The following is a 112,343-nucleotide window of genomic DNA, read 5'->3' on the forward strand; positions in this document are numbered from 1 at the left end:
TGTAGCGGTTGGCGGTCTTGCGCACATAGTCCATCACCGCCGGCAGGTCGTGCAGGTACTGGGCCTTGCCGTCGCGGTAGTTCAGGCGGCAGAACAGGCCGAGGATCTTCAGGTGGCGCTGCAGGCCGGCGTATTCGAAGTCCTGGTAGAAGGCGTCGATGTCCTGGTTGACCGGCAGGCCGAGCGACTTGGCGTGCTGCCAGTAGCGGATCGCCCAGTCCAGCACCAGTTCCTCGTCCCACTGCACGTAGGCGTCGCGCAGCAGCGAGGCCAGGTCGTAGGTGATCGGGCCGTACAGCGCGTCCTGGAAGTCCAGCACGCCCGGGTTGCCGGCGTCCATCCACATCAGGTTGCGCGAATGGAAGTCGCGGTGCACATACACCTGCTGCTGGGCGGTGAGGTTGGCCAGGATGGCGTCGAACACCGCTTGCAGCTCGGCCGCCTGCTGGTCGCTCAGGGTGGCGTTCAGGTGCTTGCCGATATACCACTCGGGGAACAAATTCATTTCGCGCAGCATGAAGGCGCGGTCGTACTCGGGCAGCACGCCGGGCTCGCTGGTCAGCTGGAACTTGACCAGCGCCTCCAGCGCCTCGGCGTACATGGTCGAGGCGTTGTCGTGGTCCAGCACCTGCAGGTAGGTGGTCACGCCCAGGTCGGACATCAGCAGGAAGCCGCGTTCGTAGTCGGTGGCGACGATGCGCGGCACGCTGACGCCGGCGTGGGTGAGCATTTCGTCAAGCTTGACGAAGGCCAGCACGTTCTCGCGCTCGGGCGGCGCGTCCATCACCACCAGCGTGGCGCCCAGCGCCGCTTGTTGATCCGGCAAGACATCGACGCGGAAGTAGCGGCGGAAGCTGGCGTCGGCCGAGGCCGGGCGCGCGCTGGCGACGTCGACCACGTTGAGCGTGGCCAGCCAGGCGGTCAGCTGCTCCAGGCGGAGGTCGGAAGATGTATCGGAAGTTAAATTCTGTAATAAAGACATTAAGCGAGCCCTGGAAACCGGTGTTGGGTGAAGATTCCCATATAATAAGGGATTCAAATCAAAAAATCGCCTGCTATGGTGTTTCCTCCCTTCTTTTCATGAGTCGCATGCGCTGGCTACCGGCCCCCCCCACCTCCTCGCAACGCTGGGCTTACGCCCTGACTGCCCTCGTCGCCGCCACGGCCGTGCCCAGCTACGCCCAGAGCGTGCCGCCGAAGGCGCGCGCGCCGCGCGTGGAGGACAAGAACGCGGTCACCACCATCCAGGCCGAGGATATCAGCGGCCGCCCCGAGCGCGAAATCACGCTCGAGCGGGACGCCGAGCTGGTCAAGGACAAGACCCGCGTCAAGGCCGATACCGCCTGCTACCGCCAGGTCGAGGACGAGGTCGAGGCCCAGGGCCATGTCAAGATCTGGCGCTTTGGCGATTATTTCACCGGCGACGAGCTCAAGCTGAACATGGACAGCGGCAAGGGCTATATGCTCAACCCGACCTACCAGCTGGAAGCCAACCACGCCCAGGGCAAGGCCGAGCGCATCAACTTCCTCAACGAGGACGAGGCGGTGGTGGTCAACGGCACCTACAGCACCTGCCAGGGGCCGAACCCGGACTGGTATCTGCGCTCGAACACCCTGAACCTCGATTCCGGGCGCGACGTCGGCACCGCCGGCAAGACCATCATTTATTTCAAGGACGTGCCGATCCTGGGCACGCCGGCGATGTCGTTCTCGCTGTCGGGCGCGCGCCGCTCCGGCTGGCTGTCGCCGATGCCGGGCTTCGGCTCCAAGGGCGCCGCCGAGCTGACCGTGCCGTACTACTTCAACATCGCCCCCAACCGCGACTTGACGGTGTACCCGAAGATCATCCCGCGGCGCGGCTTCCAGCTGGGCGCCAACGGCCGCTACCTGGGCGAGACCGAAGGCGGCCTGTACCAGGGCGAAACCTATGTCGAATACCTGCCGCACGACAAGCAGTACCTGCCGTCCACGCCGGGCGGCTCGACCGACCGCTGGTCGATCAAGTCCAGCCACGCCCAGGACCTGTCGAAGGACTGGTCGTACGGCTGGAGCGTGCGGGCCGCCTCGGACAACAACTATCCGAACGATTTCTCCAAGACCGTGTCGAGCTCGACCGAGCGGCAACTGCTGCGCGAGCTGCGCACCGACTACCACGGCGACTTCTGGACCCTGACCGCGCGGGTGCAGAAATACCAGGTGCTGCAAGACCCGGAATCGCTGATCCCGGTGCCGCGCCCCTACGACCGGCTGCCGGCGCTCAACCTGCACGCCGCCCAGTACGACGTCGCCGGCGGCTTCGACTGGGCCGTCGACAGCGAGCTGACCCGCTTCTACCACCCGAGCCTGATCAACGGCACCCGGCTGGTGGCGATCCCGCAGCTGAGCTACCCGATCGTCGGCCCCAGCTACTTCGTCACGCCCAAGGTCATGCTCAACCTGGCCAGCTACCAGATGGACGCGTTCGGCGCGCAGGCGTCGGAAAACCTGTCGCGCGTGGTGCCCACCTTCTCGCTCGACTCCGGCCTGGTGTTCGAGCGCGACGTCAAGCTGGGCGGGCGCGACATGACCCAGACGCTGGAGCCGCGGCTGTTCTACGTCAACACGCCGTACCGCGACCAGAGCAAGTTCCCGACCTTCGACACCGACGCCGCGACCTTCAACTTCAGCCAGATCTTCAGCGAAAACCGCTTCGTCGGCTCGGACCGGGTCGGCGACGCCAACCAGCTGACGGCGGCGCTGGTGTCGCGCTTCCTCGACTCGGCCGGCGCCGAGACGCTGCGGCTGGCGTTCGGCCAGCGCTTCTACTTCCGCGACCAGCGGGTGCAGCTGGCCTCGACCACCCCGGTGGTCGATGCGCGCTCGGACATGCTGCTGGCCGCCACCGGCCGCATCTCGGAAACCTGGAGCTTCGACAGCGCCGTGCAGTACAGCCCCAGCGAGCGCCGGGTGGTGTCGGGCAGCTATGGCGTGCAGTGGCTGCCGGGCCAGAAGAAGGTGCTCAACGCCGGCTACCGCTACCTGCGCGGCAGCTTCAAGAACATCGAGCTGTCGAGCCAGTGGCCGATCTTCCAGCGCTGGTACGGCGTCGGCCGGGTCAGCTACTCGCTGCAGGACAAGAAGATCCTGGAGAGCCTGGTCGGGCTGGAATACAACGCCGACTGCTGGGTGTTCCGCGTGGGCGCGCAGCGCTTCGTGACCACCTCGACCAAGGCGTCGACGCCGATCTTCTTCCAGCTCGAACTGAACGGCCTGTCGCACCTGGGCGTGGGCAGCCCGCTGGAGGCGATGAAGAACAGCATTCCCGGTTATCAGCGTTTGAACGAAGGCTACGGCCGCTAAAGCAAGCCACCCCGGCGTCCGCCGCCGTTTCCCAGGCAGCGGACGCTTTTTGATCCTTTTACACCTGACTCATGAGCGTTCTTAAGATGAAGTTCGAAATGAAAATCCTCGCAGTCCTGTTGTGCACGGCCGCCCTGGGCGGTTGCAGCCTGTTCTCGAAGAAGCCGGCGCCGGCCGCCGCCGCCCCGCTGGCCAGCGCCGCCCCGGCCGCCGCGCCCGCGCTCAACACCGCGCCGGCCGCCGCCACCGCCAAGTCCGACGGCAAGGGCTTCCTGCCGCCGGGCGAGTCGGGCAACGTGGCGATCGACTCGATCGTGGTGGTGGTCAACGACGACGTCATCACCCAGCGCGAGCTGGGCAACCGCATCAAGTCCGTCACCGCCCGCATGAAGGCGCAGAACGTGCAGATGCCGGACCCGGCCGACCTGCGCCGCCAGCTGCTCGAGCGCATGATCGTCGAGCGCGCCCAGCTGCAGATGGCCAAGGAAATGGGCGTGCGGGTCGACGACCAGCAGCTCGACCGCGCCATCGGCCGCATCGCCGAGGCGCAGAAGCTGTCGGTGCAGGACTTGCGCAACCAGATGGAAAAGGACGGCACGCCGTACGCCGCCTTCCGCGAGGACATCCGCCAAGAAATCATCATGCAGCGCCTGCGCGAGCACGAGGTCGACGCCAAGATCCAGATCTCGGACGCCGAGGTCGACAGCTTCCTGGCCGCCGAGAAGGCCGCCGCCGCCGAGCAGTTCGAGATCAACATCTCGCAGATCATGGTGCGCATCCCCGACAACGCCACCGCCGAGGTGATCGCCCAGCGCCGCGCGCGCGCCGAGGAAGTGATGCGCCAGCTGCGCACCGGCGCCGACTTCGCCAAGATGGCCGCCACCTATTCCGACGCCAGCGACGCCCTGCAGGGCGGCGTGGTCGGCTGGCGCCAGCCCGAGCGCCTGCCGCCGGTGTTCGCCGAGGCGCTGAGCAAGCTCAAGCCGGGCCAGGTCACGCCGGTGATCAAGAGCGTGGGCGCGTTCCACATCCTGAAGGCGGTCGACCGCCGCAGCCTGGCCGAGGCGCAAGCCGTGGCCGCGGTGCAGCAGTCGCACGTGCGCCACATCCTGATCAAGGTGACCCCGACCATGAGCGCGGCCGACGCCAAGCGCAAGCTGGCCGAGCTGAAGGAACGCCTGGACCACAACGCCGCCAAGTTCGAGGACCTGGCGCGGCTGGTGTCGAACGACGGCTCGGCCGCCAAGGGCGGCGACCTGGGCTGGCTGTACCCGGGCGACATCGTGCCCGAGTTCGAGGCGGCGATGAACAGCCTGAAGATCGGCGAAGTGAGCCAGCCGGTGGAGACCAGCTTCGGCGTCCACCTGATCGAAGTGCTGGAGCGCAAGAGCGACGACGTCTCGAAAGAGCGCGAGCGCAACACCGCGCGCCAGGCCATCCGCGAGCGCAAGGTCGAGGAAGCGGCGGAAAGCTGGCAGCGCGAAGTGCGCGACCGCGCCTACGTCGAGTTCCGCACCGAAGACGGCGCCGCCGCCAACAAGTAAGCCACCAAGGAGAGCACGCGTGAGCGCCACTTTGCACACCGGGCGCAGCGCGCTGCGTCCCGCGATCGCCGTCACCGTCGGCGAGCCGGCCGGCATCGGCCCGGAGATCGCCATCCGCGCCGCCTGGGCGCGCCGCCACGAGGTCAACTGCGTGCTGCTGGGCGACGCCGCCTTCCTGGCCATGACCGCCGGCGCCATCGATCCCGCCATCGAGTTGTCGGCGCTGTCGCTGCAGGCGGTGCGCCACGGCGGCCTGCCGCAGTTCGGCCCGGGGCGCCTCAGCGTGATCGACGTGCCGCTGGCGGCGCACGTCGTGCCGGGCAAGCTGGACAAGGAGAACGGCCGCAGCGTGCTGGCCACCCTGGACGCCGCCATCGAAGGCGTGCGCGCCGGCTGGTTCGCGGCGGTGGTCACCGCGCCGCTGCAAAAAAGCACCATCAACGACGCCGGCGTGAAGTTCTCCGGCCACACCGAATATTTCGCCGAGCAGACCGGCAGCGCGCAGGTGGTGATGATGCTGGCAGGCCAGCCGCCGGCGCCGGCCGGCCGGCCGCTGCCGCCGCCGCTGCGGGTGGCGCTGGCCACCACCCATCTGCCGCTGAAGGACGTCGCCGCCGCGCTCAGCCAGGACGGCCTGGCGCGCGTGCTCGACATCATCGAGCATGACTTGAAAAGCAAGTTCGGCATTGCCGCCCCGCGCATCCTGGTGTGCGGCCTGAACCCGCACGCGGGCGAGGGCGGCTACCTGGGGCGCGAAGAGATCGACGTCATCGCGCCGGCCATCGCGGCGGCGCAGGCGCGCGGCATCGATGCGCGCGGCCCGTATCCGGCCGACACGCTGTTCCAGCCCAAATACCTGCAAGACGCCGACTGCGTGCTGGCCATGTACCACGACCAGGGCCTGCCGGTGCTCAAATACGCCACCTTCGGCCAGGGCGTCAACATCACCCTGGGCCTGCCGCTGATCCGCACCTCGGTCGACCACGGCACCGCGCTCGACCTGGCGGCGCAGGGCCCCGGCCTGGGCCTGGCCGACTGCGGCAGCATGGAAGCCGCGATCGACAGCGCGCTGGCCATGGTCAACAGCCAGGCCGCCTCCTCCTCACCTCTCAAATAAGAACCGCCATGAAACACGTCGCCCGCAAACGCTTCGGCCAAAACTTTTTACACGATAAATACGTCCTCTCCAGCATCACCGAGGCGATCGCCCCGGCGCCGGACGACGCGATGGTCGAGATCGGGCCCGGCCTGGGCGCGATGACCGAGCAGCTGATGCGCAGCTTGAAGCTGATGCACGTGGTCGAGCTCGACCGCGACCTGGTGGCGCGGCTGGAAAAGACCTACAACCCGGCCAAGCTGACCATCCACGCCGGCGACGCGCTCAAGTTCGACTATTCGACCATCCCGGTGCCGGCCGGCCAGAAGTTGCGCATCGTCGGCAACCTGCCGTACAACATCTCCAGCCCGCTGCTATTCCACCTGGCGACGTTCGCGCCGCTGGTGCAGGACCAGCATTTCATGCTGCAGAAGGAAGTGGTGGAGCGCATGGTGGCGGCGCCGGGCAGCAAGACCTACGGCCGGCTGTCGGTGATGCTGCAGTGGCGCTACGACATGTCGCTGCTGTTCGTGGTGCCGCCGGAAGCGTTCGATCCGCCGCCGAAGGTGGAGTCGGCCATTGTGCGCATGATCCCGGTGGCGCAGCCGCTGGCGTGCGACGGCCCGACCCTGGAGGCGGTGGTGTTGAAGGCGTTCTCGCAGCGCCGCAAGGTGATCCGCAACTGCCTGGCCGGCATGTTCACCGAAGCGCAGATCGTCGAAGCGGGCATCGACCCGACCATGCGTCCGGAGACCGTGGGCCTGGCGCAGTACGTGGCGCTGGCCAACCTGCTCAAGCCGCAGTAAAAAAAGGCGGGGGTCAAGTCTGACATTCGGACACGGCCTCTGCCGTAACAGTGCCTACGGCAGAGGCCGTGTCCGAATGTCAGACTTGACCCCCGTACAAAAAAAAAGCCCGCTGGTGAAAGCGGGCTAAATCCAATTCCTTTGCAAGAAGTGGAGGAGACAAATGAAGTATGCTGCGGCGCGGCATATAACGCAAGTTTATTTTTCGAATATCGAACATCACTATAGCGTATAACTCTCCGGCCGCCGCGCCGCGAATTCCGCGCGGCGCTCCCCTCTGGATTACTTCGGTTTGCAGCTCAGCGTCACGTTGCTGATGTTGGCGCCGTTGACCACGCCGGTGTTGTTGGCCAGCGCGCAGTTGACGTCGTCCGGCTGCGACAGGATGGTCACGCCGTAGGCGGAACCGTCCGCCACTGGCGTGGCAAACACGAACTCGCCCTTGCCCAGCACGGTATCGGTGGCGGCGGCGCTCGAGACCGAGACCTGGCCGCCGGTGGAGCCGTTCAGCAGCACCACGACGCGCGGCACGGCGGCCACCGCGGCAGCGGTGGCGGTGGCGGCGACCGCCTCGGATTTGTTGAACAGGCCGACGAACGGGCCGCCCACCGAGTAGCTGTTCTGCAGGCAGCGGATCGTGACGGCGATCGCCACCGTATGGCCGGCCGAGCCGGAACCGCCCGCCACCGGTGCGCAGGTCTGGTGCGCCGGATCGTGTTGCACGGTGACGTTGTATTCGGTGCCGTACGGGATTTGCTTGGGCATCACGAAGTTGGTGGTGCCGGACGCCACCGTCAGGGTGTCGCTGCCGTTGGCCAGCACCAGGCCATCGTTACCCAGGCCCTCGATGGTGCCCTGCACGGCGAATTGGGCCTTGCCGCCGCAGGCGGCCAGCGCGGCGGCCAGCATCAGCGCCGCTACGGCGCTCAAAGTCGAAAATTTCATCAATTACTCCAAAAAAAGGCGGATCGGCCGGCTATCGCGATGCGGGCCGGCGCAGGAATTACTTGCAGGTGACGGTCACGCCGAGGAAGTCCGAGCCCGGCATGGTGCCGACTTCTTTGCTCAAGGTGCAGGTCTGGGTCAGGTTCTTTTCAATATCCTTCGGCTGCGACAGCACGGTCACGCCGTAGGGCGAACCGTCGCCGACCGTGTTGTTGAAGGTGAAGTCGACCGGCGCGCCGGCGGTGGTCGACGGCAACACGCTGACGGTGTCGGCGCCATTGGCCAGGATCAGGCCATTGAGCTTCAGGCCGGTCACGGTGCCGCCCAGCTTCCACGGGTTGGCCTGGCAGGCGAACTGGATCGAGTACGAGGTGTAGGCGTTGGCCTTGCCGACGTTGCTGGTGCCGACCGGTTTGCAGCTGCCGCCGGTGGGCGGGGTGGAGACGATGATATTGAACTCCTCGTCGACCGCCGCCAGCTTGGTGAATACAAAGTTGGGGGTATTGACGGGGATGGCCAGTTTTTCGCCGGTCTTGGTGTTGGTCAACACCAGGTCGGGCTTGGTCAGGCCGCTGACGGTGCCGGACAGGGCCAGGTTGCCATTGCCACCGCCGCAGGCGTTCAGCAAGGCGACGCACACCAGGGCCAGGCCCGAACGCAGATACAAACTTTTCATAAAAATCTCTCTCCAAAACGAATAGGGCCCGGCAATACTCGGGTGCAGCATCTTACACGGAATGGCCCGTATTTTAGTGCATTTGCTAAGGCCTGGCCGCTAAGCGATGTAACAGCTTGTGACACTTGCGGCCGCCGCGCCGCCTATTTGACCTGCGCCAGCTCGCAGCGCGAACGCCTGCCGTCGAGCCGGCAGATGTTGCGCACCCGGCCCTGCTGGTCGTGCACCTGCACCAGCCACTGGTCGGCGCCCAGCCGTTCCATGCTCATGAAGCCGAAGCCGTCGACCCAGGAACTGAACTGCTCGACCCGCGCGCCCGGCGCCGGCGTCACGCCGTCCGGCAAGCGTTCCGGCAGCGGCACGGTGTCCTCGGCGGTGCCGGAAAAGCCGGAAATGAACTGGCTCGGATGGCCGCTGGCGAAGCTGACCTGCTGCCACAGATGCACATGGCCGGACAGCAGCGCCTGGATGCCGTCCGGCAGCAGCTGCGCGTTGAGCGAGCCGAACGCCTGCTGCAGGCCGGCGTCGCCCGGCAGCAGCACCAGCGCGCCGTTGGCCTTGCGGTCGGCGCCCATGCCCAGCAGCGGGTGGTGGGCGATGCCGAGGTTGCGCGGCGCCTGCCGCGCCAGCGCGTCCAGCTTGCGGTACAGGTCGCGGTACTTGTCGTAGCCCAGTTCGCCCGGCTTGAGGCCCTTCCAGGTGGTGCTGGCGGTGTCCAGCACCAGCAGCTGGGTGTCCTGGCCGATAGTCACTGCGTAGGGATCGCTGTAGTTGCCGACGGCGTCGTCGGCGGCGTTGTTGCAGTCGCGCCCGGCCAGCAGCGGGCGCGGGTCGAGCAGGCGCCAGTAGCCCTGGCCGCCGCGCAGGCAGTTTTCGTGGTTGCCGCGCGCCATGACCCACGGCGCCGCCTGCAGCAGCGCCGCGCCGGGCGCGAAGAAATCGGCGTTCCAGGCGTCCCAGCCGTAGCCCCAGGGGCTGCCGGCGCAACCGGCGTTGCCGTCCGGGCAAGCGTTTTCGCGGTAGTGGTAGTCGCCCACGTGGATCACCAGCTCGGGGCGCCACGCGGCGGCGGCGGCGGCGATGGCGGCGAACGGATAGGCGGCGCCGTCGTTGCAGGCCTGGTAGCTCTGGCTGCTCTTTTGCAGCCGGCAGCCGGTGTCGCCGAGGACGACGATGCGCCGCGGCGCCGCGCTCGGCAGCGGTAGCGGACGGCCCAGCACGCTCGCCTGGGCATAGCTGCCGACGGCCGGCAGCGGCGCCTCGCAAGTCAGCAGCGGGAAGGCGGCCGGTTTGGAATCGGCCGGGGCCGACGGCGTGCTGCGCAGCGCCAGGGTGGCGGCCGGCGCGCGCACGGCCATCGGCTGCGGGCGCTGGTCGATGACGATGTCGGGGCAGGCGGGGGCGGCGATCAGCACGCGCGCCACGGCGGCGCCGTTCTCGCCCAGCACCACGAAGGAGGAAAAGGCCGGCGCCTGGCCGACGCTGGCGCAAGCGGCCAGCATGGCGGTCAACAGAGGCGGCGCCCAGCGGCGGCAAGTCGTCACAAACGTAGTCAAAGGCACGGCGGCTCCAGCAGGTGAATCCGATGTTACCATGCCCGTCGCCAGGCGGCGATCGGTGCGACAATACGCAGATTCCACATTTCCCATTGCCCACCATGAACCATCGCCGCCCGCACGCCCTGTTGTTCGACCTCGACGACACCCTGTGGCCGATCGCCCCGGTGATCGCGGCGGCGGAAACCAGTTGGCACGCCTGGCTGGCCGAGCACGCGCCCGAAGTGACGCAGCGCTATTCCATCGCCGAGCTGCGCGCGCGCCGCATGGCCTTGCTGGAGCAGCGTCCCGAGCTGGTGGTCGACCTGTACCAGCTGCGCCGCGTGGCGCTGGAGCAGGCCTTCGCCGAGGCCGGCGCCGACGCCGTCCACATCGACGGCGCGATGCGCCACTTCCACCTGCGGCGCAACGCCGTCACGCCGTACGCCGACGTGGTGCCGGCGCTGGCCGAGTTGCAGGCGATGCTGCGGCTGGGGGTGATCACCAACGGCAACGCCGATCTGGAAATCATCGGCCTGCACCACCATTTTGAAGCCGTGCTGGCCTCGGCGCGCTTCGGCCGCGCCAAGCCCGATCCTGCCATCTTCCTGGCCGCCTGCGAGGCGATGGGCGTGGCGCCGCGGGACGCGGTCTACGTCGGCGACGATTTGCGGCTGGACGTGCAGGGCGCGCAAGGCGCCGGCCTGCGCGCGGTGTGGATGAACCGCGCCGGCAGCACGGCGCACCTGGAGGCGGGCGTGGCGCCGGACGCCATCTGTGCAAGTTTCGATGCACTTCTGATATGGGTGCGCGGGCAAATGCAGCATTGACGCCACGCCGCGGCCCCCGTCCGGCGCAGAGCGTGCATAATAAGCAGAAATACCATTAGTGAATGACTATGCAACTCGATACACGCGCACAAACCCTGCTCAAGGCTCTCGTCGAACGCTACATCGCGGACGGCCAGCCGGTGGGCTCGCGCGCCCTGTCCAAGATCTCCGGGCTGGACCTGTCGCCGGCGACCATCCGCAACATCATGGCCGACCTGGAGGAGCTGGGCTACGTCGCCAGTCCCCACACCTCGGCCGGGCGGGTGCCGACGCCGCGCGGCTACCGCATCTTTGTCGACACCCTGCTGACGGTGCAGCACCTGGACGAGCAATCGGTCGAAGGCCGCATGCGGCTGCAGGCGCCGCAGCCGCAGAAGATGATCGCCAACGCGGCGCAGATGCTGTCGTCGCTGTCGCAGTTCGCCGGCGTGGTGCTCAGTCCGCGGCGCGAATCGGTGTTCCAGCAGATCGAGTTTTTGCGGCTGGGGGAGAAGCGCATCCTGCTGGTGATCGTCGGCCCGACCGGCGACGTGCAGAACCGGCTGTTGCTGACCGACGTCGACTACAGCCCGACGCAGCTGATCCAGTCGGCCAACTACATCAACCAGAACTACGGCGGCCTGGCCTTCGACGAAGTGCACATGCGCTTGCAAAACGAAGTGCGCCAGCTGCGCGACGACATGGGGCGGCTGATGCAGGCGGCGGTGGAGGCGGGCAGCGAGGCGATGGCCGACAGCTCGGACGACATGGTCATCTCCGGCGAGCGCAACCTGCTGTCGGTCAGCGACCTGTCGTCGAACATGACATCGCTGCGGCAGATGTTCGACATGTTCGAGCAGAAGACGGGATTGATGCAGCTGCTCGACGTCTCGAGCAAGGCCAGCGGGGTGCAGATCTACATCGGCGGCGAATCGAGCCTGGTGCCGATGGACGAGATGAGCGTGGTCACCGCGCCCTACATGGCCAACGGCAAGATCGTCGGCACCCTGGGAGTGATCGGCCCGACCCGCATGGCGTATGAGCGGGTGATACCGATCGTCGACATCACCGCCAAGCTGCTGTCGAACGCGCTGAGCCACAACTAAACCCGGTAAGCGGGGGTCAGGTCTGACATTCGGACACGAGCTCTGCCGTAAAGCAGCTTACGGCAGAGCTCGTGTCCGAATGTCAGACCTGACCCCCGAGGTTTAAGCGCGGTGCGGGCAGGCGGTCTTGGTGCAGTTGCCGTAGATCGCCAGCGCATGCTCGGCGATCTTGAAGCCGCGCTCCTTGGCGACGATCTGCTGGCGCGATTCGATTTCCTCATCGAAGAATTCTTCCACCCGGCCGCAATCGAGGCACACCAGGTGATCGTGGTGCGAACCTTCGTTCAATTCGAAAATCGCCTTGCCCGTCTCGAAGTGGTTGCGGTTCAGCAGGCCGGCCTGCTCGAACTGGGTCAGCACGCGGTAGACGGTCGCCAGGCCCACGTCCATATTGTCGGACAGCAGGATCTTGTAGACATCCTCGGCGGTCAGGTGGCGCACTTCGCTGTTCTGGAAGATGTCCAGGATTTTCAGGCGGGGCAGCGTGGCTTTCAGGCCGCTGGCCTTCAGGTCGGTAGGATTGTTGCTCATGGTGTCGACTCTTTGCGTGGTTGGCGGTAGCTAGGCGCCAGTTTAACGCACTCCGGCAGCCGCCGCACCATCGGCGCCGATCCGCGCCCTCCCGCGTGAAATTTACATTTGCAATGTTTTACAATTATTCTTTATAAAACAAGGACATAGTTCCAAATTTGCTGGATAATGCGATCTCTCCGAGTGCCCGCGCAGCCCCATCTCGCACCTTGTGCTTTATGATATAGCGTTTTTCGGCACTTCCGCTCGATCAGATTGAGGACAACCATGCGCGTCACCCAGGCTTTATCGCAGTCTTTGTTGCACCGTTTCACCCGCCGCGCGCCTCTGCTCGCCGGCGCTGTTTGCGTCGCGCTGGCCGCGGGCGGCTGTGCGTCCAACACCACGCTGGGCGAGAAATCGACCGACGTGAAAGAAACCGGCACGACGCTGGACGCCAACAAAGGCGCGCAAACCACCACCATCAGCAAGCTGCAGAAGTTCATGTGGTTCTTCTCGCCGTATCGCCCCGACATCCAGCAGGGTAACTTCGTCTCCGAAGAGATGCTGTCGCAGCTGAAGGCCGGCATGACGCGCGAGCAGGTCCGCTTCATCTTCGGCACCGCGCTGCTGGCCGACCCGTTCCACGCCGACCGCTGGGACTACGCGTTCCGCATGGCCAAGGGCAACGGCGAAATCACCACCAGCCGCGTGATCGTGTTCTTCGACAAGGACGGCAAGGTGGCGCGCTGGGAAGGCGGCAACCTGCCGACCGAAAAAGAATACATCGCCCGCATCGCCGGCCCGGCGCCCAAGGTCAAGAAGGATCCGAGCGTGCCGGACGCGCGTCCGGTGGGCAATACCTCGCCGATTCCGGCCGGCAGCGACAACGCCGCCGCCTCGCCGGTGGGTGTGACGGTGAACAACGACAAGAAATAAGCACGAGGACAGACGCATGACAGACCTGAACATCGCCATCGCCGGCGCCGGCGGCCGCATGGGCCGCATCCTGATCGAAGCGGTGCTCGATGCGCCCGACGCCACCCTGTCCGGCGCGCTGGACCGCGCAGGCTCGGCCAACGTCGGCAGCGACGCCGCCGCCTTCCTCGGCAAGCCGGCCGGCGTGCCGGTGGAAGCCGAGCTGGCCAAGGGCCTGGCCGGCGCCCAGTTCCTGATCGACTTCACCCGTCCCGAAGGCACCTTGGAGCACCTGGCCTATTGCGCCGAGCACGGCATCAAGATGATCATCGGCACCACCGGCTTCGACGCAGCGGGCAAGGCGGCCATCGCCGAGGCGGCCAAGAAGACCGCCATCGTGTTCTCGCCCAACTTCAGCGTCGGCGTCAACGTCACGCTCAAGCTGCTGCAACAGGCGGCCAAGGCGCTGGCGGTCGGCTACGACATCGAAGTGATCGAAGCCCACCACCGCCACAAGGTCGACGCCCCGTCCGGCACCGCGCTGAAGATGGGCGAAGTGCTGGCCGACGCGCTCGGCCGCGACCTGAAGGATTGCGCCGTCTACGCGCGCGAAGGCGTGACCGGCGAGCGCGATCCGTCGTCGATCGGCTTCGCCACCATCCGCGGCGGCGACATCGTCGGCGACCACACGGTGCTGTTCGCCGGCACCGGCGAGCGCATCGAGATCAGCCACAAGTCCAGCAGCCGCGTGACCTACGCGCACGGCTCGCTGCGCGCCTGCCGCTTCCTGGCCGACAAGGCCACCGGCCTGTACGACATGAACGACGTGCTGGCGCTGAACTGATGACGCCCAACCACTTCACCCTGGCCAGCTACTGGGAGCAGGGCGACACCATCAGCCACATCGTGGCGCTGGTGTTGCTGGCGATGTCGCTGGTGAGCTGGTTCTTCATCCTGGCCAAGAGCTACGCCGCGTGGCGCATCCGCCGCAGCGCGCCGGCGGTGCAGGCGTTCTGGGAGGCGCCGTCGATGCAGGACGGCGTCGCCGCGCTGAGCCTGGCCGATCCCGAGCAAGTGTTCCTGCCGCTGGCGCAGCAAGGCGCCGCGCAATTGAAGAGCGCCGGCCGCGCCTCGCTGGGCGGCGAGATGGGCCATGCTGCCCAGGTCACGCGCGTGCTGCGGGTGGCGATCCAGCATTCCACCAACCGCCTCGAAGGCGGCCTGACCTTGCTGGCGTCGATCGGCGCCACGGCGCCGTTCGTCGGTCTGCTGGGCACGGTGTGGGGCATCTACCATGCGCTGGCCAATGTGTCGGCCAGCGGCACGGTGCAGATCGACAAAGTGGCCGGCCCGGTGGGCGAGGCGCTGATCATGACCGCCATCGGCCTGACGGTGGCGATCCCCGCCGTATTGGCGTATAACGGATTCAACCGCGTCAACCGGCTGACCCTGGCCGAGCTGGACGCCTTCGCGCACGACCTGCACGCGTATTTGACGAAGTAACGGAGGGGGTCAAGTCTGACATTCGGACACGTGCTCTGCCGTAGCAGCCGCTACGGCAGAGCACGTGTCCGAATGTCAGACTTGACCCCCCGCTTTAAGAGGAGCGAGCATGAGCTTTGGCGCATTCAACCACCACCGCAATCCGGGCCCGATGGCCGACATCAACGTCACGCCGATGGTGGACGTGATGCTGGTGCTGCTGGTGATCTTCATCCTCAGCGCGCCGATGTTCACCCACGCCGTCAAGCTGGACCTGCCGAAGGCGCAGGCGCAAGCGAGCCCGCAGCAGGCCGCCACGGTCACGCTGTCGATCGACGGCGCCGGCAAGATCTTCTGGAATAACGACCCGGTCGAGCAGGGCGTGCTGGAGGCGCGCCTGGTCGAAGCGGCCAGGCTGGAGCCGCAACCGGAACTGCAACTGCGCGCCGACAAGGACACCCGCTACGAGGTGGTGGCCCAGGTGATGGCGGCCGCGCAGTCGAATGGATTAACGAAATTGGGCTTCGTCACCGATCCCGAAAAGGAAAAAAAATAATGGCAACCGCAGAACTGAACGGCGCGGCGATCACCGACTTTGACGCCTTCCACGCCGCCTGCAAGGCCGCGCTGGGCTTCCCCGACGGCTACGGCAACACCATGGACGCCTGGGTCGATTGCCTGAGCTATCTGCGCGACGAAGACGGCATGAGCAAGTTCCGCCTGAAGCCGAACGAAGTGCTGGAAATCGTCGTCACGGGCGCGCAGGCCATGAAGGCCGCCGTGCCGGATATCCTGGAAGAGATGACGTACTGCGTGGCCGGCATCAACGAGCGCTACGAAGACTACGGCGAGAAGCCGGCCCTGAAGCTTACGCTGCGCTAACCACGCCGGCCGGCACCGCGTTCGGGATCAGCGCCTTGGCGCCGGTCTCGCCCGGGGCCAGGGTCAGCACCTCGAAGCCGGTCTCGGTCACCAGCACCATGTGCTCCCATTGCGCCGACAGCGATTTGTCGCGCGTCTCGACGGTCCAGCCGTCGTTCAATTCCTTGGTCGCCGCCTTGCCGGCATTGATCATCGGCTCGATCGTGAACAGCATGCCCGGCTTGAGCACCACGCCCTGACCCGGGCGGCCGTAGTGCGCCACCTGCGGCTCCTCGTGGTAGACCATGCCGATGCCGTGGCCGCAGTAGTCGAGCACCACGCTGTAGCCGGCCTTCTCGGCGATGGTCTGGATCGCGAAGCCGACGTCGCCCAGGGTGGCGCGCGGCTTGACGGCGCGGATGCCGGCCCACATCGCCGAATAGGTGGTCTCGACCAGCTTGCGCGCCGACTTCGACGGCTCGCCGACGTAGTACATGCGGCTGGTGTCGCCATGCCAGCCGTCGCGGATGACGGCGACGTCGATGTTGATGATATCGCCGTCCTTGAGGATGTGGTCTTCCGCCGGAATGCCGTGGCACACCACATGGTTGACCGAGCTGCACACGGTGGCCGGGAAGCCGCCGTAGCCGACGTTGGCCGGGATCGCCTGCTGCACGTTGACGATGTAGTCGTTGCACAGCTGGTCGAGGTAGGCCGTGCTGACGCCCGCCTTGACGTGCGGCGCGATCATGGTCAGCACGTCGGCCGCCAGCTGGGCGGCGACGCGCGCCAGGACGATTTGCTCGGGCGACTTGATCAGGTTGGCATTGCGACGGGACATGGGACGACCTCTTTCATTTTTCAAGCCGCGTATTCTGCCACAACCGCTAGCGCACCGCTTTCAAGTCGAAGTGCGGGTTGTCGATCAGGCAAAGCAAATTACCGAACGGATCGGCCAGTTCGACCGTCTGGATGTTCTCGCCGACGTCCTGGATGGCGCCGTGCACGGTGGCGCCCAGCGCGACGATGCGCTCGACTTCGGCGGCGATATCGTCGACGCCCCAGTAGACCATGCTGCCGGTCCGGCCCGGCTTGCCGTCCGGGATCAGGCCCAGCTCGAAACCGCCGATGTTGAAGCCGACGTAGAACGGCTGGTCGAAATAGGGCGCCGTATCGAATACCTTGCTGTACCAGGCCTTGGCGGCCGCCAGATCGGTGACCGGGTAGGCCACGGTGCGTAATCCCTTGATCATGCTTGTCTCCACATAGATGTTGAAAACATCATCTTGGCACAATGGCGGCGGGTGCGATTGTAAAAATGGAAGCTAGGCCGCCAACAGGAAGCGCTCGGGCGCGCTGCCGGCGAATTCCTGGAAATCGTGGATCAGGTGCGACTGGTCGAAATAGCCGCAGGCCAAAGCCAGTTGCGCCCAGTCCGGCGAGGGTGTGGCCTTGAGCGCGGCCGTGGCGCGGCGAAAGCGGCAGATGCGCGCATACAGCTTGGGTGACAGTCCGACCCGCGCGCGGAACAGCGCCGCCAGGTGCTGGCGCGACACGCCCAGCTGCGCCGCCAGCTGCTCGATGCGCAACGCGCCGCCGCTGGCGTCCAGCGCGGCCAGGGCGCGGCGGACCAGCCCATCGCCCGGATCGCCCGGCTGGCCGGCGCCGGCCGCGCGCAGCCGCAGCAACAGCTGATGCTCGATCAGGGCGATCCGCTCGCGGTCCGACAGCTCGCAGGTCCACAGCGCATCGGCCAGCCGGTCGGCATCGCCGCGGTCCCACAGCTGGTCGATATCGGCCCGCTGGTCGGTCAGCGCGTGCAGCGGCGCGGCCAGGAAGGCGCCCGCCGCGCCGGGCTTGAAGCGCACCGCCACCGTCCGCAGCGGCGCGCCGCTGGCGACCAGGATGGCGCTGCTCATCATGCCGACCGCGAAGCCGGGCCGGCCGCCGTCCTGCCAGAGAATATCGACGCAGTTATCCGGCAGCACCCGGTGCGTATGGGCGCCGCCCGGCGCGCAGGCGGCCCACATGCACTCGACATGCGCGGCCAGCGCCGGATGGGGAGGATATTCGCGATAATACATCCGCCCAGTATACCCCGGGGGTCAAGTCTGACATTCGGACACGAGCTCTTCCGCAGTGCAGCAGAGGCCGTGTCCGAATGTCAGACTTGACCCCCTGGGTTATAATGTCCGGTTCATATACACTTATTGGCCGCACACCATCATGCAAGATAAATATAGTCCCGCTGACGTAGAAAAAGCCGCTCAATCCCACTGGAAAGCCATCGACGCCTACAAAGCCGTCGAGCACGACCCGCGTTTCCCGAAAGGGAAGTATTACGCCTGTTCGATGCTGCCTTACCCATCGGGCAAGCTGCATATGGGCCACGTCCGCAACTATACGATCAATGATGTGATGTACCGCTACCTGCGCATGAACGGCTACAACGTGCTGATGCCGATGGGCTGGGATGCGTTCGGCATGCCGGCGGAAAACGCGGCGATGGCCAACAACGTGCCGCCGGCGCAGTGGACCTATTCCAACATCGCCCACATGCGCGAACAGATGGAGTCGATGGGCCTGGCGATCGACTGGTCGCGTGAAATGACCGCGTGCAAGCCGGAATACTACAAGTGGAACCAGTGGATGTTCCTGAAGATGCTGGAAAAAGGCATCATCTACAAGAAGACCGGCACCGTGAACTGGGATCCGATCGACCAGACCGTGTTGGCCAACGAGCAGGTGGTCGACGGCCGCGGCTGGCGTTCCGGCGCGCTGATCGAAAAGCGCGAAATCCCGATGTACTACGCCCGCATCACCGACTACGCCGACGAGCTGCTGGCCTACGTCGACGACAAGCTGCCAGGCTGGCCTGAGCGCGTGCGCACCATGCAGACCAACTGGATCGGCAAATCGACCGGCGTGCGCTTCGCCTTCCCGCACCAGATCAAGGGCGCCGACGGCGAGTTGATCCAGGACGGCAAGATGTACGTCTTCACCACCCGTCCGGACACCATCATGGGCGTGACCTTCTGCGCCGTGGCCGCCGAGCACCCGCTGGCGATCCACGCCGCGCAGACCAATCCGGCGCTGGCCGCCTTCAACGCCGAGTGCAAGCTGGGCTCCGTGATCGAGGCCGACATGGCGACGATGGAGAAGAAGGGCATGCCGACCGGCCTGTTCGTCACCCATCCGCTGACCGGCGAGCAGGTCGAAGTCTGGGTCGGCAACTACGTGCTGATCACCTACGGCGACGGCGCCGTCATGGGCGTGCCTGCGCACGACGAACGCGATTTCGCCTTCGCCAAAAAATACAACTTGCCGATCAAGCAGGTCATCACCGCCGAAGGTAAGGAGTTCTCCACCGAAGCCTGGCAGGAATGGTACGGCGACAAGGACATCTCCATCGTCACCAACTCCGGCAAGTACGACGGCCTGCGTTACGCCGAAGCCGTCGAAGCCGTGGCCGCCGACATGGCCGCCAAGGGCCTGGGCGAGAAGAAGATCACCTTCCGCCTGCGCGACTGGGGCATCTCGCGCCAGCGCTACTGGGGCACGCCGATCCCGATGATCCACTGCGGCGATTGCGGCGTGGTGCCGGTGCCGGAAAAAGACCTGCCGGTGGTGCTGCCGGAAGACTGCGTACCCGATGGTACCGGCAACCCGCTCAACAAATACGAAGCCTTCCTCAAGTGCGACTGCCCGCAGTGCGGCAAGCCTGCGCGCCGCGAAACCGATACGATGGACACCTTCGTCGATTCGTCGTGGTACTACATGCGCTATACCTCGCCGGGCGCCGACAAGGCGATGGTCGACGAGCGCAATGACTACTGGATGCCGATGGACCAGTACATCGGCGGCATCGAACACGCCGTCATGCACCTGCTGTACGCGCGCTTCTGGACCAAGATCATGCGCGACTTCGGCCTGGTCAAGTTCGACGAGCCGTTCGTCAACCTGCTGACCCAGGGCATGGTGCTCAACGAGACCTACTTCCGCGAAGACGCGGCCGGCAAGAAGACCTGGTTCAACCCGGCCGACGTCGACCTGACGCTGGACGACAAGGGCCGCCCGCAAGGCGCGACCTCCAAGGCCGACGGCAATCCGGTCAACATCGGCGGCACCGAGAAGATGTCGAAGTCGAAGAACAACGGCATCGACCCGGCCGCGCAGATCGACCAGTACGGCGCCGACACCGCGCGCCTGTTCACGATGTTCGCATCGCCTCCTGAGCAGACGCTGGAATGGTCGGGCAGCGGCGTCGAAGGCGCCAACCGCTTCCTGCGCCGCGTGTGGGCCTTCGGCTACGCGCAGCGCGAAGCGATCGCCGCCGCCGGCGCGCCGCTGACCGCAGTCGCCACCACCGACGCCGGCAAAGCCCTGCGCCGCGAGCTGCACAAGGTGCTGCAGCAGGCCGACTACGACATCAAGCGCATCCAGTACAACACCGTGGTATCGGCCTGCATGAAGATGCTCAACACGCTGGAATCGGCCAAGGAGGCGGATGCCGCGTCGCTGGCGGAAGGCTACGCGATCTTCCTGCGCCTGCTGAACCCGGTCGCTCCGCACATCACCCACGTGCTGTGGGAAGAACTGGGCTACGCCAAGGCGCACGGCGACATCCTCAACGTGCAGTGGCCGCAGGTGGACCCGACGGCGCTGGAGCAGTCCGAGATCGAAATGATGATCCAGGTGAACGGCAAGCTGCGCGGCAGCGTGGTCGTGGCCAAGGGCGCCGACAAGGCGAGCATCGAAGCGGCGGCACTGGCCAACGAAGCGGTGCAGAAGTTCATCGAAGGCACGCCGAAGAAGATCATCGTGGTGCCGGGCAAATTGATCAACATCGTGGTTTAACTGGATAGCACATGCTTACTACTTCCGAGTTGTTCCGGCGCGGCCGCCTGGGCGCCGCCGTGCTGGCCGTGGCGCTGACCGTGTCGGCCTGCGGCTTCCATCTGCGCGGCGACGGCGGCCACTACACGCTGCCGTTCCCGTCGATGTACGTCGGACTGCCGGAAGCGTCGCCGTTGGCGATCGATTTGAAGCGCAACATCCGCGCCAACGGCGGCACCACCGTGGTCAGCGCGGCCAAGGATGCGGACGGCGTGATCGAGGTGCTGTCCGACCCCGAGAAAACCCGTTCCAAGACCATCCTGACGCTGAACCGCAACGGCCGCGTGAGCCAGTATCTGCTGTCGTACAACATCGTGTTCCGCGTGCTGGACAAGCAGGGCAAGGAGCTGCTGGGCAGCACCCAGATCCTGCTGACCCGCCCGATCGACTTCAACGAAACCCAGTTGCTGGCGAAGGAACAGGAAGAGGCGCTGCTGTACAAGGATATGCAGACCGACCTGGTACAGCAGATGATGCGCCGTATCGCGGCCATCAAGCCGCTGCAGGTGTCGCTGCCGCCGCCGCGGCCGGCCCTCGGCCAGTAAGGACGCGCGATGCAACTGCGGTTAGAAGCGCTGGACGGCCATTTGACGAAGTCGCTGTCCCAGCTGTACGTGATCACCAGCGACGAGCATCTGCTGGCGCTGGAAGCGGCCGACAAGATCCGCAAGACGGCGCGCGCGCAAGGCTATTCCGAGCGCGATGTGCTGACCGTGGAGCGCAGCTTCAAGTGGGGCGAGCTGCTGGCGTCCAACCAGGCGCTGTCGCTGTTCGGCGACAAGAAGCTGATCGAGCTGCGCATCCCGACCGGTAAGCCGGGCAAGGATGGCGGCGCGGCGCTGCAGAATTATGTGAAAGATCTGAGTCCGGACAACCTGACCCTGATCACGCTGCCCAAGCTGGACTGGCAGACGCAGAAGGCGGCCTGGGTCGCCAGTCTGCAGCAGGCGGCGGTGTATATCGACATCCCCCAGATTGAACGGGCGCAGTTACCCAATTGGATAGGCCAGCGCCTTGCCGCACAAGGGCAAAGCGCGGACAGACAGAGCATCGATTTCATCGCCGATCGCGTTGAAGGCAATCTGCTTGCGGCCCATCAGGAGATACAGAAGTTGGCCTTGCTGCACGAGCCGGGCAAGCTGACCTACGAGCAGGTGCACGATGCGGTGCTGAACGTGGCGCGTTACGACGTGTTCAAGCTCAGTGAAGCGATGCTGTCGGGCGATCCGGCGCGTCTGGTGCGCATGCTGGAAGGCTTGAAGGGCGAGGGCGAAGCGCTGCCGCTGGTGCTGTGGGCCGTGTCGGAAGAGATCCGCACGCTGCTCAAGCTGAAGGCGGGCATGGCGCAGGGCCGTCCGCTGGGTGCGCTGCTCAAGGAGCATCGTATCTGGGGACCGAAGGAACGCATGATGGAGCCGGCGCTGCGCCGCATTTCGCTGCCTGTATTGGAAGCGGCGATGCGGGACGCGGCGCAGGTCGACAAGATGATCAAGGGCTTGCGCGCCAAAGCGCACGCCGGCGACGCGTGGGACTCGATGCTGCAGTTGGCCTTGAAAGTCGCACGCGGTTAGGGAAACTGGCTAAAAATGCCCGCAGCGTCGTTGTGGCGCCTCGCCGTGCTAACGCACTGTCTTCGGCGCCACGCCTAGCTGCGAGCATTTTGAGCCAGTTTCTAAAGAACTGAGGGATAGCTATGGATATCAAGCACTACATGGAACAACTGGGCCAGCAGGCGCGCAAGGCATCGCGCGCCATGGCCCGCGCCGACAGCGCGACCCGCAACCGCGCGCTGACGCTGATCGCCGACGCGATCGAACGCGAGGCGCCGCAACTGCGCGCCGCCAATCAGCTCGACATGGATGCGGCGGCCGCCAACGGCCTGGCCCCGGCCATGCTGGACCGCCTGGCGCTGTCCGACAAGGCCATCGCGACGATGGTGGAAGGCCTGCGCCAGATCGTCGCGCTGCCCGACCCTATCGGCGAAATCTCGGGCCTGAAGTTCCGTCCGTCCGGTTTGCAGATCGGCCAGATGCGGGTGCCGCTGGGCGTGATCGGCATCATCTACGAATCCCGTCCCAACGTGACGGTGGACGCGGCCGGCCTGTGCATCAAGAGCGGCAACGCCACCATCCTGCGCGGCGGCTCGGAAGCGATCCACTGCAACCGCGCGCTGGCCAAGCTGGTCACGGAAGGCCTGCTGGGCGCCGGTCTGCCGGCCGATGGCGTGCAAGTGGTCGACACCACCGACCGCGCCGCCGTCGGCGCGCTGATCACCATGCCGCAGTACGTGGACGTGATCGTGCCGCGCGGCGGCAAGGGCCTGATCGCGCGCCTGATCGAAGAGGCGACGGTGCCGATGATTAAGCACCTGGACGGCATCTGTCATGTCTACATCGACGCCAAGGCCGACATGAAGAAGGCGCTGGACATCGCGTTCAACGCCAAGTGCCACCGCTACGGCACCTGCAACACCATGGAAACGCTGCTGGTGGCGCGCGCGATCGCGCCGGCGGTGCTGCCGGAACTGGCCAAGATGTACGCGACCAGGCAGGTCGAGCTGCGCGCCGATCCGGAAGCGCTGGCGATCCTGTCGGCCGCCGGCTACCCGCACCTGGTGGCCGCCGTCGAGGAAGACTGGTCGACCGAGTACCTGGCCGCGATCCTGTCGGTGAAGATCGTCGCCGGCATCGACGAGGCGATGGAGCACATCAACCATTACTCGTCCAGGCACACGGAAGCCATCGTCACCGAAGACCACACGGACGCCATGCGCTTCCTGCGCGAAGTCGATTCGGCGTCGGTGATGATCAACGCGTCGACGCGCTTTGCCGACGGTTTCGAATACGGCCTGGGCGCGGAGATCGGCATCTCCAACGACAAGCTGCACGCGCGCGGCCCGGTTGGTTTGGAAGGTTTGACCTCGCTGAAGTACGTCGTGTTCGGTCACGGCGAAACCCGTCAATAAGGAGACATATGCTCTGGATTAAAGCGCTGCACATTTTCTTCGTGATCTCCTGGATGTCGGGCGTGTTCTACCTGCCGCGCATCTTCGTCAACCTGTCGATGGAGAACAACGAGGTCTCGACCCAGCGCCTGCTGACGATGGCGCGCAAGCTGTATCGTTTTTCGATGTGGCTGTCGGTGTTCGCGGTGGTGTTCGGCGTGATCCTGGTGTGGATGCAGTACGGCGCGCAGATGCCGCACTGGCTGCACGCCAAGCTGTTCTTCGTGGTGCTGGTGATCGGTTATCACCATGCCTGCGGCGGCATCCTGAAAAAGTTCGAGAAGGGCGTGAACACCCGCAGCCACAAGTGGTATCGCGTCTTCAATGAAATGCCGGTGTTTATGATGCTGGCGATCGTGCTGCTGGTTGTCGTCAAACCCTTCTGATCGGAGTGTCATGAGTAAAGTCTGCCAGTATTTTTTCGCCGCCCATTCGCCGTGGACCTACCTGGGCCACGAGCGCTTTGTCGCCATGGCGCGCCAGCACAGCGTGCAGGTTGAAGTGCGCCCGGTCGACCTGGGCAAGGTGTTCGGCCTGTCCGGCGGCCTGCCGCTGGCCAAGCGCGCACCGCAGCGCCAAGCCTACCGCCTGGTCGAGCTGACGCGCTGGTCGGAGTTCCTCGGCATTCCGCTGAACGTGCAGCCGAAGTTTTTCCCGGTGTCGCCGGACCTGGCCAACCGCATGGTGATCGCCGCGCGCCTGACGCACGGCGTGGACGTGGCGCTGGCGCTGTCGTTCGCGGTGATGCGCGGCCTGTGGGCGGAGGACAAGAATATCGGCGATGAAGAGACGCTGGCGCAGATCGCCGGCAGCTGCGGCCTCGATGGCAAGGCCTTGATCAAATCGTCGGAGACGGCCAGCGTGCAGGCCGAGTACGACCGCAATACGGAAGACGCGACGGCGGCCAGCGTGTTCGGCTCGCCGTGGTATGTGTTGGATGGTGAAAGTTTCTGGGGCCAGGACCGCCTGGACTTCCTGGAAAGAGCAATGCAGAAGTAAATAGTTTTTTTAACGGACAAAAGGTACACCTATGGCATCCTATTTTTGCCCATGCCCACGCGGCATGGAAGCGGCGCTGGCCGAAGAACTGGGCGAAATCGCCCTGCTGAGCACCACCCTGAAGGTGCACAACCAGGTCCCGGGCGGCGTGCACTGCTCCGGCGAGCTGCTCGATTCCTACCGCATCAACCTGCACTCGCGCATCGCTTCGCGCGTGCTGATGCGCATGGCCGTCACCGGCTACCAGAACGAGAACGACATCTACGACTTGGTGCTGGCGCAGCAGTGGGAAGACTGGTTCACCTACGACCACACCATCCGGGTCGACGTCACCGCCGTGAAGTCCCCGCTGAAAAGCCTGGAGTTCACCACGCTGAAAATCAAGGACGCGATCTGCGACCGCTTCCGCGACCAGTTCGACAAGCGTCCTTCGGTCAACACCAAGGAACCGGACATGCGCATCGTCGGCTTCCTCGACGCGCGCCAGTTCATCATCTATCTCGACACCTCGGGCGAAGCGCTGTTCAAGCGCGGCTGGCGTGAGGAAACCGGCGACGCGCCATTGCGCGAGAACCTGGCCGCCGGCCTGCTGCGCGTGTCGGGCTGGAAGCCGGGCATGCCGCTGTTCGACCCGATGTGCGGCTCCGGCACCATCCTGTGCGAAGCGGCGCAGATGGTGCAGGGCATTCCTCCGGGCGCGCGCCGCCGCTTCGCCTTCGAAGCCTTCAACGACTTCGACCCGGCGCCGTGGAACGAGATGAAGAATTCGATCAAGGCCAATCCGCTGCCGGCGTCGCCGACCATCTTCGGCTCCGACATCTCGGGCGACATGGTGGAGATGACCCGCCACAACCTGAAGTGCGCCGGCATCATGTTCGACGTGCCGCTCAAGCAGATCGAGGCGCAGGAAGTGAAGGCGCCGACCGAGCAGCCGGGCATCCTGCTGACCAACCCGCCGTACGGCGAGCGTATCGGCGTGCGCGGCGACAGCACGCTGCCGGAAGACGAACTGGCGGGCAGCTTCTACTCGGCGCTGTCGACCACCTTGAAGCAGCGCTTCGCCGGCTGGACGGTGTTCCTGTTCACGGCCGACCTGGGCCTGCCCAAGCTGCTGCGTTTGAAGGAATCGCGCAAGACGCCTTTCTTCAACGGCGCGCTGGAATGCCGTCTGTTCCGCTTCGACATGGTGGCGGGCTTCAACCGCCGCGAAGCGGCCAAGCCTAAAGAAGTCTAAGCACCACGTCACATGTTCCCTACACCTCCAGACTATCTTCCCCCGGATCCTGTCGCGGAGGTGCCGGAACCGCCGCCGTCGCACATGAAAGTCCTCAGCGCCGGCGCGCTGGCCGCCACGCTGGCGGCGATGTCGATGCTGGGGCCATTCTCGATCGACGCCTACCTGCCGGCCTTCCCGAATATCCAGGCCACGCTTCACGCCACGCCGATCGAGGTCCAGCAAAGCCTGACCTTCTACATGTTGTCCTTCGCCGGCATGGTGCTGTGGCACGGCGCGCTGTCGGACGCCTTCGGCCGCCGCAACGTGATCCTGGTGTCGCTGGCGATGTTCGCCATCGGCACGCTGGGCTGCGCCGCCGCCAGCAACGTGCACTACCTGTGGGTGTTCCGCATCCTGCAGGGCATGTCGTCCGGCGCCGGCGTGGTGGTGGGGCGGGCCATCATCCGCGACCTGTACCACGACGCCGCCGCCGCGCGGCTGCTGTCGATGGTGACGATGATCTTCTCGATCGCGCCGGCCATCGCGCCCATCCTGGGCGGCTGGGTGGTCACGCTGTTCGACTGGCGGGCGATCTTCCTGGCGCTGCTGGCCTACAGCGTGCTGCTGTTCATCTACTGCTACCGGCGCCTGCCGGAGACGCTGCCGAAAGAAAAGCGTCAGCCCTTCAATCCGCACTTCCTGCTGCGTAACTACAGCGAGATCATGCGCTCGCCGCTGTTCCACATGAAGTCCGGCGTGGTGGCCTTCAATTTCGCCGGCCTGTTCCTGTACATCTCGTCGGCGCCGGTGTTCCTGCCGCAGCACCTGGGGCTGGGCGCCTCGCAGTTCGGCTGGCTGTTCATCCCGTCGGTGAGCGGGATTTTCCTCGGCGCGCTGGCGGCCAACCGGATTGCCGGAAGGATGACATTTTCGCGACAGATTGGTATTGGCTTTTGTTTCCTGCTGGCGGCGTCGATATTTAACCTTTGCTACCACTTGTTGTTGCCGCCTGCGCTGCCGTGGTCGGTGGCGCCGATGTTCTTTTATACCTTCGGCATGTCGGTGGTCGCGCCGGGCGCGACCTTGCTGGCATTGGACTTGTTCCCGCACATCCGCGGAACGGTGGCTTCCTGCCAATCTTTCGCCACCACCCTGCTGGGCGCGCTGGTGGCGGGGGTGATCGCACCCTTCTTATCACACTCCGCGCTGTGGCTAGCCGCGGGACAGATGGCATTTAGTGCCTCTGCTCTCGTTTTGTGGTTGACGTCGCGCTATTACCGGAGCATGCTTCTACGCCATCCGGGCCAATAATTATTAACGGCAGGAAATTGAGTTAGTTTAGAAAGAAATCTTACTTGCTGTTAAGTTACTACAAGACTTTATGTTAGTATAACTTTTTGGTTGTAATTTTTTTCCACGATTTTTGCACAACGCACCCGGCCCAGACAACGCTTGATACGATGCATCAACCTGACCATGATATTCGCAATCGCCTGCTGATTGCCCGTCTGCCGGCGATGCCGCAGATACTCATTAAGTTGATTGAGCACTTGCAGGCCGACGACGCCGGCATGCCGGAGCTGGCCGCCCTGATCGCCAAGGATGCGGCGATGACCAGCAAGATCCTGACCGTCGCCAACAGCTCGGCCTACCACCGCAACGCGCGCGTGGTCGGCCTGGAGCAGTCGCTGGTGTCGCTGGGCACCGACATGATCAAGACGCTGGTCATCAGCGAATCCGTGTTCCAGACCTTTAACAGCTTCCCGCATTCGAGCAGCACCGACCTGCGCGGCTTCTGGAAAGGCTCGCTGACCACCGCCGTCATCGCCCGCGACATCGCCAAGCAGATGGAGTACCCGCACGTCGAGGAAGCCTACCTGGCCGGTCTGCTGCACAACGTCGGCCGCCTGGCGCTGCTGGCCACCGCGCCCAAGGAATACGCGTTCAACTTCATGGCGCGCGACGACGAGGACCTGTGCGCGGTCGAACAGCGCACCCTGCAAATCACCCACTCGGAAGCGGGCGCCTGGCTGATCGAACGCTGGCACCTCGATTCCTTCCTGGCCGACAGCGTGCTGTATCACCACGAGCCGATTTCGCGCGTGGAGTCGGCCCATCCGCTGATCCGCGTGGTGCGCCTGGCGCACCTGCTGTGCTTCCACGAAGACCAGGGGCAAGCCATCGAGGAGGCCGGCCACCTGTGCGGCCTGGACCCCGAGAAGCTGGAGCAGATCGTCAGCAGCGCCGCCCGCCAGGTGGAGAAGTCGGCCGCCTACCTGGGCATCGACCTGGCCGGCGCCGACGATATTCCGACGCCGAGCGCCTATGCGGCGCCGATGGTCGATCCGGTGCAACAGCGGCTGTCCGAGGAAGTGCGCAATATGGTGCTGGTGTCCGAGATGGGCCAGACCTTCGCGCGCCAGCAGGGCGAAGCCGGCCTGCTGGATGCGATGACGCGTTCGGCGCGCATCCTGTTCGATTTTGAGAACGCCGTGGTGCTGCTGGAGAATCCGACCGGCCACGCGCTGCACGGCACCGCCACCGGCGAGCAGCAGCAGCGGCTGGCCGAATTGGTCATCCCGCTGAACAAGGGCGGCGTGGTGGCCGAGGCGGCGACGCAGCGCAAGCTGACCTTCGTCAGCCGCGAGGGCAACCCTCAGCAGGCGCTGAGCGTGGCCGAGGAACAGCTGTTCCGCATCCTCGGCAGCGAGGCCATGGTATGCCTGCCGCTGGTGGCCAACCAGCGCTGCCTGGGCGTGTTGATCGGCGGCGCGCCGGCGTGGCAGATGGCCAGCTTCCAGAAGCGCGAGCGCTTCCTGCAATCGTTCGGCACCCAGGCCGCCGCCGCGCTGGAAACGGCGATCAGCGAGCGCGGTCACACCAGGCGCCAGATCGCCCACGTGGCCGAAGAATACCGCGAAGCCTCGCGCCGCGTGGTGCACGAGGTGAACAACCCGCTGTCGATCATCAAGAACTACCTGTCGGTGCTGGACGGCAAGCTGGCCAAGCGCGAGCCGGTGGTGGGCGAGATGTCGATCCTGAACGAGGAGATCGACCGGGTCGGGCAACTGATCAACGGCCTGGCCGACCTGCAGCCGACCGAAAGCTCGCGCGTGACCGATGTCGGGCGCGTGGTGGACGACGTGCTGCGCCTGTTCCGCGCCACCGACTTCGTGCCGGCCTCGGTGCAGATCGTGGTGCGCATGCAGGAGGAGCCGGCCGAGATCGACGGCGACGCCGACCTGCTCAAGCAGATACTGGTCAACCTGATCAAGAACGCCGTCGAAGCCCTGGCCGACGGCGGCAAGATCGAAATCTCGAACCGCGGTCACGTCAACCGCGAACGCAAGCTTTACCTGGAACTGGTGGTCAGCGACACCGGTCCCGGGCTGTCGGCCGAGGTGCTGGCCAATCTGTTCTCCGCGGTGCGCAGCACCAAGGAAGGCGCGCACCACGGCCTGGGCCTGTCCATCGTCCACAGCCTGGTGAAGAAAATGCAGGGCCTGATCACCTGCCGCTCCGGTAAGACGGGTACCACCTTCGAAATCCTGCTGCCCGCCCGTGGCAGCACCAGTCAAGTCGCCGGCGTGCAAACGCGGGCGATGGATTCAGTTTAAGGCCATGATGAACCTGAACCCAGCCAGCCTAACCGCTGTCACCGCGGACGACCACGCCCCCGTCGCCCTCTCCACCGACAACTGCCCGCGCATCCTGCTCGTAGACGACGAGCCGCGTTTGCTGTCATCCTTGTACGAACTGCTGCGCGACCGCGACTACCACCTGGTGACGGCGACCTGCGGCAGCGAGGCGCTGGCCCAGCTGACCAGGCTGAAATTCGACCTGATCCTGCTCGACCTGCGGCTGCCGGACATGAGCGGCCACGAGATCATGGACTTCATCAACGCCAAGGAGATCGACGGCGACGTCATCGTCATGAGCGGCGATGTCGGCATCGAGGCGGCGATCGGCGCGTTGAAGCGCGGCGCCTACGACTACCTGCGCAAGCCCTACAGCCGCGAGGAGCTGCTCAAGACGGTGGAGAACGCGCTGCAAAAGCGCCGCCTGGCGATCGACAACGAGCGCATCGCCTCCAAGCTGGAGAACTCGGAGAAGATGTACCGCTACCTGGTGGACAGCTCGCCGGACATCATCTACACCCTGAACCACGAAGGCAAGTTCACCTTCGTCAACGACCGCGTGCAGCAGCTGCTGGGCTTTACCCGCGAAGAGCTGATCGGCCGCCACTACTCGGTGCTGGTGCACGACGAAGACCAGGAGCGCGCGCGCTACGCCTTCAACGAGCGCCGGGTCGACGAACGGGCCTCGCGCAACGTCGAGCTGCGCCTCAAGTGCAACACCGGCAGCGGCATCGAGCGCACCTTCAACAACACGCTGATGACGATTTCGCTCAACGCGATCGGCATGCACATCCCCGACCACGAGGTCAAAAAGCACGAGTTCTTCGGCACCTACGGCGTGGCGCGCGACATCACCGACCGCAAGCGCGCCGAGGAAGTGATCTCCTACCAGGCCTACCACGACATCCTGACCGATCTGCCCAACCGCATGCTGTTCAAGGACCGCCTGGGCCTGGCCGTGATCCAGGCCAAGCGCAAACTGACCGAGCTGGCCGTGATGTTCGTCGACCTCGACCGCTTCAAGCTGGTCAACGACACGCTGGGCCACGTCAAGGGCGACGAGCTGCTGCAGCAGGTGGCCACCCGCCTCAAGGATTGCCTGCGCCGCGGCGACACGCTGGCGCGCCAGGGCGGCGACGAATTCACCATCGTGCTGCCGGAGCTGCGCGACCGCCAGGACGCCAAGGCCATCGCCGACAAATTCCTCGAAAGCCTGCACAAGCCGTTCGACCTCGATGGCCACGAGGTGCACATCTCGGCCTCGATCGGCATCGCCATCTATCCGGGCGACGGCGAGACCATCGACGAGCTGCTGCGCCACGCCGACATCGCCATGTACCAGGTCAAGGCGCTGGGCAAGAACGGCCACAGCTTCTATCACAACTCGATGCTGGACGTGTCGCACCAGAAGATCGCGCTGGAGCAGAGCCTGCGCAAGGCGCTCGAGCTGAACGAGCTGGAAATGTATTACCAGCCGCAGGTCGACGTCGCCAGCGGCCGCATCATCGGCGCCGAAGGCCTGATGCGCTGGAACCATCCGCAGCGCGGCTTGCTTTCGGCCGGCGAGTTCCTGCCGTTCGCCGAAGAGAATGGCCTGATGCTGCCGATCTCCGACTGGATGCTGGGCGCGCTGTGCCGCGACCTGCTGCAATGGAACGCGGCCGGCGGCGAGGCGATCCGCCTGTCGCTGAACCTGTCGCCGCAATACCTGGACCGCGGCGACTTCTTCGAGAAGATGCGCGGCGCGTTGACGCGCTACGGCATTTCGCCGGCGCAGATCGAAGTCGAGATCACCGAGAACATCTGCATCCGCAATCCGCAGTACGCGATCGAGCAGCTCAACAAGTTGTGCCAGCTGGGCGTGTCGGTGGCGATCGACGATTTCGGCACCGGCTATTCGTCGCTGTCGTATCTGCACCGCTTCCCGATCCACACGATCAAGATCGACCAGTCCTTCGTCAAGGAGATCCACGACGAGAACGGCCACTACCCGGTGATCCTGGCGATCATCTCGATCGCGCGCGGCCTCGGCCTGCACCTGGTGGCCGAGGGCGTGGAGACCGAGGTGCAGGCGCGCTACCTGCAAGCGAACGGCTGCACCACGATGCAGGGCTATCTGTACCACCGCCCGATTTCGCTGGCCAGCTTCATGGACGTGCTGCAGGACCAGGGCCGCCTGACGGCGATGCCTTCGGCCCATGTGCTGCACGTGGTTCCCAACCTAGACACCCAACCGGCAATGGTCGCGATCCAGGCCTGACGCAGCATAGAAGAACAGCATGACGAAATACGGCCCCAACGAAGCAGACGCCAATCACGGCAGCACTTACACCGCCGAGTTCTTGCGCGTCAAGGGGCTGGCCGAGCGTGGCGTGGCGAATGCCCAGCACAGCCTGGGCTTCATGTATTTCAACGGCCAGGGCGTGGCGCAGAGCTACGAGCTGGCGGTGGTCTGGTATCGCCAGGCCGCGCAGTCCGGCCTGGAACACGCGCAGTACAACCTGGGCGTGATGTACCAGAAGGGCCAGGGCGTCGAGCAGAGTTACCAGGAAGCGGCCGCGTGGTACCAGCTGGCGGCCGAGCAGGGCTACGCCGCCGCGCAGTACAACCTGGGCTGGCTGTACGCCAAGGGCCAGGGCCTGGACGCCGACACCCACAAGGCCATGCACTGGTTCAGCAAGGCGGCCGACCAGGGCGACGCCGGCGCGCAAAACAATCTCGGCATGATGTACGACACCGGCAAGGGCGTGCCGCAGGATTTCAAACAAGCCATCGCCTGGTACCGCAAGGCGGCCGAGCAGGGCTATCCGCGCGCGCAGTTCAACCTCGGCCTGCGCTACGACAACGGCCAGGGCGTGCCGCAGGACGTGGGCCAGGCGATGTCCTGGTACCGCAAGGCGGCCGACCAGGGCTACGCGCCGGCGCAGTTCAACCTGGCGCTGCGCTTCGACAAGGGCGACGGCATCGCCCAGGACAGCCAGAAGGCCATCCTGTGGTACCGCCGCGCGGCCGAGCAGGACCACGCCAGCTCGCAGTTCAACCTGGGCCTGATCTACGACAACGGCCAGGGCGTGCCGCGCGACGAGCAGAAGGCGCTGGACTGGTATCGCAAGGCGGCCGAGCAGGGGCACGCGGCGGCGCAGAACAATCTGGGCCTGCGCTACGACCACGGCCAGGGCGTGGCGCAGGACTACGAGCAGGCGCAGTTCTGGTACCGCAAGGCGGCCGAGCAGGGCTATCCCGGCGCGCAATACCACCTGGGCATGCTGTACGACGCCGGCCACGGCGTGGTGCAGGATCACCAGGAGGCGATCTTCTGGTACCGCAAGGCGGCCGACCAGGGGCATCTGCGGGCGCAGTTCGACCTCGGCCTGCGCTATGAAACGGGACGCGGCGTGCCGCGCGACGACCGCAAGGCCATGGCCTGGTATCGCCGCGCCGCCGAGCAGGACTACGCGGCGGCCCAGTACAACCTGGGCCTGCTGTTCGACAAGGACGACGGTCCGCAACCCGATTGCGCCCAGGCCAACGGCTGGTACGCCAAGGCCGCCGGGCAGGGGCACGCGCTGGCGCAGTTCACGCTGGGCCTGCGCTTCGACAACGGCCAGGGGCTGGCGCAGGACTACGCCCAGGCGCACCACTGGTATCTGAGGGCCGCCGGCCAGGGCCATGCGCGCGCGCAGTTCAACCTGGGGCTGATGTTCATGGTCGGCCAGGGCGTGCGCGCCGATCTGGCGCAAGCCTGGATGTGGCTGGCGATGGCCGAGCGCAGCGGCTATGCGGCCGCCGGACGTTATCTGAAAAACACCGCCGCCCGCATGGACGGCGCCCAACTGGCCCAGGCCCGCGAACGCTTGGAACTGTTGCCCAGTTAAATTTTTGCCGTGCGGCAGCTCAAGTCGCGCCGATTCTTGCCGTTAGATTATCGACAACCGTCATTCCGTGGCGGCATCGAGAGCATACGGCATGCAGATCAACACCAACCTGTCCGCACTGAACGCCCAGCGCAGCTATGCGCTGGCGGGCGAGGACATGGCTGTGCGCCTGCAAAAACTCTCCAGCGGCCAGCGCATCAACTCGGCGCGCGACGACGCCGCCGGGCTGGCCATCAGCGAGCGCATGACCGCCGGCATCAAAGGCTTGCACCAGGCGCGGCAAAACATCAACGACGGCATTTCCCTGATCCAGGTGGCCGATGGCGCGGCCGGCCAACTGCTGGAAAATTTCCAGCGCATGCGCGAGCTGGCGGTGCAGGCCGCCAACGACAGCAACAGCAAGACCGACCGCGCCGCCATCCAGAACGAGGTGAGCGCGCTGGTCGCGTCCAATGTGGACATCGTCGCCGGCGCCCGCTTTAACAACCTGAGCTTGCTCGACGGGACGTTCTCGCAGCAGTTGCAGGTCGGCGCCGAGGCCAACCAGACGCTGGCGCTGGCCATTCCGCACGCGTTGGCGCCGATCGGCACCAACAAGGCAAATGTCAGTGTCGCGCCGGAGCAGGTCACGGCGGTTGGCACGGCGGTGGTGGCGGCGATCGGCAATGGCGATCTGGTCATCAACGGCGTGGCGGTGGGCGCGTCGGCGGCCGGGGCGCAGCCGGGACAGAGCGCCGGCAGCGCCTTTGCGGTGGCGGCCGCGATCAACGGCGCCAATGTGCGCAATGTGACGGCCAGCGCCGCCACCACGGTGGCCGGCGCGGTCGGCGCCAACGGCGCGCTGGCGGCGGCCAGTTTTTCCATCAACGGCGTCAACATCGGCGCCATCGCCGGCAACACCGCCGCGATCCGGGCGGCCAGCGCCGCCGGCGCCATCAGCGCGGCATCCGGCGCCAGCGGCGTGACGGCCAGCGCGGTCGGCGGCACACTGACGCTCAGCGCCGCCGACGGCCGCGATATCGTCATCTCCGAATCCAACCCCGGCAGCGCTGGCTCGCTGGGCCTGGCCGTGGGGGCGAACAAGGGCACGGTCACCGTGACCGAGGCCGTGCGGCCGGGCCCGCACTCGATGTCGATTACCGGCGCCAATCCGGCGGCGGCGGGACTGAGCGCCGGCAGGCAGACCTCGGTCGTGGTCGGGCCGCCGGAGGTGGTGCAGCAGGATGTGTATAGCGGCGGCGAACCGGTGCAGGACCTGAGCAACCACGTCGGCGCGTCCGACGCGCTGGCCTACTACGACGGCAAGATCGACGAGGTGAGCAGCATCCGCGCCCTGCTGGGCGCGGCCAGCAACCGGCTGGCGGCGGCGGCCGGCAACGCCGAAAGCGGCGCCAACAACCTGGCGGCGGCGCGTTCGCGCATCCGCGACACCGACTACGCCAGCGAGACGGCGCTGCTGACCCGCGCCAGCATCCTGCGCCAGGCCGGCGCCTCGATGCTGGCCCAGGCCAACGCCCAGCCGCGCGGCGCGCTGCTACTGCTGCGCTAGTCCCGTCCCGGCGCCGACACGTGGCCGACCCGGTAGCGCTGTTCGTGCTGCAGCGGCGGCAGCGCCGGTTCCCCGCGCCACAGGCACAGGCGCACGATGCTCCAGTTGCCCGGCTCGAAGCCGATCACCACCGCCAGCGCGCCGCACTCCAGGGCGTGGCGCGCGTGCTGCTCTTCGCGCCGGCGCAGCTGCGCCAGGTCGCTGTGGGGCGCGATCGCCTCGACGCTGCGGGTGGCGTGGCGCGCTTGCCGCACCGCCTGGCCGACGCTGGCGTGCCACGGCGTCCAGCTGCGCACCGACGGCCAGCCGAAGGCTTGCGCCACGCCGGCGAAAGCGGGACCGTTGAGGAAGTCGTGCATGCCTTCTTCGCTGTGCCACAGGTAGAAGGGCGCGTACAGGTTTTCCTGCGAGTCGCCGCGCTCGGCGTACAGATAGGCTTTGAAGGCCAGGTGCGGCAGCTGGTCCAGCAGCGGCCCTTTGCTGCCGATGCGTTCGCGCACGATGGCCATGTCGTAGTCGGCCGGCAGGCTGAAGCTGTATTGCATCGCGATCATGCCGGCCTCCACAGGCTGGCGGCCGGGGCGCCGCCGCTGAACGACCAGTCGTCGCCTTGCGAGCTGGACAGTACCACCATCACATCCCGCGGCCGCAGGCCCGGCGCTTCGGCCAGCAGTTCCACCAGGCGGCGGTAGAAGGCTTGCTTCATTTCGGTGCTGCGCGGCTTGCCGGTGGTGATGTTGATCAGCACGAAGTCGTCGGAGCGCGGGCCGGCCGGACTTTCGTAGTCGCGGTCGAAGACCAGTTCATGCGCTTCGTGTTGCTGGATGAGCTGGAAACGGTCTTGTTGCGGCACGTTGAAGGCCTCGACCATGGCGCGGTGCAGGCTGTGCGACAGCGCGGCCAGGTACTCGGGCGATTTTCCTTTCAGTAGAGAAATGCGACTCATGGGCATGACGGCCTCCGGTTGGGTGATTGACAGGTCCACGATACAGGGCTATTTTGATCCTGAAAATCAGGAATATTTTGATGGATGGTTCGATAAATCGGGATGGTTATGCGACGAATTACTTTTGACCTCGATGTGCTGCGCACCTTTGTCACCGGCGTCGACCTGGGCAGCTTCGCCAAGGCGGCCGACCGGCTGGGGCGGTCCACCTCGGCCGTCAGCGCCCAGCTGAAGAAACTGGAGCAGCAGCTGGGCATGCCGGTGTTGCGCAAGGAAGGGCGCGGCATGGTGACCACCTCGGCCGGCGAATCGCTGCTGGGCTACGCGCGCCGGCTGTTGGAGCTCAACGACGAGGCGGCCGGCGCCGTGCGCGGCGCCGAGCTGGCCGGCAGCGTGCGGCTGGGCATGCAGGAGGATTTCGGCGAGCACATCCTGACCGAAGTGCTGGGCCGCTTCGCCCGCGTCCATCCCAGGCTGCGCATCGAAGCCTGCGTGGCGCGCAATGCCGACCTGATGGCGCAGATGGCGGCCGGGCGGCTGGAGCTGGCGCTGGCCTGGAGCGATCCGGCGCTGGCGTCGCCGGCCGTGGCGCGCACGCCGGAACTGGCGCGCCTGCCGATGCGCTGGATAGCCGCGGCCGGCGTCGGCGCGGTCGATGGCGCCGCCTGGCCGGCCTGGAGCGGGCACGGCGAGCCCTTGCCGCTGGTGATGATGGACGCGCCCTGCATGATGCGCTCGGCCGCGCTGCAGGCGCTGGACCGGGCCGGCATCGCGTGGCGCATCGCCTTCAGCAGCCCCAGCCTGGGCGGCGTGTGGGCGGCGGTGGCGGCCGGGCTGGGGGTGACGGTGCGCACCCAGCTCGGCCTGCCGCCGGCCCTGCGCGCGCTGGAGCAGCCCGGCCTGCCGCCGCTGCCGGTGATCGGCCTGCGCCTGCATCGCGGCGCGGACGAGCTGGGCGCGCCGGCCCAGCGTCTGCACGACATCGTGCTGCAGGCGATCGCCGCGCAACCGGCGCTGGCGCGCGCCGCGGTCGCTACTGGAGGCTGAAGCCGCAGGCCTTACGGTTTGAGGCCGGCGCCGGCCAGCTTGGCCACGCCGGCCAGCGTGGTCTGCGCCGCGTTCAGGCCCAGCAGGAAGTCCAGGTCGGAATAGGCGGCGTAGACGTCGGTCGGCTGGTGCCAGTTGGGATTCCAGCCGGCGCCGATCTGCTGGCCGCGCTCGTTCTCGCGCAGCGAGATCGCCGGCACCAGGTCCATGAACGGCGTCGAGTCGGTATTGGTCATGTGGAAGCCGACGGCGGCCGGGTAGTGGCTGGCGTACTTGTCGTTGGCCGCGCGCATGGCCCAGGCCAGCCGCGCCGATCCTTCCGCCTGCTGCGACACCGACTGGTACTCGATGTTGACGTCGGCCTCGCGCCGCTGCGCCGGCGGCGACACGTAGAGCGGCTGGCCCTTGGCGTCCAGCACCGGCTTGCCGGCCGCGTCCAGTTTGGCGATCGGCATGCCGTGGTCCCACAACATCATGTCGTGCTGGATCAGGCCCAGCCATTTCGGCTCGGGATACTTGCCCGAGCCCTTGGGCGATTCGATGCCCTGCATCTCCTTGCGCTGCATGGCGTAGGCGGTGGCGCCGTTCAAGCCGGTCTCCTCGTTGTTCCACAGCGCGAAGCGGATCGAGCGTTCGGTCCGCACGCCGGGCGCGCTGAAGATGCGCGCCAGCTCCATCACCAGCGCGGTGCCGGAGCCGTCGTCGTTGGCGGCCTCGCCGAAGCCGATGCCGTCCATGTGGGCGCTGACGATGTACATTTCCTCCGGATGCGTGCTGCCGACCTTGGTGCAATAAACGTTCTCGCGCAGCGAGGTGCCGACCGGCGTCTGCTCGGCGTTCAGCGCGCGCAGTGTTGCATCGGGCTGGCGCAGCGGATCGGTGTTGACGCCGATCGCCGCGCGGTTGCCGAACAAGGTGCTGCCGCCCTGGCCGGCGGGGCCGCCGGCGCCGCCGCTGGGAATACCCGGCGCGCGCCTGGCCGCGGGCGCGTCCGGCGCCGGCTGGGTGTACTGGTATTGCAGGCGTTCGGTGTTGCTGCAGCCGTAGGACTTGAGCTGGGCCTCGATCCAGTCCAGCGCCTGGCGGTTGCGCTCGGTGCCCTGGCGGCGGTCGCCGAAGCGCGTCAGGCTCTTGATGGTGGCCTTGTATTTTTCCAGGTCGAGCTGGCCGACCAGGGTGGCGATCGGGTCGGCGGCGGCCGCGCCCTGGGCGTGGGCGAGCGGCGCGGCGACGGCCAACGCGATAGCGAGGGTACTCAGGGCGACTACGGTTTTCATCGGCATCCTCTGGTGGGGTGAAACTGGCTTTGCCATTCTGCATCAAGATTGCGTAGACTGGGCGCATGATGAAAAAAATCGCCAAGGTGTCCATGTTTGCCGCATTGATCGTCGCCGCTTATCTCGGCCTGTGGCCGGTGCCCATCGAACCGGTCAGCTGGAGCGCGCCCACGCCGCCCGGCTACACGGGCATGCATGCGGCCAACCAGCGCCTGGCTGGCGCGCGGCAGATTGCGCTGGGCGGCGAAGTGGGGCCCGAGCATGTGTTGGCCGGACCCGACGGCAAGCTCTACACCGGCGTCCTCAGCGGCAAGATCCTGCGCATGCGGGCCGACGGCGCGGCGCTGGAAACCTATGCCGACACCGGCGGCCGGCCGCTGGGCCTGGACTTCGACGGCGCCGGCAACCTGATCGTGGCCGACGCCGTCAAGGGCTTGCTGTCGGTGGCGCCGGACCGCAGCGTCAGCGTGCTGGCGGACCGGGTCGGCGGCGAAGCGATCCGCTTCGCCGACGGCGTGGCGGTGGCGGCCAACGGCAAGATCTACTTCAGCGACGCTTCGCAGCGCTTCGGCCCGGTCCAGCGCGACACGATGGAGGCGGCCATGCTGGACGTGCTGGAACAATCGTCGACCGGGCGCGTGCTGGAATACGATCCCGCCAGCAAGGCCACGCGGGTGCTGGCCGGCGGCCTGAGCTTTTCCAACGGCGTGTTGCTGAGCTCCGACCAGCGCTGGCTGTACGTCAGCGAGAGCGGCAAGTACCGGGTCTGGAAGATCGCCGTCGACGCCGCCGGACTGGACGTGCGGGTGGCGTCGCCGCAGGCGCAGGTGCTGCTCGATAACCTGCCCGGCTATCCGGACAACCTGGTGCGCGGCGCCGGCGGCCGCATCTGGCTGGGCCTGTCCGGCCCGCGCAACGATCTCGACCAGATGGCCGACAAGCCGTATCTGCGCAAGCTGATGCTGCGCCTGCCGCGCGCGCTGTGGCCCGAGCCCAAGCCCTACGGCCACGTGCTGGCGTTCACCGAGGACGGCCGCATCGTCGCCGACCTGCAGGACCCGGGCGGCGCCTCGCCGGTGACCACCGGCGTCACCGAGACGGCCGAGCGGCTGTACATCCACAACCTCGGCGCCGGCGGCATAGGCTGGATCAAGCGCTGAGAGTGATTGTCAATATGCCACGAACTTGTTACTTCAATAAAAACAACGTTTGGGCAATATTTTTTTCAAACCGCTATCATAATGATAATTTGTTGAAATTTTTACAGTAAAATAGCCGCACTGTTGCTCGCCATATCCTCAAATCTTTTGAAGGTTAGCCATGCGTAAGCTATTTTCTGCCCTGCTGTGCGCCGCGGCGTTCGGCGCCCCGTCTGCCTTTGCCGCCAACCTGGTCGCCGATGGCGATTTTTCCGCCGCCACGCTGTCGACTCACTGGACGCAAAGCGGCGACACATCGGCGCAAACGGTCGGCTACGACTATTCCGGCTCGCCGCTGTCCGACCTGTTCAACACGGTGTACAGCGATGGCGCCTACCTGGGCGCCGGCATCCTGGGGCAACAGGTCCACACCGACGGGCACTATGGCCAGTTTGGCTCGCCTTTGCGCGATCTCTACACGCTGAGTTTCGACCTGCAACGCTACCATGCGAACCCGACGGATCCGGTGCTCAATCAGTCCAAGGTGCTGTTCAACGGCCAGGTCGTCTGGCAGCAGAGCAACACGGACGGCGACTGGACCCACATCACGATCGCCAATCTGATGACCGACAAGCCTCTGACCTGGCTGCAATTTTCGAATCAAAACTACTACGACTACACCGCGATCGACAATGTGGCGCTGTACTTGACCGGCGTGACCACCGTGCCGGAGCCGTCGTCCGCGCTGATGCTGTCGCTGGGCCTGGGCATGCTGCTGGTCGGCCACGCCAGGCGCCGCCGACGCGGCTGAGTCGGCCCGACCGCCCGATCGCCGTCGCCCGACGGCGCATTTTCCATCCGCCGCCCGGCCGTACCGGCGCGGCTTCCCTTGTCATCAGGAGCGACCATGTCAACACCATTTTTGGGCGAAATCCGCATGTTCAGTTTCAACTTCATTCCCAAGGGTTGGGCGCGTTGCGACGGACAACTGTTGTCGATCAACCAGAACCAGGCGTTGTTCTCCATCCTCGGCACCAACTACGGCGGCGACGGCCGGACCAATTTCGCGCTGCCCGACATGCGCGGCCGCATGCCCATGCACAATACGCTGCCCGGCACGCAGGGCGGCGAAGCCACGCACACGCTGACGGCGGCGGAGCTGCCGCAACACGGCCACAGCATGCGGGCGGTCAACCAAACCGATCCCACCGTGCTGCGTTCCACCAGTCCCAGCGGCAACTACCTGTGTTCGATTCCGGCCGGCGGCGCCAACGTCTTCCACAGCTACGACGGCAGCGCGGCCCTGTCGCCGGCCAGCGTGGCGAACGCCGGCGGCGGCCAGGCGCATGAAAATCGCCAGCCCTACGCCACCAGCATGTTCGGCATCGCGCTGGTCGGCATTTTCCCTTCGCGTAATTAAGCGACCCGCTCCAGGAGACCATTCATGTCTACGCCATATATCGGTGAAATTCGTATGTTCGCGGGGAACTTCGCCCCGCAGGGCTGGGCGTTCTGCGACGGCGCGCTGCTGCCCATCTGGGAAAACGACACGCTGTTCAACCTGATCGGCACCACCTACGGCGGCGACGGCGTGGAAACCTTCGCCTTGCCCGACCTGACCGGGCGGGTGCCGGTGCACGTCGGCACGCTGAGCGGGACCAGCTACCAGCTCGGCGAAAAGGGCGGGCTGGAGCAGGTGGCGTTGACCATCGCGCATATCCCGCCGCACAAGCACCAGGTCAATGCCAGCAACGCCGTGCCGCCGCCGGCCGCCAGTGCGATCAACATCACCGACGGCAGCAGCTGGGTGCCGGCGGCGCCGTCGCCCAAGCCCAGGCTGTACGGCACCGCGGGGCCCAATTTGTTGATGGGCGCCGGCACCATCGGCGTCGGCGGCGGCGGCCAGCCGCACGACAATATGGCGCCCTTCCTGGCGGTGCAGTTCATCATCTCGCTGTTCGGCATTTATCCATCTCAAACTTAAGGAGACACCATGGCCGATCCCTTTGTTGCGGAAATCCGCCTCTTTGCCGGCAATTTTGCGCCGGCCGGCTGGGCGACCTGCGATGGCCAGATCCTGCCGATCGCGCAGAACACCGCCCTGTTCTCGCTGCTGGGTACGCAATACGGCGGCGACGGCAAGAGCACCTTCGCGCTGCCCAATCTGCGCCAGCGCGCGCCGCTGGGCGTGGGCCAGGGCGCCGGACTGAGCGAACGGCTGCAAGGCGAGGCCGGCGGCGCCGCCAGCGTCACCGTGAACGCCGCGCAGACGCCGGTCCACGGGCACGACATGCTGGCGTCCGGCGCGCCGGCCACCACCACCAGCCCGAACGGCAATACGCTGGCGGTGTCGATTTCGCCGACGCCGCCGTATATCGGCCCGGCGCCGCTGCAGCCGATGGGTGGCGCCGTGATCACCGCGTCGACCGGCGGCGGCCTGGCGCACAACAATGTGCAGCCCTATCTGGAGCTCAATTTCATTATTGCCTTGCAGGGAATTTTCCCGCCGCACAGCTAATCTTCGTGAAGGAATGACTATGGAACGGCGAACTTTTGTCATAGCCACCGGCGGCATGCTGGGCGGCAGCGGCCTGTGCGGAGCGGCCGAGCTGGCCAAGGCCAAGGCCAGGACCGCGCCGGTCGCCGGCATCGGCGCCGCGCCGGCGCCGGCGCTGGCCGGCAGCGCGGCCTACCTGGCGTTGCTGCAGGAGCGCTTCAATGTGTATCCGGGCAGCCGGGGGATCGCGATGACGCTGTTGAGCGTCAAGCGCCACTTCGAGCAGGCGCGCGGCGACCAGTTTTCGCTGACCTTCGCGGTGGCCGCCAGCCAGTCGCTGGCCAGCGGCATGTATGAGGTCGAGCATGCCAACCTCGGCAAGCAGACCATCTACCTGCAACTGTCCGGCAACGGCCCGGAAGGCAATTACTACCGGGCCGACTTCAACTTGATGAACTAGCTTCCGTCAGGCGCGGCGGGCCACAGGCGGCGCCGCGCGTTGCGGCCGCGCGCGGTTCGAGGCGATCAGCGCCAGGTTGGCGGAGGCCTTGCCCGGCTTGCCCTGTGGCGGCAGCTTGAACACTTCCAGCGCCTTGGCCACGGCCTGCGCCTGCACGTCCAGCACGCCGGTGGCGGCGGCGGCTTCCTCAACCATCAGGGCGTTCTGGCGGGTGACTTCGTCCAGTTGCATGATGGCGTCCTTGACCTGGTTGACGCCGCTGCTCTGCTCGCGCGTCGAGCCGCTGATGTCGCCCATGATGGCGGCCACCCGGCCGATGGCGGCGATCACCGCATCCATGTCCTGTCCTGCGGCGCTGGCCATGCCGGCGCCGATCGCGATCTTGCCGGCCGAGGCGTCGATCAGGGTCTTGATCTCCTTGGCGGCGGCGGCACTGCGCTGGGCCAGGTTGCGCACCTCGCCGGCCACCACCGCGAAACCGCGCCCGCTCTCGCCGGCGCGCGCCGCCTCCACCGCCGCGTTGAGCGACAGGATGTTGGTCTGGAAGGCGATGCCGTCGATCAGGCTGATGATGTCGACGATCTGGCTCGACGAGGCGCGGATGTCGTTCATCGCCGCCACCACTTGCGTGACCGCCACGCCGGTGCGTTCGGCCAGCGCGGTCGCTTCGCTCGCCACGCCGCTGGCGGTGTTGACGTTGTCGGCGGTCTGGCTGACGGTGCCGGTGATCTGGCCCATGTGCGCCGAGGTCTGCTCCAGGTTGGCCGCCTGCGCCTCGGTGCGCGCCGACAGGTCGGCATTGGCCGCGCGCACCTGGGTGGTGGTGCTGCGGGTCAAGGTGAAGTTGCTGCGGATGTCGACCAGGATGGACGCCAGGTTCAGGTTCAGCTGGCGCACGAACGCTTGCAGCTGGCCCAGTTCGTCGTGGCGGTCGACCGCCATGCGGGTGGTCAGGTCGCCGCCGGCCAGGATGCGGGCCGCGTCGATGCTGGCCTTGATCGGCGCGACCACCGCCAGGTGCAGGTTGCGCCAGCTGTACAGGGCCAGCGCCACCATCAGCAGCGCCTGCCAGTGCAGGGCGCTGTCGCTGTAGGGCCAGACGGCGTGGCCGGCGATCGCCAGCCCCAGCACGGCCATGCCGCCGAAGCACAACGCCAGGCGCTGCGCCAGCGTGATGTCGCGCAGCGCCTGGGTCCAGCGGCGCCAGCCGCGCGCGGCGGCGCCGCCGCGCACGATGCGGACGCCGTCCGGATTGCTGCCCTGGACGGTGCGGTAGAGCTGTTCGGCGTCCTGGATCTGTTCGCGCTTGGGCTTGGTGCACACCGACATGAGGCCGGTGGTCTTGCCCTTTTCTATCACCGGCGTCACGTTGGCGATGCACCAGAAATGGCCGCCGTCCCGGCAGCGGTACTTGACCAGGCCGCGCCACGGCTGGCCCGACAGCACGGTGCGCCACATGTCGGCATCGACTTCGGGCGGCATGTCGCCATGGTAGAGCGAGGTCTGCTGGCGCCCGCCCAGCTCTTCGTCGGCGTAGCCGCTGGCGTGGACGAAGGTGGAGTTGGCGTAGGTCAGGCGGCCCTGGAGGTCGGTGGTGGTGACGATGGGCTTGCCGTCTTCAAGAACGGTTTCGCGGCCGGTTGCCGGGGATGTGCTGCGCATGGGCGATCCTGTGCATGGGGTTGTCGAGGGTGGCTAGCATCCTAACAGATTCAGGTGTCAACTATTTCCCAAATGTCATGATAGTGCCCGTGGTGCGCCCGGGTCGCATAAAATGGCGAGCGCGGGCAGTTGAGACGCCCATCACAGTCTCGCTTATTTCCATAATTAATGTCGAAATCGAATTTCCATCCCCTCTATCGCCCGGACATCGATGGCCTCCGCGCCTTGGCGATTCTGCCTGTTATCGCCTATCACGCTTTTCCACGCATCGCGCCGGGCGGTTTCATCGGCGTGGATATTTTCTTTGTCATTTCTGGATATTTGATCTCGCTGATCATATTCAGAAGCCTGTCAAACAACGATTTCTCCTTCGGCGAATTCTATGCGCACCGGGTCAAGCGGATTTTTCCGGCCTTGATATTGGTCGTCAGCACGTGCTACGCAATCGGCTGGCTGGTCTTGCTGCCCGATGAATTCAAACTGCTGGGCAAGCACATTGCCTCGGGCATGGGCTTCATGCAGAACCTGGCCCTTTGGCACGAAGCCGGCTATTTCGATACGGCCTCGGAAATGAAGCCGCTGATGCATTTGTGGTCGCTGGCGGTCGAGGAGCAGTTCTATCTGATCTACCCCCTGCTGGCGTGGCTGGCATGGAAGGCGCGGCTGAATATTTTTGCTGCGGTAGTCGTGCTCGGCGTGGCCTCTTTCGCGCTCAATTATCATGGGGTAAGCCAGGATGCGGCCAAGACTTTCTTTGCGCCGCAAACCCGTTTCTGGGAACTGATGGCGGGATCAGGGCTCGCCTATCTCCACGCACTGGGAGCAGGGCACCCGTGGACGCAATGGATGAATACCCGGATATTCAAGCGTGCGGAGCGCGGGATGTCATTCGCCAACTGCCTGTCATTGCTTGGCATGGCGCTGGTTGTCTACGCGGTGGCCGCGTACGACCGCAGCTTGCCCTACCCCGGCGCGCGCGCGCTCGCACCGGTGCTTGGAGCGATGCTGTTGATCATTGCCGGTCCACAGGCCTGGGTCAATCGGCAAGTGTTGTCGCGCAAAGGCGTCATATGGATCGGACTGGTCAGCTATCCACTTTATTTGTGGCATTGGCCGCTGCTGGCATTCGCCCGTATCGTCGAGTCCGACACGCCTGCGCCTGGCATCCGCCTGGCGGCAGTCGGGGCCAGCGCGGTGCTGGCGGTGTTGACGTACTGGCTGATCGAGAAGCCGGTCCGCTATGGCCTTCCGACCGGGCGCAAGATCGCCACTTTGTGCGCGCTCGCCACGCTGATCGGCGGCTTGGGCTACAACGCGTATTCGCGCGACGGACTGGGGTTTCGGGTGAGCGACGTGGTGGCGCGCAATGCCATGTTTTCCAATCAGAACACGCCTTGGTTGCCCGAGAACCAGGATGGCCGGTGCACTATGTTATTCAAGAGCGATGTCCAATTCCCCTACTGCCGGATGGCAAAGGATGGCGCGCCGACCGTGCAGATACTGGGCGACTCGCACGGACTGGCGGCCTACCCCGGCATCCGCGATGTCTTGAGCGGCGGCGGGGAAAACCTCATTCATCTCGGCGCCGGCGGCTGCCTGCCTTATACGAATCTAATGAGTTTCGATAAAAAATCCGATGATGAGGCAAGCAAGAAAAACTGCTTGAAGATTGCAGACCAGGCGCTCGATTTTTCCATCAAGCACGACAGTATTCACACGGTGCTCTTGTGGTCTCGCGGTCCGCTTTATTTGTCTTCCAAAGGCTTTTTTTATAACGACTACGCCGACGAGAAAAACCATGATTGGGTATTGAGATCGGCAACCCATCCGGACCTATCGGCTCGTCAACTGATCCTGGAAACGGCAATGCGGGAAACGCTGGATGTACTGGTCGCCAGCAAGAAGAACATTATCTTCGTGCTGGATAACCCGGAACTGGGGTTCGATCCGAAAAATTGTGTGGACTCCAGACCTTACCGGCTGACCGGTCGCCTGAAACAGCCTTGCGCCATCCCGCGAAAAGATTTTGACGACAGAAATAAGGCATATCGCGATCTGGTCGCCACGGTCTTGAAGGACTATCCGTCGGTGCAGCTGTTTGACGCGGCGGCGCCGCTGTGCGATGGACAATACTGCTGGGCGATCAAGGACGGCAAGATGTTGTATCGCGATGATGACCACCTGTCGCTGGACGGAGGCCGACTGGTGGGGAGTGAGTTGATCAAGCTGCTGCAAGCCGTAACGTTGTCAAAACCACGCAAACCCGCGTAGAATGCGTGGCACGCGGGTGTAGCTCAATGGTAGAGCAGAAGCTTCCCAAGCTTACGACGAGGGTTCGATTCCCTTCACCCGCTCCATGACGGCCACGACCAGTACGATGCCAACCGTATAGGCGAGCAGGTCATGCCACGAGAACGCCGACCCCAGCACCAGATACCCATCCAGCCGACGAACAGCCAGTAACGCTTCCTCGTCATGCCTGGCCCTTGCCCTGCGTCGACTTGAGCAGGCTGTCGCGCAGGGTGGCGACGGCCTGTTGCACCGTCGAGAATTCATCCGGCGTCAGGCCGCAGGCCTCCACCAGGTTCATCTCCAGCCCCCGCTCGCGCAGCGCGCGGCCGGCCTCGGTCAGGTTGACCAGCACCTGGCGCTCGTCGCCCGGATCGCGCGCGCGGCGCAGATATCCCATCGCTTCCAGCTTCTTCAGGATCGGCGTCAGCGTGTTCGATTCCAGGAACAGCTTCTCGCCCAGGCTGGTCACGGTCTGGTTGTCCTGCTCCCACAGCGCGATGATCGCGATGTACTGCGTGTAGGTCAAACCCAGCTCGTCGAGGATGGGACGGTAGGCGCGACCGAACGCCAGGTTGGCGGAGTAGATCGAAAAACACAGGAAGTCGGCCAGCTTGCGGGCGGTCGGTTGGGCGGGGGCGTTGGCGGTCATGGCGATTCCTTCTTGATCTGGATGCTGTCCATTATACATCGCACGCGATTTGATCGGAACTGCTTGACTTTGTTTTTGGCTGGGTTATTATTCGTCTCATCCGATTGCATCGGATGCGATTTAAATCCTTAGACAGCTAACCTTGAGAACTTCCGCCATGATCAACATCGAAAAAGTACTGTACACCGGCAAGACCCACACCACCGGCGGCCGCGACGGCAGCGTCCGCAGCAGCGATGGCCGCCTGGACCTCAAGCTGTCCTCGCCCGGCAGCAACGGCCAGGGCAGCAATCCTGAGCAGCTGTTCGCGGCCGGCTGGTCGGCCTGCTTCATCGGCTCGATGGGCCTGGCCGCGCGGGCGATGAAGGTGCAACTGCCTGCGGACCTGGCGGTGGACGCCGAAGTCGACCTGGGCACCACCGGCGAAGACTACCTGCTGCAGGCGCGCCTGAACGTCAGCCTGCCGGGCCTGGACCGCGAACTGGCCCTGGCGCTGCTCGACGCGGCCGACAAGATCTGCCCGTACTCCAAGCTGGCGCTGGACAAGATCCACGTCGAGCTGGCGCTGGCGGCATGAATACCGGGCGCCGCACGCTGTTGACCGGCGCCCTGGCGGCGGTCGGCCTGGCCGCCGCCGAGCTGCCGTTCTCCTCGCTGGCACACGCCGCCGAGGCCCCGCGGCCGCTGGCGCCGATCAGGCAAATCCGCGCCGGCGAGCTGGACGTGGGCTATTACGAAGCCGGTCCGGCCGACGGCAAGCCGGTGCTGCTGTTGCACGGCTGGCCATACGATATACACAGTTTCGCCGAGGTGGCGCCGCTGCTGGCGGCGCAAGGCTACCGGGTGATCGTGCCGCATCTGCGTGGCCACGGCAGCACGCGCTTCCTGTCGGACGCCGCGTTCCGCAACGGCCAGCAGGCGGCGGTGGCGTTGGACATCATCGCGCTGATGGATGCGCTGAAGATCGACCAGGCGATCCTGGCCGGCTACGACTGGGGCGCGCGCACGGCCAACATCATCGCCGCCTTGTGGCCGCGGCGCTGCAAGGCGATGGTGTCGGTGAACGGCTATCTGATCAACAACCGCGAGCGCAACCAGCTGCCCTTGTCGCCGCAGGTGGAACACGGCTGGTGGTATCAGTTCTACTTCGCCACCGAGCGCGGCAAGGCGGGCTACCAGGCCAAGCGCCGCGAGTTCGCCAGGCTGATATGGCAGGCCAACTCGCCGCAGTGGCGCTTCGACCAGGCCACCTTCGAGCGCAGCGCAGCGTCGTTCGACAACCCGGACTACATCGCCATCGTGATCCACAACTACCGCTGGCGCCTGAGCGTGGAGCAGGGCGATCCGAAGTACGATGCGCTGGAGCGGCAACTGGCGGTAGGTCCCGTGATCGCCGTGCCGACCATCACGCTCGACGGCGACAGCGACGGCGTGGCGCCGGCCACGGACGGCCAGGGCTATGCCGCCCGCTTCTCCGGCAAGCGCACGCATCGCGTCATCAAGGGCGTGGGCCACAACCTGCCGCAGGAAGCGCCGCAGGCGTTCGCCCAGGCCGTGATCGACGTCGACGCTTACTAGCGCGTCAGGCGGTCTTGCGTTCGCCGCGCTGGAGGAAGTGCTCGACCAGCGCGCGGTGCGTGGGCAGGTCGGCCAGCGCGCGCAACGACATCTGCTCGATCATCTGGAACTCCTTGCGCGCCTCGTCGATGCGCGGCAGCGTTCTGGCGTTGGCGTATTGCGCGGTTGGATACTCCATCCCGTACAGCACATACTGCCAGCTGGACGGCGGATACATCTCCAGGTCCACCACGAAGTCCATGCGGTGCGGCGCGCGCGTGCGCCACATCGACAGCTTGTCGCGCAGCGATTCCGGGATGCTGGCCGGGTCGGTGTTGTCGATCCAGAAGGCGTTGTCCTTGCGCTGCGTGAGGCAGTAGTGCAGCTTGACGAAATCGACAATGCGCTCATAGCGCGCCTTCATCATCTCGTTGTACACCTTGGCCACCGGCGCCAGGTCGCCGTTGTGCGGGAACAGGTAGCTGACCAGGTAGGCCGCCGTTTCGATCAGGCCGATGCCGGACGATTCCAGCGGCTCCAGGAAGCCGCCCGACAAGCCCACCGCCACGCAGTTCTTCACCCAGTGCTGTTCGCGGTAGCCCACGTTGAGCTTGAGCTGGCGCGGATTGAGGCTGTCGCTGGCCGGGCCGATGTACTGGCGCAGTACTTGTTCCGCGCGCGTGTCGTCGGTGTGGCGGCTGGAGTAGACGTAGCCGATGCCGCGCCGCTGGTGCAGGCCGATGTCCCAGGTCCATCCCGCCTCGTGCGCGGTGGCGATGGTGTACGACGGGATGGGCGCGTCGGCCGTATCGTAGGGCACTTGCATGGCCAGCGCGCGGTCGACGAACAGCGTGTCGTTGATGTTGCGGAAGGGCGTGCCCAGCGCGTCGCCGATCAGCGCGGCGCGGAAGCCGGTGCAGTCGATGTACAGGTCGGCCGTCAGCACGCCGGCTTCCCTGGTGTGCACCGCGCCGATCGCGCCTTGTTCGTCCAGTTCCACCCGGTCCACGGTCGCCAGCACGTGGCGCACGCCCAGCGATTGCGCGTGGGTGCTGAGCAGGGTGGCGAATTTTCCGGCGTCGAAATGGTAGGCGTAGTTCAGCGGTCCCATGAAGTCGGCGTCGTTGTAGCGCTTGGGGCCGTGGGATGCGTCGGCCACCCGTTTCTGCATGGTGGCGGCGGCGGCGAAGCCCACCCCCGGCGCGGCCGCGCCTTGCAGCCAGTAGGGCAGCAGCTCCGGGCCGCCGGGCCGCTGGCTGGGCAGGCTGAATGGATGGAAGTAGTGGTCGTTGCCGGGCGCGCCGGGCGGGCGCACCCAGTCGGTGAACTTGATGCCTTGCTTGAAGGTGGCGTGGCATTCGCGGATGAAGCGCGCTTCGTCGATGCCGATGGCGGCCAGCGTGCCGCGGATCGAGGGGAAGGTGCCTTCGCCGACGCCGATGATGCCGATCTCCTTCGATTCCACCAGCGTGATACGCACGCTATTCTCGTCCGCGCCGGCGCCCAGGGTGCGGGCCAGGAAGGCTGCCGTCAGCCAGCCGGCGGTGCCGCCGCCGACGATCAGGACGTTTTTGACTGGTGCTGGTATCGTTTTCATTTTATTTCGGTCTCCGTCGGTAGAGTGTGCAGCCCCGCAAAACACGTCTGGCAAGTCAGGGAAACAACGCCGCTACAATTTTTAAATTGACATCCGTGATTTGAATTATGTACCATGAAATCGATTTCACAAATAACGAAAACGTTTTCACTCAATTTGAAAACGTTTTCAAACAACATGAAATCGATTCCACGATGATAAATGTGGCACCGCCCAATCCCCTCGGCGATCGCTACGCAAAAGGAGACTTATGAACGTCCACGTACCGCAGTCCGGGAAGCGCTTGCCGTCCCCGATCCAGTTGGCCATCCTTGCCCTGATGGCCGGCACCAGCGTCACCGCCTATGCGGCCACCCCGGCCGAAGCGCCGGCCGCCGAGCAGTCCACCGCCGTCGCCGCCGCCGATAAAACCTCTTCGACCATCACCGAGGTGTATGTTACCGCGACCAAGCGATCCACTTCGCTGCAAAAGACCCCGGTCGCGGTGACCGCGCTGAACGCCGCGGTGCTGGACGATAACCACGTGCAGACCTTGCAGGACGTGGTCAACCTGGTGCCAGGCTTTGCCGCCACCGGCCAGGGCGACCATGGCGTGATCACCATGACCTTGCGCGGCATCGGCAACGACAGCGCCAAGACCGAATACGCCGATCCTGAAGTGGCCAGCTTCGTCGACGGCATCTACTCGCCGCGTCCGGAAGGCGCGACTGCGCTGCTGTTCGACCTGGAAGCGATCGAAGTGCTGCGCGGCCCGCAAGGCACGCTGTGGGGCCGCAACTCGACGGTCGGCGCAGTCAATATGCAGACCGTGAAGCCGGAAATCGGCAGCAGCGCCGGCAACTTCGAAGCGGGCTACGGCAGCTTCGCCCGCATGGGCGCGCGCGGCGCGGTCAACATCCCGATCAACGACACGATGGCGATGCGCGTGGCGGTGGTGCACGAGCAGCACAACGGCTACGTCAGCTACCAGGATGCGCCCAACCTGTCGCTCGCCGCGCAGCACGCGGCGGCCGATCCGGTGATCGCCACATGGAACAAGGCGCATCCGGGCAACCCGATCGCCTTCCAGCCGATCAACACCAACCTGTATGTCAACAACAACCAGAAGTACAGCGCGCAGGACCAGAGCGCGGCGCGCCTGAGCTTCCTGTGGCAACCGACGCCTGGCCTGAAGTGGAACGTCGCGTATGAGCACTACATGGACCGCGGCACGCCGAGCATGAACCTGATGCAGACGCCGCGCGCGGGCCAGGACTTCTGGTCCGCGCTGATCGACGTCGCGCCTAGCGTCAACCGCGATTCGCACTCGGTGCGCAGCCGCGTCGACTACGAGATCAACAAGGACATCAGCCTGGCCTACATCGCCGGCTACTCGCGCTTCAATGGCTCGTCGACCTACGACCAGGACGGCGGCGCCACGCTTCCGACCAGCTTCACCAGCGGCGGCAGCTACCAGGCCAACAACACCGTCTGGTCCAAGTACAAGAACTACAGCCACGAACTGGAAATCCAGTCGACCGGCAAGCGCGATGTGGACTGGCTGCTTGGCCTGTACTACGCCAATGAGGATAACGGCATCCGCTTCGACATCCCAATCATGAACGGCACCCAGCAGGGCACCGTGGGCTGGCAGGGTTCCTTCATCCAGCCGAAGGAAACCGTGGAATCGAAGTCCGTCTTCGGCCAGACCACCTGGAATGCCAGCGACGCCTTGCACCTCACCGGCGGCCTGCGCTACACCTCGGACGAGCGCAAGAACATCGGCGGCACCAACAACGGCTGGAGCAATCTGGACGCGCCGCAGATTCCGGTGAGTCCTTCGATGAACCCACTGGGCGGCGGCACCGGCTTCTCGACCTACCAGCGCAACGACGGCGTGTTCAACGACCACAAGCTGACCGGCCTGGTACGTGTGAGCTACGAGATCGACAAGAACAACATGGTCTATGCCAGCGTATCGACCGGCTACAAGTCGGGCGGTCTGCAGGATGGCGGCGTGCCATATGGTTCGGAGACGCTGACCAACTACGAGATCGGTTCGAAGAGCACCTTCCTGGGCGGCACGGTACGGATGAACAATTCGGCCTACTACGAGAAGTTCAAGGGTTTCCAGTTCAGCGCACCGATCACCAATCCTGATGGTACGCGCGGCCTGGCGACCAGCAATGCCGAAGGCGCCAAGGTCTGGGGCCTGGAGACGGAGATCGCCGCCAAGATCACGCCTGTGGACCGCGTGCAGTTCACCGCCGCCTACACCAACGCCACGCTGAAGCACCTGGTCGGCGGCAGTAACGACTACGTGCTGCCGGCATGCTCGGTGCCGGGCATCAGCACCTGCCTGGACGTCACCGGCAACGCCATGCCGCACTCGCCGAAGTTCAGCGCCCAGATGATGTACCAGCACAGCTTCGCGCTGGCCAACGGCACGCTGATCCCGCGCATCAGCGCGCACTACGAAACGGCCAGCTGGCTGAGCGTGTTCAATCTGGGTGAGCCGGACAAGCAGAAGGCCTACACCCGTACCGACCTTGGCCTGCGCTTCGATGCCGATTCGAAGTGGTACTTCGACGCCTACATCCGCAACGCGGAAGACGCGAAGATCAAGACCAGCGCGATGAACGCCAACGGACCGTGGCAAGCGCAGTACCTGCCGCCGCGCACCTTCGGCATCAACGTCGGCAAGTCGTTCTAAGCAAAGAGTTTTTCGTGTAGTCCCAGTGTTGTTGTAGTGGTCTTCCAGCCCCTCTGCCTGAAAAGGTCGAGGGGTTTTTTTATCCCGGGTTGAGGCAACAAAAAGGGCCGGCGCTTTCCAGGCGCCGGCCCTCTTGCTTGCTGCCTTGCTGCTCTAGTCTTTGTGATGGAACGGTGCGTACCAGGTGACGATGAACGATGGGATCGTGGCGGCCATCACCAGCCAGAAGTAGTGCACATAGCCTAAGGCTTGCTGCAAGTGGCCGCTGGCGATGCCGGTGACCATCATGCAGAGGCCCATCAGGCCGGTGCCGAAGGCGTAGTGCGTGGTGGTGTATTTGCCCGGCGCCAGTTGCTGCATCAGGTAGATCATGAAGCCCACCGAACCGAAACCGAAGAAGAACTTCTCGATCGCCACGCCGGCGCTGATGATCAGCAGATCGTGCGGCTGGTAGATGCTCATCAACAGGAAGGTGACGTTGGGGATGTTGACCGCGCAGCACAGCACGAACAAGGTCGCCGGCAGCCCGCGCCGCGCGACGAAGATCCCGCCCAGCAGGGAGCCTAGCAGCACTGCGATCAGGCCATAGGTGCCGTAGATCAGCCCCAGCATCTCGTTCGACAATCCCAGCCCGCCTTGCGCCACCGGATCGACCATGAAGAAGGGCCCGATCTTTTCCAGCAGCCCGATACTGAGCCGGAACACGAACGCAAACGACACCATCAGCCACACGTCGCGCTTCTGGAAGAAGGTGACGAAGGAATCCTTGAGGATGAAGGCCGCGTCGGCCACCGACTTCGGCGCGTTCTCCGCCTTGGCGCCGTCCGGCATCACCCGCATATGCCACAGCGCGGCGACGATGGTGATGGCCGCCACGATGAAGAAGATGATGCGCCACGATTCGATCCACTCCGGCCCGAACACGCCAGCCTGGTGATGGAAGTAATTCGTATGCAGCCAACCGCTCAAATACACCATGCCGCCCGAGGCGACGATGGGACCGATGTTCCAACTCAGGCTCTGGATGCCGCAGAACAGCGACTGCGTCCTGGCGTCCAGCGAGGTGACATACACGCCGTCGGACGCGATGTCCTGCGTGGCGCCGACCAGCGACAGCACGCCGAACATGAACACCATCACCACCATGTAGTCGGGCAGCGACATCGCCAGCGCCACGCCGGCGAAACCCAGGCCGATGATCAGCTGCGCGCACAGCACGAAGAACTTCTTGGTGCGGTACATTTCGACGAAGGGCGCGAACAGCGGCTTGATGGTGTAGGCCAGGATCAGGTAGCTGGCGTATTGCGCGGCCTGGCCGTTGTCCATGCCCAGGTTCTTGAACATGATGGAGGTGACGCTGGTGAGCATCATGTAGGTCAGCGCCATCGCGAAGTAGCCGCTGGGGACCCACAGCATCGGCGTGCCGCGCGCGAACATGGCGCGCCATAGCGATGGCGGTTGACTGGCGGCGGAAGCCTGCGGCTCTGGTGGCACGGCGGATGGTGCGGTTTGCATGATGTCGTCCTCGTTATTCTCGTTGGAGTGTAAAGCATCAGGCTCTGCGGCCTGTAGAAAGGAAAACGCCGGCATCTGCGCCGGCGGGGTTGAAACGCTTGCTTCAGGCCGCGTGCGCGGTGCGTTGCGGCCTTTGCTTCAAAAGATAATCGCGGTACCAGTGCGCGCTGTGCTTCAAGGTTCGCTTCTGCGTCGCATAGTCGACGTGGACGATACCGAAGCGCTTCGCATAGCCCGAGTTCCACTCGAAGTTGTCGAGCAGGCTCCAAAGGAAGTAGCCCTGGATGTCCACCCCTTGCAGGCGGGCGTCGTTCAGCGCCTTCAGGTGGCGCAGCACGAAATCGATGCGCGCCTCGTCCGGGATCTCGCCGTTGACGATCACGTCCGGGTTGGCCATGCCGTTCTCGGTGATGTAGATCGGCGGCAGCTCGTATTCCGCTTTCAGTTTCAGCAGCAGCTCGGTCAGTCCGTCGGGGAAGATCTCCCAGCCCATGTCGGTAATGCCCAGCTTCGCCTCCGGCTGGCGCGGCGGCGTCTCGGCCGAGCAGTAGGCGCGGAAGTAGTAGTTCACGCCGAGGAAGTCGATCTTGTGCCGGATGTCCTTGAAGTCGTTCTCGTGGATCTCCGGCGCGTTGTCGCCGTGGCCTTGCAGCGCCAGTTCCGGGTACTTGCCCTTGAAGATGGGGTCCATGAACCACCGCACCGAGCGGGCGTATTCGAATTCCGCCAGCGCCTTGTCGGCCGCGCTGTCGGTGGCCGCGTCGGCGGTCCACTGATTGAGCACGATGCCCAGCTGCGCCGGGCTGCCGACGGCGCGCATGGCCTGCATCGCCAGCCCGTGCGACAGCAGCAGGTGGTGCGATACCTGGATCGATTGCTTCAGGTCCGCCACGCCCGGCGCGAACTGCGCGTTGCCGTAGCCCAGGTTGGCCGTGCACCACGGCTCGTTGTGCGTTGCAATCGTTTTCAAGCGCGAGCCAAAACGACGCGCCACTTCGCCGGCATAGTCGGCAAAGCGGTGGGCGGTGTCGCGATTGAGCCAGCCGCCGTCGTCCTGCAGGCCTTGCGGCAGGTCCCAGTGGTACAGGGTGACGTGGGCGGCTATGCCCTTGGCCTCCAGTTCGGACAGCAGCCGGTCGTAGAAGGCGAAGCCGGCTTCGTTCCAGGCGCCTTTGCCGGTTGGCTGCACGCGCGACCAGGCTATCGAGAAACGGTAGGCGTCCACGCCCATGCCGGACATGATGGCCACGTCTTCCGGGTAGCGGTGGTAGTGGTCGCAGGCGATGTCGCCGTTGCTGCCGTCGATGACTTTGCCGGGCGTGTGGCTGAAGGTGTCCCAGATCGACGGGCCTTTGCCGTCGGCGGCCGCGCCGCCTTCAATCTGGAAGGCGCTGGTGGCGACGCCCCAGGTAAATGAGGGAGGAAATTGAGTGAAATCGGTCATGGATAGTCGTTTTGAGGATTAACAGGGTGCGAAACAGGGCATTTTGACGTTTGAAAACGATTTCACGCCTCCTGACTCGATTAGACCTTAAGTCAAACGGGGTGTCAATCTTTTGCTGAAATGGGTTTTGGACGGCTGATATAATGCTGCCTCATTCTTCATCGACTCACTTCATCCCATGTCTTCCGATACCCCTAAAGACGGCCCAGCGCGGCCGATGCTCTACGACCCGACCGAACACCGCATCCGCAGCTTCGTCACGCGTGCCGGCCGCCTGTCGACCGCACAGGCGCGCGCGCTGGAGGAGTTGAGCCCGAAGTACATGATCGAATACGCCAAGACGCCGCTCGACTATGAGCAAGCCTTCGGCCGCAAGGCGCCGGTGGTGCTGGAGATCGGTTTCGGCATGGGCGGCACCACGGCGCACATCGCCGGTGTGATGCCGGAGAAGGACTTCATCGGCGTGGAAGTGCACACGCCCGGCGTGGGCAGCCTGCTCAAGTTGATCGAAGAACAGGGCCTGACCAACCTGAAGGCGATCCAGCACGATGCGGTGGAAGTGCTGAATCAGATGATCCCGGACGGCTCGCTGCACGGCGTGCATATCTACTTCCCGGACCCGTGGCACAAGGCGCGCCACAACAAGCGCCGCCTGATCCAGGCGCCGTTCGTCAAGCTGCTGGTGCAGAAGCTGGCCGTGGGCGGTTACCTGCATTGCGCTACCGACTGGGAAGACTATGCGGTGCAGATGCTGGAAGTGCTGGGCGCGGAAGAGGGCTTGCAGAACACCGCCGACGGCTATGCGCCGCAGCCGGCTTATCGTCCGCTGACCAAGTTTGAAAACCGCGGTCTGAAACTGGGCCACGGCGTGTGGGACCTGGTCTTCACCAAGAAGTAATTATTTGCGCAGCCGGACGATGGCGGCGTTCAAGCGTTTGAACGTTTCGTCCGGTACCGATTTGCTGCACCACAGGCGTCGCTCGTAGCCTTTGTACAGGTCGGAAAAGTAGATGCGCTTGTAGTGCGAGGCCGGATAGCCCGAGGCCTTGATCGCGTCGTCCAATTCCTCCTCAGTGATGAAGAAGTAGTCGATGCTGTGCCGGCGCAGCATGTCCAGCAGCTGCCGGGTGTCCGCACTGCTTGGGATGGTCGGCGTCTTGTAGCGCAGCAGTCCGCGATCGATGGCCACGCCGTAGGATGTGCCCTTTTTCACCACCACGCGCAGCTGCTTGTCGGTCAGCGTATCCTTCAACGGCTGCTCGTCATGCATGGCGGGATTGCCGCTCCAGGTCAGCGCGAACGGGCGCTTGTCTTCATACACCACTTCCGAGAATTTACCGACGCGTTCGCGCTCCGGCGTTTGCAACCAGCCCAGCATGCAGGCGGGTTCCTGCTCGGCCGCTTGCATCAGCACCAGCTGCTGCTTGGCCGGCGTCTGGCGCACCACAAAAGGGATACCGGCTGCGGTGAGCGCGGCGATGGCGGGGGTGGCGGCGTGGCCCGTCAGTACGCCGCGCGTGTCGGCATATTGCAGCGGCGGGCTTTGCGCATAGTGAATCACCAGCGGCTGGGCCGAGGCGGCGCCCGCCGCCATCAGCAGGGACAGGGCGAACGCTTGCATCATCTTTCCAGCTGTTCCATGTCCAGCACCACGACATAGGCAAGGTGGCCGCTCTGCCACACGCCGCCGCCGCGCACCTGGGCCTCGCAGCTGGTGACCTTGCCTTCGATGTCCTTGTGCTTCAGCAGCGCGCGGAAGGTCAGCGAAGCCTTGGGCGACAGGTAGCCCGTCATGCGGCCGTTGAGGAAGACCGCGACAGCGGCGCTTTCATAGGGATTGACGTCGTCCGGCACCAGCGTGGCCAGGTAGGGCGTTGCTGCGGCGTGGTCGCCATGATCGCCGGCCAGCGCCTTGAGCGTGGCCTGGTAGCGCGATTCGGTGACCACTTCGACCAGGAAGCGGCCGTCGTCGGACCAGTGCAGCGCGGGAGCATCTTCGGGCAGCTTGGGCTCGTAGGGCGTGGCGGGACGCGCCGGCAGCGGCATCGGCTTGGCCGGATTGGTCTTGATGATCGCGTAGACCACCAGGCTGGTGACGGCGATGATCAGCAGGGAGATGGCGAGTTCCATGGCGGGCCTGTTTATCTAAAGGCCGACATCTTAACGCATGCCCTTGGCCTGATACACAATTTTGCCGCCCACGACAGTTTGCAGCACCTTGATGTTGGCGATGTCCTCGGCCGGAATGGTGAAGAAATTCCGGTCCAATACGATCATGTCGGCCAGCTTGCCCGGCTCCAGCGATCCGGTCAGCGCTTCCTGGCGCAGCGTGTAGGCGGCGTTGAGCGTGATGGCGCGCAGCACGGCGGCGCGCGGCATGCCGGGTTGCGGTCCCAATGTGCCGGCGTACTCCTTGCCGGCGTCCGGCGCGGCGGTGCGGGTCACGCCGACTTTCAGCGCGAACCATTCGTCGAGCGGATCGACCGGCCAGTCGCTGCCAAAGGCGATGCGTGCGCCCGCGTTCAGCAGCAGCGCCTGCGGTTCGACGATGGCGTAGCGTTGGGGACCCATGTAGTCCTTCAGCGCGCCCACGGTGTCGGGCGCCGGTTTGCCCCACTGGAAGGACAGCACCGGCGTCACATCGAGCTTGGCGAAGCGCGGATAGTCGGCCGGGGCGACGATTTCGTCGTGCGCCAGCGCGGGGCGGATGCCCTTGCCGGCCGGCGTGGAGCGCAGGTATTCGATGGCGTCCAGCGTTTCGCGCACGGCGCGGTCGCCGTCGACGTGGATGTGCGGATCGATGCGGGCGTTGGCCAGTTCCGTCAGCGTGGTTTTCAACGCTTCGGGCGAGAAGTAGCTGGCCGGGCCGGTGCTGTGGCCGGGCTGCCAGTCCGGCTTGTCCCCCGTGCCCTTGTTGACCAGGTAGGGTTCCAGCATGGTGCCGGTGAAGGCCGGGGCGGAGATTACGCCGTCCATGAACAGCTTTGCGTGGCGCATCTGCATCGACGGCGCGACGGTGGTCGGCCCTTGGTCGAACTGCTTCTGCTGTTTGAGCAGTTCGGCCACCGCGCTTTGCGGCGTAGCGCCTTTATCCAGGTCGACCAGCACCGCGAAGTGCGCGCGCGCCGTCAGCTTGCCCTGCTGGTGCAGGTCGGCGAAGGCGGCCATGGTTTCGGGATCGGTGTAGGCGTCGAGGAAGCTGGTGATGCCCTGCTTGCGCATCGCCGCCAGCGCGGCCTTGGAGGCGGCCAGGTTCTCGGCCACCGTCAACGGCGGCAGCAGGTTCATCGCCATGTCCTGCGCGGCGTCTTCCAGCAGGCCGGTGGCGTCGCCCTTGGCGTCGCGGGTGATCTTGCCGCCGGCGGGATCGGGCGTGTCGCGCTTGATGCCGGCCAGTTGCACGGCTTTTGAATTGAGCAGCGCCGAGTGGCCGAAGGACGAGCGCACGATGACGGGGCGTTCGGTCCTCAGCGCGTCGAGCATGGCGGCGGTGGTTTCCACGCCGTCGGGCAGCATGCCTTGCTGGAACCAGTTGACCACCACCAGCCAGCGGCTGGCGTCGGACTTCTTGTCCTTGTCCAGGCAGGCCTGGATGCGCGACTGGAACTGGGCCACCGTCAGCGCGGCGTAATCCAGGCTGCAATTGAGCAGGCGGCTGCCGCCCGATTGCGGGTGCATATGACCGTCGACCAGGCCGGGCATCAGCATGCGGCCGTGCAGGTCGATGACTTTGGTCTTTTTGCCGGCCAGCGGCTTGGCGCCGGCATTGTCGCCGACGTAGACGATGCGGCCGGCACGCACGGCCAATGCCTGCTGCACGCTGTCCTTGGCATCCACGGTGTAGATGTAGCCGTTGCGGTAGATGGTGTCCGCCGGCGCTTCGGCGCCTTGTGCGGACGCCGCCAATGCCAATGTCAGTGCAGCGACGTATCTGTTCATGCGTTTCCCTGTTTTATGCGGCTCCCATCGCTTTGGTGCGCGGGGCCAGCGGCAGGAACGCCAGCAGATTCCCCGCCAGTACCAGCGCCAGTCCGGCCAATGCCGTCGGCGTCCAGTGGTAGCCTTCATAGATGGTTGAAATGGTCAGTGCCACGATGGGGAATAATACCGTGGAATAGGCCGCGCGGTCCGGTCCTATGCGGCCGACCAGCAACAGATAGGCGGTGAAGCCGATCACCGAACCGGGTATCGCCAGATACAGCAGAGCACCGACGTAGCGCGTGCTCGGCTCCAGCGCGAACGGCATGCCCAGCGCCAGCGCCGCCACGCCCAGCGTGGTGGAACCGATCAGCATGGCCCAGGTGTTGGTCAGCCACGGCGTCAGGCCCAGCGACTGCATGCGGCTCGACAGCAGGTTCCCGCACGAGAAGCACAGCGTGCCGCCCAAGGTCAGCGCAAGGCCCATCATCACCTTGCTGTCGTTCCAGTGGCCGGCCATCTGCGGCGAAAACAGCAGCACGATGCCGGTCAGGCCGAGCAGGGCGCCCATCATCACCTGGCGGCGTATCGGCCGGCCGAGGAAGATGCGGCCGTTGATGGCGTTCCAGATCGGCGCGGTGGAGAACACCACGGCTTCCAGGCCGCTGGTGATCCACTGGCTGGCGTAGTAGAAGCACAGGAAGTTCAGGCAGAAAAGCGCCAGGCCCTGGGCGACCAGGTAGCGCCAGGCCTGGCGCGGCGGCCACCACGGCTTGCGGGTGATGAGCAGGAATCCCATCAATACGGCGGCGGCCAGCCAGAAGCGGTAGGCGATCGACACCGGCGCCGGCACCACGCCGAGCTGGAAGGTGATGGCGATCCAGGTGGTACCCCAGATCAGGACGGTAAGCAGGTAGAGGAAGATATTCATGCAGCCAGCATGCCGGGTGCGCGCGGGCGGCGCTTGTCTGAAATTGCGCATATCGGCCGGCCGCCAGCGAGGAGTGGGCGCTCCGTGCTAGACTTTAAGCCAACTCTTACTGAATGTTCGCGCCGTGCCAGCCCGCCCTTCCAACGCCACCGATGCCATCCCCGCCCGCGCGCCGGACGGGCTGATTTCGCACGCGGTATTCCGCACCATGTCCGAAACGGATGCGGAGCTGGAGCGTTTCGCCTGGCTGGGCGACGATCTGGCGGTAGCCATCTGGCGCCGCGACACCGAGGTGGCCGAAACCAGCTACAGCAAGCCGGGCCACCACACCTTGTCCTACTACATGGGCGGCGGCTACCGCACCGAGCGCGACGAGCTGCCCGGCCTGTACGGCGCGCCGGAGCGTTTATGCACGCTGCCGGACTGGCACGAGTCCAGCTGGACGGTGCGCGGACCGCTGCGCTTCCTGCACGTCTACTTCCTGCCCGAGCACTTCACGCGGCGCGCGGTGGTGGAGCTGGACCGCGAGCCGCGCGAAATCACGCTGGCCGACCGCACCTACTTTGAACATGAACGCATCGGCCGCCTGTGCGCCGGCCTGGCGGGCATGTCGTGGGAAGGCGCGGACGACCAGCTGCGCGCCAACGAGGTCGCGCACGAGACCTTGAGCCACCTGCTGCTGTCGCAATCGATGCCGCAGCACCAGCAGCGCGTGCGCGGCGGCTTGGCGCCGGTGGTGCGGCGCCGCCTGGCCGACTACATCGAAGCGAACCTGTCGCAGAATATCTCGCTGGGCATGCTGGCGCAGCTGGCGTGCATGTCGGAGTACCACCTGGCGCGGATGTTCAGGATCTCGTTCGGCATGCCGCCGTCGGCGTGGATCGCGGCGCGCCGCGTGGAGCATGCGCGCCAGTTGTTGAAGACCACCGACCAGCCCTTGCAGCAGATCGCCGACGCCTGCGGCTACGCTGACCTGAGCCACTTCAGCCACCGCTTCCGCGACAGCGTCGGAGCGCCGCCGAGCCGCTACCGCAGCATCGTTACGTCGTAGGTTTTTCGAACGAGAAGCCAGGCGCGTACAGGTGGTAGCCGTCGAAGTCCTGCTTGCCGATGTCCGCCCCGTGGCTGCGCGCGATGGCGTAGGCCATGCTGAAGTGGAAGTAGAAGTTCGGCAGGATGTACAGGTTCAGATATTCGTCGCCGGGCAGCGCGATGTCGGCAAAGCCGGCGCGGTCATGGCACAGGCGTTCTGCCGCGCCGTCAAAGCGCTGCGCAGGAATCGCGGCGATGTAGGCGATGGTGTCGTCGATCTGCTTCGCCAGCGCGGCCAAGGACAGCTCGGCGCCTTCGAAACTCACCGGCGCCAGGCCGGCCAGCGGACAGCAGCCCCGCAGCGCAAAATTGCATGTGGCCCGCACCTGCGAGGCAAACGGCAGCATCTCCGCATGCAGCCGCGCCATGAGGATCTCCGGATGCGGCTTCACTTTCTCGACCATGCCGGCCAACTGGCCGAGATAGCGGGTAAAAATAATTGGTGTGTGCATAGTCAAAGGTAGTTTATTTGGCGGAGAGGATCTGCGGCAGATTCTGCGCGCGAAACGCCTCGACAACAAAATCGATAAACACGCGTGTCTTCGCCGGCAGCAGTTTCTGGCTGGTGAAGTACAGGGAGATCGCCCCGACATCGCCGTACCAGTTTGGCAGCAAGCGCACCAGCGCACCACTTTCCAGATGCGGCGCGGCGTGCGGCACCGGTATCAAGCCGACTCCAAGGCCCAGCACCACGGCGCGGCTGAGCGCATCCGGATCGTTGACCAGCATGATAGCCTGCTGCTTTGCCGCGACCTCGACGCCGGCGTGATTGCGCATCACCTGCGTCCGTTGACGTCCCGTCACCGGAGAACGTATCACCACGCTGGGGAACTCGGCAAGTCCGGAAGGGTCTTTAGGACGATGCTTGCCCTCCAATAGCGCAGGCGCCGCCACCGCGATCAAATGGATGCGCGCCAGTTCGCGCGCCACCATACCGGGCGGCAGCTCAAAGCCGGCGCCAATCGCCGCATCGAAGCCGCCCGCGATCAGGTCCAGCGGACGGCTATCGAATACCCAGTCGGGTATCACGCCCGGATAACGTTCGAGAAACGCCGGCATGAGGGGCAGCAAATAATCCATGCCAAATCCCGGTGCGGCGCTCAGCTTCAACATGCCGGCCGGTTGTCCGGCATTGACCTTGATATCGGCAATCGCTTCCTGAATGTTGTCGAGACCGCCTTGTACCGATTGCCGGAAACGTTCTCCCGCTTCGCTCAGCGTCAGGCCACGCGTGCTGCGCATGAACAGCCGCACGCCAAGATTGCGCTCCAGCAGCGCAACGTTGCGGCTCACCGCCGCCGGCGTCAAGCCCAGCCGGCGGGCCGCTGCGGAAAAGCTCCCGCTCTCGGCGCTGCGCACGAAGGATTCCAGATTGGCCAGGGTTTCCACGGCTTCACCTTCAAGTGTTGATTGAAACTGATTATAGCCGGTTGCAACTAACGCCAGAAGCAACCAAGGCCTAGAATTCAACTCAGCAAACAGTTTATACAACTAACCTTCCAAGGAAACATCATGACTACTATCGGCATCATTGGCTCGGGCGCCCTCGGCTCCAACTTCGCTCGCATTCTGGCCAAACAAGGCATCCAGGCCACCATCTCCAACAGCCGCGGGCCCGCCTCGCTCGCGGACCTGGTGAAAGAACTGGGGCCGTCCATCAAGGCTGGCACGGTGGAAGAGGCTGCACGCGCCGATGTCGTGCTGGTCGCGGTCCGCTGGGTCGACGCGCAGAAGGTGCTGGGCAGCCTGCCGGCATGGAATGGCCGCATCGTGATCGACGGCACCAACCCGGTGGAGTTCTTCGATCCCGCGACGTCGCCGGATGCGAACGACGCCAGCAACCCGCTGGCGGCTTATGGCATCAAGGCGGTCGACCTGGGAGGCAGGCACTCCAGCCAGGTGATCCAGCAGTTCGTGCCCGGCGCGCGCGTGGTCAAGGCCTTCAACCACAACGACGTCAATGTATTGAAGGAGCCGGAGACGGCGGGCGGCAAGCGCGTGTTGTTCTACTCGGGTGACGACGCCGCCGCCAAGGCCGAAGTGCGCGCCATCATGGAGGGTGCCGGATTCTTCGCGGTTGACCTGGGCGCGCTGGATGTTGGTGGTCCGCTGGCCTCGCTGCCTTTCGGCCCGCTGTCGACGCATAATTTCGTGCGTATCTCTTAAGCGACAGATTGACGTTGAGTCAGGCAGGTGACAATGCAGTCTCGAACGAATTCATTTAAAGACTGTTCAGACGCCGAGGCGGCAATACAGGCGTCCCGGTGAACGTCTGACCCAACGCGTACGTTAAAGCTTCCGCTGTATGGCCGATTTGCTGGCTTGCCGGTACGTTCGCAATAATCAATATATCGATCAACAGCGTCGATGAAGGCTTGTTTCAGTTCGCCTGGACTTTCGCCTTCATAGGTAATGAGATCGTCGACAAATAAAACTTTGCCATGCAGGCAATTATCCTCGGTGCTGATCTCTCCGGTGCCGTGATAGCCTTTGTGTGAAAAAGTCGGTTTGGTCATGATCTTCCTCAGACGCGACCCTTGCAGGCTGCTATGGCTTCGCGGGCGCGCTTTATCTGATAAATTTTTAGCAGGCCTGAAGGATGAGTTTTCGACATAGTGAACCGGTATCCCGTGATGTGCTCGAACACATAGTGGGAGCTGCCATCGCAACTCTCACTAAAATTATGCTGACGCATCAAAGTGACTAGCTCCTCCCACGTGAAATCAGTAGGAGGAGGCACCTGATGTAGCCTGTTGTAGAGCTTCTCTTTTCTGGACATAAAATTATGCCAATGAAGGGAGTGTACTGCAACTAAAAAACAGTTGCGCTAAAATTTGTCAAACGAATTCGGTCCGCTCGGCCGAGTAGGCCGGAAGTGAAGAGGTCACAGCTCGAATATCACCATCACTTGCCGCTAACTATTCCATCTCGCTGATCATGGCGACGATCTCGTCGCCATAGGAGGCGAGCTTCTTCTCGCCGACGCCGGAGATGCCGCGCAGGTCGGACAGCGTGGTCGGACGCGCCTTGGCGATCTCGCGCAAGGTGGCGTCGTTGAAGATGATGTAGGCCGCCACGTCGTGCGCGCGCGCCGTCTCCACCCGCCACCAGCGCAGCTTGTCGAAGATGGCCTGTTCGCGCGGCGACAGGTCGCTCTCCACATAACCCTTGGACGCGCGGCCGGCGCTCTTCTGCTTGACCGGCTTCTGGTACTGGCGCAGCTGCACCTTCTGCCCGCCCTTGAGCACCGGCCGCGCGGCGTCGGTCAGCTTGAGCGAGCTGTATTGTTCATGGTCGACCGTCACCAGTCCCAGCGCGATCACCTGGCGCAGTATCGCGCGCCATTCCTGCTCGCTGCGGTCGGCGCCGATGCCGAACACCGACAGCGAATCGTGGTGCCAGGTCTTGATGCGGTCCGTCTCGACGCCGCGCAGCACTTCGATCACGTGGCCGGCGGCGAAGCGCTGGTCGACGCGGTACACCGCCGACAGCAGCTTCTGCACCGGCACCGTGCCGTCGAACGACACCGGCGGGATCAGGCAAGTGTCGCAGTTGCCGCACGGGCCGGAGGCTTCGCCGAAATAGTCGAGCAGGCGCACGCGCCGGCAGCTCAGCGTTTCGCACAGGCCCAGCATCGCATCGAGCTTGGTGCCCAGCACGCGCTTGAAGGTCTCGTCGGCCTCCGATTCGTCGATCATCCGCCGCTGCAGCACCACGTCCTGCAGGCCGTAGGCCATCCAGGCGCTGGACGGTTCGCCGTCGCGGCCGGCGCGGCCGGTCTCCTGGTAGTAGCCCTCGATACTCTTGGGCAGGTCCAGGTGGCAGACGAAGCGCACGTTGGGTTTGTCGATGCCCATGCCGAAGGCGATGGTGGCGCACATGACGATGTTCTCTTCGCGCAGGAACTTGGCCTGGTTGGCCGAACGCTTGGCGTGGTCCATGCCGGCGTGGTAGGCCATGGCCCGCACGCCGTTCTCGTTGAGGAATTCGGCGGTCTCCTCGACCTTCTTGCGCGACAGGCAGTAGACGATGCCGCAGTCGCCGCCATGCTCGGTGGTGATGAAGTCCAGCAGCTGCTTGCGGCCGTTGGCTTTCTCGACGATCTGGTAGCGGATGTTGGGACGGTCGAACGAGGACACGAACTGCATCGCATCGCCCAGTTGCAGGCGGTGGACGATCTCGGCGCGGGTCTGCTGGTCGGCGGTGGCGGTCAGCGCGATGCGCGGCACGTTGGGGAACTGCTCGTGCAGCACCGACAGCTTGATGTACTCGGGCCGGAAGTCATGCCCCCATTGCGACACGCAGTGCGCCTCGTCGATGGCGAACAGCGCGATCTTCGACGCCTGGAACAGGTTCAGGCAGCGCTCCGTCATCAGGCGCTCGGGCGCCACGTAGACCAGGTCGATCTCGCCGGTGCGCACCAGCCGCTCGATGCGGTTGGCTTCCTCGTAGGTCTGGGTGGAGTTGAGGAAGGCGGCGCGCACGCCCACTTCGGCCAACGCGTCCACCTGGTCCTGCATCAGCGCGATCAGCGGCGAGATGACCACGCCGACGCCGTCGCGCACCAGCGCGGGAATCTGGTAGCACAGCGACTTGCCGCCGCCGGTGGGCATCAGGACCAGCGCGTCGCCGCCGGCGCTGACATGGCCGACAATCTCCGCCTGCTGGCCGCGGAAGACTGGATAGCCAAACACGGTTTGCAGCAGATGAAGGGCGCGCTCGTTATTTTCCTGATGATCCATTTCTACTACTCGATTCCGACAACAAAACTGCGACTAAGGTTTAATCGGCCCAGACGATGGCGCCGGTGTAACCGGTGACCAATACCATCAGGCCGAAGGCGATGCGATACCACGCGAACGCGGTGAAGGTGTGCGAGCTGATGTAACGCAGCAGCCAGCGCACGCACAGGAAGGCCGACACGAAGGCCGCCACGGTGCCGATCGAGAACAGCGGCAGGTCGGTGGCCGACAGCAGCGCGCGCTCCTTGTACAGCGAATACACGGTGGCGCCCAGCAGCGTGGGGATCGCCAGGAAGAACGAAAACTCGGTCGCCACCTTGCGCGACAGGCCGAAGATCATGCTGCCCATGATGGTGGCGCCGGAGCGGCTGGTGCCGGGGATCAGCGCGAACGCCTGGGCGAGGCCGATCTTGATGGCGTCCAGCGGCGTGATGTCGTCCACCGAATTGATGCGGGACATGGCCGGATTGGCCTTCTCGCGTTTTTCCACCCACAGGATGACGAAGCCGCCGACGATGAAGGCCAGCGCCACCGGCACCGGCGCGAACAGCGAGGCCTTGATGGCATTGTTGAACAGCACGCCCAGCAAGGCGGCCGGCAGGAAGGCGATCAGCACGTTGAGCGCGAAGCGCCGCTGTTTCGGGTCGTCCAGGCCGGTCAGCACGGCGGCGATGCGCGCGCGGTACTCCCAGCAGACGGCGAAGATGGCGCCCGCCTGGATGACGATCTCGAACACTTTCATCTTTTCTTCCATGCCATGGAAGCCCAGCAAGTGTTCCGCCAGAATCAAATGGCCGGTCGACGAGATCGGCAAGAATTCCGTGAAACCTTCAACCAGGCCCATGATCAGGGCTTTCAGTGCGAGAACGATATCCATGAAGTAAGTTATTAGTTGGTGGGAAGGGAGGCCCTGTCACAGCGCCGGGGTCGAAGCTTACCATGTTCGCCGCCTCCGATTCTGAATCTCACTCAAGCGTAATGGGGTTTTCGGCGGCCAAACGAAAAAACGCCCCGGAACGGGGCGTTGAAAGGAAGACAATTCGAGCGCCGACTGCTTACCAGCTGGCCTTGAGCGTGTATTTGCCGCTGGTGGCGCCGGTGCCGCCGCTGTAGTAGATCACCTTGGCGTACAGCGTGCCGGCGCTGCCGTAGCTCAGGCTGTCGGTCGCGCCGGTGCCGTTGACGCTGGAGGCCACCTTGGTGCCGGCGCTGTTGTACAGCTCCAGGTCGTAGTCCGAGCTGGCGTTCGGGGCCAGCGTCAGCGCCAGCGTTTTACCGGACGGCAGCACGATCTTGTAGTAGTCGACGTCCGACGAGGCGCTCATGGTGCCGTTGACGGTGGTGCCGGCCGTGCCGACCGCTTGCGCGGTGGCGGTGGTGTTGTTGCTCTCCACTTCGTTGATGGTCGGGCCGCTGACCACCGACGACAGGATGTTCTGCGCCTCGAACTTGGCCTGGAAGGTGTTGGCGTAGCTCAGGTCCGACGGGAACAGCGTCTTGGCCGCGTTGACGATGGCGGTGGCCATGGCCGGCATCTTGATGTTGCTGCCCAGGCCGAAGTGCGCTTCCAGGATGATCTGGTCGATATTGGCGCGCGGCTTGCCGGCGGCGATCAGCGCCACCATCGATTGGTACAGCGGCGCCGACCACAACTCGTCCGACTGGAAGCTGACGCCGCCCTCGCTCACCGACTGGTGCGCGGCGTAGGTCTTGCTGGCGTTGTACTTGGCGTCGGTGCGGTTGAGCATGCGGCCGTCCCAGCAAGCGCCGTGGCCGTCCCAGCTGAAGGCCCACTCGGGGTGGTAGATCTTGCCGTTCGGGGTGCTGTAGGAGTAGGACGCGGCCCAGTAGTCGCCGAAGCCTTCGCCCATGGCGCCGGTGTCGCCGCCGGTCCAGCTGCTGTTGATGTTGGCCTGGATGCCATGGCCGTATTCGTGCAGGATCACGTCCGCGTCTTCGCTGTCGTTCACGCAGCCGTGGCCGAAGGCCAGGTAGTCGGAGCCGGCGCCGCCGCCGCTGTAGTGCGAGTTGTCGTCGCCGTTGACGCCGTCGGTGTCGATGTTCAGCGGACGGTTGATGATGGACTTGGTGCCGGTGAAGCCCAGCGACTGGATGTAGCGCTGGCTCTGGTCCACGTGGAAGTAGACGTTGGTGTCGTCGAAGCCGTTGTTGCCGCGCTTGGCCGTCCACACGCCGTTGCTGGTGGTGCTGGGCGCGGTGGCCGGGGATTCGATGTTCTTGATGTTGACGAACGGGCCGCTCAGTTTGTAGACGCCGCTGGTCACGGTCAGGTCGCGCAGGGTCTTGGTCGAGTAGGCGGCGTCGAAGGCGGAGGCGGACGAGGTGTCGGTCAGCGCGTCGGTGTTGAGCGCCGTGCGCGGATCGGGATCGAAGGCGTAGCCGGAACCGTTGATGCCGGACGGCGCGACGGCGGCCACGGCGCCGCCTTGCAGGGCCTGGCGGCCACGCGCATCCTGGCTGTCGCTGACCGCCTTGGTGGCGGCGTGGCGCTCCAGCACCGGGCCGGCCAGCTCGGCGCGGGCGTCCAGCGTGCGCTTGCCGCGCCGCGGCAGCGAGGTGGAATAGGAAGCGATGACGGCGCCGTTATGCGCGTTGAGGTATTGCACGAAGCCGCCGGTCGGCATCTGCGCCTCGATGCGCACCTTGCGCGCCAGTTGCACGCCATCCTTGGTGGTCACCCACACCAGTTCGGAGGCCGGGGCGGCCACCAGCGGGTGCTGCACCTTCATATTGGTCCAGGCCTTGTCCAGCGCCTGGTCGTCGGAGATCTGGGCCTGGTTGTACAGCTGGTTGACGGCGCTGGCGTCCACCTTGTCGGAGATGTGGCGGGTTTCGTTGAAGATCTTTTGCAGCTGGCCGTTCTTGCCGATGGAGACGACGATCTCGGCCCGGTCCACTGGCAGGCCGCGCAGCATTTGCTGATAGTGGTAGTGCTTGCCGGTGAGCGATTCCTGCACCTTCACCAGGCCCAGGTTGTTCAGCGATGCCGGCAGGCCGAACTGGGCCGCGTTCTGGCGCAGCGCGTCTTCGGCCGTGGTGGCGGTGGTGGTGGAGTACAGCGTCAGGTTGTCAACGGAATAACTGCCGGCGTGCGCGGAACCCGCGTAGGCCAGGACGATCAGGGATGCGATGAGGGGACGGGAAAATTGGCGCATGCTGCATGAACTCCTATAGGTTTTGGTTTATTCGGTATGCGAGCCTTGTGGGTGCCAAACGAGTATAGCCACGACTTTTTGCCATTTGTAAAATCGGGCGTTTTTAGACAGTTTTCCGGATTCTGTTAAAAATGAGACATAGCGGCGTCCCGTCCACGGCGCTAAGATGGACCCCAAATCACCGATGAAAGGTCGCTTATGTACAGGCTGTTTTCCCTGCTGTTGCCGGTCGCGCTGGCGTCCGGCTGCGCGATGGCGCAAGCGCCCAGGCCGATCGAGGATGCGGAGCCGGAGGTGACGCGGCAGGTGGCCGCCGCCGTGGCGAACATGGCGGTCGATCCGGCGGCGGAGGCAGCGCCGCTGCTGCGCGCCTGTCCGGCCCAGGCCGCGCCGCCGCTGGAGTTGCTGCAACGCACGGTCGACGGCGAAGAGCGCACTTATCTGTACCGCGCCCGCTGCGGCAAGGGCTTGCTGGTGTCGGCCACCTACGGCAAGAACCGCGCCATCAAGCGCCTGACGGTCAAGGCGGAATAAGGCTATTCGTGCGTCGACAGCCGCTTGATGAATTCGAACCAGGCGATGCTCAACGCCGTCGCCATGCCGCACGCCAGCAGCAAGGCCAGGCCAGGCCGCGAAAAAGCGAACAGCGCGCGGATGGTGTCCAGGTAAAGCACGGCGGCCAGCAACAGCGTGGTCGCCAGGCTGATCCAGGCGAACGAGCGGCCCGACCCTGGCCGCCGCCATGAAGACTGCGACCAGCTGCGATTGGTGTGGATCAGCCCCAGGTTGGACAAGACCAAGGACAGGAAGGTGGTGGTGCGCGCCATGTCGTCGGACTGGCCCGACCATTTGACGGCCAGATGGAAGCCGATCAGCATGACCAGCAGGCCGCCCCCTTGCAGCAGGCCGCGCACCAGGATCTCGCGATCGAACAGCTGCATGTCCGGCCGGCGCGGCTTGCTGGACATGGCGCCCGCTTCGATGGGCTCGGCCTCGAACACGATCGAGCAGGCGGGGTCGATCACCAGTTGCAGGAACAGGATATGCACCGGCATCAGCAGCAGCGGCCAGCCCAGCAACACCGGCAGGATCGACAGGCCGACGATGGGCACGTGCACCGCGACGATAAACACGATGGCCTTGCGCAGATTGGTGAACAGGCGGCGGCCGTGCTGGACCGCCAGCAGCAGCGACGAGAAGTCGTCCTTGAGCAGCACCAGCGCCGCCGCCTCGCGCGCGACGTCGGTGCCGCGCGCGCCCATCGCCACGCCGATGCTGGCCGCCTTCAACGCCGGCGCGTCGTTGACGCCGTCGCCGGTCATGGCGACCACTTCGCCGCCGTGGCGGAACGCCTGCACCAGCCGCAGTTTCTGTTCCGGCGCGATGCGGCAAAAGACGTCGGTATCCTTCAGCCGCAGCCGCAGCGTCGCATCGTCCATGGCCGCCAGCTCGACTCCCGACAGCAAGCCGCCCTGGGCGCCGGCGATGCCGGCCTGGCGCGCGATCGCCAGCGCGGTGGCGGGATGGTCGCCGGTAATCATCACCACCCGCATGCCCGCCGCGCGGCATTGCGCCACCGCCTGCGGAACTTCCGGCCGCAACGGGTCTTGCAGCGCGACCAGGCCGAGGAAGACAAAATCAAAGACGTGCTGGTTGTCCGGCAGGCTGGCCGCCGGGAAGATGGCGCTGGCGACACCGATCACGCGCAAGCCGTTGTTGGCCATCGCCGCGACTTGCGCCGCGATGGCGGCCGCGCGTGCCGGTTCCAGATGGCATAGATCGATGATGGCCTCCGGCGCACCCTTGGCGGCGATCAGGTATTCCGAACGGTCCGGCGATTGCCAGACGCGCGACATCGCCAACATCTGCCGCGACAGCGGATAGTCGTCGATCAGCGTCCAGTCCGAATGCAGGTGTTCGGTGTTGGCCAGCAGACGGGCGCCGGCCTGGCCGATGGCGGACTCCATCGGATCGAACGCTTGCCGATGGCTGGCCAGCACGGCATATTCCAGCAGGCCGTGCAGCTCCTCCTGCAAGGCGGCGGCGCCCGGCGCCTGGCAAGCATAGTCCGACTGCTCCGACCACAGCTGGACCACCTCCATGCGGTTGACGGTCAGCGTGCCGGTCTTGTCGACGCAGAGGATGGTCGTCGCTCCCAGCAATTCGATCGCGGGGATGCTGCGCGCCAGCACTTTTTCGCGCCCCAGCCGCCACGCGCCCAGTCCGAGGAACAGCGTCAGAATGACCGGCAATTCCTCGGGCAGGATGGCCATGGCCAGCGTCAGTCCGGCCAGCAAGCCCTGCAGCCAGTCGCCGCGCAGCCACCAGTAGGCAAACGCCAGGGCGGCGGCCAGGCACAAACCGCCGGTGGCGACGGTCTTGACGACGCCTCGCGTTTCCAGCTGGATCGGCGTCAGTTCGCCGGCCGTTGCGGCAAGCGAGGCGCCGATGCGCCCCAGCGCGCTGTTCGGCCCGGTGGCTATCACCCGGCCGCTTGCCGTCCCTTGGGTGATCAGCGTGCCGGAGTACACGCGGCGTTCATCTGGATCGGCCGCGTCGGCGCCGTGCTTGGTCACCGGCACCGATTCTCCCGTCAGCATGGATTCGTCGACGGTCAGGTTTGACGCGGTGAGCAAGTCGATATCGGCGGGAACGCGATCGCCTTCCGCCAGCAGCACCAGGTCGCCGACCACCAGCTCGCGGCCGGCGACGCGTTCTTGCTTGCCGTCCCGTATCACCAGGGCGCGCGGGGAGGACAGGTCGCGCAGGGCGTTCAGCGAGCGCTCGGTGCGCCGCTGCTGGAAATATGTCATGCCGATGACGATGCCAACAAAGGCCAGCAGCATCAGCGCTTCGTTGCGATCGCCCAGCACCAGGTAAATGGCGCCGCAGGCGACCAGCAGCAGGAACATCGGTTCGGAGACCACGTCCAGCAACAGGCGCCAGGCGCTTTGCGGACGCGAGACGGGAAGTTCATTCGGGCCGTTGGCGCGCAGTTTTTCCGCTACTTGCGCAGCTGTCAGGCCATCGCTGTTCTGTTGCATCGCCATGGTGTCCATTTGTTCGCGAGAGCAGGGTGGGAAAGCAAGGTCGAACCAATACCGTCATCTTAAGTGACTTTGCGAAACGATGGACCAAAAAAAGCCCTCGGTCTTTTGGACCAAGGGCGAAAGAGCGACCCGATGGCAGCGTCGCGAGGAGATGGGCTCTTAGAACGTCAGGTCGAGGCGGGCGCCGAAGTAGCGCTGGTAGTCGCGCGGCGGCAGCCATTCGGTGGTGCTGACCACCAGCGGCGTGTTGGGCGCCTTGCTGCTCCAGTTGCTGTTGGCGTAGCCGTTGTTCAACCCCGCCGCATAGCGCTTGTCGAACAGGTTGTTGACCAGGAAGGTGAACTTGTAGCGGTCCTGTTTGTCCTTCACGCCGAAGCTCAGGTTGGTGATGCTGTAGGCGCCCTGTACCGTCATCGGATCCTGGTTCAGCGAGAACTGCGTGCGGCTCTGGTAGCGCGTGGTGGCGGCGACGAAGCCGTTGAAACTTTGCGACGGCAGCACCAGATCGTACTGTCCACCCAGATTAATTTTGATCTTGGGTGCGTTCGGCAGCGTCTTGCCGGCCAGGTCCTGCACATTGCTGTTGTTGTACTTCGGGCTGACCACGCAGCCCGGCCCGGTCACGGTGCCGGTGCCGGTGGCGTTGAGCACGTTGTAGCACGGGCCGTTCTCGAACGACTCGATGGTGGCCTCGGTGTAGGCGAAGCTGCCGTTCAGTTGCAGCTCGCGCGTTACGCGGATGCTGCCTTCCGCTTCCACGCCCTGCGTGCGCAGGCCGCCGATGCTGTTCAAGCCGGTGCGATAAGTACCGTCGGCGTCGAAGAAGCTCGACGATTGTTGGAAGTTCGAGAAGTTGGTGCGGAACAGCGCCAGGCTGAACATCGCGCGGTTGTCCAGCAGGCTTTGCTTGAGGCCGATCTCGTAGCTCTTCGCGGTCTCCGGCTTGACGGCCGGCAGCTTGGCGGTGGCCGCCGTGAAGCCGGACGTCAGGTCGTAGGCCACGCCCTTGTGGCCGGTCGAGGCCATGGCGTAGACCATGCTGTCTTTGTTGATGCGGTGCTCCAGGCCCAGCTTGCCGGTGTAGCTCTTGTCGTTGTCTTCCTTGTGGTAATACTCGGTCAACGTATGCACTTGCGGCGGCACCGTGTAGCGGCGGAAGTTGTAGCCGGTGTCTTCGTCGTTGTAGCGGCCGCCCAGGATCAGGCTGGTGTTCGGCACGAAGTCCCACGAGCCCTGGCCGTAGATGGCCTTGCTGATGTTCCAGGCGTCGGCGCCGTAGGAGGTGCCGTAGGCCTGGATCAGCGGCGCCTTGGTCAGCTCGCGGTTCAGCCAGTTCTTGCCGTACCACAGGCCGGCGACGTAGCGCAGCGCGCCCTTGTCCGGCGAGGTCAGGCGCAGTTCCTGCGTGGTCGAGTGGACGTCGAACGAACCCCACTGGAACAGGCCGCCGTGCATGCCGGTCGGCTGGCCGTTGGGCAGCAACAAAAAGGGCAGGATGTCGATGTCGGTGTTGTCGTTGTCCTGATAGTCGTCCATGTGGTAGCGGCCGTAGGACGAGATCGAGCTCAGCGTGTGGCCGGCCAGCGGACCGTTGGGGTCGAACGCCCAGTCCAGCTTGACGCCGGTGCCGACGTCGTGGAACTTGCCGCCGGTCGGGTAATCGTTGCGCACGTCGCGGTTGCCGGGGCCGATGTTGATGCCGGCCAGTACCAGCGAGGCCGGCAGCTGCGGCGCGTTGCGGTAGATGCCGCCCGGCGACATATAGCTGTAGGCGTTGGAGCAACAGAACTTCTCGGTGCGGTTGTAGTGCGGCGTCAAGGTCACGGTCAGCTGGTCGAGCGGGTTCCACTCCAGTTTTCCGCTGAGGTTGTCGCCCTTGCTGCCGTTCAGGTGGCCGCCGGTGCTCAGGTCGTTGAGCGTGCCCTGGTAGCTGGTCTTGCTGGCGGCCAGGCGCATGCGCAGCGTGTCCGACACGGCGCCGCCGATGCTGAAGCCGGCCCGCCATTCATGGTCGTCGGTCAGGTAGGTGCTGACGGTGGTCTTGAGCGGGCCGCCGATCGGCTTGGTGGTGATGTTCAAGGCGCCGGCGATCGAGCTCTTGCCGAACAAGGTGGACTGCGGTCCCTTCAGCACTTCGATGCGGTAGACGTCGGCCAGGTCCTTGAAGGCGCCGGCCTGCATGCCCTGCGGGATATCGTCGACGATGACCGAGACGTCGGCCTCGACGCCGATGCCCAGCGAGAAGGTGCCGATGCCGCGCATATTGATGCTGAAGTTGCCCGGCTGGCTGCCGTAGGACAGCGTCAGCGCCGGCGACAGCGACGGGATGTCCTCCAGGTCGCGTACGTTGGAGCGTTGCAGCACGGCGTCGCCCAGCACGGTGATCGAAGCCGGCACGTCTTGCAGACTCTGGGCGCGCTTGTTGGCGGTGACGACCACCGTTTCGAGCTTGCCGCTATCGACGGTGGCGGCCTGCTGGGCGGAGGCGGCGCCGAGGCCGAGCAGGGGGAGAGTTAGGGTCAGGGCGACCGCGGCCGTGATGGGCCGCAGCGCCGGGATGGCAGGGTTCATGAGGTCTCCAGTTTATTAAGTGCTTTGTGGAATCGCTTCCACTTATGGTCAAAAAAAACGCCGGCAATCTCATGGACCGCCGGCGGTGCTGCGCTTACTTGCTACTGACCTTCAGCGGCGCCTTCAGCTTTTGCGCGTAGTTGCGCACGTAGGCCTGCCATGCCGCGCCGTCGGCGAAATCGCCGCTCTTGTTCCAGCCCGCGCCGAAGTAGTAGACGAAGGGCTTGCCCGCTTGGGCCGCGCCCAGCGTCAGCTGCTGGCCGTCGGTGACGGCGTAGCCGCTGGCGCCGGCCGGCAGGATCACGCCGCAGCCGATGATGCCGTCGTCGCCGTGTTGCGGTTCCCAGTAGCTGGCCCAGCCGCCGGCGGCGTCGGTGACGTAGTCGCCCTGGCCGTCGCGCCGCACGATGCCCACGCCCACCGTCAGCGGACCTTTGCCGCCGGCGCTGTAGCGGCTTTCGACACGGGTCATGTTGGAACCGGCGTCGATCGAGAAGCGCTTCACCTCGGAGACCATGCGGCCGTTGCCGGCGTCCCACTTGCCGAAACTGAGTTCGAACACGGAGCGTAGCGGACCGTCGGCCAGTACCTTCCAGCTCTGGTAGTTGGAGGAGTTATGCAGTGCGTTGTTTGCATAAATGGTGGTGCCGCCGCAGCCGCGGTTCTGGCCCACGTGGTAGTAGTCCAGGCCTTCGCCGGCATCCTTGTGATAGGCGCCGTTCTGGTACCACTTGTCCAGCACCGGATAGCGCACGCGCTTGACCCACACGTCCACGCCGCTGCTGACCAGGTGCTCCTTCGGATCCTTGATGATGGCCGGCCCGTAGACGCGGTGTACGGTACGGTCGCTCTCCCACGCGAAGTCGTCCAGCCGTTCCGGCACGAAGCGCGCATGCGTCTTGACGTCGACCGGCGGCGTGGCGGCCAGCCGCTCGGCCGGCAGCACCAGGTAGCGGCGCGTATCGCCGGCCGGCACGTTCACGGAGAACAGCAGCTGCTTGCCGATCACCTGGGAGTTGAGGATCGCCGACGTCGCGGCATCCATCACCACCGGCGCCTTGACGCCCGGGGTGACTTCCACCAGCTCGTCGCCGCGCAGGCCGTCGGTGCCGTTGGCCACGCTGACCGTCTGCGGCCTGGCCTTGTCCAGCACCGCCATGCGATACATCTCGCTGCCGGCCAGCAGGAAGCCGCCGACGCCATAGACTTCGGTGGCGTCGTTGTCGAACGATTTGGGATCCTGGCCGATAGGCTGCACGTGGGTCAGCTTGCCGTCCGCCTGCACGTTGGCCACCAGCGCGCTCCACACCTTCTGCACGGCGGGCTTGTAGGCCTTGGCATCGAGCAGGCCCTGGTTGACGCCCCAGGCGAAGGCATACGCGTACAGCGCCGAGCCGCTCGATTCCTTCAGCGGATAGCTGGCCGGGTCCAGCAGGCTGGCGCGCCACAGGCCGTCCGGCTGCTGCAGCGTCAACAGCTTGGCCGACATCTCCTTGTACTGCTGCTCGAAGCGCGGACGGGCAGGGTGCTTGGCCGGCAGGTATTGCAGCATGCGCACCAGGCCACCCATCACCCAGCCGTTGCCGCGTCCCCAGTAGACCTTCTGGCCATTGGCTTCGCGTTTGTCGAAGTATTTACTGTCGCGGAAGTAGAGGTGCGCTTCCTTGTCGTACAGGTAGTCCGACGTCGCCCACCATTCGCTGACGGCGAAGTCGAGGTAGCGCTGGTCGCCGGTGACGGCCCACAGGCGCAGCCAGGTCGGAGGCCCCATGAAAAGCGCGTCGCACCACGACCAGCGTTCCTGGTTGCCCGGCACGGTGAAGTCCAGCGTGCCGCTGCGGCGGTTGGCCAGGATGTCGTCGAAGCTGGCGCGCATGGCGGCGATCATCTTCGGATCGCGCAGTTGCAGATACAGCTCGGCGTAGGTCTGGCCGATGATGTGGTCGTCCGCGTGGTAGTGGTTGGGGCCCAGCTTCCATTGGTTCTTGTCGCCGATGGCGAGCATGGCGTCGCGGTATTTGCGGTCGCCGGAGATGCCCACCAGGGCCATGAAACCGGTATCGCCCACCGCCTGCGTCCAGTCGTCGGTGCGGTGCTTGCTGGGGTTGGCCAGCTGCCAGTCGGCCACGCGCTCCATCGCGTTCAACACCGCTTTGGGATTGATGGCGGCCGATGGCGCGGCCGCTTCGGCGCTCGGCGCCTCGCCGGCGAAGACTGGTGTTGCGGGCAGTGCGGCCACGAAGGCGGCCAGCACGGCGGCGTGCAGATACGTTGGTTTCATGTAGGCGTCTCGTTGAGTTTTATTTGTACATCGGTCCTGCGGTGACGAACGGGCCTCCCTGGTAGATGGTCGGCGCATCGCCGGCCGCCGGGTAGGCCGCGCTGTCGGGGAAATTGCCGGCGAACTGGCCGGAGCTGTGCTTGGGCACATAGCCCAGGTGCGAGGCGTGCTTGTTGTCCCACCACCTGGTCGGATTGTCCGAGGTGCCGAAGGTGATCGTGTGGCCGACGCGCGGCGTGAACAGCGAGCAGCGGATCAGCTCCACCAGGTCGTCGTAGGCCAGGTAGGTGACCATCATGCGGCTGTTCTTCGGTTCCGGGAAGGAGGAGCCGATGCGCAGGCACACGGTCTCGGTGCCGAAGCGGTCGTAGTAGTAGCGCGACAGCGCTTCGCCGAAGGCCTTCGATACGCCGTAGAAACCGTCGGGACGCAGCGGCATGCCGGCGTCGACCAGTTGCGTGGTTTCGTAGTAGCCCACCACGTGGCTGGAGCTGGCGTAGATCACGCGCTTGACGCCGCACTTGTGCACCGCCTCGTACAGATGGTGCAGGCCGAGGATGTTGGCGTTCATGATGGGTTCGAACTTGTCTTCCACCGAGATGCCGCCGAAGTGCAGCACGGCGTCCACGCCTTCCATCATCTTCAGCACGCCGTCGCGGTCGCCCAGGTCGCCGATGACGATCTCTTCGCCCTCGCGTTCCGGGCCCAGGTCCTTGACGTCGTTCAGGCGCACCACGTCGGCCCAGGCCTTGGCGCGTTCGCGCAGGATGGTGCCCAGGCCGCCGCCGGCGCCGGTCAGGAGGATGCGTTTGAATGGTTTTGCGCTAGAGGTAGTGGTCATTTTGAGTTTTGTAGTTAAACGTTTAATCGCAAGTATATCGATTTTATTTTCGGGGTCAATCGCTTTCGTATCAGTGAGTGCATGGTCTGTGGCGGATTTGCCGTGCTAAGATCGAAGCGGATGGCTCATTAAAATAAAAACCGATTGACTGGATTGATGAAAAAACCCGTACCCACCATCCGCGACGTGGCCGCCGCCGCCGGCGTTTCCACCGCCACGGTGTCCAAGTTCGTCAACGGCGCGCAGCGTTTTTCGGCGGGCGTGGAAGCGACCATCACGCAAGTCATCGCCGACCTGGGCTACCGTTCCAACCCGCTGGCGGCGTCGATGATCACCGGCCGCACCAGGAGCATCGGCCTGTCGCTGCTGGACCTGGCCAATCCGCACTTCGCCAGCGTGGTCAAGGGCGCCAACCGCGTGGCGCAGCAGCACGGCTACAACCTGCTGCTGGTCGATACCGATGAAAACCCCGACCGCGAACGTCCCTTGCTGGAGGCGCTGAGCCGCCGCGTGGACGGCGTGTTCGTCATCTCGCGCATACCAGAATCGGAGATGGACTGGATGCTGGAGCTGGGGAAGCCGATGGTGTTCTTCGGCCATCTGGCGCAGCACGATATTCCGTGGGTGGCGGGCGACGACCGGCGCGGCGCCTGCATGCTGGCGCGGCACCTGGTCGCGCAAGGACACCGCAAGATCGCCTACCTGGGCTTCTCCAAGTCGCGTCGCGACGGGGAGCGCCTGGCCGCCATCCGGGAGTGCCTGTCCGCGCACGGCCTGTCGCTGGCGGTGCATGACGCCGGCGCGCCGTCGGCGCAGGAAGGGGAGCGCGTGTGCTCGGCCATCATGCTCGGCGCCGACCATCCCGATGCGCTGATCTGCTACAACGACCTGATGGCGCTGGGCTTCATGAAAGCCGCGCAGACGCTGGGCTTCCGCCTGCCGGACGACATCTCGGTGGCCGGCTTCGACAATATCCAGTTCGGCGCCTACACCTCGCCGTCATTGACCACCGTCGACCTGCAAAGCGAGCGATTGGGCGCCGCCGCGATGGAGCAGCTGATAGGCCGGATCGAAGGCAAACCCGTCGCCGCCTTCAGCATGATCGAGCCGCAGCTGATCCTGCGCGGCTCCATCGCCAGCCGCGTATAACGGCGATTTTTTCACATGATGCTTTACGTCTCAGGGAAAATCACATAACATCGGTTAAACGTTTTCCAAGAAGAGTCTGCCACCCCATGATTTCTACCCGATTCCGTCTTTCCGCGCTCGCGCTGGCCGCCCTGCTGGCCGCTGGCGGCGCAGCGGCGCAAACCGCCGCCAACTACGTGCCGCCGCAAGCGACCGCACCGATGAACCGCATCGTGCAGGACAACGCCTACCAGCAGCTGGACTACTTCTTCAAGAAGCTGGTGGCGGAAAAGGAGGCCGTCGTCATCGACGGCTACGCGCCGTTCAAGGCCGGCGACAAATTCTTGCCGGGTAAGGTGGCGGCAGGCCTGGGCCACGTGCTGCTGAACAGCGCCAAGGACGATCCGGCGTTGCCGCAGCGGCTGCGCGACTATCGCGACATCGCCGACATGACGGTCGGCATGGACAACCACACCTGGGGCATCTACTACTACATCGGCACGCTGGTCAAACTGAAGCAAGCGGGCCTGCTGGAGCAGGCGGTCAGCCCGGCCACGCTGGAAAAACTGCGCAAGCAGCTGGACTGGCGCACTTTCGTCACCGTGCCGCAGTACGACTTGATCAAGCTGCCCACCAACTACTATGGCGTGGCGTTCAGCATCGCGCGCCTGCGCATGTTGATGGGCTGGGAGGACGACAGCGGCAGCCAGATCCTGCTCGACAGAATGCTCGTGCATTACAAAAAATACTCGGGCAAGTTCGGCTTCTCCGACGAGACCGACGGCGAAGGACGCTTCGACCGCTACAGCATCCTGCTGATCGCGGAAATCTGCGAGCGCTTCCTGGAGACCGGCCTGGAGCCGACCCCGGAGCTGAAAGGCCTGCTGCGCAAGGCGGCCGACATCGCGCTCAACGTCAGCAACACCGCCGGCGATGGTTTCAGCTTCGGCCGCAGCCTCGGGCCTTACGGCGAGACGGCGCTGGTCGAGATCCTGTCCGTGTCCGCCTACCTGGACGTGCTGACGGCGGAAGAGAAGCAGTACGCGTATGCCTACTCGTCGCGGGTCGCCGCCCGCTACATGGACTTCTGGTACGACCCGGCGATGCACTCGCTGGACATGTGGGGCAAGGGCCGCCGCACCGACGCCTATCGCGGCAAGCACCGCATCCTCGGCGAGAACTTCTCGCTGCTGCACCAGCTGATCTACACCAACGACACCTGGAACAAGGCCGGCATGAAGGACGCGCCGCCCAAGGCCGACCTGCAGGCATGGCTGGACAGGACCCGTCCGCAGTTCAGCACCACCACCTTCGCGCAGGGCGAGTACGACCGCGCGCTGACGGTTTTCCGCGACGGCAAGCACGTCGTCAGCCTGAACATCATCAACGGCGGCATCAGCCAGCATGACAACAGCCCTTACTATCCGCTGCCGTTCGCGCCGGGCATCGTCTCCGGCATCGCCGACAGCGGCGGCGCGCATCCGCAACTGCTGCCCAAGTTCACCATGGCCGACGGTGCGCAATTGATTGGCACCGCCTGGATCAAGGACATCAAGACCAGCCAGGCCGGCCAGCGCTACACGGTCAGTTATCGCCAGGATGAGCTGGACCGGCTGGGCAAGAAAAGCCCGGTCAAGGACGGCCGCATCAAGCTGCAAACCACTTACACGCTGGAACACGGACAGCTGACCCGCAACGACGTCTACACGCCGGTGGGGATGCAGGAAGTGGAGAAGATCACGCTGGAATTCGCGTCCTTCTCGGAGCAGCCCACCATGGACGGCAGCACGGTCACCTTCGCCAAGGGCGACGTGGGCGAGTACAGCGTCTCCGGTCTCCAGCGATGCCAAGTCGCGCCGACCAACGGCAGCAAGGATTACATGGCGCCGTATGGGGCGATGAAGACGCTCGTCACATGCAGCACCGGCAAGCTGACGATGAAGGAACCGCTGACCATCAAGTGGACCATCAAATACCATTAAGGACATCATGCCGCACTTAAAAATCGAATACACCGCCAATCTCGACGCGCACGCCGACATCGGCGAATTGTGCAAGACGCTGTCGCGCACGCTGGTCACGCTGAAGGACGCCGGCGGAACGCTGGTGTTCCCGCTGCTGGGCACCCGCGTGCTGGCCTATCCGGCCGCGCAGTACGCGGTGGCGGACGGCGAGCTGGGACGCGCCTTCGTCTACCTGAACATGCGCATCACGCCGGGCCGCAGCGAGGAACTGGTCGATGCAGTCGGCGACGCCGTGCTGGCCGCGGCGCGCGCGCACCTCGCTCCGGCGCTGGACAAACTGCCGCTGCGCCTCACCCTGCACATCGATGCGACACCGCCTGCTTACGAAGGCAAATTCAGTAGTTAAAAAACTTGGAGAGACGGATGCGTAGTGTACTGAAGCTGTTGTTGGTGACGAGCTGCCTGTCGGCGGCATGGGCGCAGGACGACCAGGCCCCTGGCCAGGCGATGGTGGTGCCGGCCGCTGGCGCCCGCATTGCTCCTGTGGTGACGAAGCAGCCCCCTACGCTGCAAAACATCTATGGCCGCACCCACCTGCTGCTGGATGGTCGCTGGAACTACATCGTCGACCCGTACGAGGCTGGCTACTACAACTACCGCCACCAGCCCTTCGACCAGTCCGCCACCGGCTCCGGCGGCTTCTATGACGACCGCAAGCCAAAGGATAAAACCGAATCGGTCGAATACAGCTTTGACGGCTCGCCGACGCTGGCCATTCCCGGCGACTGGAACTCGCAGAACGCCAAGCTGGAAAACTATGAAGGCACGGTCTGGATGCGCCAGCAGTTCCAGGCCGCGCCCAAGGACGGCAAGCACTACTTCCTCTACTTCGGCGCGGTCAATTACGAAGCCCACGTCTACCTGAACGGCAAGAAGGTCGGCAGCCACAAAGGCGGCTTCACGCCGTTCCAGTTCGAAGTGACCGGCCGCCTGCTGAAGGGCCAGAACACCGTCGTCGTCAAGGCCGACAACACCCGCCACCAGGACGACATCCCGACACTGAACACCGACTGGTGGAACTACGGCGGCATCACCCGCGACGTGCTGCTGGCCGAAACGCCGGACACCTACATCGCCGACTACCAGATCCAACTGGCCAAGGGCGACATGGGCCGCATCGAAGGCTATGTGCAGATGACCGGCGCCCAGCGCTCGCAGGACGTGACCATCACCATCCCGGAGGCGGGCGTCAAGGCCACCGTGCATACCGGCGCCGACGGCCGTGCCGCGATCAGCATCCCGCTGGCGAAGAACAGGATGCGCTACTGGTCGCCGGACGATCCCAAGCTGTACACCGTCACCATCGCCGGCGCCACCGACAAGCTCAATGACCGCATTGGCTTCCGCACCATCGAAACGCGCGGCCAGGACCTGCTGCTGAACGGGAAGTCGGTATTCCTGCGCGGAGTCTCGCTGCACGACGAGAACCCCTTGATACCGGGTCGCCTGCGCGGCGAAGGCGATATGCGCATGATGCTGCAATGGGCCAAGGAGATGAACTGCAATTACGTCCGCCTGGCGCACTATCCGCACAGCGAGGAGATGATCAAGCTGGCCGACGAGATGGGCATCCTGGTCTGGGCCGAGGTGCCGGTGTACTGGACCATCTCGTGGGAGAAGCCGGAAGTCTACGCCAACGCCAGCCAGCAGTTGACCGACCTGGTCACGCGTGACCGCAACCGCGCCAGCGTCATCATCTGGTCGATCGGGAACGAGACGCCGGTCAGCGACGCTCGCAATGTCTTCATGGGCAAGCTGGCCGACACCGTGCGCTCGCTGGACCATACCCGCCTGGTCGCCGCCGCGCTGGAAGTGCACCGCAAGGGCAACGAGGTGACGGTGGAGGATCCGCTGGCCGACAAGATCGACCTCGCCAGCTTCAACGAATACGCCGGTTGGTACTGGTCCGACAACAAGGAGATGCTGAAGTTCTCGTTCAAGGTCAATTACAACAAGCCGGTGGTAATCAGCGAATTCGGCGCCGACGCGCTGGGAGGTCTGCATGCCGACGACGACACCCGCTGGAGCGAGGAGTATCAGGACCTGCTGTACAAGAACCAGTTCAAGATGCTGGACGCGATCCCTGGCCTGCGCGGCACGACGCCGTGGGTGTTGACGGACTTCCGCTCGCCGCGCCGGCCGCACCCGTACTATCAGGACTTCTGGAACCGCAAGGGACTGATCTCCGAAACCGGCAAGAAAAAGCTGGCCTTCTACACGATGAAGGCTTACTACAACCAAAAGCAGCAGCAATACAAATGACCATGAAAAAAACCACGCTTGCCCTGGCCGCGGCCTTGCTGCCGTTGTTGGCCCACGCGCAGGACGCGCAGATCGATCGCAAGGTCGCCGCGCTGATGAAGCAGATGACGGTGGCGGAGAAGGTCGGCCAGCTGCACCAGATCTCCGGCCGCCTGGTCACCGGCCCAGCCAGCAGCGACTATGCCGCCACGTTGGCCGATATCCGCCTGGGCAAAGTCGGTTCCATGCTCAACGTGAAAGGCGTGGCCGACACGCGCGAGATCCAGGCGCTGGCGCTGCAATCGCGGCTGCATATTCCGCTGCTGTTCGGCCAGGACGTGATCCACGGCTACCACACCGTGTTCCCCGTGCCGCTGGGCGAATCGGCGTCGTGGGATATGGAGGCGATCGAGCAGTCGGCCCACATCGCCGCGCGCGAAGCCGCCGCCGCCGGCATCCACTGGACCTTCGCGCCGATGGTGGACGTGGCGCGCGATCCGCGCTGGGGCCGGGTGATGGAAGGCGCGGGCGAGGACGCCTTCCTCGGTTCGGCCATCGCCCGCGCCCGCGTGCACGGCTTCCAGGGCAAGCAGCTGGGCGCCACCGATTCCGTGATGGCCACCGCCAAGCACTTTGCCGCGTACGGCGCTGCGGTGGCGGGCCGCGACTACAACGCGGTCGACATGAGCAACCAGCAACTGTTTGAGGTCTACCTGCCGCCATTCAAGGCCGCGCTGGATGCGGGCGCGGCGACATTCATGAACTCCTTCAACACGCTGAACGGCGTACCGGCCACCGCCAGCGCCTTCCTGCAGCGCGATATCCTGAAAAACAGCTGGAACTTCAACGGCTTCGTCGTCAGCGACTGGGGCTCGGTGCGTGAGATGGTGCCGCACGGTTATGCCAGCGACCTGGCCGATGCCTCCGTCAAAGCCATCAACGCCGGCAGCGACATGGACATGGAGAGCTACGCCCACTTCCAGCACCTTGAGGACGCCGTCAAATCCGGCAAGGTGAAAATGAAGACACTGGACGATGCCGTTCGCCGCATCCTGTACAAGAAATTCGAGCTGGGCCTGTTCGACGATCCATACCGCTATTCGGTCGCCGCGCGCGAGAAGGTCGTGCTGGCCGATCCGTCGCATCGCGCCGCCGCGCTGGACGTGGCGCAGAAATCGCTGGTGCTGCTGAAGAACGAAGGCAAGGCTTTGCCGCTGTCGCGCACCGCGCAGAAGATCGCCGTTATCGGGCCGCTGGCCGATGCGCGGCGCGACCTTGAAGGCGGCTGGGTGGTGGAGGGTGACCGCGCTCCCGTGGTCAGCATCCTCGAAGGCATCCGCAGCCACGCCGGCAAGGCGCAGGTCAGCTACGCGCCGGCTTGCGACAACCGCTGCACCGGCACCGAGGGCTTTGCCGACGCCGTCGCCACGGCCGCCAGGGCGGACCTCGTGGTGCTGGCCGTCGGCGAGACCTGGGACTTGAGCGGCGAAGCCAAGTCCCGCACCGACATCACCCTGCCCGGCCATCAGGAACAGCTGTTCGCCGTGCTGAAGGCGACCGGCAAACCGATCGTGGTGGTGATGCTGGCCGGTCGTCCACTGGTGTTCAACACCATCGCCGACCAGGCGGACGCCATTGTCTACGCATGGTTCCCCGGCAGTGAGGGCGGCAACGCCGTCGCCAATGTGCTGTTCGGCGACTACAACCCGTCCGCCAAGCTGCCGATCACCTTCCCGCGCAGCGTCGGCCAGATTCCGCTGTCCTACGCGCAGTTCAACACCGGCCGTCCCGTCACCGACGAGAAGAACGTGGTCTACAAATCGGCCTACATCGATTCGGTCAATACGCCGCGCTATGCATTCGGCCATGGCCTGAGCTACACCGACTTCAAATACTCGGGCCTGACCGTCAGCAGCAAGGAGATGTCGCCGTCGCAGCAGGTTACGCTGTCGTTCGACCTGGCCAACACCGGCAAGACCGAGGGCACCGAGATCGTGCAGCTCTACCTGCGCGACATGGTCGCTTCGGTGGTGCGGCCGGTGAAGGAGCTGAAAGGCTTCCAGAAGATCCATCTGCAAGCGGGCGAGCGGCGCCGCGTGAACTTCACTATCGACCGCGAGCTGCTGTCGTTCTTCAACAGTCAACTGGTATGGGGCGCCGAAGCCGGCGACTTCAAACTGATGGTCGGCAGCGCCTCCGACGACATCCGTCTTGAGGGCGCAGTCAAACTGCTCCCATCCAAATAACCAGAACCACCGGACACCGATACATGAACAAGCCCCTTCAACGTAGCGCCACGCCCGTCGTCACCGCCATGCGCGTGATCCCGGTCGCGGGGCAGGACAGCATGCTGCTCAACCTGAGCGGCGCGCACGCGCCTTACTTCACCCGCAACCTGTTGATCCTGACCGACAGCGCCGGCAACCAGGGCGTGGGCGAAGTGCCGGGCGGCGAGGCGATACGCGCCACGCTGGAAGACGCGCGGGAGCTGATCGTCGGCCAGCCGGTGGGTCACTACAACGCGGTGCTGAACCAGGCCCGCGCCGCCTTCGCGCACCGCGACAGCGGCGGCCGTGGATTGCAGACCTTCGACCTGCGCATCGCGATCCACGCTGTTACCGCTATCGAGTGCGCGCTGCTGGATTTGCTGGGCCGGCACCTCGACGTGCCGCTGGCCGCGCTACTGGGCGACGGCCAGCAGCGCGCGCAGGTGCCGATGCTGGGCTATCTGTTCTTCATCGGCGACCGCACCCGCACCGATCTGCCCTACGCCAGCGATCCCGGCGCGGCCGACCGCTGGTCGCGCCTGCGCCATGAGCCGGCGATGGATGCGCAAGCCGTGGTCGCGCTGGCGGAAGCGGCGTATGAGCGCTATGGCTTCAAGGACTTCAAGCTGAAGGGCGGCGTGCTGCGCGGCGAGGAGGAAATCGAAGCCGTCACCGCGCTGGCCGAACGCTTCCCAGACGCCCGCGTCACGCTCGATCCGAACGGCGGCTGGCTGCTGAAGGACGCGATCCGCCTGTGCCGCGACCAGGGCCACGTGCTGGCCTACGCCGAAGACCCCTGCGGCGCCGAGAACGGCTACTCGGGCCGCGAGGTGATGGCGGAGTTCCGCCGTGCCACCGGCCTGCCGACCGCCACCAACATGATCGCCACCGACTGGCGCGAGCTGGGTCACGCGATCCAGCTGCAATCGGTGGACATCCCGCTGGCCGATCCGCACTTCTGGACCATGCAGGGTTCGGTGCGCGTGGCGCAGCTGTGCCATGAGTGGGGCCTGACCTGGGGCTCGCATTCGAACAATCACTTCGACGTCTCGCTGGCGATGTTCACGCACGTCGCCGCCGCCGCGCCGGGCAAGATCACCGCCATCGATACCCACTGGATCTGGCAGGATGGCCAGCGCCTGACCAGGGCGCCGCTGCAAATCAAGGGCGGCATGGTCGACGTGCCGGCCAGCGCGGGCCTGGGCGTGGAGCTGGACATGGCGGAAGTGGAAGCGGCGCACCAGCGCTACCTCAACATGGGCCTGGGCGCGCGCAACGATGCGGTGGCGATGCAGTTCCTAGTGCCCGGCTGGAGCTTCGACGCCAAGCGTCCGTGCCTGGTGCGATAGCTCAATCCAGCGAGCGTTGCATCTCGTCGATTTCGTCCTTCAGCCAGGCGCGCAGGCGCGCGATCTTGGTCATGCCTTCCTTGCTGCGGCTGACCACCAGCCGGTAGCCGCGCTGGTACGGGGCGCTGAAGCAGACGATCCGCTTCAAGGCGCCGCTGCAGAGGTCTTCGTAGGCGATCGCATACGAAACGAGACTGATGCCTTGTCCCGCCAGCGCCGCCTGCGCCAGCACGGCGAAGTTGCTGTAGCTGCGGGAGAAATCGTATCTTCCTTTCAGGGCGCTGTTCTTGCGCAGCAGCTGTATCCACTCTTCGCTGCTGTGTTCATGCAGCAGCGGGAAGCGCTGCAGGTCGGCCAGCGTCAGCGCCTCCTGGCCGGGCGCCAGCAGCGACGGGCTGTAGACCGCCACCAGCCGTTCGCGGAATAGCAGTTCGGGATCGCCGTCTTCGATCGGATGGAAGCGCAGCGCGGCGTCGGTGCTGCCGTCCTCCAGGTCGGCCAGGCGGTCGCTGGAATCGATGCGGATGTCCAGTTCCGGATATAGCTTGGTGAAGCGGTGGATGCGCGGCACCAGCCACTTGATCGCCAGCGAATGGGTGGTGGAAATGCGCAGGATCTTTTCCTCGTCGCCGTCCTGCAGCGCCACCACCTTGGTGCGCAGCTCGCCCAGTGCGCGGGCCACGGCCGCCGCCAGTTCCTGCCCCTTGTCGGTCAGCGTGATGTGGCGCGGGTGGCGCGTGAACAGCTCGAAACCTACCGCCGCTTCCAGCTGCTTGACCTGGAGGCTGATCGCCGCCGGCGTCTTGTGCAGCTCCTGGGCGGCCAGCTTGAAGCTGCCCCAGCGGGCGGCGCAGTCGAAGTCGATCAGGCCGGAAAGGGAGCGCAGCGGTTTGTTCATGTCGGGATTAGGCTAAGTTTTTCTTATGCATCGATAGAGGATTACTCGTTTGATCGCAGACGCTCCAGAGAGGAAAATATACCTCATACGCTGATAAAACTCCATGAGTAAGGAATTATCGATATCGGCGCCACATTCAACAGGAGGTTGCCATGTCCCAGACCCACACCGTCATCCCACTATGCGACTGCAAACCGGTCGCCCCATGCCCGGCGCCGGCCCCGACGCAAAAGTTCTCGGCGGAATTGATGCGTATGCTGGCGCAACTAGTGATGCTGCGCTGACCTGCCGGATCGCAGCGGCGGCGCAACAGCCATCGACGATGGCAGCAGGTTTATGCAAGTTGCGCCGCATTGCACATCTGTGCGGCCGGAGACGGCGTGACAATCGGTGCTCCACTAAAAAAATACGGAGACACCATGACCTACCTACGCATCACAGCGGCGCTGGCAGCGCTGCTGGCCGCCGGCGCCGCCAGCGCCGACAATATCTCGCTGCGCCTGAGTTATGCCGACGGCCGCAGCGGCCCGGTGTTCAGCGCCCGCCACGCGGAAATCGGCACCTTCGCCTTGACGCCGGACGTGCGCAGCCAGGCGCCGGGCGCGCAATGGCGGGTGGTCGCGCGCGATGCCCAGGGCGGCATCCTGCATGAAGTGACCGTGGCCGCCGGCCAGCAGCGCCACGTTGAGGTGTTCAATCCGAAAACCGGCGCCATCGACATTGCCGAAACCGTGCGCCAGGCGACCGGTTCGTTTGAAGTGTCGCTGCCGTTCGACAGCGCCACCGCCAGCGTCGAGGTGGTGCCGGTGCAGGCCGGCAGCGGCAAGGGCAAGAGCGCCGCCGCCGCCCCGTTGGCGCGTTTCGACCGCGCCACCCTGGCCAAGCTGGCCGGCAGCTCGCGCACCGCGCGTGCCGCCGCGCTGGCGCCGGCCGCCAGCGTGACCAGCATCCTCAACACCGGCCCGGCCGCCGCGCGCATGGACTATGTGTTCATCGGCGACGGCTACACCGCCGCCGACATGGGCAAGTGGCGCACGGATGCGCAGAAAGTCATCGACGGCTTCCTGGCCGATCCGCTGTTCGCGGCCAACCGCGCCAACATGAACGTGCGGCGCGTGGACGTGGCCAGCAACCAGTCCGGCGTGGATGAACCGGACAAAGGCATCTACCGCGACACCGCGATGGACGCCGCCTTCAACTGCTACAACATCGACCGGCTGCTGTGCGTGGATAACGACAAGGTGCACGATATCGTCGGCTCGGTGCTGGCGCCGGATCAACGCGACGTGATCATCGTGGTCGCCAACTCCACGCGCTACGGCGGTTCCGGCGGCGAGATCGCCACGCTGTCGATGGCGCCGCAGGCGATCGAGGTCGCGCTGCACGAGATCGGCCACACCGCGTTCTCGCTGGCGGACGAATACGACTACGGCACCTGCAGCCTGAATGGCGAGCCGGGTGAGCCCGATGTGACGATGAACGCCACCCGCAGCGTCAAGTGGCGCAGCCTGATCTCGGCCAGCACGCCGGTGCCGACCGCTGCCGGCGTCTATCCGAACGGCACCGTGGGGGTGTTCCAGGGCGCGCAGTACTGCACCAGCGGCAAATACCGTCCGACTGAAAACTCGCGCATGCGCACGCTGGGTTATCCGTGGCACGCGGTCAACGAGGGCGCGGCGCGCAAGGTGTTCACGCAGTACAGTGGCGGCGGCGCCGGTGTGACGCAGACCGGCACCATCCCGGCCGGCGGCAGCGTCAACGTGCCGAATGTGAACCCGGGCTGGATACAGGCGGCGGCCGGAAAAATCAGCTTGCAGTTGACCGGCAAGGTGGGCACCAGCTACCAGCTCTATCTGTATCAGTACGGCGCGAACGGATGGGCGCAAGTGGCAACCAGCGGGGGGGCGACGGCGAGTCCGTCGATCTCCTACAACGCCGCTGCCGGCTACTATTATGCGATGGCCACCAGCTCCACCGGCGGCGCATACTCGCTGACTTACAGCTATACCAAGCCTTAAGCTGAGGCGCTCCAGGTCGGCTAGCCAAGACTACGCCGACCTGGAGAACTATTGTTGGAGCTTGACGCGAATACGTGGTTTTTTGTTCGCGGCCACCGCTGCATTCAATCTAGTCTTGGCCGCAGCATATTGATGCTCAGTTAGTAACTCCGCTCCAGAAGGGAGAAACCAGCCGACGACACAATTATTGTCACGAAGAGAAATCTGAATATGTGTACTGATGTGAAATCCGGATGTGGGAGCGACCTTATCCCCTTGGTGGAAGGCTGCCCGTACCGCCTGGAATGATGGACGTGGCGGTTCTTGCGATGCCCGCGCCTGATGAAGCCAGGTGAATACTGCATTATCTAAGGCACGGTAAATGACATCAGTATCGGTATCGTTGGCCGGTCTATTTTCTGGAACTGGCGTTCCACTCCCCTTCAGGCCAGCAGCAAAGGTTTGATATGCCGAACTGAACTCCTTGATGCCTGCTTGCGTGGTCATATCAAGCCAATCTTGTACTTGTAGAACGGCGCCTACAACTGCTGGAGTCGCGATAGGTTTCGCGGTGTATCGTTTTTCCGGACTAAGATGGGATGCTTGAGCAAACAACAGCGCACGCTCGAAATCGCCCTCAAAAAAATAGGCGCCAGGTCCTAACCAGTCATATTGGTTATTACTGTGGTTAAGATGTTGCTGACGGCCACTAACCAAGTCGTCACGCGTGGTGATGTCGCAGCCGTGATAGGCGACAAGAGCCGTACTTGAGTTCACTTGAACCTGCGAGTCAGATTGCCAGCGCGGGTAATAATACCTGCGCGCAGCGCAACCTTTGCGGCTTCTTCGGCGGACATCGCGTAGGGGTTCGTTGTGGGTGGGGATATAAGCCCAACCTTGACTCCATAGCGTTTGGCGATTGCTTCCACCACTGCCGAGAATTGCCTTTGTTCCGTTGCGGAGACGCCTGTATCCCCCGGCTTTTCGTCCGTCCTGTTTGCCGGCGTAGAGCCTGCTGACTTGGTTTTGGTCTTCGGCGTATCCATGACACGATTCTGCCACAGTGCCCACAGGCGCGCAATTTGCGCCTGCAAATGCTTGCTTACTTTCTCAGTTTAGGGGGGCGGTGGCGCGCTCCAGGTCGGCCAGCCACAGCATGGCCGATTCGCGGTTGGCGCCGCACATCTCGGCCGACGGTTGCAGGCCGCCGCAGAAGGCCGGCCGTTCGGGACGGCCGAAGATCTTGCAGCGGTTGTCGTCGGCCAGCTGGACGCAGCGCACGCCGGCCGGCTTGCCGTCGGGCATGCCGGGGATGGGGCTGGTGATCGAGGGCGCCGTGCAGCAGGCGCCGCAGTTGGGACGACAGTCCAGGGTGGGCGGGGAAATATGCATAGGGGCGGTATTTTACGCCCCTTTTTCTTCGGCCAGCCATTTTGCGATCTGCGCCGCCACCCACGGGCCGTCGTCCAGCGGCAGGTCGTGGCCGGCGCTGGGGTGCACCCGCAACGGCGCACCCCATGCCTGCGCCAGCCGCAGCGAGCAGCGGTGGTCGACCAACTGGTCGCCGGCGCCGGCCAGGATCAGCAGCGGCACGGCCGGCCGCGTGGCCGGCGCGCGGAAGCGGGCGGCGGACCACAGCTGGCGCAGCGCGTTGGCGCGCGTGACGGGAAATTCGCGCTGGTAGCCCAGCCAGCGTTGCAGCAGTTGTTCGCGTTCATCGACCGCGCCGGTGCGGCTGGTCAGGCGCAGGATCAGGCGCTCTTGCCGCTCCACGCCGCCGCGCAGCATCAGCCCGACGATGGCCGGATAGTTCTGCCAGCGCAGCCGCTGGTGGAAGCGGCTGTATGGCCGCATGCTGGTGTTGATCAACACGCAGCGTTCCACTTCGCCCGGATAGCGGCTGGACCACTCCACCGCCGCCATGCCGCCCAGCGACAGCGCCAGCAGCGAGTAGGGCGGTTGGACGCCGCGCGCCTGCAGGTCGCGGCGGCAGTAGTCCACCATCTGCGCCACCTGCGTGACGCTGCGCATGGCGTGGCGCTCGCCGTTGCCGGGCAGGTCGGGCGTGACGATGGCGGCCTCCGGCAGCGCGGCGGCCAGCTGGCCGGGGAAGCGTCCCCAGTGGCGCTGTTCGCGCATCAGGCCGCGCAGCAGCACCCAGCTGCTCATGCGTCGTACCACTGCGCCAGCGCGCGCCGGTGCTGGACCTTGCGCGCCATCCCTTCCGGCATCCAGCGCCCGTGGCTGTTGGCCGCGCGCATCAGGAAGTCGAACCAGATCAGGTGGCGCCGCAGCACCCGCTGCAGGCGGTGCTTGGCGGTCGGGTTGAAGATGGCGATGCGGTCGAAGATCTGGCGCGGATTTTTCTTCACCCACAGCCACGAGCCCATCTCCAGCGTCAGCGGCAGGAACACGCGATCGTTGTAGCTGGTGCCGTTCAGGTACAGGTAGTCCCACAGGTCGCCGTGGGTGCGGTACTGGCGGCTCTGCGGTTCGAACACGTAGTTGTGGTTCGGGTAGCTCTGGCTGAACAGCTGCTCCAGCGCGCCGATGTCGGCCAGGTGCGGGATCGGCGCCGTGGTGTGCGCGTGCGGGAACCAGATGCGGTCGCGCAGGCCGAAGCCGGAGTGGCAATCGAGCGCCATGCTGAACTGGCGCGACAGCAGCTCGCGTTCGACCAGGTCGCACACGGCCTGGCTTTCCGCCTCCATCGGCGCGCCGGCCTTGCCGCGATACCACGGCAGGTGATGGCTGTAGCGCTGGCCGCCCAGCATGAACGGCACTTTGTCGACCGCGCTCAGTGGCGCGTTGCGCATCAGGTCCACGCCTTGCGGATTGCAGCGCGTGGCCTGCCACATGCCGCCCGGATTCACCAGCGGCATGAACACCAGCCGCAACGATTCGAGTTGCTGGTGCAGGGTGCTGTCCCAGCGCAGCCGCGCCAGCAGGCTTTCCATGAACGACAGGATGATCTGGGTGCCGATGCGTTCCAGCCCGTGGATGCCGCCGAAGAAGCCCAGCGCAGGCACGTCCGGGCTGGGATTGCCCAGTGCGATGCTGTAGACCGGGAACTGGCGGCCGTCGATCGCCACGGTGCAGGAAGTGCCGACCTCCAGATGCCGCCCGCCTTCGTCGATCAGGCGCTTCAGGGTGATCAGTTCAGGCAGGTTCTTCTCGGGCATGGACGCGGACGCAGAAAGATGTGTCCGACAGTGTAGCCCAATTTGCGGGCGCCGCTTACTGTGCGTCGCCGCTACCATACAGCTCGCGGCACACCAGCGCGATCTGCTCGCGCAGCCGGCGCTGGGCCGGATGGGCGTCGTTGCGGCGGCGCCAGCGCAGCACGAAGGGCGCCGGCGCCAGCTCCAGGCCCGGCAGGTGCTGGCAGCTTAAAAAACGCGTCGACGTCATTTTCTTTTTCGCCAGAGGATGGTCCTTGCGCGCCATGCAGACAAAGCGTTCCTCGAACAGCGGCAGGGTGGGGTGGCGTGCCGCCGCCGGGTACGCCGATCGCAGCATCGGCCTCGCCAACAAGGCCGGCAGCATGACGACGGCCGGATGGTCGGATAGCGCCAGCGTGAAGCGCACCAGCTCGGCGTCGGTCAACGGCGACAGGTTCTCGGACCATGCACTTGTGCGCGACCGTCGGAATTTTCCAGGCTATTGTTTGTAAATTCCGGCGCCCACCATATAGTCGTCCACCTTTTCAACGTAGCTCGATTTAGCTTCGATTGTTTTGGTGACCGGGTTTGGCCATTTGTAGTCGAACCATCCTTGGTTTTTCGCTTTGACGACCTGGATAAGGCCTTTGATAATGTAAGTGCCTTCTGCGTCGCGCATGTCGAGCAGGTTTTTGCCGACCATCTTCGAGGCGTTGCCGTTACCGATGGCTAAATTGACGCCATTCAAATCGTAGACAAAGATATACAGGTTACGGTCAACGAACTGGCCTTTTGGATTGTTGAATTCGGCAAACGCCTGTTCTTTCCCGTTCGCCTTCACATAGGCAACGGCTTTCTTGACCAGCGCGACACAGTCATCCGCGTTGGCTCGCTCACTCGCGGCAGATGCGCTGGTGGCTGGCAGCGCAGCGAACAAAAGCAGAGAACTTATAGAAATAAACTTTTTCATTTTGATTTCCATTCCGGGTTTTTTGCTATTACCCATACTATGAATTTCGATTCGAAAAACCCTTGATCTGAATCAAAACCAGCTTCATCTTTTTAAGTTATTTCATTCGCCACTGCGGCCCATTCAAGCTTTTATTCAAGGCGCTGATCGGAGGTAGCAGCGACCGCTTGCTTGACGCTGAACCTGCTTACGCTTATATTAATGACTTATAAGTAAGTTAAATCGGGTACACCCATGCAAGCCCCTCAAGATACCAAACCACGCTGGGAGCGGCGCAAGGATGCGCGGCCGCAGGAATTGCTGGCGGCGGCGCTGGACCAGTTCGTCGAGCGCGGTTATGCCGGCACCCGCCTGGAAGACGTGGCCAAGCGCGCCGGCGTGTCCAAGGGCACGCTGTACCTGTATTTCGCCAACAAGGAAGAACTGTTCAAGGCCGTGGTGCGCGAAAACATCGTGCACGCCATCGGCGAGGCCGAGCAGGAAGCGGCCGGGTTCGACGGCCCCAGCGCCGAACTGCTGCGCCTGATCCTGATGAAGTGGTGGAACCAGATCTGCGCCACCCAGCTGGCCGGCATCACCAAGCTGATGCTTACCGAAGGCAACAACTTCCCGGAACTGGCGCAGTTCTACAACGAGGACGTGGTCGCGCGCGGCAACGCCCTGATCGCCAGCGTGCTGGTGCGCGGCATCGCGCGCGGCGAGTTCCGCCCGGTCGATCCGGCCGTGATGACGCCGGTGCTGGTGGCGCCGGTGCTGATGCTGATGATGTGGACCCACTCCTTCATGCCCACCTGCGAGATGGCGGCTATCGATCCGCAAGCCTTCATGGAGACGCTGATCGACGTCACCCTGCGCGGCCTGGAGGCGCCGCGGGCGTGACCCGCGCCGCCCGCTCTTTGCGGCAAACTTGCCATTTTGGTAGGTTCAACCCCCTTAAACTGCAGACTGTCGCAATTTCCCGCGAACCCGCCGTCATATCGTTAATATGTGCCTCGATGCCAGTTCAACGATAAAATGACGGATTATTTAATCCGACCAGAGTCATAAGATGAATATCGAACAAGCCCGCTTCAACATGATCGAACAGCAAATCCGCCCTTGGGACGTCCTGGACACGAGTGTGCTGGATCTGCTGATGGTGGTGAAACGCGAGAATTTCGTGCCGGCCGCGCACAAGGCGCTGGCGTTTGCGGATACCGAAATCCCGCTGCCGGGCGGCGTTTCCATGCTGAACCCGAAGGTGGAAGCCCGTCTGCTGCAAGACGTCAACGTCAAGAAGCATGAGAGCGTGCTGGAAATCGGCGCCGGCTCCGGCTACCTGGCGGCGCTGCTGGCGCACAAGGGCCGTCACGTGACGGCGGTGGAAGTGTCGCCGGAGCTGAAAGCGCTGGCGGAAAAGAATTTGGCCGACAACGGCGTCACCAATGTGACGGTGGAACTGGGCAACGGCGCCCAGGGCTGGAGCAACGGCGCGCCGTTCGACGTGATCGTGGTGACCGGTTCGCTGCCGGAATTGCCGCCGGCGTTGTTGCAACAATTGAAAGTGGGCGGCCGTCTGGCGGCCATCATCGGCCAGTCGCCGGCGATGAAGGCGCAGCTGATCACCCGTACCGGCGAAGCCGGCTACGATACCCGCACGCTGTTTGAGACCGACGTCAAAGCGCTGGCCTCGGCCACGCAGCCGTCGCAGTTCAAGTTTTAAGCCGGGCGGACCAGCATGCAGCAGATTACCGCTCTGGAACTGGCCGATTGGCTGGCGGACGATGCACGGCCCAGCCCGATGTTGCTGGACGTGCGCGAAAACTGGGAATTCGAAACCTGCCGTATCGACGGCTCGGTGCAGATCCCGATGAATACCATACCGGCGCGCATCGACGACCTGGATGAGGATGCGGCGATCGTCTGCATCTGCCATCACGGCGCGCGCAGCATGCAGGTGGCCGCCTTCCTGGAGCGTAACGGCTTCGGCAAGATGGTCAACCTGACCGGCGGCATCCACGCCTGGGCGCTGCAAGTCGACAGCACGATGGCCAAGTATTAAGTGTCGCGGCGCTAGACATGAGCGCGGCGCCAGGATGGTGTGTTTTTGATATGATCAACTTTTTTGATGACTCCAACGGAGAATGCAATGCAGAGACCCCTTATCGCCGTGCTGATCACCAGCGCCTTCTTGACGCTCAACGCACAGGCGGCCGACCTGATCCAGGTATATCAGCAAGCGCTGGCCAATGACGCCTCGTACGCCAGCGCCCGCTCGTCGCTGGCCGCAGGGCAGGAACGGATCACCCAGGGGCGCTCCGGCCTGCTGCCGACGATTTCGGCCAACGGCAGCAATACGCGCAATTCCGGCGACCTGGCCACGTCCGTGGGCGGCAGCTACCTGCCGAAGCAAGACGTCGACAACCACAGCAATTCCTACGCCGTGCAACTGACCCAGCCGTTGTTCAACTGGGGCAACTGGCAGACTTACCAGCAAAGCAAGCTGGCGCAGGCCACCGCCGAAGCCACCTTCGCCCAGGCCCAGCAAGACCTGATCACCCGCGTGGCGCAAGCCTATTTCGACGTGCTGACAGCGCAGGACAACCTGACCTCGACCCAGGCGCAGAAAGTGGCGACCACCGAACAACTGGCCTCCGCCAAGCGCAACTTCGAAGTCGGCACCCAGACCATCACCGACACCCACGAGGCGCAGGCCGCGTATGACCTGGTGGTGGCGCAGGAGTTTGCCGCGATCAACGATCTGGACAACAAGCGCACCGCGCTGCAAGTGATCATCGGCCAGGCGCCGGGCGCGCTGGCGCCGCTGCGCACCGGCGTGGCGATCAACGCGCCGTCGCCGGCCGCGGTGGAACCGTGGGTCAGCTCGGCCGAGAGCCAGAACTACGCCGTCGTGGCCGCCAAGCTGAACGTGGAGATCGCCAAGCGTGAAATCGAGCGCAACCGCGCGGGCCACATGCCGACCGCCAACCTGATCGCTAGCACCACGCACCAGACCACCACCGGCCAGCAGCGCCTCAACAACAACGCCATCGGCGTCAGCTGGAACGTGCCGATCTTCAGCGGCTTCGCCATCACCAGCAAGGTGCGCGAAACCATCGCGCTGGAAGACAAGGCCCGCAACGACCTGGAAGCGACCAAGCGCGCCGCCTCGCAGAACGCCCGTTCGGCCTACCTGGGCATGAACAGCGGCCTGGCGCAGGTCCGGGCGCTGGAAGCGGCCGAAGTGTCGAGCAAGTCGTCGCTGGATTCGAACAAGCTGGGTTACCAGGTCGGCGTGCGCATCAACATCGACGTGCTGAACGCCCAGAAGCTGCTGTACTCGACCCAGAAAGACCTGGCCAAGGCCCGTTACGACACCATCATGAACGGCCTGCGCCTGAAGTCGGCCGCCGGTTCGCTGAAGGAAGACGACCTGGCGCCGATCAACGCCTTGCTGGCGCACTGAAGTCGCGCCCGTTGTCGTGCCGAGACGGCTTGACCGTCTCGGCACGGGGCGCTGGCGCCGGCGATGCCCTGCGATTGTCAGTGGGACCCGCCAGCCCGGCGGCGCCACCAGCCCAGCGCGGCCAGTCCACCCAGCAGCATCGCATAGGTAGCGGGTTCCGGCACTGCCTGCACCGCGTTGTAGCCAGCGATCTGCTCGCCCACATAGTCACCCACGAACTGATTTAGCGTGTTGCCATGCGGGGTTTCTGCGGTTTTCGGATCGACCAGCCCCTCGTCGTCGAAGCTGCCCTTGTACTTGTAGAACTCGAAGCGGATCGCCACCGATGGATCGCCCTTCATGTCGATCGATTTGCTCACTTCGTCGACAAAGCCGGGTTGCAGCACCTGCCACTCGATCTCCGTTTCCGTCTTGTCATTCAGCGCCGCCACGCCGGCGTTCTCGAACGGATGATGGCCGCCCATCAGTTCATTTAAATCCACGTTGTCCGGCAAAGTGGTCTGGACGATTTTGACCCAGAACGCATTATTCTGCGGCACCAGCGGGTCGACGCGCTGGGCCTGGATCACCGCCACCACGGGTGCTGCCGGCGCCGGCGGCGGCGTGAAGCTGACCGACGGAATGGCGGTGGCGGCATTGACCAGCTGACCGGGCGTGCCCGATTCGACCAGCCAGCTGTAGGTGGTGCGTGCCGGCGTGCCGGTGGTGCTGACGCCGAAGTGATCGCATGGTACGTTGGGGTAGCCGACATTGCCGAATGTCCAACAGCTCTCGCCGGGCGTGCTGAAGGTGCCAGAAGCCGTGCCCGCGCTCCAGGCGCCGCCACTGAAGCTGGCCAGGTAGGTGACTTTGCTGCCGATGACCTGGGCGCCGGCGCCCAACAGGTCGCTCACCACCGGCATGCCGTAGCGTTCGACGTCGCCCGGCGATGGCGTGCCGAAGTTGCGGTTCAAGCCGAATACATCGACGATCTGGCTCCTGCTGACGCCTTCAAGCTCAATCTCAAAGCCGTGCGCGGTCAGGCCGGTATCGTTGACCACATCGAAATTTGCCAGCGAACCATAGGTCGCCGCGACCGACAGCGGCGGCAGCGTCGCAAGCACAGCGCTTGCGAGGGCCAAGACGAGTTTGGACATATTTCCTCCCATTAGCTACAAGTATTGAGCCGTCCGCGCCGCGGACGGGACCCGCGGCAAATAGCCACAGCATCAGCTTGATACTAGGAGGTACCGTCTTGCAATTCACTGTCCAAAGTCAAGCGCACTAAAGTTTGTGGCGCCTGCATTTTTCTGCTTACAGTCCGGCGCCCTGGCCGTCGAAACTGCGCTCGATCAATTCGATCTTGTAGCCGTCCGGGTCGGTGACGAAGGCGATCACCGTCGAGCCGCCCTTGACCGGGCCCGGCTCGCGCGTGACGGCGCCGCCGTTGGCCTTGACGGCGCCGCAGGCGCTGACGATGTCGTCGGCCGAGATCGCGATGTGTCCGTAGGCGGTGCCGAGCTCGTAGCTGGTCTGGCCGTAGTTGTAGGTCAGCTCCAGCTCGGCGTGTTCCGGGTTGGCGCCGTAGCCGAGGAAGGCCAGCGTGTACTGGTACTCGGGATTGTCGCTGGTGCGTAGCAGCTTCATGCCGAGTACCTTGGTGTAGAAATCGATCGAGCGCTGGAGGTCGCCGACGCGCAGCATGGTGTGCAGAATACGCATAGAGGTCTTTCGTGGGAACGGATAAACCAGAATTCTATGCGTTTTGCCGCAACCCTGCTCAGCTCTCCAGCCGCGCGTCCAGCGTGATGTGGGTGTTGAGCAGTTTGGAGACGGGACAGTTGTCCTTGGCCTTGAGCGCCGCCGCCTCGAATTTCTGCTGGTCGGCGCCGGCGATCCTGGCCACCAGGTTCAGGTGGACTTCGGTGATGGCGAAGTTGCCGTCCACCTTGTCCAGCGTGACGGTGGCGGTGGTGCTCAGGTTTTGCGCCGTCAGGCCGGCCTCGGCCAGGATGCCGGACAAGGCCATCGTGAAGCAGCCCGCGTGCGCGGCGCCGATCAGTTCCTCCGGATTGGTGCCGGGGCCGTCTTCAAAGCGCGCGTGGAAGCCGTACTCGATGTTGTCCATGACGCCGCTTTGCGTGGAAATCTTGCCGCCGCCGTCTTTCAGGCCACCGCTCCATACTGCCGAACCCGTGTGTTTGCTGCTCATGATGTTGACTCCTTATTTGCCTGCGGTTGTGGTAGCGGAAGGCGCAACGCGCCAGATGATGTTGCCGACGTCGTCCGCCACCAGCAGCGCGCCTTGTTGATCGACCGCCACGCCGACCGGGCGACCATGCGCCTTGCCGGTGTTGTCGAGGAAGCCGAACAGGAAATCTTGCGGCGGGCCGGACGGCTTGCCGCCGGCGAAAGGCACGAACACCACCTTGTAGCCGCGGTGGGGCTTGCGGTTCCACGAGCCGTGCTGGCCGATGAACACGCCGCCCTGGTAAGACCGGGGGAACAGGCCGGCGTCGTAGAACGCCAGCCCCAGCGAGGCGGTGTGGCCGCCCAGCGCGTAGTCGGGCGCGATCGCCCTGGCCACCAGCTCCGGCTTCTGCGGCGCGACCCGGCGGTCGAGGTGCCGGCCGTAGTAGCTGTAGGGCCAGCCGTAGAAGCCGCCTTCCTGCACCGAGGTCATGTAGTCCGGCACCAGGTCGTTGCCCAGCTCGTCGCGTTCGTTGACCGTGGTCCACAGCGTCTTGGTGTGCGGCTCCCAGCCCATGCCGTTGGCGTTGCGCAGGCCGGTCGCGTACAGGCGCGCCTTGCTGGTGGCCAGCTCCAGCTGCCAGATGGCGGCGCGGCCGGTTTCCGCGTCGGCGCCGTTCTCGCCGACGTTGCTGTTGGAGCCGACCGTGACATACAGGTACTTGCCGTCCGGGCTGGCGATGACGTTCTTGGTCCAGTGATGGTTGATGGTGCCGGCCGGCAAGTCCATCACCTTGACGCCGGGCGTGCGGATCGAGGTGGCGCCTGGCTGGTAGGGGAAGCGCAGGATGGCGTCGGTGTCGGCCACGTACAGGCTGTCGCCGATCAGCGCCATGCCGAACGGCGAGTTCAGTCCCTCGATGAACACGCTTCGGGTCGGCGCCGCGCCGCTGGCGTCCAGCCCGCGCAGCAGGGTGATGCGGTTGGCCGAGGCGCCGGCCGCGCCGGCCTTCTTCATTTCATGTTTCATGATCGCGCCCTTGATGCCCTTGCCGTCGTCCGGCTTGGGCGGGGCGTTGGTCTCGGCCACCAGCACGTCGCCGTTGGGCAGCGTGTAGACCCAGCGCGGGTGGTCCAGCCCGCGCGCGTAGGCGGTGACGCTGAAGCCGGGCGCGCTGCGCGGCCGGTCCTGGCCTTGCCAGGCGTCGACCGGCGCCACGTTGATGGTGGGGATCAACGTGCGCTGCGGTTCCGGCAGCAGCGGATTGGGGCCGTAGCCGGTCGGGTAGTTTTGCGCCAGCGCGAGCGGCGATACCAGCAGGATGGCGAGGGGGGCTTGCATGGGCGACCTCCTGATGCAGATGCTGGAACCTCATCTTAACCAGTTGTTTTTTCCACGGTCGCTAGATTGAATCCTGACAACTATTATCTGAAGTCGTTTATCATTTGGTCACTTTTCCCCACGCTTTTATCGAACAGGATGTTTGCATGAGTACTGCTGTGACTTCGGAACACGCCGCCCACGCGCCGTCGGCCAATTGCCCCAACTGCGAGGCGGTGCTCAACGGCCACTTCTGCTCGAACTGCGGCCAGGAAGCCATCCTGCACCACGCCAGCACGCGCGAGTTCCTGCACGAGTTCGTCGGCCATTACGTGGCGCTGGAAGGCCGGCTGTGGGGCACGGTGATGCGCCTGCTGTTCCGGCCCGGCGCGCTGACGCTGGAATACATCCGCGGCCGCCGGGTGCGCTTCGTGCAGCCGCTGCGCCTGTATTTGACGCTGAGCTTGATATTTTTCGCCATCATGAAGTTCACCAGCGGCTTTGATCCCGGCGTGGGCGATGACGACAAGCCCGAGACGGCGGTCGCCACGTCCGCTGCCGACGCGGCACGCAAGGCCGCCAAGGTACAGGAGCGGGCGGCCGCGCAGCTGGTGCCGCCGACGCCGGAAGAGGTGCGCGGCAAGATCGCCGCCGAGGCCGCGATCGACAGCATGCAGCAAGACTTCAAGCTGGAAGACTCCAGCGCCGCCAGCGCCAGCGCCAGCAGCAAGAGCAAGTTCAAAAGCAAGAGCGGAAAATATCTCAATCGCAGTGTGGCGGGCGATAACAATGATTTCCTGGACCGCTGGCCGACCCTCAAACACAAGTGGCAGGCGTTCGAAGACCTGCCGGGCGGCGAAAAAGGCAAGGTCTTCACCGAAGGCTTCTACCACTACGCGCCGTACGCGAACTTCTGCCTGATGCCGGTGTTCGCGCTGTTCCTCAAGGTGCTGTACCTCGGCTCGGGCAAGCGCTTCGGCGAGCACCTGCTGTTCGCGCTGCACACCAACGCCTTCGCCTTCTTCATCTACAGCGTGATCCTGCTGGTGCCGTCGGCGCTGGTCGGTTTCGTGCTGTGGTGCTGGCTGCTGGGCTACCTGCCGTGGGCCATGCGGCGCGTGTACGGCGGCAGCCGCTGGGGCGTGTTCTTCCGCTGGGGCACGCTGATGACGTTTTATTCGATGGCGATCGGCCTGGCGGTGCTGCTGTCGATGCTGGGCGGGATCATGAGCGTCGGCGGCCACTGAGGTCCTTGCAGTCTGGCCGCCGGCACACTATACTGCGCAAAATACTGTTTAAATGTACAGTTGTGAGACGGCGGGGTGATAGCAGAAGCCTGCGTTATGGGTTACTCTGCTGCGTGTCGCCGACCTCACCCTTTTGCCGAGATTTTTATGACCGCCACGCACGCCGTTTATCAAACCATCGCACTGGTCGTGCGCCAGAACACCGACGGCATCGCCGAATCGGTGCGCAGCGTGGTCGATTTCCTGCAACAGGACGGCTACACGGCGGTGTTTGAAGAGCAGACCGCCGCCCATCTCGGCTTCGGGATGGCCAACGTGCGGGTGATGAGCGCCACCGAAATCGGCGCCCACTGCGACGCCGCCATCGTCATGGGCGGCGACGGCACCATGCTGGGCATCGCGCGCCAGCTGGCGCCGTTCGACGTGCCGCTGATCGGCATCAACCAGGGCCGCCTGGGCTTCATGACCGACATCCCGCTCGACGCCATGCTCGACGTGCTGCCCAAGATCCTGGCCGGCCGCTACAAGGCCGAGCGCCGCACGCTGCTCGAAGGGCGGGTGGTGCGCAACGGCGACACCATCCACGTCGGCCTGGCCGTCAACGATGTCGTGGTGTCGCGCGGCGCCGGCGCCGGCATGGCCGAGCTGCGGGTCGACGTCGACGGCCACTTCATGTACAACCAGCGCTCCGACGGCTTGATCATTTCGACCCCGACCGGCTCCACCGCGTACGCGCTGTCGGCCGGCGGACCGCTGCTGCATCCCAGCCTGGGCGGCATCGTGCTGGTGCCGATCGCGCCGCACGCGCTGTCGAACCGTCCCATCGTGCTGCCCGAGTCGAGCGCGATCGTGATCGAAATCGTGCGCGGGCGCGACATCTCGGTCAATTTCGACATGCAGACCTTCGCCAGCCTGACCGCGCAGGACCAGATCATCATCCAGCGCTCGCCGCACTCGATCACCTTCCTGCACCCGGAAGGCTGGAGCTACTACAACACGCTGCGCGAAAAACTGCACTGGAATGAACATCCTTCCGCTGAAGGCAAACTCAATTAACCTCACCAGGCCTCCATGCTCCGTACTCTGTCCATCCGCGATTTCGTCATCGTCGACACCATCGAACTGGAATTCTCCGCAGGCTTCACCGTTTTCACCGGCGAGACCGGCGCCGGCAAATCGATCCTGATCGACGCATTGACGCTGGCGCTTGGCGGCCGTGGCGACGCCAGCGTGGTGCGCGAAGGCGCGGCCAAGGCCGACATCACGGCGGATTTCGCGTTGAGCGAGCAGGCGCGCGACTGGCTGGGCGCCAACGAGTTCGCGGTGGAGGAGGGCGGCGCGCTGCTGCGCCGGGTGATCGACAACGCCGGCCGCAGCAAGGCCTACATCAACGGCATCGCGGCGACGGCGGCGCAGTTGCGCGAGATCGGCGACATGCTGGTCGACATCCATGGCCAGCACGCGCACCAGTCGCTGATGAAGACCGAGGCGCAGCGGGTGCTGCTCGACAGCCAGGCCGGCGCCGGCGGCGATGTGAAGGCGGTGACGCTGGCCTACCGCGCCTGGCGCGCGCTGGGCAAGCAGCTGGAGGAGTTCGAGACCAACGCCGCCAACGTGCTGTATGAGCGCGAGCGGCTGGAATGGCAGGTCAACGAGCTGGAAAAGCTGGCCGTCAAGCCGGGCGAGTGGGCGGAGGTCAGCAATGAACAGAGCCGCCTGTCGCACGCCGCCAGCCTGCTGGAGGGCGCGCAGGAGGCGCTGACCGTGATCTCGGAGGCGGACGAGCATCCGATCCTGTCGCAGCTGTCGTCGCTGAACCAGAAGCTGGGCAAGCTGGCCGGCATCGACACCGGCCTGCAAGCCATCGTCGACCTGATCGAACCGGCGCGCATCCAGTTGCAGGAAGCCGTGTATGCGCTCAACGATTACCTGGACCGGGTCGACCTCGATCCGGAACGGCTGCGCAAGGTGGAGGCGCGGATGGATGCGATCCACTCGGCGGCGCGCAAGTTCCGCGTCACCGAAGAGCAGCTGCCGGAGGAGCACGCGAAGCTGGCCGAGCGCCTGTCGCAGATCGCCGACGCCAGCGACATCGAAGGCTTGCGCAAGCAGGAAGAAAAGCTCAAGGCGGCGTACATGGAGCAGGCGCAGCGCCTGTCCGGCACACGCGCCAAGGCGGCCCGCCAGTTGAGCGACGCGGTCACCCAGGCGATGCAGGAACTGAACATGACGGGCGGCCGCTTCGAAGTCGCGCTCAACGCTGGCGAGCCGGGCGCGCATGGCTTGGAACAGATCGAGTTCCTGGTGGCAGGCCATGCCGGCGTAGCGCCGCGCTCATTGGCCAAGGTGGCCTCGGGCGGCGAACTGGCGCGCATCTCGCTGGCGATCTCGGTGATCACCTCCAACGCCACCACCACGCCGACGCTGATCTTCGATGAGGTGGACAGCGGCATCGGCGGCGGCGTGGCCGAAGTGGTGGGGCGCCTGCTGCGCCGCCTGGGGCAGGAGCGCCAGGTCTTGTGCGTGACGCACCTGCCGCAGGTGGCCAGCCAGGCCGGCCAGCACTTCCAGGTAGCCAAGGGCACGCTGGAAAACGGCAAGACCGCCTCGCGCATCGACGTGCTGGACTCGAAAGCCCGCGTCGAAGAAGTGGCGCGCATGCTGGGCGGCCTGGAAATCACCGCCACCACCCGCAAGCACGCCCGCGAGCTGCTGGCCTCCTAAACCCGGGGGCAGGTCCCCCCATTTGTGCACGGCCTCGGCTGTAACCGTCGCTACAACCGAACTCATGCACAAATGGGGGACCTGACCCCGGATTTTCTTATCTATAATGGCAAGCTGTCCTATACACGCTGCCATTGGCCTACATGACCTTCCTGAAAGAACCTCCCTACAAGCACGGCTCGGTTGGCCGTAGCGCCATCGTGCTGGTCAACCTGGGCACGCCCGACGCGCCGACCCGCTCGGCGGTGCGCCGCTACCTGAAGGAGTTCCTGTCCGATCCGCGCGTGGTCGAGATTCCGCGCGCCGTTTGGTGGTTCATCCTTAACCTGATCATCCTGCCGTTCCGCTCCGGCAAGTCGGCCAAGAAGTACGCGTCGATCTGGACCCGCGAGGGCTCGCCGCTGAAGGTGCACACCGACGCCCAGGCCATGCTGCTGCGCGGCGCGCTGGGCGAACGCGGCCACCAGAACCTGACCGTGGCGATGGCCATGCGCTACGGCTCGCCGTCGCTGCCCGAGGTGCTGGCCAAGCTGAAGGCCGACGGCGTCGAACGCATCGTCGTGCTGCCCGCCTATCCGCAGTATTCCGGCACCACCACCGGCTCGATCTACGACGCCGTGTTCGGCCATTACGGCGCGGTGCGCAACATTCCCGAGTTGCGCTTCGTGCGCAACTACCATGACCACGACGGCTACATCCGCGCGCTGCGCCAGTCGGTGCAGGCGCACTGGGACGCCCACGGCCGCCCGGACCAGCTGGTGCTGAGCTTCCACGGCGTGCCCAAGCGCACGCTGATGCTGGGCGATCCCTATCACTGCGAGTGCCTGAAGACCGCGCGCCTGCTGGCCGCCGCGTTGAAACTGTCGCCAGATCAATATGTCGTCACCTTCCAGTCGCGCTTCGGCAAGGCCGAGTGGCTGCAACCCTACACGGCGCCCACCATCGCCCAGCTGGCGCGCGACGGCGTCCAGCGGGTGGACGTGCTGTGTCCCGGCTTCACCAGCGATTGCCTGGAAACGCTGGAGGAGATCGCGATGGAAGTGCGGCACGACTTCGAGCAGGCCGGCGGCCGCGAGTTCCACTACATCCCCTGCCTGAACGAATCGCCGGCCTGGATCGCCGCCCTGGCGGAAATCGCCGAACAGCACATGATCGGCTGGCCGACGCAGATGGTCGCGGCCCAGCACGACGAAGTCAAGAAAGATGCGGAGATCGGCCGCGCCGCCGCCCTCAAACTGGGTGCCGCCGACTGAAAAGAGACAATCCCCCGACGGCCGCGCCCGGACAGCGTAATCAGCACTTGCGGGTGACGAGTGCCAGCCTGTTAAAATAGCCGGCTGAAGGGAAAGTCGGCGTAGCATATCCATGCCGTCGCCAAGACGATGTACACCAGGATGGATGCTGCGATCAGTGGCAACTTCATGGTGAGGCGCTCCCGGAAAACTGCCGCGATGCTTGTCTTTAGTACATCTTAGACGCTGCGCCGCAAAAAAGTAGAGTCTGCACAGACGAAGTTTTGTAACGCGTGTTACATGAGGCCGCTTGTGGGGCGATGCGTGCTGGCGGTGATGAAATAACGGGCAGAATAACCCTTGAAAACATAGGTTATCGCCCCATTTGCAGCCAGTGCAGTAAGAAAAGTAATGTCAAACAAATACGATAGTAGGAGTCTATAGATGCAAGATCAGGAAAACCAAGCCGTACCTAATCCAGAGGCGGCAGCAGCCGCTGCGTCGGCCCCGCCATCGAATCCTGACCAGCCTACGCTGGAGGAACAGCTGTCGGCTACCGAAGCGAAACTGGCCGAGATGCACGACGCTTTCATGCGCGCCAAGGCTGACGGTGAAAACATCCGTCGCCGCGCCCAGGAAGACGTGGCCAAGGCCCACAAGTTCGCCGTTGAAAGCTTTGCCGAGGCCATGGTGCCGGTCAAGGACAGCCTGGAAATGGCCCTGAAAGTCGAAACGCCGTCGATCGAATCGCTGAAGGAAGGCGTGGAAATGACGCTCAAGCAGCTGTCGTCGGCTTTCGAGAAAAACCGCCTGCTGGAGATTCTGCCGGCCCAGGGCGAGAAGCTGGATCCGAACAAGCACCAGGCGGTCGCCGTGGTGCCTGCGGACCAGGAAGCCAATACGGTAGTTTCCGTACTGCAAAAAGGCTATATGATCGCGGACCGCCTGCTGCGTCCCGCCATCGTGACCGCGGCGCAAGCAAAGTAGTGAGTCGCGGCAGTGCCGCGATAAACAAAAGCAAATTTCGCCGAACTAAGCACTTGAAAACATACAGCTTTTCCACATATTAGTACCATCTGAACTTTAGCAAATAAGGAAGAAAAATCATGGGTAGAATTATCGGTATCGATCTGGGAACCACGAATTCCTGCGTTTCCATCATGGAAAATGGTCAGCCAAAGGTAATCGAAAACGCCGAAGGCGCGCGCACGACGCCATCGATCATTGCTTACCAAGAAGATGGTGAAATCCTCGTTGGCGCGCCGGCGAAACGCCAGGCCGTCACCAATCCGAAGAACACGCTGTTCGCCGTCAAACGCCTGATCGGACGCAAGTTCGACGAAAAAGAAGTGCAGAAGGACATCGGCCTGATGCCTTACTCGATCATGAAAGCCGACAACGGCGACGCATGGATCGGCGTGCGCGACAAGAAACTGGCGCCGCCGCAAATCTCGGCTGAAGTGCTGCGCAAGATGAAGAAAACGGCGGAAGACTACCTCGGTGAAGAAGTCACCGAAGCCGTCATTACCGTGCCTGCGTACTTCAACGACTCGCAGCGCCAGGCCACCAAGGATGCCGGCCGTATCGCCGGCCTGGACGTCAAGCGCATCATCAACGAGCCAACCGCGGCCGCACTGGCTTTCGGCCTGGACAAGACCGAAAAGGGCGACCGCAAGATCGCCGTGTATGACTTGGGCGGCGGTACCTTCGACGTGTCGATCATCGAGATCGCCGACGTCGATGGCGAAAAACAGTTCGAAGTGCTGTCGACCAACGGCGACACCTTCCTGGGCGGCGAAGACTTCGACCAGCGCATCATCGATTACATCATCGAAGAGTTCAAGAAGATCAACGGCCTGGACCTGAAGAAAGATCCGATCGCCCTGCAACGCATCAAGGCTTCGGCCGAGCGCGCGAAGATCGAACTGTCGTCGTCGCAGCAGACCGAAATCAACGAGCCGTACATCGCCATGGCGAACGGCGCGCCGGTCCACCTGACCTTGAAGATGACCCGCGCCAAGCTGGAATCGCTGGTCGAGGAACTGATCAACGCGACCATGGAACCATGCCGCATCGCCATCAAGGATGCCGGCGTCAAGGTTTCGGACATCGACGACATCATCCTGGTCGGCGGCATGACCCGCATGCCTAAGGTGCAGGAAAAAGTTAAAGAGTTCTTCGGCAAAGACCCGCGCAAGGACGTCAACCCGGATGAAGCCGTCGCCGTTGGCGCCGCGATCCAGGGCTCGGTGCTGTCGGGCGAGCGCAAGGACTTGCTGCTGCTGGACGTGACGCCTCTGTCGCTGGGTATCGAAACCCTGGGCGGCGTGATGACCAAGATGATCCACAAGAACACCACGATTCCTACCAAGTTCTCGCAAGTGTTCTCGACCGCCGACGACAACCAGCCTGCCGTGACCATCAAGGTCTACCAGGGCGAGCGTGAAATCGCGGCCGGCAACAAGGGCCTGGGCGAATTCAACCTGGAAGGCATCCCGCCGGCATCGCGCGGCACGCCACAGATCGAAGTGACCTTCGACATCGACGCCAACGGCATTCTGCACGTCGGCGCCAAGGACAAGGCCACCGGCAAGGAAAACAAGATCACGATCAAGGCCAACTCCGGCCTGACCGAAGCTGAGATCCAGAAGATGGTGAAGGATGCCGAAGTCAACGCCGAAGAAGACAAGAAAGTGAAAGAACTGGCCGAATCGCGCAACCAGGCCGACGCGCTGGTGCACTCGACCCGCAAATCGCTGACCGAATACGGCGACAAGCTGGAAGCGGGCGAGAAGGAAAAGATCGAAGCCGCGATCACCGACCTGGAAGGTTCGATCAAGGCCGGCGACAAGGCCGAGATCGACGCCAAAGTGGCATCGCTGTCGACCGCTTCGCAGAAGCTGGGCGAGAAGATGTACGCCGACATGCAGGCGCAGCAAGCTGCCGCCGGCGGCGGTGCCGAGGGCGCGCAGGCTGGCGCTGGCGCCGAGCAGGCCAAGCCGCAGGACGACGTGGTCGACGCCGACTTCAAAGAAGTCAAAGACAGCAAGTAATATCGCCATCCCCGCGCCAGCGGGGAGGACGAGCGCCGAGTCGTGCGGCCGTGGAAACGGCGCCGGCTCGGCTTTTTAGCATAAACAGTACATCAGTATTCAATACAGCAAGGTGCCGACAATATGGCAAAGCGAGATTTCTACGAGACACTTGGTGTCGCCAAAAACGCGTCGGAAGACGAGATCAAGAAGTCGTATCGCAAACTGGCGATGAAATACCATCCGGACCGCAATCCGGACAGCAAAGAGTCGGAAGAAAAATTCAAGGAAGTTAAAGAAGCCTACGAGATGCTGACCAATCCGGAGAAGCGCGAAGCGTACGACCGTTACGGTCACGCCGGCGTCGATCCGAACATGGGTGGCGGCGGTGGCTTCGGCGGCGGTGCCGGCGGTTTCGGCGATGCCTTCGGCGACATCTTCGGCGACATCTTCGGCGGTGGCCGCGGCCGCAGCCAGGGTCCGCAGGTATATCGCGGCGCCGATTTGCGCTATAACCTGGAGATCACGCTGGAGCAGGCCGCGCACGGCTTCGACACCACCATCCGCGTACCGTCCTGGGACAAGTGCGACACCTGCCACGGTTCGGGCGCCAAGCCCGGCACCTCGCCGGTCACGTGCACGACCTGCGCCGGCCACGGCCAGGTACGCATGCAGCAGGGCTTCTTCAGCATTCAGCAGACCTGCCCGAAATGCCACGGCACCGGCAAGATCATTCCCGAGCCGTGCGCAGCCTGCGCCGGCCAGGGCCGCATCAAGCGCAACAAGACGCTGGAAGTGAAGATCCCGGTCGGCATCGACAACGGCATGCGTATCCGCTCGTCCGGCAACGGCGAACCGGGCACCAACGGCGGGCCGTCGGGCGACCTGTATGTGGAAATCCACATCAAGCCGCACAGCGTGTTCCAGCGCGAAGGCGACGACCTGCATTGCGAAATGCCGATCTCGTTCGCCAAGGCGGCCTTGGGCGGCGACATCGAGGTACCGACATTGTCTGGTAAAGTGTCGTTCACGATCCCTGAAGGCACCCAGTCGGGCAAGACCTTCCGCCTCAAGGGCAAGGGCATCAAGGGCGTGCGCTCCGGCTTCGCGGGCGACTTGTTCTGCCACGTGGCGGTCGAGACCCCGGTCAAGCTGACCGAGAAACAGAAGGACATGTTGCGCGATTTCGAGAAGCTGACCACCGAAGGCGGCGCCAAGCACAGCCCGCAAAGCAAAACCTGGCGCGACAAGGTGAAGGACTTTTTTGAATAAAGGTTTCGAGTAACTGCGACGTCATGCAGACTTGGTAATATCGGACCGCCGCGCCACCTTCTTTGGGTGGACCGGCGGTCTTCTTATGTACGAGAGGAGCATCATGAGTGATCTGGACAACAGCAATTCCCCGTTGCGCGAACTGCTGGACAACAACCGCCGCTGGGCCGAAACGGAAGTCGAGCGCGATCCCGACTTCTTCAACCGCCTGGCGCAGCAAGCTTCGCCGGAATACCTGTGGATAGGCTGCTCGGACAGCCGGGTGCCGGCGAACGAGCTGCTGGGCCTGGCGCCTGGCGACGTCTTCGTCCATCGCAATATCGCCAACGTGGTGGTGCACTCGGACTTGAACTGCCTGTCGGTGTTGCAGTTCGCGATAGATGTGTTGAAGGTGAAGCACGTGATCATCGTCGGCCACTACGGCTGCAAGGGCGTGCACGCGGCGATGACAGGCACCCGCATCGGCCTGGCCGACAACTGGCTGCGCCATGTGCAGGACGTGCACCAGAAGCATGAGCGCTACCTCGGCGACATCCTGCCGAGCAAGAAGCGTTCGGAGCGCCTGTGCGAGCTGAACGTGGTGGAGCAGGTGGCCAACGTCTGCCAGACCACCATCGTGCAGGACGCCTGGGACCGCGGCCAGAACGTCACGGTGCACGGCTGGGTCTACGGCCTGAAGGACGGCAAGCTGCACGATCTGGAAATGACCGTCACCGCCGCCCATGAACTGGCGCCACGCGTGGCCAAACGCCTGAGCGAATACGAGGAAGAAATCGCCTGATTTCCGACGCGGTCCGTTGCTAAGCCGTCGGCGGCGGACCGCTATCGCTGGCAGGGTATCGGCTTTGTGCCGTAGAATGGATTGATTCTTGCTTGCATAAGTCTCATGAACCAACTCCAATTCCTCGCATGACCATGAAGCATTTACGCATTGTGGTCGTCAACACCGTCATCCACGCCGGCGACGAGGATGATGAATCGCTGCGCGCACAGGCCGAGCGGGCCCGCGCGCTGCGCATCGGCCTGCTCGAAGCGGGCTACGACATCATCGCTTCGTTGCCGCCGGACATGTATTTGCCCGAGCGCATAGCCCAACTGCAACCGGACATGATCATCGTCGACGCCGAATCCGACGCCCGCGACGTGCTGGAACACATCGTCATCGCCACCCGCGACGAGCGCCGTCCCATCGTCATGTTCACCGAGAGCGACGACACCGAGAGCATGGAGGCTGCCATGGCGGCCGGCGTGTCGGCCTACATCGTGGCCGGCCTGCAGAGCGAGCGCATCAAGCCGGTGCTGCAGGTGGCGCTGGCGCGCTTCAAGCGCGAGCAGAAGCTGCTGGACGAACTGTCCGACACCAAGAGCAAACTGGCGGAACGCAAGATCATCGAACGCGCCAAGGGCTTGTTGATGGAACGCCAACATTTCACTGAAGAGCAAGCCTTCCAAAAGCTGCGCAGCATGGCCATGAGCAAGAACCTCAAGCTGTCCGAAGTCGCCCAGCGCATCCTGGATGTGGAAGACTTGCTCGGCTAAATCCCGTCCAAAATGATGCACTGCGCAATAGCAGTGCGTTTTCGGCGCCATCGTACGGCGCTGTCATCCGCGGTATCCCCACATCCTCCCTCTGTAAACTTGCTGGCACAGACATTGCATAGCTTGTAGGCAAGCGCAACGATGCGC

101 protein-coding genes and 1 tRNA gene (1 of these 102 only partly in view) are annotated in these 112,343 nt (G+C 64.6%); 60 read left to right on the forward strand and 42 right to left on the reverse strand.

Going from position 1 to position 112,343, the window contains the following annotated elements; genetic code table 11:
• On the reverse strand, positions 1 to 982 hold the 5' portion of the coding sequence (locus AC1RMD_RS15010) for an aminoglycoside phosphotransferase family protein (RefSeq protein ID WP_492927476.1). 74 nt of this gene lie to the left of the window's left edge; 982 of the gene's 1,056 nt are visible here — the first part of the coding sequence; its start codon is at positions 980 to 982; its stop codon lies off the left edge, out of view.
• 107 nt (positions 983 to 1,089) lie between these two features.
• Here AC1RMD_RS15010 and AC1RMD_RS15015 point away from each other — a divergent pair, with 107 nt between their 5' ends.
• The 4 genes from AC1RMD_RS15015 to rsmA all read left to right on the forward strand — a co-directional run bounded on the left by AC1RMD_RS15015 (position 1,090) and on the right by rsmA (position 6,785).
• Positions 1,090 to 3,339: an LPS-assembly protein LptD gene (locus AC1RMD_RS15015; RefSeq protein WP_492927477.1), complete on the forward strand. Its 2,250-nt coding sequence runs from the start codon at positions 1,090 to 1,092 to the stop codon at positions 3,337 to 3,339.
• Between the two features lie 98 nt (positions 3,340 to 3,437).
• The gene (locus tag AC1RMD_RS15020; protein WP_492927478.1) at positions 3,438 to 4,883 is read left to right on the forward strand and encodes a peptidylprolyl isomerase; all 1,446 of its coding nucleotides are present in this window, start codon (positions 3,438 to 3,440) and stop codon (positions 4,881 to 4,883) included.
• 19 nt (positions 4,884 to 4,902) lie between these two features.
• Positions 4,903 to 6,000, forward strand: a complete 1,098-nt coding sequence (gene pdxA, locus AC1RMD_RS15025; RefSeq protein ID WP_492927479.1) for a 4-hydroxythreonine-4-phosphate dehydrogenase PdxA — start codon at positions 4,903 to 4,905, stop codon at positions 5,998 to 6,000.
• Positions 6,001 to 6,008: 8 nt separating this feature from the next.
• The gene (gene rsmA / locus AC1RMD_RS15030; protein WP_492927480.1) at positions 6,009 to 6,785 is read left to right on the forward strand and encodes a 16S rRNA (adenine(1518)-N(6)/adenine(1519)-N(6))-dimethyltransferase RsmA; all 777 of its coding nucleotides are present in this window, start codon (positions 6,009 to 6,011) and stop codon (positions 6,783 to 6,785) included.
• A gap of 282 nt (positions 6,786 to 7,067) precedes the next feature.
• On the opposite strand, the gene AC1RMD_RS15035 is transcribed toward rsmA, so the two are convergent.
• The 3 genes from AC1RMD_RS15035 to AC1RMD_RS15045 all read right to left on the reverse strand — a co-directional run bounded on the left by AC1RMD_RS15035 (position 7,068) and on the right by AC1RMD_RS15045 (position 9,968).
• The gene (locus AC1RMD_RS15035) at positions 7,068 to 7,730 is read right to left on the reverse strand and encodes a hypothetical protein (RefSeq protein ID WP_492927481.1); all 663 of its coding nucleotides are present in this window, start codon (positions 7,728 to 7,730) and stop codon (positions 7,068 to 7,070) included.
• Positions 7,731 to 7,788: 58 nt separating this feature from the next.
• Positions 7,789 to 8,406: a hypothetical protein gene (locus AC1RMD_RS15040; RefSeq protein WP_492927482.1), complete on the reverse strand. Its 618-nt coding sequence runs from the start codon at positions 8,404 to 8,406 to the stop codon at positions 7,789 to 7,791.
• A 143-nt stretch (positions 8,407 to 8,549) separates the two neighbouring features.
• Positions 8,550 to 9,968, reverse strand: a complete 1,419-nt coding sequence (locus AC1RMD_RS15045) for a metallophosphoesterase (RefSeq protein WP_492927483.1) — start codon at positions 9,966 to 9,968, stop codon at positions 8,550 to 8,552.
• Positions 9,969 to 10,063: 95 nt separating this feature from the next.
• Between AC1RMD_RS15045 and AC1RMD_RS15050 the strand changes: the two genes are divergently transcribed.
• Positions 10,064 to 10,771, forward strand: a complete 708-nt coding sequence (locus tag AC1RMD_RS15050; protein ID WP_492927484.1) for an HAD family hydrolase — start codon at positions 10,064 to 10,066, stop codon at positions 10,769 to 10,771.
• 68 nt (positions 10,772 to 10,839) lie between these two features.
• The gene (gene hrcA / locus AC1RMD_RS15055; RefSeq protein WP_492927485.1) at positions 10,840 to 11,856 is read left to right on the forward strand and encodes a heat-inducible transcriptional repressor HrcA; all 1,017 of its coding nucleotides are present in this window, start codon (positions 10,840 to 10,842) and stop codon (positions 11,854 to 11,856) included.
• A gap of 102 nt (positions 11,857 to 11,958) precedes the next feature.
• On the opposite strand, the gene fur is transcribed toward hrcA, so the two are convergent.
• Entirely contained in the window at positions 11,959 to 12,387 is a 429-nt protein-coding gene (gene fur / locus AC1RMD_RS15060; RefSeq protein ID WP_116991991.1) for a ferric iron uptake transcriptional regulator, read from the reverse strand.
• A gap of 267 nt (positions 12,388 to 12,654) precedes the next feature.
• On the opposite strand from fur, the gene AC1RMD_RS15065 reads away from it, so the two are divergent.
• From AC1RMD_RS15065 to AC1RMD_RS15085, 5 genes are all read left to right on the forward strand, one after another.
• A complete protein-coding gene (locus AC1RMD_RS15065; RefSeq protein ID WP_492927486.1) occupies positions 12,655 to 13,305 on the forward strand; it encodes an outer membrane protein assembly factor BamE in 651 nt (216 codons plus the stop codon).
• 16 nt (positions 13,306 to 13,321) lie between these two features.
• On the forward strand, positions 13,322 to 14,128 hold the full coding sequence (dapB, locus tag AC1RMD_RS15070; RefSeq protein WP_492927487.1) for a 4-hydroxy-tetrahydrodipicolinate reductase: 807 nt from the start codon (positions 13,322 to 13,324) through the stop codon (positions 14,126 to 14,128).
• Positions 14,128 to 14,787: a MotA/TolQ/ExbB proton channel family protein gene (locus AC1RMD_RS15075; protein WP_492927488.1), complete on the forward strand. Its 660-nt coding sequence runs from the start codon at positions 14,128 to 14,130 to the stop codon at positions 14,785 to 14,787. The genes dapB and AC1RMD_RS15075 overlap by 1 nt, the downstream gene beginning before the upstream one ends.
• A gap of 109 nt (positions 14,788 to 14,896) precedes the next feature.
• Entirely contained in the window at positions 14,897 to 15,322 is a 426-nt protein-coding gene (locus AC1RMD_RS15080; protein WP_492927489.1) for an ExbD/TolR family protein, read from the forward strand.
• Entirely contained in the window at positions 15,322 to 15,648 is a 327-nt protein-coding gene (locus AC1RMD_RS15085) for a barstar family protein (RefSeq protein ID WP_492927490.1), read from the forward strand. Before AC1RMD_RS15080 ends, AC1RMD_RS15085 begins: the two co-directional genes overlap by 1 nt.
• On the opposite strand, the gene map is transcribed toward AC1RMD_RS15085, so the two are convergent.
• The 3 genes from map to AC1RMD_RS15100 form a co-directional block, all read right to left on the reverse strand.
• Complete coding sequence (gene map / locus AC1RMD_RS15090; RefSeq protein ID WP_492927491.1) at positions 15,635 to 16,468, reverse strand: type I methionyl aminopeptidase; 834 nt, start codon at positions 16,466 to 16,468, stop codon at positions 15,635 to 15,637. The genes AC1RMD_RS15085 and map overlap by 14 nt on opposite strands.
• Before the next feature lie 46 nt (positions 16,469 to 16,514).
• On the reverse strand, positions 16,515 to 16,880 hold the full coding sequence (locus tag AC1RMD_RS15095; RefSeq protein WP_492927492.1) for a VOC family protein: 366 nt from the start codon (positions 16,878 to 16,880) through the stop codon (positions 16,515 to 16,517).
• Between the two features lie 72 nt (positions 16,881 to 16,952).
• On the reverse strand, positions 16,953 to 17,711 hold the full coding sequence (locus tag AC1RMD_RS15100; protein WP_492927493.1) for a DUF6597 domain-containing transcriptional factor: 759 nt from the start codon (positions 17,709 to 17,711) through the stop codon (positions 16,953 to 16,955).
• Positions 17,712 to 17,853: 142 nt separating this feature from the next.
• Between AC1RMD_RS15100 and leuS the strand changes: the two genes are divergently transcribed.
• The 12 genes from leuS (at position 17,854) to AC1RMD_RS15160 (ending at position 34,804) form a co-directional block, all read left to right on the forward strand.
• A complete protein-coding gene (gene leuS, locus AC1RMD_RS15105; RefSeq protein ID WP_492927494.1) occupies positions 17,854 to 20,484 on the forward strand; it encodes a leucine--tRNA ligase in 2,631 nt (876 codons plus the stop codon).
• Between the two features lie 11 nt (positions 20,485 to 20,495).
• Positions 20,496 to 21,068 (forward strand): LPS-assembly lipoprotein LptE, encoded by a 573-nt coding sequence (locus tag AC1RMD_RS15110; protein ID WP_492927495.1) that lies wholly within the window; start codon positions 20,496 to 20,498, stop codon positions 21,066 to 21,068.
• A gap of 9 nt (positions 21,069 to 21,077) precedes the next feature.
• Complete coding sequence (holA, locus tag AC1RMD_RS15115; RefSeq protein ID WP_492927496.1) at positions 21,078 to 22,094, forward strand: DNA polymerase III subunit delta; 1,017 nt, start codon at positions 21,078 to 21,080, stop codon at positions 22,092 to 22,094.
• A gap of 122 nt (positions 22,095 to 22,216) precedes the next feature.
• On the forward strand, positions 22,217 to 23,488 hold the full coding sequence (locus tag AC1RMD_RS15120) for a glutamate-5-semialdehyde dehydrogenase (protein WP_492927497.1): 1,272 nt from the start codon (positions 22,217 to 22,219) through the stop codon (positions 23,486 to 23,488).
• Positions 23,489 to 23,496: 8 nt separating this feature from the next.
• On the forward strand, positions 23,497 to 23,913 hold the full coding sequence (locus tag AC1RMD_RS15125) for a CopD family protein (protein WP_492927498.1): 417 nt from the start codon (positions 23,497 to 23,499) through the stop codon (positions 23,911 to 23,913).
• A gap of 10 nt (positions 23,914 to 23,923) precedes the next feature.
• Positions 23,924 to 24,526 carry a 2-hydroxychromene-2-carboxylate isomerase gene (locus tag AC1RMD_RS15130; protein ID WP_492927499.1) on the forward strand — a complete coding sequence of 201 codons (603 nt, stop codon included), beginning with the start codon at positions 23,924 to 23,926 and terminating at the stop codon, positions 24,524 to 24,526.
• Between the two features lie 31 nt (positions 24,527 to 24,557).
• Positions 24,558 to 25,760: a THUMP domain-containing class I SAM-dependent RNA methyltransferase gene (locus AC1RMD_RS15135; protein ID WP_492927500.1), complete on the forward strand. Its 1,203-nt coding sequence runs from the start codon at positions 24,558 to 24,560 to the stop codon at positions 25,758 to 25,760.
• A 12-nt stretch (positions 25,761 to 25,772) separates the two neighbouring features.
• Positions 25,773 to 27,053, forward strand: coding sequence for a multidrug effflux MFS transporter (locus AC1RMD_RS15140; protein WP_492927501.1), 1,281 nt, complete (start codon positions 25,773 to 25,775; stop codon positions 27,051 to 27,053).
• Between the two features lie 149 nt (positions 27,054 to 27,202).
• The gene (locus AC1RMD_RS15145; RefSeq protein WP_492927502.1) at positions 27,203 to 29,359 is read left to right on the forward strand and encodes an HDOD domain-containing protein; all 2,157 of its coding nucleotides are present in this window, start codon (positions 27,203 to 27,205) and stop codon (positions 29,357 to 29,359) included.
• Positions 29,360 to 29,366: 7 nt separating this feature from the next.
• Complete coding sequence (locus AC1RMD_RS15150) at positions 29,367 to 31,640, forward strand: putative bifunctional diguanylate cyclase/phosphodiesterase (RefSeq protein WP_492927670.1); 2,274 nt, start codon at positions 29,367 to 29,369, stop codon at positions 31,638 to 31,640.
• A gap of 19 nt (positions 31,641 to 31,659) precedes the next feature.
• Positions 31,660 to 33,255: an SEL1-like repeat protein gene (locus AC1RMD_RS15155; protein ID WP_492927503.1), complete on the forward strand. Its 1,596-nt coding sequence runs from the start codon at positions 31,660 to 31,662 to the stop codon at positions 33,253 to 33,255.
• 91 nt (positions 33,256 to 33,346) lie between these two features.
• A complete protein-coding gene (locus tag AC1RMD_RS15160; protein ID WP_492927504.1) occupies positions 33,347 to 34,804 on the forward strand; it encodes a flagellin N-terminal helical domain-containing protein in 1,458 nt (485 codons plus the stop codon).
• Here AC1RMD_RS15160 and AC1RMD_RS15165 read toward each other — a convergent pair.
• Complete coding sequence (locus AC1RMD_RS15165; RefSeq protein WP_492927505.1) at positions 34,801 to 35,358, reverse strand: DUF4865 family protein; 558 nt, start codon at positions 35,356 to 35,358, stop codon at positions 34,801 to 34,803. The genes AC1RMD_RS15160 and AC1RMD_RS15165 overlap by 4 nt on opposite strands.
• Positions 35,355 to 35,756, reverse strand: coding sequence for a tautomerase family protein (locus tag AC1RMD_RS15170; RefSeq protein WP_492927506.1), 402 nt, complete (start codon positions 35,754 to 35,756; stop codon positions 35,355 to 35,357). Before AC1RMD_RS15170 ends, AC1RMD_RS15165 begins: the two co-directional genes overlap by 4 nt.
• Before the next feature lie 102 nt (positions 35,757 to 35,858).
• Here AC1RMD_RS15170 and AC1RMD_RS15175 point away from each other — a divergent pair, with 102 nt between their 5' ends.
• The gene (locus tag AC1RMD_RS15175) at positions 35,859 to 36,797 is read left to right on the forward strand and encodes a LysR substrate-binding domain-containing protein (protein WP_492927507.1); all 939 of its coding nucleotides are present in this window, start codon (positions 35,859 to 35,861) and stop codon (positions 36,795 to 36,797) included.
• Between the two features lie 11 nt (positions 36,798 to 36,808).
• On the opposite strand, the gene AC1RMD_RS15180 is transcribed toward AC1RMD_RS15175, so the two are convergent.
• Positions 36,809 to 38,074 carry a M28 family metallopeptidase gene (locus AC1RMD_RS15180; protein WP_492927508.1) on the reverse strand — a complete coding sequence of 422 codons (1,266 nt, stop codon included), beginning with the start codon at positions 38,072 to 38,074 and terminating at the stop codon, positions 36,809 to 36,811.
• A gap of 65 nt (positions 38,075 to 38,139) precedes the next feature.
• Here AC1RMD_RS15180 and AC1RMD_RS15185 point away from each other — a divergent pair, with 65 nt between their 5' ends.
• From AC1RMD_RS15185 to AC1RMD_RS15210, 6 genes are all read left to right on the forward strand, one after another.
• The gene (locus tag AC1RMD_RS15185; RefSeq protein ID WP_492927509.1) at positions 38,140 to 39,234 is read left to right on the forward strand and encodes an SMP-30/gluconolactonase/LRE family protein; all 1,095 of its coding nucleotides are present in this window, start codon (positions 38,140 to 38,142) and stop codon (positions 39,232 to 39,234) included.
• 160 nt (positions 39,235 to 39,394) lie between these two features.
• Positions 39,395 to 40,024: a PEP-CTERM sorting domain-containing protein gene (locus AC1RMD_RS15190; protein WP_492927510.1), complete on the forward strand. Its 630-nt coding sequence runs from the start codon at positions 39,395 to 39,397 to the stop codon at positions 40,022 to 40,024.
• Positions 40,025 to 40,120: 96 nt separating this feature from the next.
• Positions 40,121 to 40,633 carry a phage tail protein gene (locus AC1RMD_RS15195; RefSeq protein WP_492927511.1) on the forward strand — a complete coding sequence of 171 codons (513 nt, stop codon included), beginning with the start codon at positions 40,121 to 40,123 and terminating at the stop codon, positions 40,631 to 40,633.
• Positions 40,634 to 40,657: 24 nt separating this feature from the next.
• Positions 40,658 to 41,197, forward strand: coding sequence for a phage tail protein (locus AC1RMD_RS15200; RefSeq protein ID WP_492927512.1), 540 nt, complete (start codon positions 40,658 to 40,660; stop codon positions 41,195 to 41,197).
• 9 nt (positions 41,198 to 41,206) lie between these two features.
• The gene (locus tag AC1RMD_RS15205) at positions 41,207 to 41,731 is read left to right on the forward strand and encodes a phage tail protein (RefSeq protein WP_492927513.1); all 525 of its coding nucleotides are present in this window, start codon (positions 41,207 to 41,209) and stop codon (positions 41,729 to 41,731) included.
• Between the two features lie 19 nt (positions 41,732 to 41,750).
• Complete coding sequence (locus AC1RMD_RS15210; RefSeq protein WP_492927514.1) at positions 41,751 to 42,170, forward strand: DUF6916 family protein; 420 nt, start codon at positions 41,751 to 41,753, stop codon at positions 42,168 to 42,170.
• Between the two features lie 6 nt (positions 42,171 to 42,176).
• On the opposite strand, the gene AC1RMD_RS15215 is transcribed toward AC1RMD_RS15210, so the two are convergent.
• Positions 42,177 to 43,832 carry a methyl-accepting chemotaxis protein gene (locus AC1RMD_RS15215; RefSeq protein ID WP_492927515.1) on the reverse strand — a complete coding sequence of 552 codons (1,656 nt, stop codon included), beginning with the start codon at positions 43,830 to 43,832 and terminating at the stop codon, positions 42,177 to 42,179.
• 168 nt (positions 43,833 to 44,000) lie between these two features.
• On the opposite strand from AC1RMD_RS15215, the gene AC1RMD_RS15220 reads away from it, so the two are divergent.
• Complete coding sequence (locus AC1RMD_RS15220; RefSeq protein WP_492927516.1) at positions 44,001 to 46,103, forward strand: acyltransferase family protein; 2,103 nt, start codon at positions 44,001 to 44,003, stop codon at positions 46,101 to 46,103.
• A 12-nt stretch (positions 46,104 to 46,115) separates the two neighbouring features.
• Positions 46,116 to 46,189: transfer RNA gene (locus AC1RMD_RS15225), tRNA-Gly, on the forward strand.
• Between the two features lie 116 nt (positions 46,190 to 46,305).
• Here AC1RMD_RS15225 and AC1RMD_RS15230 read toward each other — a convergent pair.
• Entirely contained in the window at positions 46,306 to 46,773 is a 468-nt protein-coding gene (locus tag AC1RMD_RS15230) for a MarR family winged helix-turn-helix transcriptional regulator (protein WP_492927517.1), read from the reverse strand.
• Between the two features lie 157 nt (positions 46,774 to 46,930).
• Here AC1RMD_RS15230 and AC1RMD_RS15235 point away from each other — a divergent pair, with 157 nt between their 5' ends.
• A complete protein-coding gene (locus AC1RMD_RS15235; protein ID WP_492927518.1) occupies positions 46,931 to 47,350 on the forward strand; it encodes an Ohr family peroxiredoxin in 420 nt (139 codons plus the stop codon).
• Positions 47,347 to 48,351 carry an alpha/beta fold hydrolase gene (locus tag AC1RMD_RS15240; RefSeq protein WP_492927519.1) on the forward strand — a complete coding sequence of 335 codons (1,005 nt, stop codon included), beginning with the start codon at positions 47,347 to 47,349 and terminating at the stop codon, positions 48,349 to 48,351. Before AC1RMD_RS15235 ends, AC1RMD_RS15240 begins: the two co-directional genes overlap by 4 nt.
• A 4-nt stretch (positions 48,352 to 48,355) precedes the next feature.
• On the opposite strand, the gene AC1RMD_RS15245 is transcribed toward AC1RMD_RS15240, so the two are convergent.
• Positions 48,356 to 49,927 (reverse strand): tryptophan halogenase family protein, encoded by a 1,572-nt coding sequence (locus AC1RMD_RS15245; RefSeq protein ID WP_492927520.1) that lies wholly within the window; start codon positions 49,925 to 49,927, stop codon positions 48,356 to 48,358.
• Between the two features lie 250 nt (positions 49,928 to 50,177).
• Here AC1RMD_RS15245 and AC1RMD_RS15250 point away from each other — a divergent pair, with 250 nt between their 5' ends.
• Positions 50,178 to 52,619, forward strand: coding sequence for a TonB-dependent receptor (locus AC1RMD_RS15250; RefSeq protein ID WP_492927521.1), 2,442 nt, complete (start codon positions 50,178 to 50,180; stop codon positions 52,617 to 52,619).
• Positions 52,620 to 52,772: 153 nt separating this feature from the next.
• On the opposite strand, the gene AC1RMD_RS15255 is transcribed toward AC1RMD_RS15250, so the two are convergent.
• On the reverse strand, positions 52,773 to 54,134 hold the full coding sequence (locus tag AC1RMD_RS15255; RefSeq protein ID WP_492927522.1) for an MFS transporter: 1,362 nt from the start codon (positions 54,132 to 54,134) through the stop codon (positions 52,773 to 52,775).
• A gap of 103 nt (positions 54,135 to 54,237) precedes the next feature.
• Positions 54,238 to 55,578, reverse strand: a complete 1,341-nt coding sequence (locus tag AC1RMD_RS15260; protein ID WP_492927523.1) for a GH1 family beta-glucosidase — start codon at positions 55,576 to 55,578, stop codon at positions 54,238 to 54,240.
• 217 nt (positions 55,579 to 55,795) lie between these two features.
• On the opposite strand from AC1RMD_RS15260, the gene trmB reads away from it, so the two are divergent.
• Positions 55,796 to 56,476, forward strand: coding sequence for a tRNA (guanosine(46)-N7)-methyltransferase TrmB (gene trmB, locus AC1RMD_RS15265; RefSeq protein WP_492927671.1), 681 nt, complete (start codon positions 55,796 to 55,798; stop codon positions 56,474 to 56,476).
• On the opposite strand, the gene AC1RMD_RS15270 is transcribed toward trmB, so the two are convergent.
• Genes AC1RMD_RS15270 through AC1RMD_RS15285 form a run of 4 tightly spaced genes read right to left on the reverse strand, consistent with a single transcriptional unit; the run spans position 56,477 to position 60,427 of the window.
• Positions 56,477 to 57,199, reverse strand: coding sequence for an ABC transporter substrate-binding protein (locus tag AC1RMD_RS15270; RefSeq protein ID WP_492927524.1), 723 nt, complete (start codon positions 57,197 to 57,199; stop codon positions 56,477 to 56,479).
• A complete protein-coding gene (locus tag AC1RMD_RS15275) occupies positions 57,199 to 57,708 on the reverse strand; it encodes a hypothetical protein (protein ID WP_492927525.1) in 510 nt (169 codons plus the stop codon). Before AC1RMD_RS15275 ends, AC1RMD_RS15270 begins: the two co-directional genes overlap by 1 nt.
• Before the next feature lie 30 nt (positions 57,709 to 57,738).
• The gene (locus tag AC1RMD_RS15280) at positions 57,739 to 59,517 is read right to left on the reverse strand and encodes an amidohydrolase (protein WP_492927526.1); all 1,779 of its coding nucleotides are present in this window, start codon (positions 59,515 to 59,517) and stop codon (positions 57,739 to 57,741) included.
• 13 nt (positions 59,518 to 59,530) lie between these two features.
• Positions 59,531 to 60,427, reverse strand: coding sequence for a DMT family transporter (locus AC1RMD_RS15285; protein WP_492927527.1), 897 nt, complete (start codon positions 60,425 to 60,427; stop codon positions 59,531 to 59,533).
• A gap of 124 nt (positions 60,428 to 60,551) precedes the next feature.
• Here AC1RMD_RS15285 and AC1RMD_RS15290 point away from each other — a divergent pair, with 124 nt between their 5' ends.
• Positions 60,552 to 61,478 carry a helix-turn-helix domain-containing protein gene (locus AC1RMD_RS15290; RefSeq protein WP_492927528.1) on the forward strand — a complete coding sequence of 309 codons (927 nt, stop codon included), beginning with the start codon at positions 60,552 to 60,554 and terminating at the stop codon, positions 61,476 to 61,478.
• On the opposite strand, the gene AC1RMD_RS15295 is transcribed toward AC1RMD_RS15290, so the two are convergent.
• A complete protein-coding gene (locus tag AC1RMD_RS15295; RefSeq protein WP_492927529.1) occupies positions 61,468 to 61,971 on the reverse strand; it encodes a DUF1993 family protein in 504 nt (167 codons plus the stop codon). The two genes, AC1RMD_RS15290 and AC1RMD_RS15295, sit on opposite strands and share 11 nt — an antisense overlap.
• A gap of 13 nt (positions 61,972 to 61,984) precedes the next feature.
• Entirely contained in the window at positions 61,985 to 62,908 is a 924-nt protein-coding gene (locus AC1RMD_RS15300; protein ID WP_492927672.1) for a LysR family transcriptional regulator, read from the reverse strand.
• Positions 62,909 to 63,031: 123 nt separating this feature from the next.
• Between AC1RMD_RS15300 and AC1RMD_RS15305 the strand changes: the two genes are divergently transcribed.
• Positions 63,032 to 63,685, forward strand: a complete 654-nt coding sequence (locus tag AC1RMD_RS15305; RefSeq protein ID WP_492927530.1) for an NADPH-dependent F420 reductase — start codon at positions 63,032 to 63,034, stop codon at positions 63,683 to 63,685.
• On the opposite strand, the gene AC1RMD_RS15310 is transcribed toward AC1RMD_RS15305, so the two are convergent.
• From AC1RMD_RS15310 to AC1RMD_RS15325, 4 genes are all read right to left on the reverse strand, one after another.
• A complete protein-coding gene (locus AC1RMD_RS15310) occupies positions 63,682 to 64,035 on the reverse strand; it encodes a type II toxin-antitoxin system HicB family antitoxin (protein WP_492927531.1) in 354 nt (117 codons plus the stop codon). The genes AC1RMD_RS15305 and AC1RMD_RS15310 overlap by 4 nt on opposite strands.
• Before the next feature lie 402 nt (positions 64,036 to 64,437).
• Positions 64,438 to 66,261, reverse strand: a complete 1,824-nt coding sequence (recQ, locus tag AC1RMD_RS15315) for a DNA helicase RecQ (protein ID WP_492927532.1) — start codon at positions 66,259 to 66,261, stop codon at positions 64,438 to 64,440.
• A 40-nt stretch (positions 66,262 to 66,301) separates the two neighbouring features.
• Complete coding sequence (locus tag AC1RMD_RS15320) at positions 66,302 to 67,138, reverse strand: undecaprenyl-diphosphate phosphatase (protein WP_492927533.1); 837 nt, start codon at positions 67,136 to 67,138, stop codon at positions 66,302 to 66,304.
• A gap of 178 nt (positions 67,139 to 67,316) precedes the next feature.
• Entirely contained in the window at positions 67,317 to 69,437 is a 2,121-nt protein-coding gene (locus AC1RMD_RS15325; protein WP_492927534.1) for a hypothetical protein, read from the reverse strand.
• A gap of 198 nt (positions 69,438 to 69,635) precedes the next feature.
• On the opposite strand from AC1RMD_RS15325, the gene AC1RMD_RS15330 reads away from it, so the two are divergent.
• Positions 69,636 to 69,971 (forward strand): hypothetical protein, encoded by a 336-nt coding sequence (locus AC1RMD_RS15330; protein ID WP_492927535.1) that lies wholly within the window; start codon positions 69,636 to 69,638, stop codon positions 69,969 to 69,971.
• 2 nt (positions 69,972 to 69,973) lie between these two features.
• On the opposite strand, the gene AC1RMD_RS15335 is transcribed toward AC1RMD_RS15330, so the two are convergent.
• From AC1RMD_RS15335 to AC1RMD_RS15350, 4 genes are all read right to left on the reverse strand, one after another.
• Entirely contained in the window at positions 69,974 to 72,487 is a 2,514-nt protein-coding gene (locus AC1RMD_RS15335) for a cation-translocating P-type ATPase (RefSeq protein WP_492927536.1), read from the reverse strand.
• A 159-nt stretch (positions 72,488 to 72,646) separates the two neighbouring features.
• The gene (locus AC1RMD_RS15340) at positions 72,647 to 75,058 is read right to left on the reverse strand and encodes a TonB-dependent receptor (RefSeq protein WP_492927537.1); all 2,412 of its coding nucleotides are present in this window, start codon (positions 75,056 to 75,058) and stop codon (positions 72,647 to 72,649) included.
• 94 nt (positions 75,059 to 75,152) lie between these two features.
• A complete protein-coding gene (locus AC1RMD_RS15345) occupies positions 75,153 to 77,339 on the reverse strand; it encodes a glycoside hydrolase family 88 protein (RefSeq protein ID WP_492927538.1) in 2,187 nt (728 codons plus the stop codon).
• A gap of 19 nt (positions 77,340 to 77,358) precedes the next feature.
• Positions 77,359 to 78,180 (reverse strand): NAD-dependent epimerase/dehydratase family protein, encoded by an 822-nt coding sequence (locus AC1RMD_RS15350; protein ID WP_492927539.1) that lies wholly within the window; start codon positions 78,178 to 78,180, stop codon positions 77,359 to 77,361.
• A 156-nt stretch (positions 78,181 to 78,336) separates the two neighbouring features.
• Here AC1RMD_RS15350 and AC1RMD_RS15355 point away from each other — a divergent pair, with 156 nt between their 5' ends.
• The 6 genes from AC1RMD_RS15355 to gudD all read left to right on the forward strand — a co-directional run bounded on the left by AC1RMD_RS15355 (position 78,337) and on the right by gudD (position 87,189).
• A complete protein-coding gene (locus tag AC1RMD_RS15355) occupies positions 78,337 to 79,329 on the forward strand; it encodes a LacI family DNA-binding transcriptional regulator (protein WP_492927540.1) in 993 nt (330 codons plus the stop codon).
• A gap of 86 nt (positions 79,330 to 79,415) precedes the next feature.
• The gene (locus AC1RMD_RS15360; protein WP_492927541.1) at positions 79,416 to 81,290 is read left to right on the forward strand and encodes a hypothetical protein; all 1,875 of its coding nucleotides are present in this window, start codon (positions 79,416 to 79,418) and stop codon (positions 81,288 to 81,290) included.
• A gap of 7 nt (positions 81,291 to 81,297) precedes the next feature.
• Positions 81,298 to 81,678: a 5-carboxymethyl-2-hydroxymuconate isomerase gene (locus AC1RMD_RS15365; protein WP_492927542.1), complete on the forward strand. Its 381-nt coding sequence runs from the start codon at positions 81,298 to 81,300 to the stop codon at positions 81,676 to 81,678.
• A gap of 17 nt (positions 81,679 to 81,695) precedes the next feature.
• Positions 81,696 to 83,594 carry a glycoside hydrolase family 2 protein gene (locus tag AC1RMD_RS15370; RefSeq protein ID WP_492927543.1) on the forward strand — a complete coding sequence of 633 codons (1,899 nt, stop codon included), beginning with the start codon at positions 81,696 to 81,698 and terminating at the stop codon, positions 83,592 to 83,594.
• A complete protein-coding gene (locus AC1RMD_RS15375; protein WP_492927544.1) occupies positions 83,591 to 85,819 on the forward strand; it encodes a glycoside hydrolase family 3 N-terminal domain-containing protein in 2,229 nt (742 codons plus the stop codon). The genes AC1RMD_RS15370 and AC1RMD_RS15375 overlap by 4 nt, the downstream gene beginning before the upstream one ends.
• A gap of 23 nt (positions 85,820 to 85,842) precedes the next feature.
• Positions 85,843 to 87,189: a glucarate dehydratase gene (gene gudD, locus AC1RMD_RS15380; protein WP_492927545.1), complete on the forward strand. Its 1,347-nt coding sequence runs from the start codon at positions 85,843 to 85,845 to the stop codon at positions 87,187 to 87,189.
• 1 nt (position 87,190) lies between these two features.
• Here the strand turns inward: gudD and AC1RMD_RS15385 are convergent, their stop codons facing one another.
• On the reverse strand, positions 87,191 to 88,087 hold the full coding sequence (locus tag AC1RMD_RS15385) for a LysR substrate-binding domain-containing protein (protein WP_492927546.1): 897 nt from the start codon (positions 88,085 to 88,087) through the stop codon (positions 87,191 to 87,193).
• Between the two features lie 152 nt (positions 88,088 to 88,239).
• Between AC1RMD_RS15385 and AC1RMD_RS15390 the strand changes: the two genes are divergently transcribed.
• Both AC1RMD_RS15390 and AC1RMD_RS15395 read left to right on the forward strand, forming a co-directional pair.
• Positions 88,240 to 88,371, forward strand: coding sequence for a hypothetical protein (locus AC1RMD_RS15390; protein ID WP_492927547.1), 132 nt, complete (start codon positions 88,240 to 88,242; stop codon positions 88,369 to 88,371).
• 135 nt (positions 88,372 to 88,506) lie between these two features.
• A complete protein-coding gene (locus AC1RMD_RS15395; RefSeq protein ID WP_492927548.1) occupies positions 88,507 to 90,105 on the forward strand; it encodes a M64 family metallopeptidase in 1,599 nt (532 codons plus the stop codon).
• 48 nt (positions 90,106 to 90,153) lie between these two features.
• Here AC1RMD_RS15395 and AC1RMD_RS15400 read toward each other — a convergent pair whose 3' ends face one another.
• The 7 genes from AC1RMD_RS15400 to AC1RMD_RS15430 form a co-directional block, all read right to left on the reverse strand.
• On the reverse strand, positions 90,154 to 90,861 hold the full coding sequence (locus AC1RMD_RS15400; RefSeq protein ID WP_492927549.1) for a hypothetical protein: 708 nt from the start codon (positions 90,859 to 90,861) through the stop codon (positions 90,154 to 90,156).
• Positions 90,858 to 91,130, reverse strand: a complete 273-nt coding sequence (locus AC1RMD_RS15405) for a hypothetical protein (RefSeq protein ID WP_492927550.1) — start codon at positions 91,128 to 91,130, stop codon at positions 90,858 to 90,860. The genes AC1RMD_RS15400 and AC1RMD_RS15405 overlap by 4 nt, the downstream gene beginning before the upstream one ends.
• A gap of 64 nt (positions 91,131 to 91,194) precedes the next feature.
• Positions 91,195 to 91,476 (reverse strand): YkgJ family cysteine cluster protein, encoded by a 282-nt coding sequence (locus AC1RMD_RS15410; RefSeq protein WP_492927551.1) that lies wholly within the window; start codon positions 91,474 to 91,476, stop codon positions 91,195 to 91,197.
• A 12-nt stretch (positions 91,477 to 91,488) separates the two neighbouring features.
• Entirely contained in the window at positions 91,489 to 92,253 is a 765-nt protein-coding gene (locus AC1RMD_RS15415) for an alpha/beta fold hydrolase (protein ID WP_492927552.1), read from the reverse strand.
• The gene (locus AC1RMD_RS15420) at positions 92,250 to 93,266 is read right to left on the reverse strand and encodes a M14 family zinc carboxypeptidase (RefSeq protein ID WP_492927553.1); all 1,017 of its coding nucleotides are present in this window, start codon (positions 93,264 to 93,266) and stop codon (positions 92,250 to 92,252) included. The genes AC1RMD_RS15415 and AC1RMD_RS15420 overlap by 4 nt, the downstream gene beginning before the upstream one ends.
• Before the next feature lie 55 nt (positions 93,267 to 93,321).
• The gene (locus tag AC1RMD_RS15425) at positions 93,322 to 93,690 is read right to left on the reverse strand and encodes a type 2 periplasmic-binding domain-containing protein (protein ID WP_492927554.1); all 369 of its coding nucleotides are present in this window, start codon (positions 93,688 to 93,690) and stop codon (positions 93,322 to 93,324) included.
• A gap of 54 nt (positions 93,691 to 93,744) precedes the next feature.
• Positions 93,745 to 94,215, reverse strand: coding sequence for a cache domain-containing protein (locus tag AC1RMD_RS15430; protein ID WP_492927555.1), 471 nt, complete (start codon positions 94,213 to 94,215; stop codon positions 93,745 to 93,747).
• A gap of 234 nt (positions 94,216 to 94,449) precedes the next feature.
• On the opposite strand from AC1RMD_RS15430, the gene AC1RMD_RS15435 reads away from it, so the two are divergent.
• The 4 genes from AC1RMD_RS15435 to AC1RMD_RS15450 all read left to right on the forward strand — a co-directional run bounded on the left by AC1RMD_RS15435 (position 94,450) and on the right by AC1RMD_RS15450 (position 97,660).
• A complete protein-coding gene (locus tag AC1RMD_RS15435) occupies positions 94,450 to 95,094 on the forward strand; it encodes a TetR/AcrR family transcriptional regulator (protein WP_492927556.1) in 645 nt (214 codons plus the stop codon).
• Positions 95,095 to 95,263: 169 nt separating this feature from the next.
• Positions 95,264 to 95,917 (forward strand): protein-L-isoaspartate O-methyltransferase family protein, encoded by a 654-nt coding sequence (locus AC1RMD_RS15440; RefSeq protein ID WP_492927557.1) that lies wholly within the window; start codon positions 95,264 to 95,266, stop codon positions 95,915 to 95,917.
• A 15-nt stretch (positions 95,918 to 95,932) separates the two neighbouring features.
• On the forward strand, positions 95,933 to 96,256 hold the full coding sequence (locus tag AC1RMD_RS15445; RefSeq protein WP_161007007.1) for a rhodanese-like domain-containing protein: 324 nt from the start codon (positions 95,933 to 95,935) through the stop codon (positions 96,254 to 96,256).
• An 87-nt stretch (positions 96,257 to 96,343) separates the two neighbouring features.
• Positions 96,344 to 97,660: a TolC family outer membrane protein gene (locus AC1RMD_RS15450; protein WP_492927558.1), complete on the forward strand. Its 1,317-nt coding sequence runs from the start codon at positions 96,344 to 96,346 to the stop codon at positions 97,658 to 97,660.
• A gap of 77 nt (positions 97,661 to 97,737) precedes the next feature.
• Here AC1RMD_RS15450 and AC1RMD_RS15455 read toward each other — a convergent pair whose 3' ends face one another.
• The 4 genes from AC1RMD_RS15455 to AC1RMD_RS15470 form a co-directional block, all read right to left on the reverse strand.
• Positions 97,738 to 98,796 carry a PEP-CTERM sorting domain-containing protein gene (locus tag AC1RMD_RS15455; protein ID WP_492927559.1) on the reverse strand — a complete coding sequence of 353 codons (1,059 nt, stop codon included), beginning with the start codon at positions 98,794 to 98,796 and terminating at the stop codon, positions 97,738 to 97,740.
• Positions 98,797 to 98,953: 157 nt separating this feature from the next.
• Entirely contained in the window at positions 98,954 to 99,361 is a 408-nt protein-coding gene (gene gloA / locus AC1RMD_RS15460) for a lactoylglutathione lyase (RefSeq protein WP_492927560.1), read from the reverse strand.
• 58 nt (positions 99,362 to 99,419) lie between these two features.
• The gene (locus AC1RMD_RS15465) at positions 99,420 to 99,851 is read right to left on the reverse strand and encodes an OsmC family protein (RefSeq protein WP_492927561.1); all 432 of its coding nucleotides are present in this window, start codon (positions 99,849 to 99,851) and stop codon (positions 99,420 to 99,422) included.
• A 12-nt stretch (positions 99,852 to 99,863) separates the two neighbouring features.
• Positions 99,864 to 101,171 carry a PQQ-dependent sugar dehydrogenase gene (locus AC1RMD_RS15470; RefSeq protein ID WP_492927562.1) on the reverse strand — a complete coding sequence of 436 codons (1,308 nt, stop codon included), beginning with the start codon at positions 101,169 to 101,171 and terminating at the stop codon, positions 99,864 to 99,866.
• A gap of 146 nt (positions 101,172 to 101,317) precedes the next feature.
• Between AC1RMD_RS15470 and AC1RMD_RS15475 the strand changes: the two genes are divergently transcribed.
• The 9 genes from AC1RMD_RS15475 to AC1RMD_RS15515 all read left to right on the forward strand — a co-directional run bounded on the left by AC1RMD_RS15475 (position 101,318) and on the right by AC1RMD_RS15515 (position 112,196).
• Positions 101,318 to 102,397 carry a DUF3667 domain-containing protein gene (locus AC1RMD_RS15475; RefSeq protein ID WP_492927563.1) on the forward strand — a complete coding sequence of 360 codons (1,080 nt, stop codon included), beginning with the start codon at positions 101,318 to 101,320 and terminating at the stop codon, positions 102,395 to 102,397.
• Between the two features lie 147 nt (positions 102,398 to 102,544).
• Positions 102,545 to 103,453 (forward strand): NAD kinase, encoded by a 909-nt coding sequence (locus AC1RMD_RS15480; protein ID WP_492927564.1) that lies wholly within the window; start codon positions 102,545 to 102,547, stop codon positions 103,451 to 103,453.
• 15 nt (positions 103,454 to 103,468) lie between these two features.
• Positions 103,469 to 105,121 carry a DNA repair protein RecN gene (recN, locus tag AC1RMD_RS15485; RefSeq protein ID WP_492927565.1) on the forward strand — a complete coding sequence of 551 codons (1,653 nt, stop codon included), beginning with the start codon at positions 103,469 to 103,471 and terminating at the stop codon, positions 105,119 to 105,121.
• 143 nt (positions 105,122 to 105,264) lie between these two features.
• Positions 105,265 to 106,374: a ferrochelatase gene (gene hemH, locus AC1RMD_RS15490; protein WP_492927566.1), complete on the forward strand. Its 1,110-nt coding sequence runs from the start codon at positions 105,265 to 105,267 to the stop codon at positions 106,372 to 106,374.
• Positions 106,375 to 106,797: 423 nt separating this feature from the next.
• Positions 106,798 to 107,340 carry a nucleotide exchange factor GrpE gene (gene grpE / locus AC1RMD_RS15495; RefSeq protein WP_020700874.1) on the forward strand — a complete coding sequence of 181 codons (543 nt, stop codon included), beginning with the start codon at positions 106,798 to 106,800 and terminating at the stop codon, positions 107,338 to 107,340.
• 119 nt (positions 107,341 to 107,459) lie between these two features.
• The gene (gene dnaK / locus AC1RMD_RS15500; protein WP_492927567.1) at positions 107,460 to 109,406 is read left to right on the forward strand and encodes a molecular chaperone DnaK; all 1,947 of its coding nucleotides are present in this window, start codon (positions 107,460 to 107,462) and stop codon (positions 109,404 to 109,406) included.
• A gap of 123 nt (positions 109,407 to 109,529) precedes the next feature.
• Entirely contained in the window at positions 109,530 to 110,657 is a 1,128-nt protein-coding gene (gene dnaJ, locus AC1RMD_RS15505; protein WP_492927568.1) for a molecular chaperone DnaJ, read from the forward strand.
• A 103-nt stretch (positions 110,658 to 110,760) separates the two neighbouring features.
• The gene (gene can / locus AC1RMD_RS15510) at positions 110,761 to 111,438 is read left to right on the forward strand and encodes a carbonate dehydratase (RefSeq protein ID WP_492927569.1); all 678 of its coding nucleotides are present in this window, start codon (positions 110,761 to 110,763) and stop codon (positions 111,436 to 111,438) included.
• Between the two features lie 134 nt (positions 111,439 to 111,572).
• Positions 111,573 to 112,196 carry an ANTAR domain-containing response regulator gene (locus AC1RMD_RS15515; protein ID WP_492927570.1) on the forward strand — a complete coding sequence of 208 codons (624 nt, stop codon included), beginning with the start codon at positions 111,573 to 111,575 and terminating at the stop codon, positions 112,194 to 112,196.
• Positions 112,197 to 112,343: the final 147 nt, after the last annotated feature.

The sequence above is a fragment of the Duganella sp. GW822-FHT06D06 genome, assembly GCF_058799615.1.

What these genes read in the sequence shown, in the direction of transcription:
- AC1RMD_RS15395 (WP_492927548.1), top strand. Translation starts at nt 88,507, where the DNA reads ATGACCTACCTACGCATCACAGCGGCGCTGGCAGCGCTGCTGGCCGCC.
- AC1RMD_RS15345 (WP_492927538.1), bottom strand. Translation starts at nt 77,339, where the DNA reads ATGAAACCAACGTATCTGCACGCCGCCGTGCTGGCCGCCTTCGTGGCC.
- AC1RMD_RS15140 (WP_492927501.1), top strand. Translation starts at nt 25,773, where the DNA reads ATGTTCCCTACACCTCCAGACTATCTTCCCCCGGATCCTGTCGCGGAG.
- recN (WP_492927565.1), top strand. Translation starts at nt 103,469, where the DNA reads ATGCTCCGTACTCTGTCCATCCGCGATTTCGTCATCGTCGACACCATC.
- AC1RMD_RS15370 (WP_492927543.1), top strand. Translation starts at nt 81,696, where the DNA reads ATGCGTAGTGTACTGAAGCTGTTGTTGGTGACGAGCTGCCTGTCGGCG.
- AC1RMD_RS15160 (WP_492927504.1), top strand. Translation starts at nt 33,347, where the DNA reads ATGCAGATCAACACCAACCTGTCCGCACTGAACGCCCAGCGCAGCTAT.
- AC1RMD_RS15185 (WP_492927509.1), top strand. Translation starts at nt 38,140, where the DNA reads ATGATGAAAAAAATCGCCAAGGTGTCCATGTTTGCCGCATTGATCGTC.
- AC1RMD_RS15325 (WP_492927534.1), bottom strand. Translation starts at nt 69,437, where the DNA reads ATGCGCCAATTTTCCCGTCCCCTCATCGCATCCCTGATCGTCCTGGCC.
- AC1RMD_RS15150 (WP_492927670.1), top strand. Translation starts at nt 29,367, where the DNA reads ATGAACCTGAACCCAGCCAGCCTAACCGCTGTCACCGCGGACGACCAC.
- AC1RMD_RS15295 (WP_492927529.1), bottom strand. Translation starts at nt 61,971, where the DNA reads ATGCACACACCAATTATTTTTACCCGCTATCTCGGCCAGTTGGCCGGC.
- fur (WP_116991991.1), bottom strand. Translation starts at nt 12,387, where the DNA reads ATGAGCAACAATCCTACCGACCTGAAGGCCAGCGGCCTGAAAGCCACG.
- AC1RMD_RS15210 (WP_492927514.1), top strand. Translation starts at nt 41,751, where the DNA reads ATGGAACGGCGAACTTTTGTCATAGCCACCGGCGGCATGCTGGGCGGC.
- dapB (WP_492927487.1), top strand. Translation starts at nt 13,322, where the DNA reads ATGACAGACCTGAACATCGCCATCGCCGGCGCCGGCGGCCGCATGGGC.
- AC1RMD_RS15435 (WP_492927556.1), top strand. Translation starts at nt 94,450, where the DNA reads ATGCAAGCCCCTCAAGATACCAAACCACGCTGGGAGCGGCGCAAGGAT.
- AC1RMD_RS15445 (WP_161007007.1), top strand. Translation starts at nt 95,933, where the DNA reads ATGCAGCAGATTACCGCTCTGGAACTGGCCGATTGGCTGGCGGACGAT.
- AC1RMD_RS15180 (WP_492927508.1), bottom strand. Translation starts at nt 38,074, where the DNA reads ATGAAAACCGTAGTCGCCCTGAGTACCCTCGCTATCGCGTTGGCCGTC.
- AC1RMD_RS15200 (WP_492927512.1), top strand. Translation starts at nt 40,658, where the DNA reads ATGTCTACGCCATATATCGGTGAAATTCGTATGTTCGCGGGGAACTTC.
- AC1RMD_RS15080 (WP_492927489.1), top strand. Translation starts at nt 14,897, where the DNA reads ATGAGCTTTGGCGCATTCAACCACCACCGCAATCCGGGCCCGATGGCC.
- AC1RMD_RS15085 (WP_492927490.1), top strand. Translation starts at nt 15,322, where the DNA reads ATGGCAACCGCAGAACTGAACGGCGCGGCGATCACCGACTTTGACGCC.
- leuS (WP_492927494.1), top strand. Translation starts at nt 17,854, where the DNA reads ATGCAAGATAAATATAGTCCCGCTGACGTAGAAAAAGCCGCTCAATCC.
- trmB (WP_492927671.1), top strand. Translation starts at nt 55,796, where the DNA reads ATGCTCTACGACCCGACCGAACACCGCATCCGCAGCTTCGTCACGCGT.
- holA (WP_492927496.1), top strand. Translation starts at nt 21,078, where the DNA reads ATGCAACTGCGGTTAGAAGCGCTGGACGGCCATTTGACGAAGTCGCTG.
- AC1RMD_RS15420 (WP_492927553.1), bottom strand. Translation starts at nt 93,266, where the DNA reads ATGCCCGAGAAGAACCTGCCTGAACTGATCACCCTGAAGCGCCTGATC.
- rsmA (WP_492927480.1), top strand. Translation starts at nt 6,009, where the DNA reads ATGAAACACGTCGCCCGCAAACGCTTCGGCCAAAACTTTTTACACGAT.
- gloA (WP_492927560.1), bottom strand. Translation starts at nt 99,361, where the DNA reads ATGCGTATTCTGCACACCATGCTGCGCGTCGGCGACCTCCAGCGCTCG.
- AC1RMD_RS15430 (WP_492927555.1), bottom strand. Translation starts at nt 94,215, where the DNA reads ATGAAAAAGTTTATTTCTATAAGTTCTCTGCTTTTGTTCGCTGCGCTG.
- AC1RMD_RS15455 (WP_492927559.1), bottom strand. Translation starts at nt 98,796, where the DNA reads ATGTCCAAACTCGTCTTGGCCCTCGCAAGCGCTGTGCTTGCGACGCTG.
- recQ (WP_492927532.1), bottom strand. Translation starts at nt 66,261, where the DNA reads ATGGATCATCAGGAAAATAACGAGCGCGCCCTTCATCTGCTGCAAACC.
- AC1RMD_RS15110 (WP_492927495.1), top strand. Translation starts at nt 20,496, where the DNA reads ATGCTTACTACTTCCGAGTTGTTCCGGCGCGGCCGCCTGGGCGCCGCC.
- AC1RMD_RS15125 (WP_492927498.1), top strand. Translation starts at nt 23,497, where the DNA reads ATGCTCTGGATTAAAGCGCTGCACATTTTCTTCGTGATCTCCTGGATG.
- AC1RMD_RS15415 (WP_492927552.1), bottom strand. Translation starts at nt 92,253, where the DNA reads ATGAGCAGCTGGGTGCTGCTGCGCGGCCTGATGCGCGAACAGCGCCAC.
- AC1RMD_RS15375 (WP_492927544.1), top strand. Translation starts at nt 83,591, where the DNA reads ATGACCATGAAAAAAACCACGCTTGCCCTGGCCGCGGCCTTGCTGCCG.
- AC1RMD_RS15285 (WP_492927527.1), bottom strand. Translation starts at nt 60,427, where the DNA reads ATGAATATCTTCCTCTACCTGCTTACCGTCCTGATCTGGGGTACCACC.
- AC1RMD_RS15480 (WP_492927564.1), top strand. Translation starts at nt 102,545, where the DNA reads ATGACCGCCACGCACGCCGTTTATCAAACCATCGCACTGGTCGTGCGC.
- grpE (WP_020700874.1), top strand. Translation starts at nt 106,798, where the DNA reads ATGCAAGATCAGGAAAACCAAGCCGTACCTAATCCAGAGGCGGCAGCA.
- AC1RMD_RS15410 (WP_492927551.1), bottom strand. Translation starts at nt 91,476, where the DNA reads ATGCATATTTCCCCGCCCACCCTGGACTGTCGTCCCAACTGCGGCGCC.
- AC1RMD_RS15360 (WP_492927541.1), top strand. Translation starts at nt 79,416, where the DNA reads ATGATTTCTACCCGATTCCGTCTTTCCGCGCTCGCGCTGGCCGCCCTG.
- hrcA (WP_492927485.1), top strand. Translation starts at nt 10,840, where the DNA reads ATGCAACTCGATACACGCGCACAAACCCTGCTCAAGGCTCTCGTCGAA.
- AC1RMD_RS15155 (WP_492927503.1), top strand. Translation starts at nt 31,660, where the DNA reads ATGACGAAATACGGCCCCAACGAAGCAGACGCCAATCACGGCAGCACT.
- AC1RMD_RS15135 (WP_492927500.1), top strand. Translation starts at nt 24,558, where the DNA reads ATGGCATCCTATTTTTGCCCATGCCCACGCGGCATGGAAGCGGCGCTG.
- AC1RMD_RS15350 (WP_492927539.1), bottom strand. Translation starts at nt 78,180, where the DNA reads ATGACCACTACCTCTAGCGCAAAACCATTCAAACGCATCCTCCTGACC.
- AC1RMD_RS15065 (WP_492927486.1), top strand. Translation starts at nt 12,655, where the DNA reads ATGCGCGTCACCCAGGCTTTATCGCAGTCTTTGTTGCACCGTTTCACC.
- AC1RMD_RS15475 (WP_492927563.1), top strand. Translation starts at nt 101,318, where the DNA reads ATGAGTACTGCTGTGACTTCGGAACACGCCGCCCACGCGCCGTCGGCC.
- AC1RMD_RS15175 (WP_492927507.1), top strand. Translation starts at nt 35,859, where the DNA reads ATGCGACGAATTACTTTTGACCTCGATGTGCTGCGCACCTTTGTCACC.
- AC1RMD_RS15075 (WP_492927488.1), top strand. Translation starts at nt 14,128, where the DNA reads ATGACGCCCAACCACTTCACCCTGGCCAGCTACTGGGAGCAGGGCGAC.
- AC1RMD_RS15170 (WP_492927506.1), bottom strand. Translation starts at nt 35,756, where the DNA reads ATGCCCATGAGTCGCATTTCTCTACTGAAAGGAAAATCGCCCGAGTAC.
- AC1RMD_RS15255 (WP_492927522.1), bottom strand. Translation starts at nt 54,134, where the DNA reads ATGCAAACCGCACCATCCGCCGTGCCACCAGAGCCGCAGGCTTCCGCC.
- AC1RMD_RS15390 (WP_492927547.1), top strand. Translation starts at nt 88,240, where the DNA reads ATGTCCCAGACCCACACCGTCATCCCACTATGCGACTGCAAACCGGTC.
- AC1RMD_RS15515 (WP_492927570.1), top strand. Translation starts at nt 111,573, where the DNA reads ATGAAGCATTTACGCATTGTGGTCGTCAACACCGTCATCCACGCCGGC.
- AC1RMD_RS15320 (WP_492927533.1), bottom strand. Translation starts at nt 67,138, where the DNA reads ATGGATATCGTTCTCGCACTGAAAGCCCTGATCATGGGCCTGGTTGAA.
- AC1RMD_RS15260 (WP_492927523.1), bottom strand. Translation starts at nt 55,578, where the DNA reads ATGACCGATTTCACTCAATTTCCTCCCTCATTTACCTGGGGCGTCGCC.
- AC1RMD_RS15330 (WP_492927535.1), top strand. Translation starts at nt 69,636, where the DNA reads ATGTACAGGCTGTTTTCCCTGCTGTTGCCGGTCGCGCTGGCGTCCGGC.
- AC1RMD_RS15050 (WP_492927484.1), top strand. Translation starts at nt 10,064, where the DNA reads ATGAACCATCGCCGCCCGCACGCCCTGTTGTTCGACCTCGACGACACC.
- AC1RMD_RS15365 (WP_492927542.1), top strand. Translation starts at nt 81,298, where the DNA reads ATGCCGCACTTAAAAATCGAATACACCGCCAATCTCGACGCGCACGCC.
- map (WP_492927491.1), bottom strand. Translation starts at nt 16,468, where the DNA reads ATGTCCCGTCGCAATGCCAACCTGATCAAGTCGCCCGAGCAAATCGTC.
- hemH (WP_492927566.1), top strand. Translation starts at nt 105,265, where the DNA reads ATGACCTTCCTGAAAGAACCTCCCTACAAGCACGGCTCGGTTGGCCGT.
- AC1RMD_RS15250 (WP_492927521.1), top strand. Translation starts at nt 50,178, where the DNA reads ATGAACGTCCACGTACCGCAGTCCGGGAAGCGCTTGCCGTCCCCGATC.
- AC1RMD_RS15280 (WP_492927526.1), bottom strand. Translation starts at nt 59,517, where the DNA reads ATGAACAGATACGTCGCTGCACTGACATTGGCATTGGCGGCGTCCGCA.
- AC1RMD_RS15190 (WP_492927510.1), top strand. Translation starts at nt 39,395, where the DNA reads ATGCGTAAGCTATTTTCTGCCCTGCTGTGCGCCGCGGCGTTCGGCGCC.
- AC1RMD_RS15335 (WP_492927536.1), bottom strand. Translation starts at nt 72,487, where the DNA reads ATGGCGATGCAACAGAACAGCGATGGCCTGACAGCTGCGCAAGTAGCG.
- AC1RMD_RS15355 (WP_492927540.1), top strand. Translation starts at nt 78,337, where the DNA reads ATGAAAAAACCCGTACCCACCATCCGCGACGTGGCCGCCGCCGCCGGC.
- AC1RMD_RS15035 (WP_492927481.1), bottom strand. Translation starts at nt 7,730, where the DNA reads ATGAAATTTTCGACTTTGAGCGCCGTAGCGGCGCTGATGCTGGCCGCC.
- dnaK (WP_492927567.1), top strand. Translation starts at nt 107,460, where the DNA reads ATGGGTAGAATTATCGGTATCGATCTGGGAACCACGAATTCCTGCGTT.
- AC1RMD_RS15465 (WP_492927561.1), bottom strand. Translation starts at nt 99,851, where the DNA reads ATGAGCAGCAAACACACGGGTTCGGCAGTATGGAGCGGTGGCCTGAAA.
- AC1RMD_RS15020 (WP_492927478.1), top strand. Translation starts at nt 3,438, where the DNA reads ATGAAAATCCTCGCAGTCCTGTTGTGCACGGCCGCCCTGGGCGGTTGC.
- AC1RMD_RS15130 (WP_492927499.1), top strand. Translation starts at nt 23,924, where the DNA reads ATGAGTAAAGTCTGCCAGTATTTTTTCGCCGCCCATTCGCCGTGGACC.
- gudD (WP_492927545.1), top strand. Translation starts at nt 85,843, where the DNA reads ATGAACAAGCCCCTTCAACGTAGCGCCACGCCCGTCGTCACCGCCATG.
- AC1RMD_RS15440 (WP_492927557.1), top strand. Translation starts at nt 95,264, where the DNA reads ATGAATATCGAACAAGCCCGCTTCAACATGATCGAACAGCAAATCCGC.
- AC1RMD_RS15145 (WP_492927502.1), top strand. Translation starts at nt 27,203, where the DNA reads ATGCATCAACCTGACCATGATATTCGCAATCGCCTGCTGATTGCCCGT.
- AC1RMD_RS15120 (WP_492927497.1), top strand. Translation starts at nt 22,217, where the DNA reads ATGGATATCAAGCACTACATGGAACAACTGGGCCAGCAGGCGCGCAAG.
- AC1RMD_RS15100 (WP_492927493.1), bottom strand. Translation starts at nt 17,711, where the DNA reads ATGTATTATCGCGAATATCCTCCCCATCCGGCGCTGGCCGCGCATGTC.
- AC1RMD_RS15270 (WP_492927524.1), bottom strand. Translation starts at nt 57,199, where the DNA reads ATGCAAGCGTTCGCCCTGTCCCTGCTGATGGCGGCGGGCGCCGCCTCG.
- AC1RMD_RS15205 (WP_492927513.1), top strand. Translation starts at nt 41,207, where the DNA reads ATGGCCGATCCCTTTGTTGCGGAAATCCGCCTCTTTGCCGGCAATTTT.
- AC1RMD_RS15235 (WP_492927518.1), top strand. Translation starts at nt 46,931, where the DNA reads ATGATCAACATCGAAAAAGTACTGTACACCGGCAAGACCCACACCACC.
- AC1RMD_RS15405 (WP_492927550.1), bottom strand. Translation starts at nt 91,130, where the DNA reads ATGGATACGCCGAAGACCAAAACCAAGTCAGCAGGCTCTACGCCGGCA.
- AC1RMD_RS15310 (WP_492927531.1), bottom strand. Translation starts at nt 64,035, where the DNA reads ATGACCAAACCGACTTTTTCACACAAAGGCTATCACGGCACCGGAGAG.
- can (WP_492927569.1), top strand. Translation starts at nt 110,761, where the DNA reads ATGAGTGATCTGGACAACAGCAATTCCCCGTTGCGCGAACTGCTGGAC.
- AC1RMD_RS15220 (WP_492927516.1), top strand. Translation starts at nt 44,001, where the DNA reads ATGTCGAAATCGAATTTCCATCCCCTCTATCGCCCGGACATCGATGGC.
- AC1RMD_RS15450 (WP_492927558.1), top strand. Translation starts at nt 96,344, where the DNA reads ATGCAGAGACCCCTTATCGCCGTGCTGATCACCAGCGCCTTCTTGACG.
- AC1RMD_RS15165 (WP_492927505.1), bottom strand. Translation starts at nt 35,358, where the DNA reads ATGATCGCGATGCAATACAGCTTCAGCCTGCCGGCCGACTACGACATG.
- AC1RMD_RS15095 (WP_492927492.1), bottom strand. Translation starts at nt 16,880, where the DNA reads ATGATCAAGGGATTACGCACCGTGGCCTACCCGGTCACCGATCTGGCG.
- AC1RMD_RS15305 (WP_492927530.1), top strand. Translation starts at nt 63,032, where the DNA reads ATGACTACTATCGGCATCATTGGCTCGGGCGCCCTCGGCTCCAACTTC.
- AC1RMD_RS15275 (WP_492927525.1), bottom strand. Translation starts at nt 57,708, where the DNA reads ATGGAACTCGCCATCTCCCTGCTGATCATCGCCGTCACCAGCCTGGTG.
- AC1RMD_RS15245 (WP_492927520.1), bottom strand. Translation starts at nt 49,927, where the DNA reads ATGAAAACGATACCAGCACCAGTCAAAAACGTCCTGATCGTCGGCGGC.
- AC1RMD_RS15240 (WP_492927519.1), top strand. Translation starts at nt 47,347, where the DNA reads ATGAATACCGGGCGCCGCACGCTGTTGACCGGCGCCCTGGCGGCGGTC.
- AC1RMD_RS15015 (WP_492927477.1), top strand. Translation starts at nt 1,090, where the DNA reads ATGCGCTGGCTACCGGCCCCCCCCACCTCCTCGCAACGCTGGGCTTAC.
- AC1RMD_RS15340 (WP_492927537.1), bottom strand. Translation starts at nt 75,058, where the DNA reads ATGAACCCTGCCATCCCGGCGCTGCGGCCCATCACGGCCGCGGTCGCC.
- AC1RMD_RS15215 (WP_492927515.1), bottom strand. Translation starts at nt 43,832, where the DNA reads ATGCGCAGCACATCCCCGGCAACCGGCCGCGAAACCGTTCTTGAAGAC.
- AC1RMD_RS15385 (WP_492927546.1), bottom strand. Translation starts at nt 88,087, where the DNA reads ATGAACAAACCGCTGCGCTCCCTTTCCGGCCTGATCGACTTCGACTGC.
- AC1RMD_RS15195 (WP_492927511.1), top strand. Translation starts at nt 40,121, where the DNA reads ATGTCAACACCATTTTTGGGCGAAATCCGCATGTTCAGTTTCAACTTC.
- AC1RMD_RS15230 (WP_492927517.1), bottom strand. Translation starts at nt 46,773, where the DNA reads ATGACCGCCAACGCCCCCGCCCAACCGACCGCCCGCAAGCTGGCCGAC.
- dnaJ (WP_492927568.1), top strand. Translation starts at nt 109,530, where the DNA reads ATGGCAAAGCGAGATTTCTACGAGACACTTGGTGTCGCCAAAAACGCG.
- AC1RMD_RS15470 (WP_492927562.1), bottom strand. Translation starts at nt 101,171, where the DNA reads ATGCAAGCCCCCCTCGCCATCCTGCTGGTATCGCCGCTCGCGCTGGCG.
- AC1RMD_RS15040 (WP_492927482.1), bottom strand. Translation starts at nt 8,406, where the DNA reads ATGAAAAGTTTGTATCTGCGTTCGGGCCTGGCCCTGGTGTGCGTCGCC.